Source organism: Streptomyces sp. JL2001, assembly GCF_050917515.1.
GTDB lineage: Bacteria > Actinomycetota > Actinomycetes > Streptomycetales > Streptomycetaceae > Streptomyces.
Map to the genome: position 1 here is coordinate 7,220,854 of NZ_CP169421.1, position 111,600 is coordinate 7,332,453.

103 protein-coding genes, 1 tRNA gene, 3 rRNA genes and 1 pseudogene (2 of these 108 cut by a window edge) are annotated in these 111,600 nt (G+C 72.4%); 54 read left to right on the forward strand and 54 right to left on the reverse strand.

Features of this window, described 5'->3' with window-relative positions:
- From ACE1OA_RS32255 to ACE1OA_RS32265, 3 genes are all read right to left on the reverse strand, one after another.
- Positions 1–547, reverse strand: partial view of a maltokinase N-terminal cap-like domain-containing protein gene (locus tag ACE1OA_RS32255; RefSeq protein ID WP_386542447.1) — the 5' portion only. The gene continues 125 nt to the left of window position 1, outside the view; only the first 547 of its 672 coding nucleotides appear in the window; its start codon is at positions 545–547; its stop codon lies beyond the left edge, outside the window.
- 137 nt (positions 548–684) lie between these two features.
- Positions 685–903: a DUF6296 family protein gene (locus tag ACE1OA_RS32260; protein WP_356607055.1), complete on the reverse strand. Its 219-nt coding sequence runs from the start codon at positions 901–903 to the stop codon at positions 685–687.
- Positions 904–1,111: 208 nt separating this feature from the next.
- On the reverse strand, positions 1,112–1,510 hold the full coding sequence (locus tag ACE1OA_RS32265) for a DUF5997 family protein (protein WP_356607057.1): 399 nt from the start codon (positions 1,508–1,510) through the stop codon (positions 1,112–1,114).
- A 58-nt stretch (positions 1,511–1,568) separates the two neighbouring features.
- Here ACE1OA_RS32265 and ACE1OA_RS32270 point away from each other — a divergent pair, with 58 nt between their 5' ends.
- From ACE1OA_RS32270 to ACE1OA_RS32300, 7 genes are all read left to right on the forward strand, one after another.
- The gene (locus ACE1OA_RS32270) at positions 1,569–2,384 is read left to right on the forward strand and encodes a LysR family substrate-binding domain-containing protein (protein ID WP_356607059.1); all 816 of its coding nucleotides are present in this window, start codon (positions 1,569–1,571) and stop codon (positions 2,382–2,384) included.
- Between the two features lie 158 nt (positions 2,385–2,542).
- Positions 2,543–3,562 carry an enoyl-CoA hydratase/isomerase family protein gene (locus ACE1OA_RS32275; protein WP_432753800.1) on the forward strand — a complete coding sequence of 340 codons (1,020 nt, stop codon included), beginning with the start codon at positions 2,543–2,545 and terminating at the stop codon, positions 3,560–3,562.
- A gap of 673 nt (positions 3,563–4,235) precedes the next feature.
- Positions 4,236–5,761 (forward strand): 16S ribosomal RNA (locus ACE1OA_RS32280).
- Positions 5,762–6,047: 286 nt separating this feature from the next.
- Positions 6,048–9,172 (forward strand): 23S ribosomal RNA (locus ACE1OA_RS32285).
- A gap of 79 nt (positions 9,173–9,251) precedes the next feature.
- Positions 9,252–9,368, forward strand: a 5S ribosomal RNA gene (rrf, locus tag ACE1OA_RS32290).
- The 16S, 23S and 5S rRNA genes sit together here, the layout of an rRNA operon.
- 217 nt (positions 9,369–9,585) lie before the next feature.
- The gene (locus ACE1OA_RS32295; protein WP_356601684.1) at positions 9,586–10,122 is read left to right on the forward strand and encodes an ArsR/SmtB family transcription factor; all 537 of its coding nucleotides are present in this window, start codon (positions 9,586–9,588) and stop codon (positions 10,120–10,122) included.
- Positions 10,119–11,414: an MFS transporter gene (locus ACE1OA_RS32300; protein ID WP_384873652.1), complete on the forward strand. Its 1,296-nt coding sequence runs from the start codon at positions 10,119–10,121 to the stop codon at positions 11,412–11,414. The genes ACE1OA_RS32295 and ACE1OA_RS32300 overlap by 4 nt, the downstream gene beginning before the upstream one ends.
- A 112-nt stretch (positions 11,415–11,526) precedes the next feature.
- Here ACE1OA_RS32300 and ACE1OA_RS32305 read toward each other — a convergent pair whose 3' ends face one another.
- The 3 genes from ACE1OA_RS32305 to ACE1OA_RS32315 form a co-directional block, all read right to left on the reverse strand.
- Positions 11,527–12,039, reverse strand: coding sequence for a DinB family protein (locus ACE1OA_RS32305; RefSeq protein ID WP_356601682.1), 513 nt, complete (start codon positions 12,037–12,039; stop codon positions 11,527–11,529).
- Positions 12,036–12,437 carry a VOC family protein gene (locus tag ACE1OA_RS32310; RefSeq protein ID WP_356778576.1) on the reverse strand — a complete coding sequence of 134 codons (402 nt, stop codon included), beginning with the start codon at positions 12,435–12,437 and terminating at the stop codon, positions 12,036–12,038. The genes ACE1OA_RS32305 and ACE1OA_RS32310 overlap by 4 nt, the downstream gene beginning before the upstream one ends.
- A 101-nt stretch (positions 12,438–12,538) precedes the next feature.
- Positions 12,539–13,000 carry an RrF2 family transcriptional regulator gene (locus ACE1OA_RS32315; protein WP_432753801.1) on the reverse strand — a complete coding sequence of 154 codons (462 nt, stop codon included), beginning with the start codon at positions 12,998–13,000 and terminating at the stop codon, positions 12,539–12,541.
- Between the two features lie 289 nt (positions 13,001–13,289).
- Between ACE1OA_RS32315 and ACE1OA_RS32320 the strand changes: the two genes are divergently transcribed.
- From ACE1OA_RS32320 to ACE1OA_RS32330, 3 genes are all read left to right on the forward strand, one after another.
- Positions 13,290–16,091, forward strand: coding sequence for an FAD/NAD(P)-binding protein (locus tag ACE1OA_RS32320; protein ID WP_432753802.1), 2,802 nt, complete (start codon positions 13,290–13,292; stop codon positions 16,089–16,091).
- Between the two features lie 132 nt (positions 16,092–16,223).
- Entirely contained in the window at positions 16,224–16,814 is a 591-nt protein-coding gene (locus ACE1OA_RS32325; RefSeq protein WP_356601678.1) for a Type-2Aa cytolytic delta-endotoxin, read from the forward strand.
- Positions 16,815–16,996: 182 nt separating this feature from the next.
- A complete protein-coding gene (locus ACE1OA_RS32330; RefSeq protein WP_356601677.1) occupies positions 16,997–17,617 on the forward strand; it encodes an L-threonylcarbamoyladenylate synthase in 621 nt (206 codons plus the stop codon).
- 104 nt (positions 17,618–17,721) lie between these two features.
- Here ACE1OA_RS32330 and ACE1OA_RS32335 read toward each other — a convergent pair whose 3' ends face one another.
- Positions 17,722–18,474, reverse strand: coding sequence for a transporter substrate-binding domain-containing protein (locus ACE1OA_RS32335; protein WP_432753803.1), 753 nt, complete (start codon positions 18,472–18,474; stop codon positions 17,722–17,724).
- A 533-nt stretch (positions 18,475–19,007) separates the two neighbouring features.
- Here ACE1OA_RS32335 and ACE1OA_RS32340 point away from each other — a divergent pair.
- The 3 genes from ACE1OA_RS32340 (at position 19,008) to ACE1OA_RS32350 (ending at position 21,955) form a co-directional block, all read left to right on the forward strand.
- Positions 19,008–19,736, forward strand: a complete 729-nt coding sequence (locus tag ACE1OA_RS32340; RefSeq protein ID WP_356601675.1) for a GNAT family N-acetyltransferase — start codon at positions 19,008–19,010, stop codon at positions 19,734–19,736.
- Between the two features lie 337 nt (positions 19,737–20,073).
- Positions 20,074–20,781 (forward strand): tRNA-dependent cyclodipeptide synthase, encoded by a 708-nt coding sequence (locus ACE1OA_RS32345; protein WP_356601674.1) that lies wholly within the window; start codon positions 20,074–20,076, stop codon positions 20,779–20,781.
- Positions 20,771–21,955 (forward strand): cytochrome P450, encoded by a 1,185-nt coding sequence (locus tag ACE1OA_RS32350; RefSeq protein ID WP_384873666.1) that lies wholly within the window; start codon positions 20,771–20,773, stop codon positions 21,953–21,955. The genes ACE1OA_RS32345 and ACE1OA_RS32350 overlap by 11 nt, the downstream gene beginning before the upstream one ends.
- Before the next feature lie 155 nt (positions 21,956–22,110).
- Here ACE1OA_RS32350 and ACE1OA_RS32355 read toward each other — a convergent pair whose 3' ends face one another.
- The gene (locus ACE1OA_RS32355) at positions 22,111–24,081 is read right to left on the reverse strand and encodes a serine/threonine-protein kinase (RefSeq protein ID WP_432753804.1); all 1,971 of its coding nucleotides are present in this window, start codon (positions 24,079–24,081) and stop codon (positions 22,111–22,113) included.
- Positions 24,082–24,283: 202 nt separating this feature from the next.
- On the opposite strand from ACE1OA_RS32355, the gene ACE1OA_RS32360 reads away from it, so the two are divergent.
- A complete protein-coding gene (locus ACE1OA_RS32360) occupies positions 24,284–26,032 on the forward strand; it encodes an NlpC/P60 family protein (protein WP_432753805.1) in 1,749 nt (582 codons plus the stop codon).
- 40 nt (positions 26,033–26,072) lie between these two features.
- Here ACE1OA_RS32360 and ACE1OA_RS32365 read toward each other — a convergent pair whose 3' ends face one another.
- Positions 26,073–26,528, reverse strand: a complete 456-nt coding sequence (locus ACE1OA_RS32365) for a MarR family winged helix-turn-helix transcriptional regulator (protein WP_356601670.1) — start codon at positions 26,526–26,528, stop codon at positions 26,073–26,075.
- Positions 26,529–26,719: 191 nt separating this feature from the next.
- Between ACE1OA_RS32365 and ACE1OA_RS32370 the strand changes: the two genes are divergently transcribed.
- Positions 26,720–28,246: an MFS transporter gene (locus tag ACE1OA_RS32370; RefSeq protein WP_356601669.1), complete on the forward strand. Its 1,527-nt coding sequence runs from the start codon at positions 26,720–26,722 to the stop codon at positions 28,244–28,246.
- A gap of 87 nt (positions 28,247–28,333) precedes the next feature.
- On the opposite strand, the gene ACE1OA_RS32375 is transcribed toward ACE1OA_RS32370, so the two are convergent.
- Together ACE1OA_RS32375 and ACE1OA_RS32380 are read right to left on the reverse strand one after the other, a co-directional pair.
- Positions 28,334–28,762, reverse strand: a complete 429-nt coding sequence (locus ACE1OA_RS32375; protein WP_356601668.1) for a hypothetical protein — start codon at positions 28,760–28,762, stop codon at positions 28,334–28,336.
- 235 nt (positions 28,763–28,997) lie between these two features.
- Positions 28,998–29,483, reverse strand: coding sequence for a hypothetical protein (locus tag ACE1OA_RS32380; protein WP_432753806.1), 486 nt, complete (start codon positions 29,481–29,483; stop codon positions 28,998–29,000).
- A gap of 213 nt (positions 29,484–29,696) precedes the next feature.
- On the opposite strand from ACE1OA_RS32380, the gene ACE1OA_RS32385 reads away from it, so the two are divergent.
- The gene (locus ACE1OA_RS32385; RefSeq protein WP_356601666.1) at positions 29,697–30,548 is read left to right on the forward strand and encodes an NAD(P)H-binding protein; all 852 of its coding nucleotides are present in this window, start codon (positions 29,697–29,699) and stop codon (positions 30,546–30,548) included.
- A gap of 43 nt (positions 30,549–30,591) precedes the next feature.
- Here the strand turns inward: ACE1OA_RS32385 and ACE1OA_RS32390 are convergent, their stop codons facing one another.
- Positions 30,592–31,302 (reverse strand): lysophospholipid acyltransferase family protein, encoded by a 711-nt coding sequence (locus ACE1OA_RS32390; RefSeq protein WP_384873680.1) that lies wholly within the window; start codon positions 31,300–31,302, stop codon positions 30,592–30,594.
- Between the two features lie 284 nt (positions 31,303–31,586).
- The gene (locus tag ACE1OA_RS32395; protein ID WP_432753807.1) at positions 31,587–32,333 is read right to left on the reverse strand and encodes a hypothetical protein; all 747 of its coding nucleotides are present in this window, start codon (positions 32,331–32,333) and stop codon (positions 31,587–31,589) included.
- A 502-nt stretch (positions 32,334–32,835) separates the two neighbouring features.
- On the opposite strand from ACE1OA_RS32395, the gene ACE1OA_RS32400 reads away from it, so the two are divergent.
- From ACE1OA_RS32400 to ACE1OA_RS32415, 4 genes are all read left to right on the forward strand, one after another.
- The gene (locus ACE1OA_RS32400) at positions 32,836–34,896 is read left to right on the forward strand and encodes a discoidin domain-containing protein (RefSeq protein WP_384873684.1); all 2,061 of its coding nucleotides are present in this window, start codon (positions 32,836–32,838) and stop codon (positions 34,894–34,896) included.
- 194 nt (positions 34,897–35,090) lie between these two features.
- Positions 35,091–35,723, forward strand: a complete 633-nt coding sequence (locus tag ACE1OA_RS32405) for a TetR/AcrR family transcriptional regulator (protein ID WP_384873687.1) — start codon at positions 35,091–35,093, stop codon at positions 35,721–35,723.
- Between the two features lie 124 nt (positions 35,724–35,847).
- Positions 35,848–36,258 carry a cupin domain-containing protein gene (locus ACE1OA_RS32410; RefSeq protein WP_432753808.1) on the forward strand — a complete coding sequence of 137 codons (411 nt, stop codon included), beginning with the start codon at positions 35,848–35,850 and terminating at the stop codon, positions 36,256–36,258.
- A 282-nt stretch (positions 36,259–36,540) separates the two neighbouring features.
- Positions 36,541–38,223: a hypothetical protein gene (locus ACE1OA_RS32415; RefSeq protein WP_384873693.1), complete on the forward strand. Its 1,683-nt coding sequence runs from the start codon at positions 36,541–36,543 to the stop codon at positions 38,221–38,223.
- 127 nt (positions 38,224–38,350) lie between these two features.
- Here ACE1OA_RS32415 and ACE1OA_RS32420 read toward each other — a convergent pair whose 3' ends face one another.
- Positions 38,351–38,611: a LapA family protein gene (locus ACE1OA_RS32420; protein WP_356601659.1), complete on the reverse strand. Its 261-nt coding sequence runs from the start codon at positions 38,609–38,611 to the stop codon at positions 38,351–38,353.
- Between the two features lie 216 nt (positions 38,612–38,827).
- On the opposite strand from ACE1OA_RS32420, the gene ACE1OA_RS32425 reads away from it, so the two are divergent.
- A complete protein-coding gene (locus ACE1OA_RS32425) occupies positions 38,828–39,679 on the forward strand; it encodes a hypothetical protein (RefSeq protein ID WP_432753809.1) in 852 nt (283 codons plus the stop codon).
- Here the strand turns inward: ACE1OA_RS32425 and ACE1OA_RS32430 are convergent.
- The 4 genes from ACE1OA_RS32430 to ACE1OA_RS32445 form a co-directional block, all read right to left on the reverse strand.
- Positions 39,654–40,919 (reverse strand): arginine deiminase, encoded by a 1,266-nt coding sequence (locus tag ACE1OA_RS32430; RefSeq protein ID WP_432753810.1) that lies wholly within the window; start codon positions 40,917–40,919, stop codon positions 39,654–39,656. The genes ACE1OA_RS32425 and ACE1OA_RS32430 overlap by 26 nt on opposite strands.
- Positions 40,920–40,983: 64 nt before the next feature.
- Positions 40,984–42,447 carry a basic amino acid/polyamine antiporter gene (locus ACE1OA_RS32435; protein ID WP_356778540.1) on the reverse strand — a complete coding sequence of 488 codons (1,464 nt, stop codon included), beginning with the start codon at positions 42,445–42,447 and terminating at the stop codon, positions 40,984–40,986.
- A 261-nt stretch (positions 42,448–42,708) separates the two neighbouring features.
- Positions 42,709–45,801, reverse strand: coding sequence for a glycoside hydrolase family 3 protein (locus ACE1OA_RS32440; RefSeq protein ID WP_432753811.1), 3,093 nt, complete (start codon positions 45,799–45,801; stop codon positions 42,709–42,711).
- A 99-nt stretch (positions 45,802–45,900) separates the two neighbouring features.
- Entirely contained in the window at positions 45,901–46,881 is a 981-nt protein-coding gene (locus tag ACE1OA_RS32445) for a LacI family DNA-binding transcriptional regulator (protein WP_432753812.1), read from the reverse strand.
- A gap of 310 nt (positions 46,882–47,191) precedes the next feature.
- Between ACE1OA_RS32445 and ACE1OA_RS32450 the strand changes: the two genes are divergently transcribed.
- The 4 genes from ACE1OA_RS32450 (at position 47,192) to ACE1OA_RS32465 (ending at position 52,450) form a co-directional block, all read left to right on the forward strand.
- Positions 47,192–49,081 carry a ricin-type beta-trefoil lectin domain protein gene (locus tag ACE1OA_RS32450; protein ID WP_432753813.1) on the forward strand — a complete coding sequence of 630 codons (1,890 nt, stop codon included), beginning with the start codon at positions 47,192–47,194 and terminating at the stop codon, positions 49,079–49,081.
- 140 nt (positions 49,082–49,221) lie between these two features.
- A complete protein-coding gene (locus tag ACE1OA_RS32455; RefSeq protein ID WP_147981444.1) occupies positions 49,222–49,425 on the forward strand; it encodes a cold-shock protein in 204 nt (67 codons plus the stop codon).
- Positions 49,426–49,782: 357 nt separating this feature from the next.
- Positions 49,783–50,793, forward strand: coding sequence for a quinone oxidoreductase family protein (locus ACE1OA_RS32460; protein WP_432753814.1), 1,011 nt, complete (start codon positions 49,783–49,785; stop codon positions 50,791–50,793).
- 382 nt (positions 50,794–51,175) lie between these two features.
- A complete protein-coding gene (locus tag ACE1OA_RS32465) occupies positions 51,176–52,450 on the forward strand; it encodes a ricin-type beta-trefoil lectin domain protein (RefSeq protein WP_432753815.1) in 1,275 nt (424 codons plus the stop codon).
- 72 nt (positions 52,451–52,522) lie between these two features.
- Here the strand turns inward: ACE1OA_RS32465 and ACE1OA_RS32470 are convergent, their stop codons facing one another.
- From ACE1OA_RS32470 to ACE1OA_RS32480, 3 genes are all read right to left on the reverse strand, one after another.
- A complete protein-coding gene (locus tag ACE1OA_RS32470) occupies positions 52,523–52,696 on the reverse strand; it encodes a hypothetical protein (RefSeq protein ID WP_356601650.1) in 174 nt (57 codons plus the stop codon).
- 113 nt (positions 52,697–52,809) lie between these two features.
- On the reverse strand, positions 52,810–53,370 hold the full coding sequence (locus ACE1OA_RS32475) for a GNAT family N-acetyltransferase (RefSeq protein WP_432753816.1): 561 nt from the start codon (positions 53,368–53,370) through the stop codon (positions 52,810–52,812).
- Positions 53,371–53,519: 149 nt separating this feature from the next.
- Positions 53,520–54,386 (reverse strand): GyrI-like domain-containing protein, encoded by an 867-nt coding sequence (locus ACE1OA_RS32480; protein WP_386545814.1) that lies wholly within the window; start codon positions 54,384–54,386, stop codon positions 53,520–53,522.
- 225 nt (positions 54,387–54,611) lie between these two features.
- Between ACE1OA_RS32480 and ACE1OA_RS32485 the strand changes: the two genes are divergently transcribed.
- Positions 54,612–55,148: an ATP-binding protein gene (locus tag ACE1OA_RS32485; protein WP_432753817.1), complete on the forward strand. Its 537-nt coding sequence runs from the start codon at positions 54,612–54,614 to the stop codon at positions 55,146–55,148.
- A 204-nt stretch (positions 55,149–55,352) separates the two neighbouring features.
- A complete protein-coding gene (locus tag ACE1OA_RS32490; RefSeq protein ID WP_356601646.1) occupies positions 55,353–55,913 on the forward strand; it encodes an HdeD family acid-resistance protein in 561 nt (186 codons plus the stop codon).
- 390 nt (positions 55,914–56,303) lie between these two features.
- On the opposite strand, the gene ACE1OA_RS32495 is transcribed toward ACE1OA_RS32490, so the two are convergent.
- Entirely contained in the window at positions 56,304–57,416 is a 1,113-nt protein-coding gene (locus ACE1OA_RS32495) for a hypothetical protein (protein WP_432753818.1), read from the reverse strand.
- A 311-nt stretch (positions 57,417–57,727) separates the two neighbouring features.
- Between ACE1OA_RS32495 and ACE1OA_RS32500 the strand changes: the two genes are divergently transcribed.
- From ACE1OA_RS32500 to ACE1OA_RS32515, 4 genes are all read left to right on the forward strand, one after another.
- Complete coding sequence (locus ACE1OA_RS32500; protein ID WP_432753819.1) at positions 57,728–59,197, forward strand: hypothetical protein; 1,470 nt, start codon at positions 57,728–57,730, stop codon at positions 59,195–59,197.
- A 136-nt stretch (positions 59,198–59,333) separates the two neighbouring features.
- Complete coding sequence (locus tag ACE1OA_RS32505; RefSeq protein WP_356601643.1) at positions 59,334–60,053, forward strand: FadR/GntR family transcriptional regulator; 720 nt, start codon at positions 59,334–59,336, stop codon at positions 60,051–60,053.
- A gap of 1 nt (position 60,054) precedes the next feature.
- Positions 60,055–60,888: a sterol desaturase family protein gene (locus ACE1OA_RS32510; protein ID WP_432753820.1), complete on the forward strand. Its 834-nt coding sequence runs from the start codon at positions 60,055–60,057 to the stop codon at positions 60,886–60,888.
- Between the two features lies 1 nt (position 60,889).
- Complete coding sequence (locus ACE1OA_RS32515) at positions 60,890–61,705, forward strand: lysoplasmalogenase (RefSeq protein ID WP_432753821.1); 816 nt, start codon at positions 60,890–60,892, stop codon at positions 61,703–61,705.
- Between the two features lie 81 nt (positions 61,706–61,786).
- On the opposite strand, the gene ACE1OA_RS32520 is transcribed toward ACE1OA_RS32515, so the two are convergent.
- The 4 genes from ACE1OA_RS32520 to ACE1OA_RS32535 all read right to left on the reverse strand — a co-directional run bounded on the left by ACE1OA_RS32520 (position 61,787) and on the right by ACE1OA_RS32535 (position 67,317).
- Positions 61,787–64,177 carry an excinuclease ABC subunit UvrA gene (locus ACE1OA_RS32520; protein ID WP_356601640.1) on the reverse strand — a complete coding sequence of 797 codons (2,391 nt, stop codon included), beginning with the start codon at positions 64,175–64,177 and terminating at the stop codon, positions 61,787–61,789.
- Between the two features lie 177 nt (positions 64,178–64,354).
- Positions 64,355–64,807 (reverse strand): helix-turn-helix transcriptional regulator, encoded by a 453-nt coding sequence (locus ACE1OA_RS32525; protein ID WP_384873747.1) that lies wholly within the window; start codon positions 64,805–64,807, stop codon positions 64,355–64,357.
- A gap of 199 nt (positions 64,808–65,006) precedes the next feature.
- Complete coding sequence (locus tag ACE1OA_RS32530) at positions 65,007–66,302, reverse strand: phytase (RefSeq protein ID WP_356601638.1); 1,296 nt, start codon at positions 66,300–66,302, stop codon at positions 65,007–65,009.
- A 364-nt stretch (positions 66,303–66,666) separates the two neighbouring features.
- Entirely contained in the window at positions 66,667–67,317 is a 651-nt protein-coding gene (locus ACE1OA_RS32535; protein ID WP_432753822.1) for a TetR/AcrR family transcriptional regulator, read from the reverse strand.
- A 409-nt stretch (positions 67,318–67,726) separates the two neighbouring features.
- Between ACE1OA_RS32535 and ACE1OA_RS32540 the strand changes: the two genes are divergently transcribed.
- Positions 67,727–69,043: a lipase family protein gene (locus ACE1OA_RS32540; protein WP_432754119.1), complete on the forward strand. Its 1,317-nt coding sequence runs from the start codon at positions 67,727–67,729 to the stop codon at positions 69,041–69,043.
- A gap of 23 nt (positions 69,044–69,066) precedes the next feature.
- Here ACE1OA_RS32540 and ACE1OA_RS32545 read toward each other — a convergent pair whose 3' ends face one another.
- The 4 genes and pseudogenes from ACE1OA_RS32545 to ACE1OA_RS32560 all read right to left on the reverse strand — a co-directional run.
- The gene (locus tag ACE1OA_RS32545) at positions 69,067–69,528 is read right to left on the reverse strand and encodes a hypothetical protein (RefSeq protein ID WP_432753823.1); all 462 of its coding nucleotides are present in this window, start codon (positions 69,526–69,528) and stop codon (positions 69,067–69,069) included.
- Between the two features lie 234 nt (positions 69,529–69,762).
- On the reverse strand, positions 69,763–70,152 hold the full coding sequence (locus tag ACE1OA_RS32550; protein WP_432753824.1) for a hypothetical protein: 390 nt from the start codon (positions 70,150–70,152) through the stop codon (positions 69,763–69,765).
- Positions 70,153–70,324: 172 nt separating this feature from the next.
- Positions 70,325–70,855 carry an HAD domain-containing protein gene (locus tag ACE1OA_RS32555; protein ID WP_432753825.1) on the reverse strand — a complete coding sequence of 177 codons (531 nt, stop codon included), beginning with the start codon at positions 70,853–70,855 and terminating at the stop codon, positions 70,325–70,327.
- Positions 70,843–71,082: pseudogene (locus ACE1OA_RS32560) on the reverse strand (HAD domain-containing protein); the annotation flags it as partial. The pseudogene ACE1OA_RS32560 and the gene ACE1OA_RS32555, both read right to left, overlap by 13 nt.
- Positions 71,083–71,429: 347 nt before the next feature.
- Here ACE1OA_RS32560 and abc-f point away from each other — a divergent pair.
- Together abc-f and ACE1OA_RS32570 are read left to right on the forward strand one after the other, a co-directional pair.
- Positions 71,430–73,043: a ribosomal protection-like ABC-F family protein gene (gene abc-f, locus ACE1OA_RS32565; RefSeq protein ID WP_432753826.1), complete on the forward strand. Its 1,614-nt coding sequence runs from the start codon at positions 71,430–71,432 to the stop codon at positions 73,041–73,043.
- 188 nt (positions 73,044–73,231) lie between these two features.
- On the forward strand, positions 73,232–73,738 hold the full coding sequence (locus tag ACE1OA_RS32570) for a YunG family protein (RefSeq protein WP_432753827.1): 507 nt from the start codon (positions 73,232–73,234) through the stop codon (positions 73,736–73,738).
- Positions 73,739–73,767: 29 nt separating this feature from the next.
- Here the strand turns inward: ACE1OA_RS32570 and fabV are convergent, their stop codons facing one another.
- The 3 genes from fabV to thpR all read right to left on the reverse strand — a co-directional run bounded on the left by fabV (position 73,768) and on the right by thpR (position 76,552).
- Positions 73,768–74,982, reverse strand: coding sequence for an enoyl-[acyl-carrier-protein] reductase FabV (fabV, locus tag ACE1OA_RS32575; protein WP_432753828.1), 1,215 nt, complete (start codon positions 74,980–74,982; stop codon positions 73,768–73,770).
- A 215-nt stretch (positions 74,983–75,197) separates the two neighbouring features.
- On the reverse strand, positions 75,198–75,617 hold the full coding sequence (locus ACE1OA_RS32580; protein WP_432753829.1) for a hypothetical protein: 420 nt from the start codon (positions 75,615–75,617) through the stop codon (positions 75,198–75,200).
- A 344-nt stretch (positions 75,618–75,961) separates the two neighbouring features.
- Positions 75,962–76,552: an RNA 2',3'-cyclic phosphodiesterase gene (gene thpR, locus ACE1OA_RS32585; protein ID WP_432753830.1), complete on the reverse strand. Its 591-nt coding sequence runs from the start codon at positions 76,550–76,552 to the stop codon at positions 75,962–75,964.
- Positions 76,553–76,851: 299 nt separating this feature from the next.
- Here thpR and ACE1OA_RS32590 point away from each other — a divergent pair, with 299 nt between their 5' ends.
- Positions 76,852–77,079 carry a hypothetical protein gene (locus ACE1OA_RS32590; RefSeq protein ID WP_384871623.1) on the forward strand — a complete coding sequence of 76 codons (228 nt, stop codon included), beginning with the start codon at positions 76,852–76,854 and terminating at the stop codon, positions 77,077–77,079.
- A gap of 72 nt (positions 77,080–77,151) precedes the next feature.
- On the opposite strand, the gene ACE1OA_RS32595 is transcribed toward ACE1OA_RS32590, so the two are convergent.
- Complete coding sequence (locus ACE1OA_RS32595; RefSeq protein WP_384871620.1) at positions 77,152–78,498, reverse strand: hypothetical protein; 1,347 nt, start codon at positions 78,496–78,498, stop codon at positions 77,152–77,154.
- A 160-nt stretch (positions 78,499–78,658) separates the two neighbouring features.
- On the opposite strand from ACE1OA_RS32595, the gene ACE1OA_RS32600 reads away from it, so the two are divergent.
- Entirely contained in the window at positions 78,659–79,339 is a 681-nt protein-coding gene (locus tag ACE1OA_RS32600) for an adenosylcobinamide amidohydrolase (RefSeq protein ID WP_356601625.1), read from the forward strand.
- 22 nt (positions 79,340–79,361) lie between these two features.
- Here ACE1OA_RS32600 and ACE1OA_RS32605 read toward each other — a convergent pair whose 3' ends face one another.
- The 6 genes from ACE1OA_RS32605 to ACE1OA_RS32630 all read right to left on the reverse strand — a co-directional run bounded on the left by ACE1OA_RS32605 (position 79,362) and on the right by ACE1OA_RS32630 (position 84,408).
- Entirely contained in the window at positions 79,362–79,841 is a 480-nt protein-coding gene (locus ACE1OA_RS32605) for a DUF5709 domain-containing protein (RefSeq protein WP_356601624.1), read from the reverse strand.
- A 115-nt stretch (positions 79,842–79,956) separates the two neighbouring features.
- On the reverse strand, positions 79,957–81,021 hold the full coding sequence (locus ACE1OA_RS32610; RefSeq protein ID WP_432753831.1) for an iron-containing redox enzyme family protein: 1,065 nt from the start codon (positions 81,019–81,021) through the stop codon (positions 79,957–79,959).
- Positions 81,018–81,272: a CDGSH iron-sulfur domain-containing protein gene (locus tag ACE1OA_RS32615; protein ID WP_356601622.1), complete on the reverse strand. Its 255-nt coding sequence runs from the start codon at positions 81,270–81,272 to the stop codon at positions 81,018–81,020. Before ACE1OA_RS32615 ends, ACE1OA_RS32610 begins: the two co-directional genes overlap by 4 nt.
- Positions 81,256–81,942, reverse strand: a complete 687-nt coding sequence (locus ACE1OA_RS32620) for a HemK2/MTQ2 family protein methyltransferase (RefSeq protein WP_384871608.1) — start codon at positions 81,940–81,942, stop codon at positions 81,256–81,258. The genes ACE1OA_RS32615 and ACE1OA_RS32620 overlap by 17 nt, the downstream gene beginning before the upstream one ends.
- A 227-nt stretch (positions 81,943–82,169) precedes the next feature.
- Entirely contained in the window at positions 82,170–82,943 is a 774-nt protein-coding gene (locus tag ACE1OA_RS32625; RefSeq protein ID WP_432753832.1) for a VOC family protein, read from the reverse strand.
- Between the two features lie 274 nt (positions 82,944–83,217).
- Positions 83,218–84,408: a zinc-dependent alcohol dehydrogenase gene (locus ACE1OA_RS32630; protein WP_356601619.1), complete on the reverse strand. Its 1,191-nt coding sequence runs from the start codon at positions 84,406–84,408 to the stop codon at positions 83,218–83,220.
- Between the two features lie 201 nt (positions 84,409–84,609).
- Between ACE1OA_RS32630 and ACE1OA_RS32635 the strand changes: the two genes are divergently transcribed.
- The 4 genes from ACE1OA_RS32635 to ACE1OA_RS32650 all read left to right on the forward strand — a co-directional run bounded on the left by ACE1OA_RS32635 (position 84,610) and on the right by ACE1OA_RS32650 (position 88,093).
- On the forward strand, positions 84,610–85,575 hold the full coding sequence (locus ACE1OA_RS32635; protein WP_356601618.1) for a TIGR03557 family F420-dependent LLM class oxidoreductase: 966 nt from the start codon (positions 84,610–84,612) through the stop codon (positions 85,573–85,575).
- Positions 85,576–85,715: 140 nt separating this feature from the next.
- Entirely contained in the window at positions 85,716–86,372 is a 657-nt protein-coding gene (locus ACE1OA_RS32640) for a hypothetical protein (RefSeq protein WP_432753833.1), read from the forward strand.
- Entirely contained in the window at positions 86,369–87,406 is a 1,038-nt protein-coding gene (locus tag ACE1OA_RS32645; RefSeq protein ID WP_432753834.1) for an NAD-dependent epimerase/dehydratase family protein, read from the forward strand. Before ACE1OA_RS32640 ends, ACE1OA_RS32645 begins: the two co-directional genes overlap by 4 nt.
- 3 nt (positions 87,407–87,409) lie before the next feature.
- Positions 87,410–88,093, forward strand: coding sequence for an HAD family hydrolase (locus ACE1OA_RS32650; RefSeq protein WP_356601615.1), 684 nt, complete (start codon positions 87,410–87,412; stop codon positions 88,091–88,093).
- Between the two features lie 99 nt (positions 88,094–88,192).
- On the opposite strand, the gene ACE1OA_RS32655 is transcribed toward ACE1OA_RS32650, so the two are convergent.
- On the reverse strand, positions 88,193–88,435 hold the full coding sequence (locus ACE1OA_RS32655) for a hypothetical protein (protein ID WP_356601614.1): 243 nt from the start codon (positions 88,433–88,435) through the stop codon (positions 88,193–88,195).
- A gap of 82 nt (positions 88,436–88,517) precedes the next feature.
- Positions 88,518–89,018 carry a hemerythrin domain-containing protein gene (locus ACE1OA_RS32660; RefSeq protein ID WP_356601613.1) on the reverse strand — a complete coding sequence of 167 codons (501 nt, stop codon included), beginning with the start codon at positions 89,016–89,018 and terminating at the stop codon, positions 88,518–88,520.
- A gap of 250 nt (positions 89,019–89,268) precedes the next feature.
- Here ACE1OA_RS32660 and ACE1OA_RS32665 point away from each other — a divergent pair, with 250 nt between their 5' ends.
- From ACE1OA_RS32665 to ACE1OA_RS32675, 3 genes are all read left to right on the forward strand, one after another.
- Complete coding sequence (locus ACE1OA_RS32665) at positions 89,269–89,961, forward strand: nucleotidyltransferase family protein (protein WP_356601612.1); 693 nt, start codon at positions 89,269–89,271, stop codon at positions 89,959–89,961.
- The gene (locus tag ACE1OA_RS32670; protein ID WP_356601611.1) at positions 89,954–90,223 is read left to right on the forward strand and encodes a hypothetical protein; all 270 of its coding nucleotides are present in this window, start codon (positions 89,954–89,956) and stop codon (positions 90,221–90,223) included. Before ACE1OA_RS32665 ends, ACE1OA_RS32670 begins: the two co-directional genes overlap by 8 nt.
- 116 nt (positions 90,224–90,339) lie before the next feature.
- The gene (locus tag ACE1OA_RS32675; protein ID WP_384871722.1) at positions 90,340–91,104 is read left to right on the forward strand and encodes a metallophosphoesterase family protein; all 765 of its coding nucleotides are present in this window, start codon (positions 90,340–90,342) and stop codon (positions 91,102–91,104) included.
- Between the two features lie 28 nt (positions 91,105–91,132).
- On the opposite strand, the gene ACE1OA_RS32680 is transcribed toward ACE1OA_RS32675, so the two are convergent.
- A complete protein-coding gene (locus ACE1OA_RS32680; RefSeq protein ID WP_356601609.1) occupies positions 91,133–91,606 on the reverse strand; it encodes a MarR family winged helix-turn-helix transcriptional regulator in 474 nt (157 codons plus the stop codon).
- Positions 91,607–91,695: 89 nt separating this feature from the next.
- Between ACE1OA_RS32680 and ACE1OA_RS32685 the strand changes: the two genes are divergently transcribed.
- The gene (locus tag ACE1OA_RS32685; protein WP_384871590.1) at positions 91,696–92,646 is read left to right on the forward strand and encodes a quinone oxidoreductase family protein; all 951 of its coding nucleotides are present in this window, start codon (positions 91,696–91,698) and stop codon (positions 92,644–92,646) included.
- 89 nt (positions 92,647–92,735) lie between these two features.
- Here ACE1OA_RS32685 and ACE1OA_RS32690 read toward each other — a convergent pair whose 3' ends face one another.
- The 3 genes from ACE1OA_RS32690 to ACE1OA_RS32700 all read right to left on the reverse strand — a co-directional run bounded on the left by ACE1OA_RS32690 (position 92,736) and on the right by ACE1OA_RS32700 (position 94,701).
- On the reverse strand, positions 92,736–93,209 hold the full coding sequence (locus tag ACE1OA_RS32690) for a VOC family protein (protein WP_384871587.1): 474 nt from the start codon (positions 93,207–93,209) through the stop codon (positions 92,736–92,738).
- Between the two features lie 232 nt (positions 93,210–93,441).
- Positions 93,442–94,260 (reverse strand): SDR family NAD(P)-dependent oxidoreductase, encoded by an 819-nt coding sequence (locus ACE1OA_RS32695; protein WP_432753835.1) that lies wholly within the window; start codon positions 94,258–94,260, stop codon positions 93,442–93,444.
- Positions 94,261–94,368: 108 nt separating this feature from the next.
- Positions 94,369–94,701, reverse strand: a complete 333-nt coding sequence (locus ACE1OA_RS32700) for a hypothetical protein (RefSeq protein ID WP_384871581.1) — start codon at positions 94,699–94,701, stop codon at positions 94,369–94,371.
- Between ACE1OA_RS32700 and ACE1OA_RS32705 the strand changes: the two genes are divergently transcribed.
- The 4 genes from ACE1OA_RS32705 (at position 94,700) to ACE1OA_RS32720 (ending at position 96,332) form a co-directional block, all read left to right on the forward strand.
- A complete protein-coding gene (locus ACE1OA_RS32705) occupies positions 94,700–94,900 on the forward strand; it encodes a hypothetical protein (RefSeq protein ID WP_384871730.1) in 201 nt (66 codons plus the stop codon). The two genes, ACE1OA_RS32700 and ACE1OA_RS32705, sit on opposite strands and share 2 nt — an antisense overlap.
- 5 nt (positions 94,901–94,905) lie before the next feature.
- Positions 94,906–95,166, forward strand: coding sequence for a DUF3817 domain-containing protein (locus ACE1OA_RS32710; RefSeq protein ID WP_432753836.1), 261 nt, complete (start codon positions 94,906–94,908; stop codon positions 95,164–95,166).
- A 191-nt stretch (positions 95,167–95,357) separates the two neighbouring features.
- Positions 95,358–95,993, forward strand: coding sequence for an HAD family acid phosphatase (locus ACE1OA_RS32715; protein ID WP_432753837.1), 636 nt, complete (start codon positions 95,358–95,360; stop codon positions 95,991–95,993).
- A gap of 263 nt (positions 95,994–96,256) precedes the next feature.
- Positions 96,257–96,332: transfer RNA gene (locus ACE1OA_RS32720), tRNA-Trp, on the forward strand.
- Between the two features lie 126 nt (positions 96,333–96,458).
- Here ACE1OA_RS32720 and ACE1OA_RS32725 read toward each other — a convergent pair.
- The gene (locus ACE1OA_RS32725) at positions 96,459–97,058 is read right to left on the reverse strand and encodes an HD domain-containing protein (protein WP_356601602.1); all 600 of its coding nucleotides are present in this window, start codon (positions 97,056–97,058) and stop codon (positions 96,459–96,461) included.
- A gap of 220 nt (positions 97,059–97,278) precedes the next feature.
- On the opposite strand from ACE1OA_RS32725, the gene ACE1OA_RS32730 reads away from it, so the two are divergent.
- Entirely contained in the window at positions 97,279–97,962 is a 684-nt protein-coding gene (locus ACE1OA_RS32730) for a YoaK family protein (protein WP_432753838.1), read from the forward strand.
- Between the two features lie 102 nt (positions 97,963–98,064).
- On the opposite strand, the gene ACE1OA_RS32735 is transcribed toward ACE1OA_RS32730, so the two are convergent.
- Positions 98,065–98,220: a DUF6131 family protein gene (locus ACE1OA_RS32735; RefSeq protein ID WP_187282556.1), complete on the reverse strand. Its 156-nt coding sequence runs from the start codon at positions 98,218–98,220 to the stop codon at positions 98,065–98,067.
- Between the two features lie 419 nt (positions 98,221–98,639).
- Here ACE1OA_RS32735 and ACE1OA_RS32740 point away from each other — a divergent pair, with 419 nt between their 5' ends.
- A complete protein-coding gene (locus ACE1OA_RS32740) occupies positions 98,640–99,251 on the forward strand; it encodes an endonuclease (protein WP_384871571.1) in 612 nt (203 codons plus the stop codon).
- A 56-nt stretch (positions 99,252–99,307) separates the two neighbouring features.
- On the opposite strand, the gene ACE1OA_RS32745 is transcribed toward ACE1OA_RS32740, so the two are convergent.
- The 6 genes from ACE1OA_RS32745 to ACE1OA_RS32770 all read right to left on the reverse strand — a co-directional run bounded on the left by ACE1OA_RS32745 (position 99,308) and on the right by ACE1OA_RS32770 (position 106,139).
- Entirely contained in the window at positions 99,308–100,810 is a 1,503-nt protein-coding gene (locus ACE1OA_RS32745; RefSeq protein ID WP_384871568.1) for an MFS transporter, read from the reverse strand.
- A gap of 410 nt (positions 100,811–101,220) precedes the next feature.
- Positions 101,221–102,117, reverse strand: a complete 897-nt coding sequence (locus ACE1OA_RS32750) for an alpha/beta fold hydrolase (RefSeq protein WP_384875141.1) — start codon at positions 102,115–102,117, stop codon at positions 101,221–101,223.
- A gap of 161 nt (positions 102,118–102,278) precedes the next feature.
- Positions 102,279–102,695 carry a universal stress protein gene (locus ACE1OA_RS32755; protein WP_356601597.1) on the reverse strand — a complete coding sequence of 139 codons (417 nt, stop codon included), beginning with the start codon at positions 102,693–102,695 and terminating at the stop codon, positions 102,279–102,281.
- 1 nt (position 102,696) lies between these two features.
- Positions 102,697–104,193 carry an APC family permease gene (locus tag ACE1OA_RS32760; protein WP_386542259.1) on the reverse strand — a complete coding sequence of 499 codons (1,497 nt, stop codon included), beginning with the start codon at positions 104,191–104,193 and terminating at the stop codon, positions 102,697–102,699.
- A 261-nt stretch (positions 104,194–104,454) separates the two neighbouring features.
- Complete coding sequence (locus ACE1OA_RS32765; protein ID WP_432753839.1) at positions 104,455–104,847, reverse strand: UBP-type zinc finger domain-containing protein; 393 nt, start codon at positions 104,845–104,847, stop codon at positions 104,455–104,457.
- A 92-nt stretch (positions 104,848–104,939) separates the two neighbouring features.
- Positions 104,940–106,139 carry a low temperature requirement protein A gene (locus ACE1OA_RS32770; RefSeq protein WP_356601594.1) on the reverse strand — a complete coding sequence of 400 codons (1,200 nt, stop codon included), beginning with the start codon at positions 106,137–106,139 and terminating at the stop codon, positions 104,940–104,942.
- A 265-nt stretch (positions 106,140–106,404) separates the two neighbouring features.
- On the opposite strand from ACE1OA_RS32770, the gene ACE1OA_RS32775 reads away from it, so the two are divergent.
- From ACE1OA_RS32775 to ACE1OA_RS32790, 4 genes are all read left to right on the forward strand, one after another.
- Positions 106,405–107,265 (forward strand): ABC transporter ATP-binding protein, encoded by an 861-nt coding sequence (locus ACE1OA_RS32775; RefSeq protein WP_356601593.1) that lies wholly within the window; start codon positions 106,405–106,407, stop codon positions 107,263–107,265.
- Positions 107,262–108,242, forward strand: coding sequence for an iron-siderophore ABC transporter substrate-binding protein (locus ACE1OA_RS32780; RefSeq protein WP_356778450.1), 981 nt, complete (start codon positions 107,262–107,264; stop codon positions 108,240–108,242). The genes ACE1OA_RS32775 and ACE1OA_RS32780 overlap by 4 nt, the downstream gene beginning before the upstream one ends.
- Before the next feature lie 5 nt (positions 108,243–108,247).
- Positions 108,248–110,314: an iron ABC transporter permease gene (locus ACE1OA_RS32785; RefSeq protein WP_356778448.1), complete on the forward strand. Its 2,067-nt coding sequence runs from the start codon at positions 108,248–108,250 to the stop codon at positions 110,312–110,314.
- Between the two features lie 154 nt (positions 110,315–110,468).
- Positions 110,469–111,600, forward strand: the 5' portion of a protein-coding gene (locus ACE1OA_RS32790) for a serine hydrolase domain-containing protein (protein ID WP_356601590.1). It continues 122 nt past the right edge of the window; 1,132 of the gene's 1,254 nt are visible here — the first part of the coding sequence; the start codon lies at positions 110,469–110,471; the stop codon falls past the right edge of the window.

The following is a 111,600-nucleotide window of genomic DNA, read 5'->3' on the forward strand; positions in this document are numbered from 1 at the left end:
GCCGCACCTCGACCGTGACACCCGGTGTGCCCGCCACGTGCAGGAAGGTCGCGTCCCCGCCCTGGGTGACCGAGGACGCCACGTCCCCCGCCGGGCCGAGGACGACGCCGGACCCGGCCGGTGTGAGAGCGGGCACCACCGAGCGGTCGTGCACTCCGGTGTCGTTCTGCGCCTGAGGCTCGGCGCGGCCCCGGAGCAGGGCGAGCAACTGCGCGACGGCCACCGGGTCGTGGGTGCCGTCGTAGATCCAGCGGGTGCCCAGCACCCCGTGCTCGGACGTACCCACCAGGGCGTGGTCCGCCCCGTCGAGCGGCGTTCCGCGGTAGCCGAGGGGCACGAGGTACGCGACGGGCCGATCGGCGGAGAGGTCCCTGACGACCATGAACTCGATCCCCACCTCGCCGTCCGGGTCGTCGAGCCGGAACCCGCCGGCCTTGACCGGCTCCGGCGGCTTCCCGTTGCCGATGTACCAGGACTGGGAGGGCAGCCAGGAGGCGAGGAGCTCCAGCTTGCCGGGACTCATGGTGGTGTGGTGAATGACGGCCATGCCTGCTGAACCTCCCCGCCGCCCGCGAGGTTCCCGGGAGCCGCGCAAGATCCGGAAGACGAAGAGGTGGACGTCGCCGTCAGGCCCGGGGGAGGGCGCGAGCCCGGCAAGGTCTTGCGGCCACGCCCGGACAGCCCTCAGACGAGCGGGACCGCCCGCGACGGCACGTCGTGCCGCTGCTGTCCGCCGCTCGCCACCATGCGCACGTTGCCGGCCTCGTCGATCTCGGCCTGGACGATGCCGGTCTCGTCGGCGTAGACCGGGTGCCCGCCGGCTCCCTTGCGGTCGGTTCGGGAGACCACGATGGAGTCGCCCGAGACCGGGAAAGTCAGCTCGTAGCGTTCGATACGTCCCATACACCCTTTATACCGACGGATGGCGCCGCGGGCCGAGCCATACCCGAGCAGAGGATCCCAGGATCCCGGCCCCCACGGCCGGCCACGGCGAGCCCGGCACACCGCCGGACACCCGGAAAACAAGCACCCGGCGCCCGAGGACGCCGGGTGAATCCCGGTACTACGCGCCGCTCGCGGCGAAAGCCGCGGTCGGGGGGAGACTCCCGTGTCAGCGGGCGTCCCGCTTCGCCTGCTTCTCGGCGTTCTTCTCCTTGATCCGCACCGTCTCCTTGCGGACCTCGGCCTGGGTGGCACGCTCCTTCTGGAGCCACTCCGGGTTCTCGTTCTTGAGCGCGTCGATCTGCTCGGTGGTGAGGGGGTCCGTGACCCCGCCCCGCGCGAGGCCCGCGATCGAGACGCCGAGCTTCGCCGCCACCACCGGGCGGGGGTGCGGGCCGGTGCGTCGCAGTTCCACCAGCCACTCGGGCGGGTTCGCCTGGAGCTCGTTCAACTCGGTGCGCGAAACGACACCCTCCTGGAATGCGGCGGGGGTGGCTTCGAGGTACACACCCAGCTTCTTCGCCGCGGTCGCGGGCTTCATCGTCTGGGCGGTCTGGTGCGACGTCATGCCGTCAAGGGTATCGAGCATGTGCGCTACCTCTGACCACGGCCAGTAAGCTGGCCGAGTGACCAGCTCCGTAGAATCCCCGTCGTTCCGGCTCGCCTACGTCCCCGGAGTGACGCCCACGAAATGGGTGCGGATCTGGAACGAGCGACTGCCCGAGGTCCCCCTGACCCTCGTCGGCGTCCCCGCCGCCGAAGCGCCCGACATGCTCCGCGCCCGCGACGCGGACGCCGGATTCGTGCGGCTGCCGATCGACCGGACGGACCTCAGCGCCATCCCGCTCTACACCGAGACCACCGTCGTCGTGATCCCCAAGGACCACGCCGTGGCCGCGGTCGAGGAGGTCTCCGCCGCGGACCTGGCCGAGGAGACCGTGCTGCACCCCCTCGACGACACCCTCGACTGGGAGCGGCTGCCGGGACGGCCGGCGCTCGAGCGCCCCGCCACGACGGCCGACGCGATCGAGCTCGTGGCCGCCGGCATCGGCGTCCTCGTCGTCCCCCAGTCGCTGGCCCGCCTCCACCACCGCAAGGACCTGACCTACCGGCCGGTCCTGGACGCCCCCGAGTCCCGCGTCGCCCTGTCGTGGCCGGAGGAGGAGACCACGGACCTGGTGGAGGAGTTCATCGGGATCGTCCGCGGCCGTACGGTCAACAGTACCCGGGGCCGCCGGCAGAACCCGGCGGAGTCCGCGCGCAAGGGCTCCGAGGCGGGCGGCGCCGCCCGCAAGCCAGGGTCCGGCAAGACCGGCGGGAAGACCACCGGCAAGACGGGCGGACGGCCCGGCGGCGGGAAGCCGACTCCCGGCCGCGCCTCGCGCGGCGGCTCGGGCGGAGCCAAGGGCGCCAAGCGCGGCAAGCCCCGCGGGCGCGGCTGACCTGCCCGGCCCGGCCTTCTCCGCATCCCACGCACGGTCGGAGGGCCCTCCGGACCGAGCACGCGGCGGCGGTACGGTGGCCGGAAGATCCTTTCCGAAGGGGGGAGTGGCGTGACCATGCGACTGTTCGAGGACCTCGACCGGACGGAGTCCGTACGGTGACCACCGCCGAGGAGTCGCACGTCCTCCTGCGCACCGAGGGCCGGGCCGGATTCATCACCCTGAACCGGCCGAGAGCCATCAACGCCCTCACCCACGCCATGGTGCTCCGTATCGACGCGGCGCTCACCGCCTGGGAGCACGACCCGGCCGTCGAGACGATCGTCATCGAGGGCGCGGGGGAACGCGGACTGTGCGCCGGCGGCGACATCCGCGCCATCCACGACGACGCCCGCGCCGGCGGCTCCGCCTCCGTCGACTTCTGGCGAGACGAATACCGCCTCAACGCCCGCATCGCCCGCTTCCCCAAGCCGTACGTGGCGTTCATGGACGGCATCGTGATGGGCGGCGGCGTCGGGGTCTCGGCCCACGGCTCCGTCCGCGTCGTCACCGAACGCTCCCGCGTCGCCATGCCGGAGACGGGCATCGGCTTCGTCCCCGACGTGGGGGGTACGTACCTGCTGAGCCGTACCCCGGGCGAGCTCGGCACCCACCTCGCCCTCACCGGCGCACCTGTCGGCGCGGCCGATGCGCTGCTCGCCTGCCTTGCGGACCACTACGTCCCCTCGGAGCACCTGCCCGGCCTGGCGGACGAACTGACCCGGTCTCCCGCGCACGAGGCACTGTCCCGGTTCGCCCAGCCCGCGCCGGCCGGAGATCTGGCCGCGCAGCGCGACTGGATCGACGCCTGCTACTCCGCGGACACGGTGGAGTCCGTCATCGACCGCCTGACGGATTCCGGCGTGACCGAGGCGAAGGAAGCGGCGACCACGCTGCTCGCCAGGTCGCCCGTCGCCCTCAAGGCCACCCTGGCCGCCCTGCGCCTGGCCCGGTCCCTGGACTCGCTGGAGGACGTCCTCGACATGGCGTTCCGTCTCTCCTGCACGGCACTCCGTTCCCACGACCTGATCGAGGGAATCCGGGCCCAGGTCGTCGACAAGGACCGCAACCCCCGGTGGAGCCCGCCCACGCTCGCGGCGGTGACGGAAGCCCATGTCGCCCACTACTTCGGCGACTGACCGGACGAGCCGCGGAGCCACCGGCTCCGCGACTTGACCCGCGCCGTCCGAGTCCGTAAGGTCCTCCGAGTTGCCACGGAACCGTACGGCTCTGCGGCCGCAACTCCCGCCGCTCACGCGGCAACCCCAACACCAGCACGATCTCCCTCCGGGATGTATTTCGGCCTGCCCGAATTCATTTCCGTTTTCGGGATTCGGCGGCCCGATGCGGGAAGCGCCGGAATGATCCGCTAGAGTTCGGGACGTCGGAACGGCCCAACGGCCGCAATGACAGAACCCGCTGACTGGGAATCAGGCCGGAAACGGTCTGATAGAGTCGGAACCGCCGGAAGGGCCCGGAGCGAAAGCGCCAGGCACGGAAAGCACCGGGAAAATCGGATGGAAAGTCTGATAGACTCGAAAATGCAAGACCGAAGGGAAAATGCCCGGAGGAAAGCCCGAGAGGGTGAGTACGAAGGAAGCGTCCGTTCCTTGAGAACTCAACAGCGTGCCAAAAATCAACGCCAGATTAGTTGATACCCCGTCCATCTTCGGATGGTCGAGGTTCCTTTGAAGTCCTACTGGCCCTTGTGGCAGGTAGGCAAAAAACACAGCGAGGACGCTGTGAACGACCGGTCCTATTCCGACTGGTCGTTCCGCTCTCGTGATGTGTGCACCCGATTACGGGTAAACATTCACGGAGAGTTTGATCCTGGCTCAGGACGAACGCTGGCGGCGTGCTTAACACATGCAAGTCGAACGATGAAGCCCTTCGGGGTGGATTAGTGGCGAACGGGTGAGTAACACGTGGGCAATCTGCCCTTCACTCTGGGACAAGCCCTGGAAACGGGGTCTAATACCGGATAACACCGGCTTCCGCATGGAAGCTGGTTGAAAGCTCCGGCGGTGAAGGATGAGCCCGCGGCCTATCAGCTTGTTGGTGGGGTAATGGCCCACCAAGGCGACGACGGGTAGCCGGCCTGAGAGGGCGACCGGCCACACTGGGACTGAGACACGGCCCAGACTCCTACGGGAGGCAGCAGTGGGGAATATTGCACAATGGGCGAAAGCCTGATGCAGCGACGCCGCGTGAGGGATGACGGCCTTCGGGTTGTAAACCTCTTTCAGCAGGGAAGAAGCGAAAGTGACGGTACCTGCAGAAGAAGCGCCGGCTAACTACGTGCCAGCAGCCGCGGTAATACGTAGGGCGCAAGCGTTGTCCGGAATTATTGGGCGTAAAGAGCTCGTAGGCGGCTTGTCACGTCGGGTGTGAAAGCCCGGGGCTTAACCCCGGGTCTGCATCCGATACGGGCAGGCTAGAGTGTGGTAGGGGAGATCGGAATTCCTGGTGTAGCGGTGAAATGCGCAGATATCAGGAGGAACACCGGTGGCGAAGGCGGATCTCTGGGCCATTACTGACGCTGAGGAGCGAAAGCGTGGGGAGCGAACAGGATTAGATACCCTGGTAGTCCACGCCGTAAACGTTGGGAACTAGGTGTTGGCGACATTCCACGTCGTCGGTGCCGCAGCTAACGCATTAAGTTCCCCGCCTGGGGAGTACGGCCGCAAGGCTAAAACTCAAAGGAATTGACGGGGGCCCGCACAAGCAGCGGAGCATGTGGCTTAATTCGACGCAACGCGAAGAACCTTACCAAGGCTTGACATATACCGGAAAGCATTAGAGATAGTGCCCCCCTTGTGGTCGGTATACAGGTGGTGCATGGCTGTCGTCAGCTCGTGTCGTGAGATGTTGGGTTAAGTCCCGCAACGAGCGCAACCCTTGTCCTGTGTTGCCAGCATGCCCTTCGGGGTGATGGGGACTCACAGGAGACCGCCGGGGTCAACTCGGAGGAAGGTGGGGACGACGTCAAGTCATCATGCCCCTTATGTCTTGGGCTGCACACGTGCTACAATGGCCGGTACAAAGAGCTGCGATGCCGTGAGGCGGAGCGAATCTCAAAAAGCCGGTCTCAGTTCGGATTGGGGTCTGCAACTCGACCCCATGAAGTCGGAGTTGCTAGTAATCGCAGATCAGCATTGCTGCGGTGAATACGTTCCCGGGCCTTGTACACACCGCCCGTCACGTCACGAAAGTCGGTAACACCCGAAGCCGGTGGCCCAACCCCTTGTGGGAGGGAGCTGTCGAAGGTGGGACTGGCGATTGGGACGAAGTCGTAACAAGGTAGCCGTACCGGAAGGTGCGGCTGGATCACCTCCTTTCTAAGGAGCACAGTACCGATTGCAGGCAAACGTTCTGCACGGTCAGCTCATGGGTGGAACGTTGATTAGTTGGCGTGAGTGATTTGAAGGTCTTCCTAGTACTGCTTCGGCGTGGAACGGAAGGGACGGACGGTGGCTCACGCTTGGCACGTTGTTGGGTGTCTGAGGGTACGGCCGTAAGGTTTGTATCTTCGCGATGCCGGCCCCAGTGAACTCGCCACGTTGTGGTGGGGTGATGGGTGGCTGGTCGTTGCTTGAGAACTACACAGTGGACGCGAGCATCTGTGGCCAAGTTTTTAAGGGCGCACGGTGGATGCCTTGGCACCAGGAACCGATGAAGGACGTGGGAGGCCACGATAGTCCCCGGGGAGCCGTCAACCAGGCTTTGATCCGGGGGTTTCCGAATGGGGAAACCCGGCAGTCGTCATGGGCTGTCACCCATGCCTGAACACATAGGGCATGTGGAGGGAACGAGGGGAAGTGAAACATCTCAGTACCCTCAGGAAGAGAAAACAACCGTGATTCCGGGAGTAGTGGCGAGCGAAACCGGATGAGGCCAAACCGTATGCGTGTGATACCCGGCAGGGGTTGCGCATACGGGGTTGTGGGATCTCTCTTTCACAGTCTGCCGGCTGTGAGGCGAGTCAGAAACCGTATGAATAGGCGAAGGACATGCGAAAGGTCCGGCGTAGAGGGTAAGACCCCCGTAGCTGAAATTCATACGGCTTGCTTGAGAGACACCCAAGTAGCACGGGGCCCGAGAAATCCCGTGTGAATCTGGCGGGACCACCCGCTAAGCCTAAATATTCCCTGGTGACCGATAGCGGATAGTACCGTGAGGGAATGGTGAAAAGTACCGCGGGAGCGGAGTGAAATAGTACCTGAAACCGTGTGCCTACAAGCCGTGGGAGCGTCGCTCATTGGGTTTACCCAATGGGTCGTGACTGCGTGCCTTTTGAAGAATGAGCCTGCGAGTTAGCGGTGTGTAGCGAGGTTAACCCGTGTGGGGAAGCCGTAGCGAAAGCGAGTCCGAATAGGGCGATTGAGTTGCACGCTCTAGACCCGAAGCGGAGTGATCTAGCCATGGGCAGGTTGAAGCGGAGGTAAGACTTCGTGGAGGACCGAACCCACCAGGGTTGAAAACCTGGGGGATGACCTGTGGTTAGGGGTGAAAGGCCAATCAAACTCCGTGATAGCTGGTTCTCCCCGAAATGCATTTAGGTGCAGCGTCGTGTGTTTCTTGCCGGAGGTAGAGCACTGGATAGGCGATGGGCCCTACCGGGTTACTGACCTTAGCCAAACTCCGAATGCCGGTAAGTGAGAGCACGGCAGTGAGACTGTGGGGGATAAGCTCCATGGTCGAGAGGGAAACAGCCCAGAGCATCGACTAAGGCCCCTAAGCGTACGCTAAGTGGGAAAGGATGTGGAGTCGCAGAGACAACCAGGAGGTTGGCTTAGAAGCAGCCACCCTTGAAAGAGTGCGTAATAGCTCACTGGTCAAGTGATTCCGCGCCGACAATGTAGCGGGGCTCAAGCGTACCGCCGAAGTCGTGTCATTGCAGCAATTAAGCCCCAACGGGTGCTGTGATGGGTAGGGGAGCGTCGTGTGCCGGGTGAAGCAGCCGCGGAAGCGAGTTGTGGACGGTTCACGAGTGAGAATGCAGGCATGAGTAGCGATACACACGTGAGAAACGTGTGCGCCGATTGACTAAGGGTTCCTGGGTCAAGCTGATCTGCCCAGGGTAAGTCGGGACCTAAGGCGAGGCCGACAGGCGTAGTCGATGGACAACCGGTTGATATTCCGGTACCCGCTTTGAAACGCCCAATATCGAGCCCATTAATGCTAAGGCCGTGAAGCCGCCCTGGAGCCTTCGGGCAAAGGGGAGTGGTGGAGCCGCTGACCCAAGATGGTAGTAGGTAAGCGATGGGGTGACGCAGGAAGGTAGTCCAGCCCGGGCGGTGGTTGTCCCGGGGTAAGGGTGTAGGCCGTGTGATAGGCAAATCCGTCACACATTAAGGCTGAGACCTGATGCCGAGCCGATTGTGGTGAAGTGGATGATCCTATGCTGTCGAGAAAAGCCTCTAGCGAGTTTCATGGCGGCCCGTACCCTAAACCGACTCAGGTGGTCAGGTAGAGAATACCGAGGCGTTCGGGTGAACTATGGTTAAGGAACTCGGCAAAATGCCCCCGTAACTTCGGGAGAAGGGGGGCCATCACTGGTGATCGGATTTACTCCGTGAGCTGGGGGTGGCCGCAGAGACCAGCGAGAAGCGACTGTTTACTAAAAACACAGGTCCGTGCGAAGCCGTAAGGCGATGTATACGGACTGACGCCTGCCCGGTGCTGGAACGTTAAGGGGACCGGTTAGTGACCTTTCGGGGTTGCGAAGCTGAGAACTTAAGCGCCAGTAAACGGCGGTGGTAACTATAACCATCCTAAGGTAGCGAAATTCCTTGTCGGGTAAGTTCCGACCTGCACGAATGGCGTAACGACTTCTCGACTGTCTCAACCATAGGCCCGGTGAAATTGCACTACGAGTAAAGATGCTCGTTTCGCGCAGCAGGACGGAAAGACCCCGGGACCTTTACTACAGTTTGATATTGGTGTTCGGTTCGGCTTGTGTAGGATAGGTGGGAGACTTTGAAGCCGTGACGCCAGTCATGGTGGAGTCGCCGTTGAAATACCACTCTGGTCGTGCTGGATGTCTAACCTCGGTCCGTGATCCGGATCAGGGACAGTGTCTGATGGGTAGTTTAACTGGGGCGGTTGCCTCCCAAAGGGTAACGGAGGCGCCCAAAGGTTCCCTCAGCCTGGTTGGCAATCAGGTGTTGAGTGTAAGTGCACAAGGGAGCTTGACTGTGAGACCGACGGGTCGAGCAGGGACGAAAGTCGGGACTAGTGATCCGGCGGTGGCTTGTGGAAGCGCCGTCGCTCAACGGATAAAAGGTACCCCGGGGATAACAGGCTGATCTTCCCCAAGAGTCCATATCGACGGGATGGTTTGGCACCTCGATGTCGGCTCGTCGCATCCTGGGGCTGGAGTCGGTCCCAAGGGTTGGGCTGTTCGCCCATTAAAGCGGTACGCGAGCTGGGTTTAGAACGTCGTGAGACAGTTCGGTCCCTATCCGCTGTGCGCGTAGGAATATTGAGAAGGGCTGTCCCTAGTACGAGAGGACCGGGACGGACGAACCTCTGGTGTGCCAGTTGTCCTGCCAAGGGCATGGCTGGTTGGCTACGTTCGGGAGGGATAACCGCTGAAAGCATCTAAGCGGGAAGCCTGCTTCGAGATGAGTATTCCCACCTCCTTGAGAGGGTAAGGCTCCCAGTAGACGACTGGGTTGATAGGCCGGATGTGGAAGCCCAGTAATGGGTGGAGCTGACCGGTACTAATAGGCCGAGGGCTTGTCCTCAGTTGCTCGCGTCCACTGTGTTAGTTCTGAAGTAACGAACTCGCCCCTTGTCGGCTGGAGTTTGTTTATTTCATAGAGTTTCGGTGGTCATAGCGTTAGGGAAACGCCCGGTTACATTCCGAACCCGGAAGCTAAGCCTTTCAGCGCCGATGGTACTGCAGGGGGGACCCTGTGGGAGAGTAGGACGCCGCCGAACAATCATTGTGGGAAAGCCCCGCACCTTATGGTGCGGGGCTTTTCTGCGTTCCGGACCCGGCCGCGGACCGGCGAGAGGCGCTGCGACGTGCCGAGTGCGGCGTGATCCCGGAAGAGAAGGGGGTTTCGACGGAGGTCTCGCGCGCCGGTCAGCAGGTTCTGGAGGTCCGCGCGCAATCCCCTTGCGCAATGGTCAAGGATCGTTGACCATTGCGTGCATGCCTACCGATGACCTTCCCGAGACGCTGCACGTCACCACGGACGAACAGCTGCGCGCCGTCTCCAACCTCACGCGCCACCGGATCATGGCCGTGCTCCGCTTCGAGCCCGCGACGATCACGCAGATCGCCGAGCGGGTGGGCCTGGCGAAGGGGAGCTCCAGCTATCACGTACGGCTGCTGGAGCGGGCCGGCCTGGTGAAGGTGGTGCGGACGCGAAAGGTGCGGGGTGTCACCGAGCGGTACTACGCGATGGCCGCGCGGTCGATCGCGCTGCCGGATCCGGGCGAGGGTGGGCCGGATGTGCTGATGCGCCATGCGGTGGCGGACCTGGAGGCGTCGCCGGTGGACGACCGGCACGTACGGATGGCGCATCTGCGGCTCACCGAGGAGCAGTTCGCGCAGCTGGGTGCGCGGCTGCAGGCACTGGCGGACGAGTACCGGGAGCTGTCCGATCCGTCGCTGCCGGACGCGTCACTCGTCTTCGCACTGTTCCACCCGGCATCGCGCGAGCAGGCCCAGGGGGGCGCCAAGTGACCTCGGACGTACGGAAGTTGCCGACCGGGTTCGGACGGTTGTGGACCGCGCAGACGGTGTCCTCGCTCGGTGACGGGGTGTCGCATGCCGCGCTGCCGCTGCTCGCGTTGACGTTGACGCGGGAGCCGATGGCCCTGGCCGTCGTCGCGGCCGCCGGGACGCTGCCGTGGCTGCTCTTCGGGGTGCTCGGCGGTGCGCTGGTGGACCGCTGGGACCGCCGGCGCACGATGTGGGTCATGGACGCGGCGCGTGCGGTGCTGCTCGTGATCCCGGCGGCAGCGGCCGCGCTCGACGTGCTGAGCATTCCGCTGCTGGCGGCCGTCGCCTTCGTGCTCGGCCTCGGCGGACTCTTCTTCGACACGGCAGCCACGGCCTATCTGCCGGATCTGCTCGGCCGCGACCCCGCACTCCTGGAGCGCGCCAACTCACGCTTGCGCGGCGCCCAGACCGCCATGTCCGGCTTCGCGGGGCCGCCTGCGGGCAGCGCGCTGCTCGCGCTCGGGCGGGCGGTTCCGCTCCTCGCCGACGCGGTGTCGTTCCTGGTGTCCGCGCTGCTCGTACGGACGCTGCCCGCCATACCGCGGCCCGTGCCGGAGGTCCGCGAGTCGCTGCTCCGGCAGGCGCGTGCCGGGGCCTCGTACGTCTTCCGGGACCGGTTGCTGCTCGGGCTCGCGCTCCGCCCGGCGGTCGGGAACGTCGCCTTCCTCGCCGTGGAGACCGTCCTCGCCCTCTTCGCGCACGACCGGCTGGGCATCGACACCTACGGTTTCGGCCTGCTCCTCACCGCGGAGGCCACCGGCGGTCTGCTCGGGGCGGGCATCGCCTCCTACCTCGGCCGGCGACTCGGCACCGGCACAGCGCTGACCTGTACGGCCGCAGTCGAAGGGCTTGCCATCCTGGGCCTTGCCGCTGCCCCGAACCCGTACGTGGCCGGGCTGGCGCTCGCCGTCTGCGGCGCCGGCATGGGCGCCACGATGGTGCTCGGGCCCTCCCTCCGGCAGGCGATCGTCCCGGCCCACCTCATGGGCCGGGTCGCCTCCACCTCCCGCATGCTGGCCATGTGCGCCGCACCCATCGGGGCCTTCCTCGGCGGCTGGCTGGCCACCGCCTACGACATCCGCACCCCGCTCTACGCCGCCGCCGTCCTCCTCCTGGCGATGACGGCCGTCACGGCATCCATGACCGGCAACCGACGGGTGGAAGCGGCGCTGCGTGCCGCCGCCCCGGCCGGCGGTCCGGAACGCCCGGCATCCAAGGCTCCCGTCCGGGAGAGCGCACCCGACTCGTCGTGACGCCTGCCGCGAAGGCGTCACGACATGTCTGGTGGCGGACCCCGCCGTGCTCGCCGGGGGACGGGCGTATGCCCTCGCCGCCCTCACGGACCGGCGGATCCCGGGTTCGGTCTCAGGGAAGGACCAGCCACCGGCGGCCGTCGAGGAGCTCGCGGGCCGCGTCCAAGTGGCCCGCGTGGCACGCCGTTTCGGTGATGACGTGCAGCAGCACGTCCCGCAGGCTGTGGAGATGGGGCTCGCCGAAGAGGTGATGCGGCCACCACGCCAACGGAGTGTCCGGCGGCAGCTGTTCGGCCACCGCGTCGGCGAGCGTCGTCTCCGCGCGGTAGCGGTCGAGCACCTCCTGCGCGGAGACGCCGGGAGCCACCTGCCAGGCGTCGGCCGCGTCGTCCAGCGCCGCGATCACCTTCTTGTCGCCGGCGACCACCGCACCGAACCAGAACCGCTCCACGTCGAGCGCGAGATGCTGCACGAGACCCAGGCACGTCCAGCCGGACGGCAGGGCCGGCTGCCGCAGGGCACGCTCGTCCAGGCCGTCGACGATGCCGAGGACGTGGCGGCGCTGGGACGCGAGGGCGGACAGGAGCGCCCGGACCTCGACGTCCGGTGCGGTGGCAGCGGTCACCGTGCGATCTCCCAGATGTGACCGGCGGGGTCCTGGAAGCTGGCGGTCCGCACACCCCAGGGGCGGTCCACGGGGCCGTTCAGCAACGTCACCCCGCGGGCCGTCAGCTGCTTGCACATCGCGTCCACGTCGTCGACCGGAAGCGTGAGCTGGAGGCGTGCCCCGGCCGCCGGATCGGCGACCCGGGCGGGCTCGATCAGCTCGCCCGCGGCCGGGATCTTCAGCAGGTTGACGAGGATGTTCCCGAAGCCGAACACGGCCGAGTCCTCGTCCTCGAAGGTCACCGGAAGCCCGAAGACCTCCTCGTAGAAGCTCTTCGTGGCCTCGAGGTCCTCGGCGAAGAGGGTGACGACGCTGATGTTCCGGGGCCAGGTGGGATCGCTCTGCGAAGAAGTCACGCTCCGAAGGATCTCCGACCCGGCGGACCGTGTACAGGGGGACCGGCGCGCGAGGCGCAGGGGGCGCCGAGGGCTCGCGCCCGTGGCGTCGGCAGGGGACCTCAGGGATAGAGCCGTACGTCGTCCGTGTACTCCCGGGCCCGGTCCCGGACGAGCTGGGGCAGGGTCCCCGCCGCCAGGTCGGCGAGTGTCGTGCCCTCCAGGACCTGGCGCAGGCTCGTGCGGACCGCGCGCCACACGTCCGGCATCGGCGCCGCGGCGCCCTGGTACTCCAGGCCCGTCAGTTTCAGGTCGCGCACGCTGACGAGGGGGCCGTCCATCGCGCGGATGACGTCCGCGAGGGTGATATCGCCGGCAGGGCGGCTGAGGCTGTAGCCGCCCTCCGGGCCGCGCGCGCTCCGCACCAGCCGCGCCTGGCGCAACTCGCTGAGGACGACGAAGAGGAAGCGGACGGGGATGTCCTGGCGGGCCGCGATGTCCTCCGCCTTGAGGGGACGGTCCGGGGAGCAGGCCAGTTCGGCCATCGCCCGGACCGCGTAGTCCGTTCTTGCTGAGATCCTCACCGGCTCAATGTCTCACGGTCGGCGCGAATGCGTCCTTCCGCGGACACCCGGTTCGTCCACCCGTGCGCGGCCGATGCGCGCTTTCTCGCCAACGTCATTCGGGGATGCGCGCGTTGTCGGCGAGGCGGGGTTGTCACTGCACATTGTTCATCGACATAGTGAACTTCGCCCGGCGGCCGACGCCGGGCACGAGCGCGATCCGCTCGGCGGCCCGTCACGGTCGCACGCGTCGGCGCACGACCCTCGGCAGTCCGTCCCACCCCTGACCAGCCTTTGCTCGGAGGTACCCGTGGTGACCGCTCATCCGCGATCGACCGTGGCAGTCGTCGGCGCCGGCGCGGCAGGAGCGCTCGTCGCCGTCCAGCTGTGCGAGGCGGCCGCCCGCCGGCGCACCCCGATCGACCTGCTGCTCATCGACCCGGCCGCGGAGGCGGGCCGGGGCACCGCGTACGCCACCGAGGTCCCCGAGCACCGGCTGAACGTCCCGGTCGGCGGCATGAGCTGCTATCCGGACGACCCCGGCCACTTCCTGCGCTGGCTCTGCCGGCACGGCGAATCGGCCGTCGACGCCACCGACTTCGCCTCCCGGTACCGGTTCGGCTCCTACCTGGCCGACACCCTCGGGCGGGCCATCATCACCGCCCACGGCACGGTCGCCGTGCGGCGGCTGCGGACCAGGGCGACGCGCTGCACCGAGGCCGCCGACGGACGCGTCACCCTCGCCCTCGCCGACGGGGGCGCGGTGACCGCCGACAGCGTGGTCCTGGCGACCGGCCCGGCCGCGGGCGGAGCCGGCTGGGCACCCGCCGGACTCACCGCCTCCGAGCGCTTCGTCGGGCGTCCGTGGGCGCCGGGCGCGCTCGACGCGGTGGGGGAGCGCGACGACGTCCTGCTCGTCGGCACCGGGCTCACCGCGGTCGACCTCGCCCTCGTCCTGGACCGGCCCGGCCGTACGGTGCACGCCGTGTCGCGCAGCGGGCTGCTGCCCCGGCCGCACGCCGTCGCCCCGCTGCCGCCGGTGCCCCCGCCCCCGGGGCTGGAGGACCTGCCGCTCAACCGGCTCCGTACGGCCCTGCGCCGGCACTTCGCGGCCTGCCTGCGCGACCACGGCGACTGGCGGCCCGCCCTCGACGGGCTCCGGCCCCGGATCGCCGGGCTGTGGCAGGGCCTCGGGGACGACGAACGGGCCGAGTTCCTCGGCCGCGACGCCACCCGGTGGAACGTGCACCGGCACCGGATGGCTCCGGCCACCGCGGAGACCGTCGCCCGGCTGCGGTCCGCCCGCCGGCTGCGCGTGCACGCCGGACGGATCGCCTCCGCCACGCCCACCGCCGAGGGCGGCCTCGCCGTCGGGCTCGCGGACGGCCGGGAACTGCGGGTCGCGTGGGTCGTGGACTGCACGGGACCGGGCCTGCGGGCCGAGGGCGCCGGCGACCCGCTCTGGAGCGGGCTGCTGGCCGACGGCCTCGCCGCGCCCGGCCCGCTGGGCATCGGGGTGGCCACGGACGCCGGCCGGCTCGTCGACGTCCGGGGGCGTGCCGGGCGGCAGCTGTACACCCTCGGCTCGCCCCGCCGCGGCGAACTGTGGGAGACCACCGCCATCCCGGAGATCCGCGCCCAGGCCAAGGAGGTCGCCGAGGCCGTCCTCGCGCCGTTCACGCCAGCCCACCGGGCCACCCGCCGCCGGCCCACGGACCAGTTCGGCCTGCCGCTGTCCACGCACGCCGCCGCGGCGTCGTCCTTCCGCAGCGGCCTCGCCCGGGTCGTCACCGTGCGGGCGAAGGCGGTGGAGGCGTTCGCGCGCGCCACCGAACTGGACCCCGGCTTCGCCCTCGGGCACGCGGCGCTCGCCCTGCTCGGCCACGAGTCCGGTGCGGACGTCGACGTCGCCCGGGAACTCGCCGACGCCCAGCGCAGCGTGCGGGAACGCGGCGACGAACGGGAGCGCTCCTTCGTCGACGTCGTCACCCGCCGCGTCGCCTCGCACACGGCGACCGGCACCGGCGCGGACCGCGACGGTGACACGGCGCTCATCGACCACCTGGACCGCTATCCCGGCGACGCCTTCGCGCTCAGCATCGCGGTGCCGACGATCGCCTTCGCCGGCGTCGGTGACCTCGACGGCACGCTGGCGCAACGGCTGGTCGAACGGACCGCGCCGGCGTACGACGGCCACTGGTTCCACACCTCGCTGCTCGCCTTCCTCCGCCAGGAACAGGGGCGCATCGACGAGGCCGGCGCACTCGCCCGGGTCGCCCTCGCCGCCGAGCCCGCGTCCGGCCACGCCGTCCACGCCCTCGCCCACGTCCACTACGAGTCCGGCGACCACCGCGTCGGCCGCGACTGGCTCGACGGGTGGATCGGCGGCCAGGGGCGCGGCGCCGTGCACCGTGCGCACTTCTCCTGGCACGTGGCACTGCACGAACTCGCCCTGGACGACGCGGCGGCCGTCCGCCGCCGCTGGCACTCGCAGCTCGCACCGCGCCAGGTGACCGGGGTACGGGCGCTGGTGGACTCGGGATCGCTGCTGTGGCGGGCCCACATGTCCCGGAACTGGACGGGGCGCGTGCCCGTCGACGGCGTACTGGACGCGGTCTCCCGCGACCTGGTCGAACGGCCCGCGACGGCGTTCACCGCCCTGCACGGCGCCGTCGCCCTCACCGCCGCCGGGGACCTGCCCGCGCTGCGCCGGCTCCGTACGCACGCCGCGGGCGCCGACGCCGTCCAACGGGAGGTCGTCGTCCCGCTCTGCCGCGCCCTGGAGGCCGTGCTGGAGGAACGGTGGACCGCGGCGGCACGCGAACTCCGCGGCCTGCTGCCCTCCCTGCGGCGGGTGGGAGGCAGCGCCGCACAACGCGAGGTGGTCGAGGAGACGCTGCTGTACGCGCTGGTGCAGGGAGGCCAGAGCGACACCGCCCGCGGGCTCCTGGAGGAGCGCCTGGACCGGCGGGAGTCCCCGCTCGACCGGCGCCGGCTGGTCGACCTGGACGCACCCGCCCGTGGGGCAGGGCGGGCCGGTGGGCCCGGGTCCGGCACGGCCGGCGGCCCGGAGGCGCCGGACCGAGCCGAACTGGCCGTCGTGCGCGGCTGACCGCCGGCCGGCGGACCGCTCCACGGCTCCCGGGCACCGGCCGCCGTCCCGCACGGCGGGACGGCGTCGCTCCCGAACCCGCGGATCGTCATACTGACCCCTCTTGATCACCACCACGCCACAGGAGGAGTCATGGCCGCCACGTTCAAGACCGTCATCGAGGTGGGTCCCGAACACCTGGAACAGGCCCGCGGCATCGAGCGGCGGTTCCAGGAGTCCATCGCGCCCGCCACGGTCAACTTCGACTTCGACAACATCCGGGACGCTGCCGCGGCTATCCCGGACAGCGACATCGTGAAGATGGTCCGCGGGTGGGGACTGCAGGAGGAGGCCCCCGTCCTGGTCATGGTCCTGTCCCTGAAGGAGGCCGTGCGGCAGGCGCTCCCCGAGGAGTTCGCCGCCGCCGGGTTCTGGGACACCGTCGAGCGGGAGCTCGCCGGCGCCTTCACCGGGCTCGCCGCCCAGGAGGGCGAGCCGGGCCTGTCGTACTACGAGGAGGGCGCGGACCGCACCGCCTACTACCGGGACCTGTTCTTCGCCCTGCAGGACGCGGAGACCGGCGACCACCTGTACGCGATCGCCTTCTGCATCGACGTGACCGTCGGCCTGGACAAGGCCGGGGCGGGCGCCCTGGAACTCACCGACGTCGCCCCGTACACGATCCGGCTCAACGCGATCGTGGTGCGCCAGCGGCTGCTCGCCGCCGTCCGCCCCGCTGCCTGACCGGTGTCCGACCGACGGTGACGCCGTCGCGGCCACGGCCGCGCCGCTCCGTCCTGTCCACCCCGCACCGGCCCGCCGTCCCGGGCCGGCCCCGCTCCTCCGCGTGCCCGCGCCGCGCCCGACATGAGCGGTCGGGAGCCGACGGTCCCGCCCGGTGGGAGCCGGGTAACTAGACTGGGCCAATGGCGAAATACTTCGACGTGCATCCCGAGAACCCTCAGCGGCGCGTCATCAGCGGCGTGGCCGACAGCATCCGCTCCGGTGCGCTGGTCGCGTATCCCACGGACTCCTGCTACGCGCTGGGAAGCCGGCTGGGCAGCCGTGACGGGATCGACCGGATCCGTTCGATCCGCAAGCTCGACGACCGGCACCACTTCACCCTGGTGTGCCAGAACTTCGCGCAGCTGGGCCAGTTCGTGCACGTCGACAACGACGTGTTCCGCGCGGTGAAGGCGGCGACGCCCGGCAGCTACACCTTCATCCTGCCCGCGACGAAGGAAGTACCGCGGCAGCTGCTGCACCCCAAGAAGAAGACGGTCGGTGTCCGCATCCCCGACCACGCCGTCGTCCAGGCCCTGCTGGAGGAGCTCGGCGAGCCGCTGCTCTCCAGCACGCTGCTCCTGCCCGACGAGGAGGAGCCGCTGACGCAGGGCTGGGAGATCAAGGAACGACTCGACCACGTGGTGGACGTCGTCCTCGACTCCGGTGACTGCGGCACGGAGCCGACCACCGTGATCGACTTCTCGGGTGGCGACGTCGAGATCGTCCGCCGGGGTGCGGGCGACACGAGCCGCTTCGAGTAGGCGCGAGGCGTCCGGCCCGTCGTCGCGCCCGCGCGTGTCCCGCGGCGCGGCGGGGCGGGCGACGGAACGGGACCGGCGGGCGACGGAACGGGGCCGGCGGCGGATCAGCGCGGGTGGCGTCCCGGAGGATCGTCTCCGGCGGGCGGGGCGACCAGTGCCGTGGACCGGTGCGAGCGGCGCAGGGCGTCGGCCACGAAGCCCGAGGCCTTCAGCTCCTCGACCACCGCACGGAGGAAACGGACGGTCTCCGGACGTCGTGCGACCGTCGTGCCCACGGCCTGCCGGATCTGCATGAACCGCTCCTCGATCAGCCGCACTTCGGGGTGCCGAGCGACGAACTCCGTCATCGGCTGCCGGATGCCGGCCGCGACGTCCAGACCCTCGGCGAGGAACGCGTCCACGCCCTCCGCCCCGCGCACCACAGCGGCGTGCCGCAGCGTACGCGTCAGGAACAGGTCGTATGCCGACCCCTCCTTGACCCCGATCCGCACACCTTCCGCGTCGACGTCGGCGACCGTCCGCAGGGCCGAGTCCCGGGGCACCGCGTAGACCCCCTCGATCACGACGTACGGCGCCGAGAAGGCGACGTCGGCCTCCCGGGCCGGCTCGACCGCGAGGAAGCAGAGGTCCGCCCGGCCCGTCGCCATCGCCTCGTACGACTTCCGTGCCGCGTCGAAGCAGACGAACTCCACGGGGACGCCGAGGCGGGCGCCGATCTCCCGGGCGAGGTCGACGGTGAAACCGGCCGGCTCCGCCGGGGTGCCCTGGGCGAGCACCGGATTGCCCAGGTTGATCGACGCCCGGAGCACGCCGGTGGGGGCCAGGTCCTCGGCGACGCCCACAGGAACGATCTTCATGGAGCGGAGTGTAGGCCGTGCGGCCGGGCCATGGTCCGGCGGGCGCCCGGGGCCTCGGCCGGCCGCCGTGAGGACCCGGCCGGACGGGTTGATTCCGGGGTGGAGGGTCTGCTTCCGTGGACCCCGGACGGCGCAGTCGACTCCCTCGCGTCCGCTTCGCCCGCCGCTCCGTCCGCCGGCGCTCCGGCCGGCCTGCCGGGCACCGTCGATGCAGGTCAGAGGCGCTGTGAGGCCGGCTTCGGAGAGGTGGCGGCACAAGGCCACAGTCGCCTGCCGGACAAGATCGTCCACTTGGTGAGACGTCGGATCAGGGCTCGTTCCGGGCATTCACGAAGCCGTGTCCTCGGCTTCGTTTCAGGTTCTGTTCTGGGAGCCGCCGGGGCTGCATACTGTCCTCCTTCGCACTGGTGCGGAAGCGTCTCACCTGCCTGTTTGTGTATCCGGCAGGACGCTCGGCATCCGGCGACCACCTCACCCGTTCCGTGCCGGGCATCGGCCGGGATGACCCCTGCGCGTGAAAGACCCGAGGTTCCGTGCCAGTACCTGTTGTCCTTGCCGGGCGCACCGTGCGCCTGGAGCCGCTGGCCATGCGCCATGCCGAGGGCCTCGCGTGGGCCGGCGCACTGGACCGTGCCGCCTATGCCTACACACCGGTGCCCGACGGCCTGGACGCGTCGTGCGACTACATCGCCCGCGCCCTGACCGATCAGGCGGCGGGCAGGGCGCTGCCGTTCGCCATGGTGAGCACGGCGGACGGACGCGTGGTGGGGTCCACCCGCTTCCTCGAACTCGACTACTGGCGCGGCCCGCTGGTGTGGCCGCCGACCACCGGCGTGCCGCACGGTGACCCGCTCACGTCCGTGCCGGACGCCGTCGAGATCGGCAACACCTGGATCTCCGCCGAGACGCGGGGGTCGGGGATCAACGCCGAGTCGAAGCTGCTCATGCTCCGGCACGCCTTCGAGACCTGGGGCGTCCGGCGCGTGACGATGCGGGCCGACGCCCGGAACCTCCGCTCGCGCGCCGCCATCGAACGGCTCGGGGCCACCTGCGAGGGGGTCCGCCGGGCTCATTCCCGCGGCCTGGACGGCGTGGTGCGGGACACGGCCTTCTACTCGGTCCTCGACGAGGAGTGGCCGGCCGTCCGCGACATGATCCAGCTCCGGCTGTCCTCGCCGCGGATGGTGGGAGTGCTCGACCGCGCCTATCCGGGGGAGTACCAGGAGCACGGCGGCGGGAGCGGGCAACTGCTCCTGACGTGACGTGACGTGACGTGACGTGACGTGACGTGACCCGGCCTGACCTGGCGCCGCGGCCGGGGCCGGCGGCGGATCGGAGTGCCCCGACCCGCCGCCGGTCCGGTCCGGACCGGCGCGCGCGAGTCGGCCTCCGCCGGCTCGCGCGGCGCGGCTCCTTGCCCAGGGACGGATCATCCCAAACAGTCGTTAGGGGTCAATTCCCGTCACATGTCGCTGATTTCGCGCCACCTCGCTTCTGAAATCGTCACTCTGTGAAGATCGCCGGTAACTTCATGCCGTCGCCGCCACACCAGGGGCACGAGGCCCCACGGGACTAGCGGCCCGAAGGACATCTCCTCACTTGACGACAGCGACCGACAGCTTCAAGGTCCAGCCGTACACGCGACACTGCCAAGTGATCCACCTCGAAGGCGCCCACACCGTCATCGGCGTCTCCCCGGGAAACAGCTACTTCTCGGCACAGCGCGTCGCCGACCTCGCCGCCTGGGGACTGCGCAACTTCGAGCAGGTCGACCTCATCTACACGGACCTGCACGTCGACGACATGTACGAGGCCCTCGGCTATCCGCCCGACGAGGCCCGCCGCAAAGCGGTCAAGAACCTCCGCGGCGTACGTGCCAAGGTGAACAACGCCGTCGCCGGCCTGGATCCCGGCGGGGAGCGGCTCCGCGGACGCCCGATGTCCGCGCTGCTCGACATCCCCGCCTACCGCTTCCTGCGCAAGCACCTCGACGACCTGCTCGCCACGGACGCGGACTTCCTCGCGGCCTGCGACGGACTCGTCGAGTCCTTCCTCTCCTCGAAGGTCCTCGACGGGCAGGCGCCGACCGCCCGTCAGCGCGAGGTGTGCCTCCGGTACGTCTGCGCCGAGGCCCCGCTCTTCCTGGACACCCCCGCCGTCCTCGGTGTCCCCTCTTCCCTGAACTGCTACCACCAGCTCCTGCCGATGGCCGAACTGCTCTACTCCCGCGGTTCCGGCCTGCGTGCCTCCCGCAACCAGGGCCACGCCATCGTCACGCCGAGCGACGGAGACCGCCATGACCACTGAGGTACTGACCGACTTCCCCTTCTCCCCGCGCGGCGACCGTCTGCCGCCCGAGATCGAGGCCCTGCGCCGCGAGCCGGTCAAGCGGGTCCGCACCATCGCCGGTGATCCGGCCTGGCTGGTGTCGTCGTACCCGCTGTGCAAGCAGGTGCTCGAGGATCCGCGGTTCAGCCTGAAGGACACCTCGGCTCCCGGCGTCCCCCGGCAGTACGCGTTGACCATCCCGCCCGAGGTGGTCAACAACATGGGCAACATCACCGGGGCCGGACTCCGCAAGGCCGTGCTCAAGGCGATCAACCCCAAGACGGGCGACCTGACCGACTGGATGCGGCGGGAGGCCACCGCACTGGTCGACGGGCTCGTCGCCTACGGCCCGCCGGCCGACCTGCGGGGCCGTTTCGCCAACCCCTACGCGGAGCACCTCCACTGCCGGATCCTCGGCATACCCGAGGCGGACGCTCCGCGCCTCGCCGCCAGTCTCGACATCGCCTTCATGAACTCGGCCTGCCCCGTCACCGGCGCGCGGCTCAACTGGGACCGGGACATCGCCTACATGGTCGAGCGGCTCGACGACCCGGCGACCACCGGTCTCATGGCCGAACTCGCCGCGCTGCGCGCGGACCCCGACTACGCCCATCTCACCGACGAGATGCTGGCCACCGTCGGCGTGACCTTCTTCGGCGCCGGCGTCATCTCCACCATGGGCTTCCTCACGATGGCGATCTTCTCGCTGCTCCAGCACCCCGACGTCTGGGCACGGCTGCGCGAGGAGCCGGGGAGGATCCCCGCCGCCGTGGACGAGCTCCTGCGGATCAACCTCTCCATCGCCGACGGACTGCCCCGCCTCGCCACCGAGGACGTCCGGCTGGGTGACGTGGAGGTGCGGAAGGGGGAGCTCGTGCTCGTCCTCGTCGAGGCCGCCAACACGGACCCGGAGGTGTTCGCCGATCCGCACACCGTGGACCTCGACCGGCCGAACGCGTCGGCGCACCTGTCCTTCGGCGGCGGCGGCCACTACTGCCCGGCGACCGCGCTCGGGAAGAGGCACACCGAGATCGCCCTCGAAGTGCTGCTGGACCGGATGCCCGACCTGCAGCTCGCCGTGCCCGTCGACCAGCTCGTGTGGCGCACGCGCTTCATGAAGCGCATCCCGGAGCGCCTGCCGGTGGCCTGGTAGACCACGGGCCGGCCCCGAAGCCGCGTCGGAGCCCGGGAGCCCGGGAGCCCGGGAGTGGCCGGGCGCCGGAGCCCGACGGGCAGCTGTCCGGCCCGCCGACGCCGGGTGGACCTCCGGCCCGCCGTGCGCGACGCGGCGGGCCGGGAACGGCGCCCCTACTCGGCGGCGTTGCGCCAGACCGTCAGGTCCAGGGTCATGTAGGTGCTCGGCGAGTCCTCCGAGGAGAACCCCTGGACGGTGACGAGCCCGACATGGCCCGAGCCCGTGGTCACGCAGACCTGGCGGCCCTTCGAGAGCTTGTTCACGTAGACGTTCCTGGTGAACCGGGTGTCCTTGCGGCAGGTGTCGAGAGAGCCCTCCTGGCCCGGATCGAGGAGCACCAGGTTCCCGCCCGTGCTCTCCGCGTCGAGGTAGCCGCCGGTGTCGTACGAGAGCTCGTAGTTGCCGTCCTCGCCGTCCTGCGGCCGTACGTCCTCGTCCCCGAGCGTGAGGTGGTAGCCGGCGGTGAGGTTGATGCCCTGGTAGGTGGAGGGCTCAGGGGTCCTGGCACTCGGCTTGTCGCTCGGCGCGGCCGACGCGTCCCCACCGCTTCCGCCGCTGGAACCCTTGGCGGTGTCGCCGTTCCCCTCGCCCGGCGAGGAGTCGCTCCCCGTGGTCTGCCGGCCGTCGTCCTTGTCCTTGAGCAGGAGGTACGCCGTGCCGGCGCCCGCCACGCCGAAGACCAGCACCGCAGCGAGCGCGATCAGCAGCCCGCGCCTGGCGCCACCCTTGCCCTTGCCACCCGGCGCGGGCGGCACCGGCGCGGTCGGGTAACCCCCGGACTGGTGGTGCGCGGCGGGGTACTGCGTGGGCGCGTAGGCATGGGCGTGCGCCGGTGACGGCTGCGGGGTGTGGCCCGGCGGCGGAGTCTGCGGATGCGTCGGACCCCCCGCCACGGGCGGCGGCGTGTGGTGCTGCGGAGGCGTGTACGACCCGGGCGGACCGAACCCCGGCGGAGGCGTGGCCGGTGCCGTCGGCGCGTGAGAGGCGCCTGCGGCGGTCGGCGCGTAGGAGGCGCCCGCGGCGGTCGGCGGCGGGGTCGTGGGTCCGGCCGGCGCGGTGGGGGAGTAGCCCGCGGGCGGTGCCGCGGGTGCCGCCGGTGCCGTCGCGGGGTGACCCACGGAGGGCGCGGCCGACGGGGGCGGCGGAGTCTGGACCGGGGCGGGCGCCGCCGCCCGTACGGTGATGTCGGCGGCCACCGAGACCGGCAGCCAGTCCTCGGGGCGCCGCAGCACCGTCTCCGCGTTCGCCGACTGGCACAGGGCGATCACCTCGGCGACCGTCGGCCGCGCCTCCGGGTCCTTCGCGAGGCAACGGGTGACCAGTTCCTTCAGCCGGTCGGGGACCTGCGCGAGATCCGGCTCCTCGTGCACGATCCGGTAGAGCACCCCGTGCGAGGTCCCCTCCCCGAACGCCGGCGAGCCCGTGGCCGCGTACGCCGCGACCTGGCCGAGCGCGAAGATGTCGGTGGCCGCGGTGACCCGGCGGCCCGCGGCCTGCTCGGGGGCCATGAACGACGGGGTGCCGATGGTGACCCCGCTGCCGGTCAGCGAGGTGGCGTCGGCGGCGTAGGCGATGCCGAAGTCGATGACGCGCGGACCGTCGGCCGCGAGCAGGACGTTGGAGGGCTTGAGGTCGCGGTGCACGATGCCCGCGCCGTGGATGACGTGCAGGGCCTCGGCCATGCCGGCGATCAGCAGCAGCACGGCCTCGACAGGCAGCGCGCCGTGCGCGACCACCGCGTCGGCGAGCGAGGGGCCGGGGACGTACGCGGTCGCGAGCCAGGGCTGGGCGCCGTCGGTGTCGGCGTCGATGACCGGTGCGGTGAACAGCCCCTGCACGCGCTGCGCCGACTGCACCTCCTGCGCGAACCGGCGCCGGAACTCCGCGTCCTCACCGAACTCCGGCCGGATCACCTTGATGGCGACGGGCCGGCCGCCCGGCGTGTACGAGAGGTACACCTTGCCCATGCCGCCCGCACCGAGCTTCGCGGCCAGCCGGTAGCCCGCGATGGTGGTCGGGTCGTCCGCGGCGAGCGGCTGGAAGACGTGTGGGGCGCCACCCCGGGACGGTTGCTGACCACTCATCAATGTTCACTTCTCCCCGTGCGGAACGCCGATACCGACGGGCACCCTATCCAAGTGCGGTCGTGACCGCGCGTCATCGACCGACTCCGACCGGCGGCGCCCGCGCCGGGTCGAATCGGGGCGGGAGGCGCACATGGTGAGGCATCGGACAGGGGGGCGGGGTGGTGTCACCGTGCGCGCGGTGCGACCGGATCATGACCTCATGTCGAACACCTCCCGACGCGGTCTGCTCGCCGCCTTCGCGGCCACCGCCGCCGCCGTCCCGCTCGGCGGTCTCGCCGCCGCTCCGGCCCGTGCCGCCACCGCCGCCGCGGCCACGACGGCCACCGTGCCCGGACTGACCACGCCTCGCTCGTCCGTGACGCAACCTCCGCTGGACGCCTCGTACTTCACCCGGCTGACGCTCGACGGCGCCCTCACCGCCACCGTGCTGCCGGGTACGCCGGTCCGCACCGAGGTGACCTCGGGCGGTCGGCGGGTGGCCCTGCTGACCCACGGCGCGCGGACCGTCGTCGTGCCGGGGCCGGAGCGGACGTTCACGGAGAACAAGAAGCCCTTCGTGGACGACTTCCAGCGCACCCTGCCCGACCTGTCGCTCCCCGAGGCGGACCGGGCGTACTGGGGCACGTCGCCGGGCGGCGGCGCCTGGAGCACGCTGGGGCCCGTCGACACGGACTACGCGGTGGTCCCCGGCGGCGGCGTCATCACGCTGACCACCGACTTCGCGAGCCGTCACGCCAGTCTCCGGGACGCGGAGATCACCGACGTGGACGTGCGCGCGGTGGCCAGGTTCGACAAGGTCCCCACGGGACAGGCCTGTTCGTACGCGCTGACCTTCGGATACGTCGACGTCCACACCAACCGTCGGGCCCGGCTCTCCTTCCTCACCACGGGCGCCGTGGAGCTGCGCGTCGAGAAGGAGGTCGACGACGCCGTCACCCCGCTGTCCCCTGTCGTCACCGTCGCCACGGGCGTGCCCGCGGGCACCGACTGGACGATCCGGGTGCTCCGCGAGGGCGAGCGGGTCCGGGTCAAGGCGTGGCGCAGCGGCGCGACCGAGCCGGCCGCGTGGACCGTCGACGTCACGGACGCGGGCTCCCCCAAGGGGCGGGTGGGGCTGCGGGCGCTCGCCAACGACGGCTGCACCAACCTGCCGGTCAAGCTGACCGTGAGCCGCTTCCAGGTGGACGCCGCCACCTGGGAGGCGCCGCCCGCCGTCACCCACCGCGACTGGGTCCGCGTGCTGCCGCAGCCCTTCGACGGCACCTGGACCCCGGAGCTGGAGCAGGTGATCCGCGGGTGGGCCGGCTCCACCGAGCCCGACGTGCTGTCCTACGCGGCCATGTTCCTGGCCGACGCGCCGGCGGTGCGCAGCGGGGCGGGCCCGGCCCTGGGCAAGCAGGTGCTGGGAGCGGCCGGTTACGGCCACCTGGACCCGCAGGGCTACCGCTACGAGGGTGCCGACTTCCACGAGTACATGGGCCTCGGGTGGACCTTCCCGGACGGCACGTACACCGGACCCACCGCCCAGCAGGTCGGCAACCTCGACTGCTCGGGGTACACGCGCATGGTCTTCGGCTACCACATGGGTGTCCCGATGGCCGCGGGCCAGGACACCTCCCGGACCCGGATCCCGCGCGCCTCCCGGTACATGGCCGACTACGCGCCCGGCGTGCGCGTCGACCGGACCGACGGCACGAACCCGCCCGCCGCGCAGGCCCTGCAGCCGGGCGACCTCGTGCTGTTCAACGCCGACTCGGGCGATGACGGCCCGACGGCCACGGTCGACCACGTCGGCATCTACCTCGGCCTGGACGGGGCGGGGAAGCGGCGCTTCCTCTCCAGTCGCAAGACCGGCAACGGGCCCACGATGGCCGATCTGGGCGGCGCCTCGCTGCTGGACGGGACCGGCACCTACGCGAAGCGGCTGCACACGGTGCACCGCATCTGACGGGCAGGGCCGCCACCGGCCCGCGGTGCGACGCCCCGTCTCAGGGGCGGGGCCAGGGGCGTCCCTCCAGGCGCTCGATGTCGCTGTTGAAGCGCCTGAGGTAGGCGGCGAAGTCGGCCACCTCGTCGGGCGACCAGTCGGACAGGACCTTCTCCAGGCCGTGGAGGTTCGCGGAGCGGTCGGCGTCCAGCCGGCGCCGGCCCTCGTCCGTGATGCTGAACTTGCGGGCGATGCCGCCGTCGGGGTCGGGGATGCGCTCCACGACCCCGGCCTTCAGCATCGCGGCGGTCTGCCGGTTGAGGGTCGAGGCGTCGAGCCCGAAGGCGTCGCTGAGCTGCCCGATGGACATCGGCCCGTCGATCCGGATGCGGTTCAGCACGACGTACGCACTCCGGTCGAGCCGCCCCTCCGCACTGCGCGCGCCGGGGTTGAACAGATGCGAGTGCCGCCCGATCAGCATGGTCTCGAACTCGATCAGGTGCGTGGGCTTTTCCATGGAAGGCATTTTCCCAAGCCCTTCCCGTGACCCGGCCATCGGCATTCCGTCGCCTCCGCTCCCTGATCACCGCCGGTGCGTGGCTCCTGTGATGTGCACGATACATGAAGAGTGCATGGTGCAAGGGATATGTATGATGCACATCGACAGTTCGGGCGACATCGCGCCAGACCCATGCGTAGGGAGAACCAGTGACCGGCTCCAAGACCGACGCCCGCCCCGGTGGTGTCGTCGGTGTCCTCGCCTTCGCGGGCATCGTGGCCGCGCTCATGCAGACGCTGGTGGTGCCGCTCATCGGCGACCTGCCGAGGCTCTTCGACACCACCGCCTCCAACGCGTCGTGGGTGGTGACGGCGACCCTCCTCTCCGCCGCGGTGGCGACCCCGGTCGCCGGCCGGCTCGGCGACATGTACGGCAAGCGGCGCATGCTGCTCGTGTCCGTCGCGCCCCTCGTCCTCGGCTCCGTCGTCTGCGCCCTGTCGTCCTCCGTGGTCCCGATGATCGTCGGCCGCGGCCTGCAGGGCCTCGGCATGGGCGTCGTCCCGCTCGGCATCAGCCTCCTGCGCGACGTCCTGCCGCCGGAGCGGCTCGGCTCCTCCATCGCCCTGATGAGCGCGTCCATGGGCGTCGGCGGCGCACTCGGCCTGCCCTTCTCGGCGGGCGTCGCCGAGAACTCCAGCTGGCGCGTGCTCTTCTGGGTGGCCGCCGCCCTCAGCCTGGCCGTCGGCGTCCTCATCGCCTTGCGCGTGCCGGCGGACCATGCCCGGCCCGCGGCGGCGCGCTTCGACTTCCTGGGCGCGTTCGGCCTGGGCAGCGCCCTCGTGTGTCTGCTCCTCGGCGTCTCCAAGGGCTCCGACTGGGGCTGGACGAGCGGCACCACCCTCGGCCTCCTCGGCGCCGCACTCGTCGTGCTCCTCGCGTGGGGGACGTGGGAGCTGCGCATCGACGAGCCCCTGGTCGACCTGCGCGTCACGGCCCGTCCCCAGGTCCTGATGACGAACGCCGCCTCGATCCTCGTCGGATTCGCGATGTACGCCCAGTCCCTGGTGGTGCCGCAGTTGCTCCAGCTGCCCGAGGCCACGGGCTACGGACTGGGACTGTCCATGCTGGCCATGGGCCTGTGGATGGCCCCGGCGGGCCTGATGATGATGGTGCTGGCCCCGCTGGGCGCCAAGCTGACCGCGGCTCGCGGCCCCAAGATCACCCTGGGCGTCGGCAGCCTGGTCATCGCCGTCGGCTACGCCTCCTCCCTGCCGCTGATGGGGTCCACCGGCGGGCTGCTGGTCGTCACCCTCATCTGCAACACCGGCGTGGGCCTGGCGTACGGGGCGATGCCGGCGCTCATCATGGGCGCGGTCCCGCAGTCGGAGACGGCGTCGGCCAACAGCTTCAACACCCTGATGCGCTCCATCGGCAGCTCGGTCTCGGCGGCCGTCATCGGGGTGGTCCTCGCCCAGATGACGACCGACTTCGGCGGGCACCTGCTGCCGTCCGAGGCCGGATTCCGCACCGCGATGATCATCGGCAGCGGGGTGGGACTGGCCGCCGCGGTCGTGGCGTTCCTGATCCCGGCCCGGCCGACGCCGGGCACGGACGCGGTGGATCCGGTGGGCGCTGCGGGCGTCGGCACGGGCGACACCAGCGCGGACGCGGACGCGGTCGCGCCGGGTCCGGACGCCGGCACCGCACCGCGCCCCGCCTCCGGCGCCACGGCCTGACCTGCGGTCAGGTGCGGGGCACTCGGCCTGCTCCGGCGCCGGGGCCGGGGCCGAGCGTCCCGCGTCGGACGTCCGGCGGGGCCGGCGTCACGGCCTCCGGGCCGGGAACTCGACCACCACGTCGACGCCGGCCCGCCGCAGCAGGTCGGCGAGGAACTCCGTCTCGACGAGAGTGCCCGCCAGGCCGGTCCCGAAGAGTCGGGCGGCGGTGGCGCGGGCCTCCGCGAGCGACATCGGGCGGGCCGAGCGGAGCGCCTTCATCACCGGTGCGGAGCCGCCGGCACGGCCGGTGGTACGGAGCCGGGCCGGGCCGTGGGCGGACAGGAGGGCGTCGCGGATCCCGTCCGGAGTCACCGGCCCGCTGTCCTCCTCGCACCAGCCGTTCGGGCAGGACCGGCACCGGCCCTCGGTGCCCCAGTGGAGCATCCCGCCCTCCACGAACTGGCCGACGTCGCAGTCGGTCTCGCCGCCACAGGCGTCACACCGGCCCGTGACGCTCGTGCCCTGGGTGATCACGTTTCCTCCTCGCTCACCGCGGCGTGCGACAGCACCGTGCCGCGCCGGTCGGACCCTGGAACGCCATGCCCCCTTCACGCAAGGGAGCGGCGGGGGTAGGAGGCCCCGCGGAGCCCCTCGGCCACGGCCGGCGACGCGGACGGCGGCGGCGGCAGGGACGCGAAGGGCCGCACCCGCGCGACCACGCGGGCGTGGGACGCCGGCTCCCGGGTCCGCCACCGCACGGGATCAGGCGTCAACGGCCGTACGTGGCCCGGCACAGGTCCACGATCTCGGGCGGGACGGCGTGGGAGCCGTCCGCCTGGCGGCACAGGGACCGCAGGCTCGGGGCCTGACCCGCGGGCCGCTTCCCGGGCTGCGCGCGGTCCGGCCTCGCCGGCCCCGGTGTGACGGCCGGGCGCCGGCGCCGGGGTGTCCGCGCCGCCTCGTCGGCGTCGCGCCGTGTCCGCTCCCGCGCCTGCCCCGGAGCCTTCCCCGCCCGCGCTTCGCGGGCGGGCTTCTCGTTCCCGAGGGGCTCCGTCTCGGCGAGCGTCTCCCGGGGTGCCGGCTGCGCGGGCACCGGCCAGGCGGGCCGCGGAGCCGGAGGCCGTACGAGGGTGGGGCTCCTCCCCGCGGCAGGCGCCGAAACCGCCGGTGCCGGGACGTCGGGGACGGCGACGCAGCCGGTGGTGACGAGAAGCGCGGCCATGGCGAGGGGCGGAGTGACGCGGCGCAGGTGCATGGCGCCACCGTGCCCGACCACGGCGCCTCGGACGGCGCCGAGGGAGACCGCACCACCGTGACGAGTGAACGGCGCGCACGGGACCACGCCTGCGCCACCGCGGGCGGATCGCCGGCCGGAACAGCACCTGACGGCCACTCCGGCCGGTGCTTGACCTGAACCTTGGTTGATGTACGAGGGTCGTCCCATCGAACGGCGAGACGAGGAGTTCCGATGACACAGCCCAGGATCCTGGTGACCGGCGCGACCGGAAAGGTCGGCGGCGCGGTGGTGACCCGGTTGCACGCGGCGGGGGTGCCCGTGCGGGCGCTGGTACGAAGGGAGGCGGACTTCCCGGAGGGTGTGCAGGCGGTGCGCGGCGATCTCGGTGATCCCGCGTCGCTGGGCACGGCCCTGGAGGGCGTCGATTCGGTCTTCCTGGTGTGGCCGTTCCTGAGCGCTGAGGGCGCGTCGGACGTGATCGACATGATCGGGAAGCACGCTCGACGGGTGGTGTACCTGTCATCCGCCGGGGTGGGGAGCGACAAGGAGGAGCCCGGTGAGGCGATCACCATGTTCCACACGGAGCTGGAGCGGCTGATCGAGGCATCGGGCCTGGAGTGGACGGCACTGCGGCCCACCGGGTTCGCGAGCAACACGCTGGGCTGGGCGGAGGAGGTCCGCACCACCGGTGCGGTACGGGCGCCGCTGGCAGGGCTGGCCCGCCCGCTGATCCACGAGGCGGACATGGCCGCGGTCGCCGTTCAGGCGCTGACGACCGACGCCCTGCTCGGGACCCGCCCCCTGATCACCGGCCCCGAACTGATCACCCAGGAACGGCAGGCGGCCCTGATCGGCGAGGCGATCGGGCGACCGGTGCGGTTCGAGGAGGTATCGCTGGACGAGGCCATCGAGCAGATGAAGGCCGCAGGGTACCCGGCGGAGCTGGTGGAGGCCGTGCTGCCGGCCCAGGCGGAGATGCTCGACCATCCGGAGCCGGTCAACGACGAGGTGGAGCGCATCACGGGCACCCCCGCCCGGTCCTTCCAGGAGTGGGCGGTGGACCACGCGGCGGACTTCCGCTGACAGGCCCCCCTCGCCCGGCCGCCCTGGCTGCCCGCCCGGCCGGTCAGCGGCCGGGGCGCGCGGCAGCCGTCGCCGCTCCCGCGGTGGCGAGCGCCCGTGGTGCGACCGGCTCGCCCAGGTGCGAGGCCGCCGTCCGCCACGCGGCCGTCACGGCCTCGCGGGCCCGGGCCGTGCGCTCGGCGCAGTCCCCGCCCGTCAACGCGACGGACGTGCCGACGTGCACGTGGAGCCGCGGCCGGCGCAGCGGCGCGGTGAACAGGCCGGCGAGCTGCTTGGCGCCGCCGCCGGACGTGACGCGCCGGGCGCCCGCCTGACCCAGGGGCACCACCGGCGCCCCCGTCCGCTCGACGAGGCGGGCCAGTCCGCTGCGGAAGTCCTCGGGCGCCGCCTCCCCGGCGTCCCTGCGGCGAGGCAGGCCGCCCTCGCCGTAGATCAGGACGACGCGGCCCCGGTCCAGCGCCCGGGCCGCGCCGGTCAGGGCGTCCGCGGCCCGCTCGTCCCGCCGGTGGACCGGGACGTGCCCCTCGCGCTCCAGGGCGCGGCCGAGCACCGGCACCCGCCACAGTCCCGCGGTCGCCAGGACGACGGGCTCCACGCCGAGCCGGCGCAGCGCGGCGAGGACGATCGCGGGGTCGGCGAGCGAGGTGTGGTTGGCGACGACGACGCTGCCGGGGGCGAGCGTGGCGCCGGGGTCGGTGGTGACCGTCAGACGTCCGAAGGCGGGCACCAGGGCGTCGGCGAGGCGGCTGAGCATGTGCGCGGGTCTCCTGAGCTCGACGGGACTGGCCTCCATCGTGCTGACGCGACCCCGCGCGGACCTGAGTAGCGGTACTCAACCGCGGTACTCAACCGCCTGCTCGGCCGGCCCGCGGCTGCCGCTCCCCGCTGCCTCCACCCTCCTTCTCCCGGGCCGCGCCCGGCCCGACCGGGGCGCACGACCGAGCCGCCCTCCCGGCCCGGCCGCCGCGGCCCCGATCCGGTGCGAACCCGGCCCGGAGCGGCGTGCCGCGCGGGGCGCCGACGGCGTCGGGGAGCCCGTCAGGCGGCCGGGGCGTCGCCCCAGGCCTTGGCCAGGCCCTCCAGCCATGCCGGAGGCAGCTCCGCGGAGTCCCAGGCCGCGCGCAGCTCCTCGGGTGCGGTGCTGAGGCGTTCGAGTACGGCGATGCCGCTGGGGGAGTGGGCCAGGGAGTAGCGGCTGTGGATGCCGACGGCGCTGCCGGGACCGTAGTCCGCGTACAGCTGCGTCAGTCGCTCGCCGTGGGCGCGGGTGAACTCGTCCAGCCGGCCCGCGTACCCGGCCCGCTCCAGGGCGCTCATGGTGCCGAGCACGGCCGTGAGCACCCGGTCCGACTCCTCGGGGTCGAAGTCCGAGGCGTGGGCGAAGACCAGGTACAGCGGGGTCACGGCGACCTTCGCCCGTTCCACGTCCACGAATCCGACCGGGGGGAGCGGCCGGCCGTCCGCGCGGGAGCCCCCGTGCGGTCCCGTCGCGGTGGCCTCCTGCAGGAGGCGGTCGGCGAGGCGGCCGAGCGCGGCTCCGGCGGCGTGGGCGCCGTCGGACCAGCCGTCGGCGTACTCCCCGCCCCGCCCTTCCGGGAGCTCGACGCCGGTCTTGCCCAGCTCGCCGTGCGCCTCCGTGAGGGCGCCGGCCTCGACCAGCGCGACGAGCATCGCGGCCTCGTCCCCGAACACTCCCGCGCGGCCGAGGAGTTCGAGGACGGTCTGCTTGGTGTTCTGGACGCTGGCGGAGTTCAGCGGGTGCCGTGCCTCCTCGGCCGGGTTCACGGTGCGCTCCCTTTCGTCGTGACGGTCTCTCTGTGTTCTGACCTCGGTGCCCTGTGCTCTGAGCCCGGTGCCCTGTGCCTTGGCTCTGCCTGCCGGGATCCGTGCGCGTCGGCGCCGGTGCTCTCCCGGGCGGGCGTCAGCACGGGGCGACGGCCCCCGGTGGCCGTGGTGTCCTCTCCGTACGGATCAACATCACTCCATCATCCACGACTCCCGGCGCGTGGGCGGGCGTGGGCGCGCGTCACGCGACAGGCGACCGGGTGCACCCGCCGGTCCACGCGCCCCACCCGACCCGCGTCCCCCACCCTCCCCCCCCACCCCGTCCTCCCCGCGCCCTCCGCGTACGTCCCCGATCCGACGATCCGTCAGATCGTCCATCAGGTCATCCGTCCCGGACTCTTGACTCTGCTTCCCTCAGTCGGGATTCTCGACCAACCCTCGCGCGGAACATGACAACTCTCAGAGCCGCGCCGTCCGCCGACCGGAGACGTGAGTGATGTCCATGACGCGACCCACGCGCAACAGGCGTAAACCCCTGGCGGTGCTGTCACTGCTGTTGGCCATGATGGCCGTCCTGCTCGCTCCCGCACCCGGCTCCGCCGCCGACGGCGCCTGGTGGAACCCCGTCGCCCGGCCCGCGCCCGACTCGGAGATCGACGTCGTGGGCGAGCCGTTCAAGGGCACCAACGCCCAGGGCGAGGTGCGCGGTTTCGTCGACGCGCACAACCACATCATGTCCAACGAGGCCTTCGGAGGCCGCCTCATCTGCGGCAAGGCCTTCTCCGAGGGAGGTGTCGCCGACGCGCTCAAGGACTGTCCGGAGCACTACCCCGACGGCTCGCTGGCGGTCTTCGACTTCATCACCAAGGGCGGGGACGGCAAGCACGACCCCAACGGCTGGCCCACCTTCAAGGACTGGCCGGCCCACGACTCGCTGACCCACCAGCAGAACTACTACGCATGGGTGGAGCGCGCCTGGCGCGGCGGCCAGCGGGTGCTCGTCAACGACCTCGTCACCAACGGCGTCATCTGCTCGGTCTACTTCTTCAAGGACCGCAGCTGCGACGAGATGACCTCGCTGCGCCTGCAGGCGCGCAAGATGTACGAGATGCAGGACTACATCGACAAGATGTACGGCGGCGCCGGAAAGGGCTGGTTCCGCATCGTCCTCGACTCGGCCCAGGCCCGCGACGTGATCAAGCAGGGCAAGCTGGCGGTCGTCCTCGGCGTCGAGACCTCCGAGCCGTTCGGCTGCAAGCAGATCCTGGACATCGCGCAGTGCGACCGCGCCGACATCGACCGCGGTCTGGACGAGCTGCACCGGCTCGGGGTCCGCAGCATGTTCCTGTGCCACAAGTTCGACAATGCCCTGTGCGGGGTGCGGTTCGACCAGGGTGCGCTCGGCACCGCGATCAACGTCGGACAGTTCCTGTCCACCGGCACCTTCTGGCAGACCGAGACGTGCAAGGGCCCGCAGCACGACAACCCGATCGGACTCGCCGCCGCCCCGAAGGCGGAGGCCGAGCTTCCGGCGGGTGTGGCGGTGCCCTCGTACGCGTCCGACGCCCAGTGCAACACCCGGGGCCTGACGGAACTGGGCGAGTACGCCGTCCGCGGCATGATGAAACGCAAGATGATGCTCGAGATCGACCACATGAGCGTCAAGGGCGCGGGCCGGGCCCTGGACATCCTGGAGTCCGAGTCGTACCCCGGCGTCATCTCCTCGCACAGCTGGATGGACCTCAACTGGACCGAGCGGGTCTACGCGCTGGGCGGCTTCATCGCCCAGTACATGAGCGGCTCCGAGGCCTTCAGCGCGGAGGCGAAGCGGACCGACGCGCTGCGGGACAAGTACCACGTGGGTTACGGCTACGGCACCGACATGAACGGCGTCGGCGGCTGGCCGGGCCCGCGCGGGGCCGACACCCCCAACCCGGTGCGCTACCCGTTCCGCAGCACCGACGGCGGCTCCGTCATCGACCGGCAGACCACCGGGCAGCGGACGTGGGACCTGAACACGGACGGCGCCTCGCACTACGGCCTGGTCCCCGACTGGATCGAGGACGTCCGACTGGTCGGCGGGCAGGGCGTGGTGGACGACATGTTCCGCGGCGCCGAGTCCTACCTCGACACCTGGGGCGGCTCCGAGCAGCACCGGGCCGGCGTGAACCTGGCCGCCCACGCACCGGCCTCGGCCTCCACCAGCGAGTGGTGGAACCCCTTCGTGTCGTACGTGCCCGGCCGGGCCGTGGACGGCGACCGGGGCACCCGTTGGGCGAGCGAGTGGAGCGACGCCCAGTGGCTGCGCCTCGACCTCGGATCGCCGCAGCTGGTCAAGCGGGTGACGCTGGACTGGGAGTCCGCGTACGGCAGGTCGTACCGCATCGACCTCTCGGACGACGGCAGCACCTGGCGGACGGCCTGGTCCACGACGACCGGCGACGGGGGTCTCGACACGGCCCAGTTCGCGGGAAGCACGGCCAGGTACGTCCGGATCAGCGGGGTGCAGCGCGGGACCGGGTGGGGCTACTCGCTCCACGAGGTCGGCGTCTACAGCAGCTGACGGCACCGCCCCACGGATCGTGCGTGGGGCGGGCACGCCCATCGGGGGCGGACCGGCGATGACGGCCGCGTCCGGTGGGCGGACCGTGCGACGACGGCCCGGGAATCGCCGGGGCGCGCACAGACAGCCCGTGACCGGGCGGACCGGGAGACCGGTCCGCCCGGTCACGGCCGTACCACCGAGAGGGACTTCGCATGACCCGCATGCCGCTCGTCGAACGGCGCCGGCAGCTCACCGAGGCGGCGATCCGGGCGATGGCCCGCGACGGCGTCCCGCGGACGACGACCCGGTCCATCGCCGCCGAGGCGGGCGTGTCCCTCAGCGTCTTCCACTACTGCTTCGACTCCAAGCAGGCACTCCTGGAGTCGGTGATCACAGCGATCACCGACCACTACGTGGGGGTGGTCAAGCAGGCACTGCGGCCCCGCGACACGGTGCGGGAGACGATCCGGGCCGGCTTCGGCGCGTACTGGGACCACGTCCGCGCCCAGCCCGAGGAGCACATGCTCACCTACGAGCTCACCCAGTACGCGCTGCGCACCCCGGGCTTCGAACCGCTGGCGCGCCGCCAGCACGAGCGCTACGGCGAGATCTACCTCGAACTGATCGAGCAGCTCGGCGCCGCGATGAGCCTCGAACTCGCCGTCCCCGCACCGGTACTGGCCCGCTACCTGGCCGCCGCGACCGACGGGCTGACCCTCAACTTCCTGGTCCTGGGAGACGACGAGCCGGCCTTCGCGGCGATCCTCGACATGATCAGCGACCAGGTCGCCGCCCTCGCCGAAAACCCGGGCCGACGGGAGGCGACGCGGACCGGGCGGCCGTGACCGGTGCGTACCCGGACAAGCGGGGCCCCGCGCGTGCTAGGTTCCTGCTCCACCGCCGCCCGCTCCGCGAGAGCCGCGGACGGGGTGGGGCACGAGCCGCACAGCGGAGGAACGGTGGCACCCGATGGTCTCGGCAGCGAACGGCGGACCCGGGGGTCCCGACCACTCCGGTAGCGCACCCGTGGCGCACGTCCTGTGCGACACCGCGGCCCTGGCCGCGATCTCCCTGGGACGCTCGGGTGCCGTGTGGCGCCTCGCCGAATCCGGCCGTCAGCTGGACGCCAACGTGGTGAGCATCCCGCCCGGAGCACGCGTGGAGACCCACGTCGAGCCGGAACTCGACGTCCTCCTCCTCGTGGTGGCCGGCGACGGCACCCTCCTGCGCCCCGACGAGCCGCTCCCGATCGGTGAGGGAAGCCTGGTCTGGCTGCCCCACGGCGCCACCCGCGGCCTGGCCGCGGGTGGGCGGGGGCTCGCGTACCTGACCGTGCACGCCCGCCGACCCGGTATGCGGATCGGCGGCGTCCGGGGCTGAGCCCCCCGCACGCGTCACGGCGCACCCGTCGGCGGCGCACGCGTCACGGCACCCCCTCCCGGTCTCATCGAGTGCCCGCGCCCGCGTTCGCCGAGCATGTGCCGGGCGGCTTTCCGGCCGTCGGCCGTGGGGCACGACCCGCAGACGTGTGGGATTGGTGACATTCGTTCACATGTTCTCAGGGGGCCTCGAATCCGCTTGCTAGCGTGTGGGTCCCGCGCGCCCGACGCATCGTCAGGAACGCGTCTGACCAGCATGTTTCTCCCGCGAGAGGTCCTTTACATGACAAATCCGTCCCATCGAATACGCCATCTCGCCGGAGCGGTCCTGGTCGGTGCCCTGGTGTCCGGACTCCTCCCCGCCGCCGGCGCCTCCGCGGCGCCCGATCGGGCCCCGCGCGCCGCCCTGGCCGTCGGCGATCCGGTCGAGGGCATGCCCGAGGACGGCTTCGAGGACGAACCCGAGGGTGAGCAGGACGACTTCGTGTCCGCCTCCGCCGCGGCCTCGGCCCGCACGGCGGTTTCGGCCGGAGCGCAGGCGCTCGCCGCCCCGGTGCCCGGCCGGCCGGGCGACTTCCAGCTGGAGACGGGTTCCTCGCTCGCCGGCCTGGTGGGCCAGCTGGAGGGCGCGCTTCCGAAGCAGGGTCTGACCGACCTGATGGAGGAGGCCAACCGGGAGTCCGGCTGGGAGGGCGCCTGCGGGACCGCGGGCATCTACGGTCCCGACCTCGCCGTGAACCACCGGGTGTGCTGGAAGAGCGACGACGCCACGTCCACCGAGTGGATCCCGCAGGCCATCACCGGTGTCTCGGACGCTCAGGAGGACGAGGACTGGGGCACGTCCAACGCCGAACCGATCGCCGTCGCCGCGTACGACAACGAGAATCCCGGTCGCAGCGACTACACCGCCGGACGCGACAACTGCGTCCAGGACAGCGCCTCGGACGCCTGCAACGAGAAGGGCATCAGGGTCAGCTTCTTCAACCAGGCCACCCGGATGTACCGCCACGTGCTGCTGGTCTGGCCCTACGTCAACTCCAAGAACCACATCTCCTTCGACGCGCTCCACGCGCGCGAGGGCACGTGCACCACCTCCGTGACCAAGACCTGTAAGGCCCAGACGGGCATCCACGCGGGCGGCATGGTCTGGTACGGCAACTACCTCTACGTCGCCGACACCTCCAACGGTCTCCGGGTCTTCGACCTGCGCAAGATCATGGACCTGAACCCGGACAACGACGCCGACGTCAACGACCCGACGCTCGACGGCCTCGTCAGCGACGTCGTCGACAAGAAGCGGATCGGCCGGCAGAGCAACGTCTGGTACGGCTACGGCTACCGCTACGTCATGCCGCAGGTGGCCTCGCTCCGGTTCACCGCCGCCAAGACCACCGGCGACACCAGCAAGAACCAGTGCTACGCCACCGCCCGCCCGAAGGCGTCCTACGTCTCGCTCGACCGCACGGACACGGACCACCTGGTCCTCGGCGAGTACTGCAACACCAACAACGGCGGTTCCAGCCCGGGCCGGGTCGGCACCTACCCGATGGCCTCGGTCGCGGCCGCCGTCGAGGCCGCGGCCGGTACGAAGGCGAACGCCGACGCGGCCTACGGCCTGCCGACCGGCCCGGCCTTCGGGAGCGAGCCCCTCTGGCACAAGATCCAGGGCGTGACGCGCTACGAGGGCAAGTGGTACTTCCACCGCAGCAACGCGTACGACAACGGCCGACTGCTCCAGGCGGCGGTGGGCACGGTCGACGGCACCTCCCAGCTGGTCGGCAACGCGAAGGTGCTGCAGAGCTCCTTCGGTCCCGAGGACCTCTACCTCGCGCACGGCCGCGGCGACGGCTTCCCGCCGCAGCTGTGGTCACTGAGCGAGCACGCGCCGAGCGCGTCGTGCGGTGCCTGCAAGCGTGAGCTGTACAGCTACAACATGAGCGAGGTGATCGGCGACTTCGCCCCGTAGCGTCGCCGCCCCACCGGAGCCGCACGCGCGCGGTCCGCGCCGTGCGGCTCCCGCACGTCCGCCGCCCGGCGTGTGTCGCGTGCGGCAGGAGGGGGTTCCCCGCCCGGGTGCGGTGCGGTCCGGAGGCTCAGCGAGACCGGGTGGCGCGCCGGCGGGCGATGAAGAGGCCGAAGACGATGCCCACCAGCAGCGTGACCGTCAGGACGGCCCAGAGCGGCAGCGTCACCGTCGGGATCCAGAGTTTGATGGTCACGGAGCCCGTGTTGGCCGCGATGAACCAGATGGCCAGCGCGGCGAGGACCAGGAAGCCGATGGTGCGCAGACGCATGTCGCGGCCCTTGACGGTCAGGGTCGGCGGTCGATGCGTCGCGGATGCCTTCTGTGCCATAACGCTCATTATCTGATGAATCCGGCATTTATTCGAACGGTCGACGTCGCGCCGCGGGTGCGTCGGCCTCCGATGCCGCGGCCCTTGGCGCCTCTGGTCCGCCCGTCCCGGCCCGCGCGGGGCGACGGAAATCCGCTCGGACCTCGCGGGGGACAGCCCCTAGGCTCGACGGGAGCCGGCCGGAGTGCCGGGCCGCGGGGGAGCGGGGGAGCCGCTGTGCGATGGCGCTGGGGCAGGAAGAAGACGCCTGCGACGATCGAGGAGGCACCGCCGGACACCGGGCCGCCGGTGGACGACGACTTCTCCCCGCACCGCTGGGAGATCGAGGTGTGGCACGAGTGGCTCGAGATCTCGCCGACCGGACGCGAACTCCGGGCCTGGTGGACGGACGGGCGCCCCGACAGATCCGCCTCCGACGACGTGGAGCGGCACCGGGAACGTCTGGCCGAGATCCTCACCCGGGCGGCCCCGCGCGACTGCGCGGCCCTCGGTCTCGGCTGCAGCCGCCGCGTCGACCGGCCCTGCCGCGACCCGCGGCTCTGCCGGCAGGACCCGCCGGCCGGCTCCAGGATCCGCTCGGGTCCCGTCCCCGGCGCGTGCAGCTCGTTCATCGACTGCTGGTCCCCGCTGGGTCTCCGTGTGGAGTTCTCCGGGAACGACCGGCACCGAGCCGTGCACCTGCGGCTCGGACCGCCCGTCGACCCGGTGGGCGTCTGGGTCGACGGGGTACGCCTCGCGCCGGACCTCTGGCTGGACGAGGCCGGCTACTGGCTGGACGACCGGTTCTACGTCGTGGAGGCGAGCGGCCCCGACGACCACCCGGAGCAGCTGATCCCCTCCATGGGACATCTGGGCTGCTCGATCATGACGGTGGTCGTCCACGACGCCGAGCGCGCCACGACCCAGGTGCTCGTGCCCGAGGCCGGCGAGAACTGGACGTGGCCGGTGCTGCGCCTGACCGACGGGAGCTTCCGCGTGTACGCCGACGAGGCGGCCCTGGAGGCCGACACCCCCGACCGGGTCCTGCCCGCCGCTCCTCCGGTCAGAAGTCGACCGCGTCACGGATGAGCGGGCAGGTCATGCAGTGGCCGCCGCCGCGGCCCCGCCCCAGCTCGGCACCGACGATGGTGACCACCTCGACGCCCGCCTTGCGCAGCAGCGTGTTCGTCTGGGTGTTGCGGTCGTAGGTGAAGACGACGCCCGGCTCCAGGGCGACGGCGTTGTTTCCGCTGTCCCACTGCTGGCGCTCGGAGGCGTAGACGTCGCCACCGGTCTCGATCACCCGCAGCTCCGGCAGGCCGAGCGCCTTCGCGACCACGTCGACGAACGGGGTCGTGCCCTCGTCGGTGATCTCGACACCGGGTGCCCGGTCGGCGGGCCGCAGCGAGAAGGTGTGGACGGCGTCCATGATCCGCGGGTACAGGGTGACGATGTCGCGGTCGGCGAAGGTGAAGACGGTGTCCAGGTGCATCGCCGACCGCAGCTTCGGCATGCCGGCCACCACGACGTGCCGTGCGGCGCCGTTCGCGAACAGCGAGAGGGCGACCTGGGTGATGGCCTGACGGGAGGTGCGCTCGCTCATGCCCATGAGGACCACCCCGTTTCCGACGGGCATGATGTCGCCGCCCTCGAACGTGGCCTGGCCCCAGTCCTGTTCCGGGTCGCCCCACCACACGGTGCTGCCCCGGTAGTCGGGGTGGAAGAGGTAGACGGCCTTCATCAGCAGGGTCTCGCCGTGCCGGGCGGGCCAGTACAGCGGGTTGAGCGTCACGCCGCCGTACAGCCAGCACGTGGTGTCCCGGGTGTAGAGGGTGTTCGGGAGCGGGGGCATCAGGTACTCGCGCGCGCCGGTGGCCTCGCGGGCCAGCGAGACGTAACCGGAGCGGTGGTCCTCGGGCAGGTCCGCCGTCGACAGGCCGCCGACCAGGTACTCGGCGAGCGCACGCGGAGCGATCGACTCCAGGAAGGCCCGGGTGTCGTCGATGAGCCCCAGCCCCACCTCGTTGGCGATGATCTTGCGATCGAGCAGCCACTCCCGCGCCTCGGGGATCGCCATCGTCTCGGTGAGCAGGTTGTGCAGCTCGACGACCTCGACGCCCCGCTGGGTCAGCTTGTTGACGAAGTCGGCGTGGTCGCGCTGGGCGTTCTCCACCCACATCACGTCGTCGAAGAGCAGGTCGTCGGAGTTCGTCGGCGTCAGCCGCCGGTGGGCGAGCCCCGGCGAACAGACGAGGACCTTCCGCAGCCGTCCGACCTCGGAGTGGACGCCGAGGGCCGGCCGGGAGTCGGTGGTGTCGTGGCTCGTCATGGGGGACCTTTCCGGGATGCGGCGGCGCGGGGCGGGGCCGGGAGGTGGAGCGGGCCGGGGCTGCTCAGAGCTCGATCCAGCCCACGGCCAGGGCGACGACGCCCATCACGGCGCCGGCGATCGAGACGGCGCACAGCGCGGCCTCGCCGGGCGAGAAGGGGCGCCGGTTCTGCTCGCGACGCGCCTTGACGAACAGAAACGTGGAGGGCGCGTAGAGGATGAAGGAGACCAGGACGAACTTGAGCCCGGCCGCGTAGAGCAGGAACGCGGTGTAGAGGGTGGCCACGACGGCCACGACCAGTTCCCCGCGGGTGCTCCGCCCCGCCACGGCCGGATCACCGGCCGGGGCGCGGGCCACCTTCACGGCGAAGGCCGCGGCGAGGAGGAACGGGATGAGGCTCAGCGCGCTGGTGAGGTCGAGCGCGAAGTTGAACGCGTCGTCCGAGAACATCGTGACGACCAGGATGACCTGGCTCAGCAGCGTGGTCATGAGCAGCGCGGGCACGGGCACGTCGGCCGAGCTGGCACGGCTCAGGAACCGCGGCATGTCCTTGTCCTTGGCCGCGACGAACAGCACCTCGGCGGCCATCAGCGTCCAGGCCAGGTAGGCGCCGAGGACGGAGACGATGAGACCGACGCTGACGAAGACCTGGCCCCAGGTGCCGACGGCCGCCTCCAGGACCCCGGCCATCGAGGGCTGCCGCAGCTCGGCGATCTCGGCCATCGGCAGGATGCCGTACGACACGATCGTGACCGAGGCGAAGACGGCGAAGACGCTGAGGAACCCCAGGATCGTGGCCCGCCCGACGTCCTCGCGGCGCTTGGCGTGCCGGGAGTAGACGCTCGCGCCCTCGACGCCGAGGAACACGAAGACCGTGGCGAGCATGGTGCCCCGGACCTGGTCGAAGAGCGACCCCGCGTAGTCGGCACCGGCCCAGTTGTCCGCGAACACCGACGTGTCCAGGTAGAACAGCGCCAGGATCACGAAGACCAGGATGGGGACGACCTTGGCCACCGTCACGATCCGGTTGATCGCCGCCGCCTCCTTGACGCCGCGTCGGATCAGCAGGAAGAAGCCCCACAGTCCGAAGGACGACAGGACGACGGCGAGGAGGGTGTCCCCGTCGCCGAGCGCGGGCGCGATCGCGCCGATCGTCGACATGATGAGCACCCAGTACGTGACGTTCCCGACGCACGCGCTGGCCCAGTAGCCGAAGGCCGAGAAGAAGCCGAGGTACTCGCCGAAGCCCGCCTTCGCGTAGGCGTAGACGCCCGCGTCGAGGTCGGGGCGGCGCACGGCGAGCGACTGGAAGACGAAGGCGAGCATCAGCATGCCCAGGCCCGCGACCGTCCAGGCGATCAGCGCGCCCGCGACCCCCGTCTCCTGGGCGAAGCGGCTGGGCAGCGAGAACACGCCCGCTCCGACCATCGAGCCCACGACCATCATGGTCAGGGTGACGAGGGTCAGCTTGGCCGCCGGCGGGGCGCTGTCGGTCGTCGCGCCGGCTCCGGTGTCCGCCGCGGTCATCGACCACCTCGTCGGCAGGCGCGGACCGTGGCCGGCTCATCCTGAGTCAAGGGGACCCCCGGTTCGAGGAAGGGACGGGCGTGGTTGTCACGCACGCTCACCGAGTGGGAAATCTAGCCCTTTTTGTCGGTATTGTCCGCTCGAATGATCCGTTCGTGCCCGCGCCACCCCGGAACGGAGCCCCACGCACGAGCGGCACCCGCCCGCTCCGCCCACCCGGGGGTGACGGAGCGGGCGAGTGCCGCCAGGGGAGTGCCTCGATCAGCCCGCGGCCCGGTACGCGGCGGTCAGCTTGCCGACGGCGCCGGTGAGGTCCCCGGTCAGGAGCAGGTGGTCGGCCTCGGCGAAGGGCTTCGCCGTCGCCTCGGTGATGTCCTGCCCGATCCGGTGCTGGACGACGAGCCGCGCCCGGCCGACCAGTTCCGCCCCTTCCGGCGACGTTCCCCGGCCGGCCGCCTGGAGGACCTTGGCCGCCAGGCCGATGGCCTTCAGGGTGACCTCGCCGCCGACCGGCGCCGGCTGCGCGCCCAGGGTCGTCAGACCCCAGCCGTACGGGAACTGCGGGGCGTAGGTCGCGTCGCCGACGTTGATCGGCAGCTGCGCCTCGGACTTCGGCCAGGTCACGGGGAGCCGGCCGGTGAAGGGCCGCTTCCCGTAGAGGACGTCGGCGACGCCGTCGCCCTCGGTGCCGGGCAGCCACGACGCGACGAGCGCGTCGATCGCGCCGAGCCGGTCGCCGATCAGCTGCGGCCGGCCGGACACGACCAGGACGGCGCACGGCATCGCGGCGCAGACCCTGTCGACGGCCGCCTTGTCCGCGGCCGTCAGTTCGAGGTCGTTGCCGTTGCCCACGTCGCCGAAGCCCTCGGCGTACGGGGTCTCGCCGACGACGACCACACCGACGTCGTAGCCGTCGACGGCCGCCGAGGCGTCCTTCGAGTAGTCGATCCGCGCGTCCGGCGCGGCCTTCCGCATGCCTTCGAGGATCGTCGTGCCGGTGGTGGTCCGGCCCGAGGCGCCCTGCCAGCTGATGGTCCAGCCGCCGGCCTGGTTGCCGAGGTCGTCGGCGTTGGAACCGGCGACGTACACCTTCTGCGACTTCTTCAGCGGCAGGACGGCGCCCTCGTTCTTCAGCAGCACCTGGGACTTGGCGGCGGCCTCACGGGCGACCGCGCGGTGCTCGGCCGAGCCGATCGCGGCCAGGTTCGTGGTGTCCGCGTAGGGCCGCTCGAACAGGCCCAGCCGGAACTTCTGCGTCAGGATCCGCGACACCGCGTCGTCGATCCGGGACTGCGGGATCCGCCCGGCCGCCACCTCGTCCTTCAGGGTCCTGGTGAAGTCCTGGTAGTTGGTCGGCACCATGATCATGTCCAGCCCGGCGTTGACCGAGGTCCGGACGTCGCTCGGGTAGTCGCCCGGGATCTGGTCGATGGCCTGCCAGTCGCTGATCACGAAGCCCTCGAAGCCCATGCGGTCCTTCAGGACGCCGTTGATCATCTCGGCGTTGGCGTGCATCTTCACCGGGCCCTGGTCGTCGCCCAGGACGTCCAGCGAGGAGTAGGACGGCATGACGGTGCCCGCACCGCGTTTCACGGCCTCGGCGAACGGTGCCAGGTGCACCGCCTCCAGCTCCTCCCGGGTGACCTTCGTGACGCCCTGGTCGATGGTGTACGAGCCCGTGGTCGAGGAGCCGAACGCGGTGCCGCCGTCGCCCACGAAGTGCTTGGCGCTGGTCAGCACCTTGTCGTTGCGCGCGAGGTCCTTGCCGTTGCGGGCGCCCTGCATGCCGTTGATCACGGTCTCCATGGCCGTCACCAGAGCCGGGTCCTCGCCGAACGCCTCGTAGGAACGGCCCCAGCGCTCGTCGCGGGTCACGCAGAGGCAGGGGGCGAAGTCCCACGGGACGCCGGTCGCCCGCACCTCCTTCGCGGTCACGGCGCCGGTCCGCTCGGCGACCTTCGCGTCACGGCTCGCGCCGATGCCGATGTTGTGCGGCATGATCGTCGAACCGATCACGTTGTTGTGGCCGTGCACCGCGTCCACGCCGTAGATCAGCGGGATCTGGAACCGGGTGGCCCGGGTGCGCAGCTGGTAGGCGTCGACCATCTTCGCCCAGGCCTCGGGCGCGTTGGGCGTGGGCACCGACCCGCCGCCGGACAGCAGCGAGCCCAGGTCATAGGCGGCGATGTCGCCCTGCGACCGCAGGGCGTTGCGCTCGGCCTGCGTCATCTGCCCGGCCTTCTCCGCCGGGGACATGCGGGCCAGCAGGTCGGCGACGCGCTTCTTCACCGGCAGCCGCTTGTCGAGGTACGGCAGCCCGTGCGCGTCCACCACGACCACGGGGTTCTCGGCCGGGGCCTTGGCGCCGGTGACCGTCAGCGTCAGCGGGACCGTCTCCGCGGACTCGGCCGCGCCGTCCTTCCTGGTGGTCACGGCGATCGTGCGCGTCGCGCCGGAGGCGGTGCCCGCCGGGAACGTGACGGTGCCGGAGACCGGGGTGTAGTCCGCACCGGACTCGGCGCTGCCGGCGCCGGTGGTGTACGCGACCGTGACGGGTTCGGCGATCGGCCCGGAGCCGGTGGTGGCGACCGAGACCTTCACGTCGGCGGTGCCGCCCTCGGTCACCGGGTACACCCCGGCGCCGACGACGACCTTGGTGGTGAGGGCCGGTTCCGCCTTGCCGTACAGCTCGACGCCGTCGAGGGCGAAGCGGCCGGGCGCGCCGGGAGGCAGCGTGAGCGCGTACCCCCACATCTCGTTCAGTCCGAGGACCTGGTCGATGCCGCCGACCGGCTGGTAGTCGGCCCGGTACTGGAAGTCGGAGAACGGGATCTCGACGAGGTGCCAGCCCTCCCAGTCGTCGGTGAAGGACGTCGTCCACAGCTCCGAGGCCTCGCCGTTGGCGCCGCCGTCCTTGAGCTCGAAGTGGATGCGCTTGCCGGAGCCGGGCGGCAGGGGAGCGGTGTTCTGGCCGAACCACCAGAACCGGATGCCCTTGGCTGCGGTCCAGTCGTGGGCCGGCTTGTCGAACGCGAAGTCGTGGCTGAACCCGCCCCAGCCGCTGATGTCGTAGCCGCCTTCGAGGACCTTGCCGCCCTCGGGGGCGTCGGCCCGGTCGGCGATCCGCAGCGTCGGCGGGTCGTCGGCGTCGCTGCCCCAGGTGAAGATGCCCTCCGCGGGCGGATTCGCGAACGGCACCTCCCCCTCGAAGCGGTCGACGGCCACCGGCGCGGGCTCGTCGGCCGCGGCGCTCGGCAGGGCTCCGGCGAGGAGCCCGCCGAGGAGGGCGGTGGCGGCGATCGCCGCCGTACTGGTTCTGCTCCTGAAGCGGATCCCGAGGCGAGATCGTGGCATTGCGGCTCCTTCTGCGCGACACGGACGTGCGGGTGACAGGGGAACGGGGGACAGCGGCAGGGAAGGTGACGGGGGGTCGGCGACGCGGCCCGCGCCGGATCAGCGGGCCGGTGCGGAGCTTCGGACGACGAGTTCGGTGGGCAGGACGACCGGCTCGACGGGGACGGGCTCGCCGGCCAGTGCGGCGAGCAGCATTCCGGCGGCAGTCTCGCCCATGCGGCGCATGGGCTGGCGGACCGTGGTCAGCGGCGGTTCGGTGTGCCGGGCCATCGGGATGTCGTCGAAGCCCACGACGGCCACGTCGTCCGGGACGACGCGCCCCGCCGCGCGCAGGGACCGGAGCGCGCCCGCGGCGATCAGGTCGTTGTGCGCGACGACGCAGTCGAAGTCCCACCCTTGGGTGAGCGCCTGTTCGACCGCCGAGCGCCCCGTGTCCTCGGTGAACTCGCCCGCGATGACCAGATCGGCGGGCATGACCTCGCGGAACCCCGCCAGCCGTTCGCGCACGCAGCCGAAGTCACGTCGTCCGGTGACGACAAGGGGGCGGGTGCGCCCCGAGGCGAGCAGGTGCGCGGCGGCGGACGCGCCGCCGGCCCGGTTCGTGGTGGCGACCGAGGGGAAGAGCGGGTGGTGGCCGCGGTCGTCGATCATCACGACGGGCAGGCCGCGCCGGTGCATGGCCGTGATGGTGTCGAGGGTGTTCTCCGGCTCGACGACGAGCAGCCCGTCGAAGGCCCGGGCCGAGACCTGGGCGGCGAAATGGCCGACCGAGTCCGCGCCCCGGTTGCAGGTGAACAGCAGCAGCCCGTAACCGGCCGCCTCGACGGTGTCGACGACGCCCTGCAGCACCTCGCCCATCCACGGCCAGGTGAGCGACGGCGTCAGCATGCCGATGATGCGGCTGCTGCCACGCGCCAGGCCGACCGCCCCGGAGCTCGGTACGTAGCCCAGGCCGGCGATCACTTCACGAACACGGGCGGCGGTGCCGGCGTCCACCTCGGCACCGGCGTTCAGGACCCGGGACACGGTCGTCTTGCTGACACCCGCCTGACGTGCGACGTCGGCGATCGTGACACGCATCAGGGGCCTCCCCGTCGGTGACGGACGGCGGTACGGGCACCGGCCGCCGTGTGCTGACATCGCTGTCGGAACCGCTTCCGGAACCGGTTCCGGCGCGGTGCGGCGAGTCAACAGGCAGGCCGCCATGCCGTCAAGAGTTCACGTCGACAACGGCTGGATTCCCAAGTTCACGTCTCGAGGCGGGAGTTGTTCGTTCAAGGTCTGAATGCGAGAAGCCTTGACGGGTGACCCGGGGGGCAGTTCACTCACGCCTCGGTCCATCACTCGGTCCACAGCGCCACCCCCACACTCCGCCGAGAAGGGCACCGCCATGATCCGATCGACGCAGCGGCCGCGGTTCGGCCGCCGGCTCGCGAGGGCACTCCTCGCCGGCACCCTCGCCACGGCCGGCCTGACCGGTCTGACCGCCGGCACCGCGCAGGCCGCGGGCGAACAGGTGAACATCTGGCTCACCACCACCGACGACGCCGGAGGGCGCCACGTCACCCGCGGCCTCCAGCAGCAGGCCCCGGTCGCCTTCCAGGCCGGTACCGGCGGTGGCGGCACGAACATCACCGTCGACGAGAACACCCGCTACCAGACCTTCACCGGCGGCGGCGCCTCCTTCACGGACACCGCCGCCTGGCTCATGAAGGGCTCCGGAGCCCTCTCCCAGGCGACCCGCGACGAGGCGATGCGGAAGCTCTTCTCACCGACGGAGGGCATCGGGCTCTCCTTCGTACGCAACCCCATGGGCGGCTCCGACCTCGCCCGCTTCGGTTACACCTACGACGACCTGCCGGCCGGTCAGACCGACCCCACCCTGGCGAGGTTCACCCTCGCCCACGATCTCCAGGACGTCCTGCCCCTCACCCGGCAGGCCCGCCAGCTCAACCCCGGGCTGACGCTCGTCGCCTCCCCCTGGACCGCGCCCGCCTGGATGAAGGACAGCGGCTCCCTCAACGGAGGCTGGCTCAAGGCCGAGCACTACGGCGCCTACGCCGACTACTTCGTGAAGTACCTCCAGGCGTGGCGGGACCAGGGCGTCCCGGTCGACTACGTCACCGCCCAGAACGAGCCGACCTGCTGTGCCGGCTACCCGTCGATGAGCTGGAACGCCTCGGGCCTCGCCTACTTCACCAGGAGCGAGCTGCTGCCCAAGCTCCGGTCGGCGGGCCTCGGCGCGAAGGTCCTCGCCCACGACTGGAACTGGGACACCTACGACGCCTACGCCGCCCAGACGGTCGACGACGCGGCCGTGCGCGACCACCCGAACTTCGGCGGCGTGGCCTGGCACGGCTACGGCGGCGACGTGGCGAAGCAGACGGACGTCCACCACCGCTACCCGCAGCTCGACGCCTTCCAGACCGAACACTCCGGCGGGACCTGGATCGGGCACCAGCAGCGCGAGGACATGACGAACATCATCGACTACACCCGCAACTGGGCGAAGTCCGTGACCAAGTGGTCCCTGGCGGTCGACCAGAACCGGGGACCGCACAACGGCGGCTGCGGCACCTGCGACGGGCTGATCACGGTCCACAACGGCGACTCCCGGCACGGCCAGGTGGACTACACCGTCGAGTACTACACGATGGGGCACCTGACGAAGTTCGTGAAACCGGGAGCGCACCGGATCGCCTCCACCGGCAGCACCGCGGTACCGAACGTCGCCTGGCGCAACCCGGACGGCTCGAAGGCGCTCATCGCCTACAACGACTCCACCGCGGCGCAGACCCTCACGGTCAACTGGGGATCCCAGCGCTACACCTACTCCCTGCCGGGCCGGACGTCCGCGACCTTCACCTGGTCGGGCGGCCAGGACGGCGGCTCCGAGCGGACCGGCACCCTCGTGGGCCTGGCCGGCAAGTGCCTCGACGTCGCGGGCGGCGCCGACGCGGACGGTACGGCCGTCCAGCTCTGGGACTGCAACGGCACGGCGGCCCAGCGCTGGACCGTACGCGCCGACGGCACGGTCCGGGCGCTCGGCAAGTGCCTGGACGTGACCTCCGGGGCGACGGCCGACGGCGCCAAGGTGCAGCTCCACACGTGCAACGGTTCCGGCGCCCAGCAGTGGCGACCGGAGTCGGCATCGGCCGATCTGGTGAACGTGCCGGCCGACAAGTGCCTGGACGCCTCCGGCAACAGCTCCGCCAACGGGACCAGGGCGCAGATCTGGACCTGCACCGGCGCGGCCAACCAGAAGTGGCGCCTGCAGTGACCGTGCCGTCCGATGTCGCCCGACAAGATCGGGCCAAAGGGTGTAGGCACGGGGCGGGACGGGGAATACTGGATCAGGCGCTCGCAGTGCGCGCCGCAGCGGCCGTCCGTGCCGCTGCTGAATTGACCAGAGGGACAAGCATGGCCAGCGGCACCGTGAAGTGGTTCAACTCCGAAAAGGGCTTCGGCTTCATCGCCCAGGACGGCGGCGGACCGGACGTCTTCGCTCACTACTCCAACATCTCCGGCAACGGATACCGCGAACTGACGGAGGGTGAGACCGTCACCTTCGACATCACGCAGGGCCAGAAGGGCCCGCAGGCGGAGAACATCATTCGCGGCTGAGACCCGGCCTCGCGTCTCTCGTCGCCGACGGCGCCCGTACCGCGGTACGGGCGCCGTCGGCATGTCCGCTCCCGTGTGATGAAGCCGGGCGGACCGGTCCGCGCCGTGAGCGCCGGCGGTGCGGAGCCCGTGCGGGCTGGGGCCCCGGAGGCTGCGCCGGTTGCGGTGGTTGGCCGAAGGCGGTGCGGAAGCGGCGGTGGTGCATGCGTCGACCCTTGACGGCTTCGGTCCTGTCCCGGACCCGGTGCAAAGCAGGCGTCTCAGCTCTCGGCGGGGGTGGCGGGCTGGTCTGCTCGCCGGGAATCGGATCGCCATCAACGGGGTTGGTGGTGGGACGAGCCGATCATCGGAGGGGTCATGCGAGCGATTCAGGTGTACGAAGTGGGCGGTCCCGAGGTGCTGCGGGAGGCCGAGGTGGACCCGCCGCGGCCGGGTCCGGGCGAGGCGGTCGTGGAGGTCGCCGCATCCGGGGTCAACTTCCTCGACGTCTACCATCGCGAAGGCCGGTACAGCGTCCCGCTGCCCTTCACCCCGGGCTCCGAGGGCGCCGGCACGGTCGTCGAAGTGGGACCCGGCGTCGCTGACGTCGCGGTCGGGGACCGGGTCGGTTGGGTGGAGATTCCCGGCACGTATGCCGAGCGGGCCGTCGTGGACTCCTCCCGGCTGGTGCCGCTGCCCGACGATATCGGCTTCGAGACGGCCGCCGCCGTGCTCCTCCAAGGCATGACCGCGCACTATCTCGTCAAGGACGCCTACCCGGTTCAGGGGGGCGACACGGTGCTCGTGCACGCGGCTGCTGGTGGCATGGGGCTGCTGTTGACCCAGCTCATCACCCATCTCGGCGGCAGGGTGATCGGCACGACGTCGACCACGGCGAAGGCCGAGCTGGCGAAGCGTGCCGGGGCCGCTGAGGTGATCCTTTCCTCCGCGGTCGACGATCTCGCAGCCGAGGTGAGGCGGCTCAACGGCGGTCAGGGACTGCCGGTCGTCTTCGACGGCGTCGGCGCGCACACCTTCGATGCGAGCCTCGCCAGCCTGCGAACCCGCGGCCATCTCGTGCTCTTCGGCGCGGCAAGTGGTGCCGTGCCTCCGTTTGATCCGATTCGGCTCGCCCACGGCGGTTCGCTGACCCTGATCCGGCCCAGCCTCGGGGACTTCATCGCCGATCGGTCCGAACTGCTCCGACGGGCAGCCGATGTGTTCGAGTGGGTGCGCTCCAAGGCGCTCGAGGTCACCGTGACGGGCCGCTACGCATTGTCCGAGGCCGCCCGGGCCCACAGCGACCTGGAGGCTCGGCGCACCACCGGCAAGCTGCTCGTCGTACCCGATGCGGCCGCCATGGGACGCCGCGAGGAGACGCCGAGCTGATCGCGGGTGACGAGGTCGGGGATCTTGGAGACCGAGATGCCGAGGGCATGGCCGACCGTCATCGCCAAGGTCCCCGACGGCGTCAGGCGCTCAGCAGGCCGAGATCCAGTTCTGGCGGGTTTCCGGCGTGTCTGGGTCACACCCCTTCAAGATCCCTCAGCCGAGACCTGGCTCACCCGTCCACAACCTCCCGGGACAGAACAGCCAGGTCCCGCCAGGCTCTTGACGGTCACTTAACTTACTTCTTAAATCAGGTAGGCAACAAAGAAGTGGCCATCTGCCGGACGTGGAGTCATGTCATGCCCATGCCTACCTGCCGTCTCCCTGCGGCCCTCGGCCTCCGGCAGGGGCCCACTCCTCCCCCCACACGGAAGAGAGAGCCATGCACTCCTCCCGCACCCCCCGACGCCCCCTGAGGTCGGCGCTGTCGGCCCTCGCGGGCGCCGCCCTGTTACTCGGCCTCGCGGCCGCCGCTCCCGGTCCCGCCGCCGCGAGCGCCACGCGGGCGGAGCCCGCCGCCCAGGCGGCCGCCGTCACGTTCGCCGAGGAGTTCGACGGGCCCGCCGGCGCCGCCGTCAACGCCGGTCGCTGGCAGCTGGAGACAGGCGACAACGTCAACAACCACGAACGGCAGTACTACACGGCCGGTACCGCCAACGCCGCGCTCGACGGCCAGGGCCATCTCGTCATCACCGCCCGCCGTGAGAACCCCGGCAACTACAACTGCTGGTACGGCCGCTGTGAGTACACCTCGGCCCGGCTGAACACCGCAGGACGCTTCACCGCGCAGTACGGCCGGGTCGAGGCACGGATGAAGGTGCCCCGCGGCCAGGGCATGTGGCCGGCGTTCTGGATGCTCGGCAACGACCTCGGCCAGGTCGGCTGGCCGAACTCGGGCGAGATCGACGTCATGGAGAACGTCGGCTTCGAGCCCTTCACCGTCCACGGCACCCTCCACGGGCCCGGCTACTCCGGAGCGGGCGGCATCGGCGCCGGCTACACGCTGCCCGGCGGACAGGCGTTCGCCGACGCGTTCCACACCTTCGCCGTGGACTGGGCCCCCGACCGGATCACCTGGTCGGTCGACGGGACCGTCTACCAGACCCGTACGCCCGCCGATCTCGGTGGCCGCACCTGGGTCTTCAACAAGCCCTTCTTCCTCATCCTGAACCTCGCGGTCGGCGGTTACTGGCCCGGAGACCCGGACGGCTCCACCGCCTTCCCGCAGCAGCTCGTCGTGGACCACGTCCGCGTCACCACCGGGGACAGCCCGGGCACGGCGGGACGGATCAGCGGACTCGGCGGCAAGTGCGTCGACGTCACCGCCGCCAACACGGCCAACGGCACCCCGGTGCAGCTCTACGACTGCAACGGCACCGCGGCCCAGCAGTGGACCGTCGGCGCGGACGGCACGATCCGGGCACTGGGCAAGTGCCTCGACGCCGCCTCCGGCGGCACCGCGGACGGCACGCCCGTCCAGCTCTGGGAGTGCAACGGCACGGCCGCCCAGCGCTGGGTCGCCACCGCCGCCCGGGACATCGTCAACCCGCAGGCCGACAAGTGCCTGGACGCGACGGGCAACAGCTCCGCCAACGGCACCCGGCTCCAGCTCTGGACCTGCTCCGGCGGAGCGAACCAGAAGTGGACGGTGGGCTGACCGGCGGCCCCCCGACACGCCTCCCGCGGCCGCCGCACCGGCGCCGCGGGAGGCACTGCCGGCAGAGCCGGTTCAGCAGGGGTGCTTGTCCTGGCCCGTCCCGCAGATCGGGCCGGGATCCTCGTAGAGGGAGAACAGGAAGACGGCCCACGCCACCAGCGCGACGAGGGTGCCGATGGTCCACCACTTGTTCTGCCGGCGGACACCGCCCTCGTCAGGACCACGGTTCTCGGCTTCGTCGTTCATCCTGTACCCCCCTCGGACCGGCCTCGTAGCGAAGGACGCTCCACGCGGTGTGCCGGGTTCCCGGAAACCTCGGCCGCGCTGACGCCCCTCGCCCGCCCGGGCCGCGCACGGGGTCAGGACGACTGCCGGGCGGCCCGCCAGTGGGGCGCGAGGACGGACCAGACCTCCTCGTCGTGACGCCGGCCGCGGTAGAGGTGGCTCTCGCGCAGGACGGCGTCCTTGGTCATCCCCAGACGCCGGGCGACGGCGATGCTCGGCGCGTTGCCCGCGGACACCACCCACTCCACCCGGTGGACGCCCCTGCTGTCGAAGGCCCAGTCCAGCAGAACCCGCGCGGCCCGGGTGACCAGACCCCGGCCGACGGCCGCCGGCTCCAGCCAGCAGCCCGCCTCGGCGAGCCCCTGCGTCACGTCCAGCGTCCGCAGGATCACCGCCCCGACCAGTACGCCGTCGCTCCGGATGCCGTGGATGCGGCCGGTGTCCGCCGCGGTCCTGTCCGCGTACGCCTGGAGGAACGCGCGGCTCGACTCCAGGTCCGTGACGACGTCGGGCAGCCCGTTGTGCCGGCCGATGAACTCCCGCCCCCGGTCGATGTGGGCGAGGAACTCCCCGGCCTGCCAGGCTTCGAGAGGACACAGCTCGGCACCGTCGTCACCCAGGGATATCGCGTACATCGTCACCTTCCACGGTCGCCATGCGGCAGGGCGAAAGGATCTTCTCACGGAGCCGGCGCGAGGCCCGAGGTTTCCCGTGGGCGGTCCGGCAGGCCGCGCGGCCCGGAGCGGGCCGGTTTTCCCGACCCGCTCCGCCCCGTGCGCGTGGCTCAGACGGTGGCGCGTTCCACCGGGATCCAGAGTTCGGCGGTCGCCTCCGTCGCGTCCTCCGACAGGCTCACCCGCAGGATCTCCGGGCCCGGCCTGCTGCGGTACGGGTTCGACGGGAACCACTGGGTGAAGACGTCCCGCCACAGGTACTGGAGTGCCTGCGGGAACGGGCCCGCGTTCTCGAAGACGGCCCACGACCCCGCCGGGACGGACAGGGCGTCCATGTCCTCGGGGGCGTCGGCCGAGGTCGCCACCCCGTGGTAGTAGTCGAGTTCGGTGCCCTCCGCCCGGCTCGGGTCGAGCTGGTCGCTCACCGCGACGACGCCCGCCGGCTCCTGGTCCGACAAGGCCGCGATCCGCTCCAGCGTGTCGGGGCCGATGCCCCGGATGAACGCCGCGATCGCCGGATTGACGCCCTCGTGGACGAGTGGCACCCGTGCCTTCCTGCCGACCACACGGAAGGTCTCCTTGTCCACGATCCTGTATCGCATGCTGCTGTTCCCTTCGACGACGAGTCGGAAGGAGAGCCGGGGCTGGGACTGCAGCGCGGCACCGGTCCGCCGGGCGTCGGCCGGACCGACCCCGTGCATCGCACGGAAGGCCCGCGCGAACCCCTCGCCCGAGCCGTAGCCGTACCGCGTCGCGATGTCCAGCAGCGTCCGCTCACCGGCGAGCACCTCGGCGCCCGCCACGGACAGCCGCCGGCGCCGGACGTACTCCGACAACGGCCGGCCCGCGAGGGCCGAGAACATCCGCCGGAAGTGGTACTCCGACGTCATCGCCGTCCGCGCGAGCTCGGCCACGTCGATCGGCTGATCCAGATGGGACTCGATGTGCTCCATGGCCTCGTTCAGCCGTTCCAGCATCCCGCGCTCCTTCCCTTTCGCCCACCACGTTAGGAAGGACCCACCCTGCCGGACCCGACGATCCGTGCCCGAACCGGTCGGGTGCCGATCACCGGGCCAGGCGCCCGCGCGACCCCGCGATCGCCTGCGGAAACGGCCGGGAACCGGGGAAATCCGCTCGGCAGGCAATCCGAGAGGGGCTCTCGTGCCGAATGACAGGTAAAGCGTCTTTTGGGGTGTAGTCCGATGAGGATCGTTGAGGGGTGTGCACGCACACCGGAAAGCAAGACCGTCCTGCGGGGGCAGATCCGTGCCGGCCTCACGGCCCGCGGGTGCGCCTCCGTCGTCGACGACGTGATGCTCGTCGTCACCGAGCTGATCGCGAACGCCTCGCTGCACGGAGGACCGCCGGTCACGCTGTCCGTCGTACTCGCTCCGGCCGGCGGGGCCGTCCACGTCGAGGTCGGCGACGCGGGGCGCGGAATGGACGTGGCCCGCGTCCGCGCGCGGTGGCGGCACCCGTCCTTCACGCTCGGGGAGCGGGGCCGGGGCCTCTTCCTCATCGACGCCCTGTGCTCCGGCTGGGGATCGCGCCTCTCGGACGACAGCCACACCACCTGGGCCGAGATCGCGCTCCCGGCCGACGCGGGCGGCGATGGCGGCGCGGGCGGCGCGGTGACGGAGTGGGAACGGCCGGCGCCCGGCCGTCTCTCCGCCCGTGGGACGCGCCCGCCGGCCCCTGTCGCCGTCGCCGTCCCCTCCCTGCCCCTCCTCGTGGTGTAGCCGGCACCCTCGGTCCCGCCCGGAGGCGGGAACCGAGGCCCCGTACGGGCCGGCGGCGCGGCCGCTCCGCTCCCGCCGCCGGGCAGGATGCCCTGGCGGTGCGGGAGGAGCGGCCGCGCCGCATGCTGTGGGGAGAGACGTGTGGGCGCCCGCCGCCGGTCCGCCGAGCGAGGGCGGCGCGGGCCCGGCGAGAGGCTGGCGGGCATGCGGTCGGTGAGAGAGGCCGGGGACACGGCGGCGCGCGCCCTCGGCAGGATTCCCTGGTGGCTCGCCCTGTGCGCCGGGGTGGGGTGCGCCGCCGTCGGGCTGGTACTGGTCTTCCGGCCGTTCGCGTCCCTCACCGTCCTTCTCGTGGTGGTGGCCGTGGCGCTCGCCGCGACGGGGCTGACCGAGCTCTTCCACGCGTCCCGGGCGGAGCAGCCGTTCGCGGAGGTCGCCTCGGCCCTCCTCTGGCTGGTGGCCGCCGTCCTGGTCCTGGCACAGCCGGACCTGTCCCTGGACCTGCTGCGGGTGATCCTGGGCGTCGTGCTCTGCGTCACCGGAGTCCTGCGCACGGCCGCCGCGCTCAAGGACCGCGAGAGCGGGCGCCTGACCGCGGGGCTTCTGGGTGCGGCGAGCGTGGTCCTCGGGATCCTCGCTCTGACCTGGCCCGACGCGACGCTGCTGGTGGTCGCCGTGCTCTTCGGCGCCCACACCTTCCTCTTCGGCTGCCGGCAGGCCGTCGACGCCGTGCGGCGAGGCCGCGCGGGCGGCCGGTCACGGTGACCCGTCGGAGGTCCCGGGGCGGGGCGTGACCCGGCGCGGGCGCGCCACAGCCCTCCCGTGGGGAGCCGGGAGGGGCGGCGTGGCCCCGCCGCCGCGGGGCGGGCGGGGCCGTCGCGCGTTCCCTCTCCGGGGGTGGACTGCGAGGACCGCGCAGGGACACCTTGCCACCGGGGGGCTCGGATGCAACAGGGTCGTGCGCGAAAGAACCTTGGGCATATGCCGTGGCGTCGGCCCCCGCCTGGCGCACCCGGCGCCTTCCGGTGCTCCGACCGGAAACGACCACCAGGTCGGCGTCGACCGACCTCGCGGGCGGTCGGATGTGACGACACGTCCGACCGCCGCGAGGCGGTGCTGTGTCGGAGGGCTCCCCGGTGATCCGTGGAGCACTCTTCAGCGGCCCATCCCGTAGACCTGCGGCGTGGCGGAGGGACGGGTCCGGGACAGCTTCGCGGCCGTGCCGCGGGCCACTTCGAAAGCCGTCGCCGGGTTCCCGTCCGCGCGCCACGGATGGGCGCCGCACCACGGCCCGATCAGGCGGAACTGCTCCAGGGCGGGCGCGTACATCATCGACCGGAGCATGTAGTGCGCCAGCAGGTGGCGCAGGGTCGGCAGACGCTCGTCGTCGGGCTCGACCTGGTCGAACGAGGCGGCTATCCGCTTGAGCAGGTTCCTCGTCATCGGCGTGACGGGCAGCGCGGCGGAGATGGGCCGGTCGGTGAGCTCGTTCAGCGCGTGCAGGTAGATTCCGGCGAGCGGGCTGCCGGGCGGCGCTTTGCGAACGGCCTGGCGGGCGAACCGCATCATCCGCCGGTCGCTGCCGAACCACTTGGCGCACCAGTACTGGAGGGCCTGCCAGTGCCCCTCGTAGTGGTGGGGTGCGCGGGCGACGAGCCCTGCCCAGAGGGGCTTGAACTGTGCGCGGCTGTACTGGGCTCCGCGTGCGGCCGTGACCATGACGACCCAGGGGCCCGGGTCGGCGGGGTCCAGCAGCGCGGCCTGCCGTGCCTCCTCGATCGCGGCCGGGAGCATCGCGCGGAAGCGGTTCATGTCCGAGGTCATGACCTCGTGGGCGTAGCCGCTGCCCCGGATCTCCCAGGCGCGGTGGACCGTGATGCTCGCGTGGAGCGTGGCCGCGTCGCAGTTCCCGGGCTCGGCGACGCGCCAGGCGTGGAGCCAGGCGTCGTCCTCCCGGGCGACCTGCTGCAGGAGCTCCAACCGGGCCCAGCGCTCGTCCCAGTCCTCGCCTGCCGCGCGGACGTACCGCTCGGCGGGCTTCCAGTCTCCCTCCCACGCGGCCTCGGCCACGGCCTGCCTCTCCTCCGCCCGATGCGCCGGTGGGGGCGGGCCGGGGCGCCGCGGGTCGAGCTGTTCACGGGGCGGAAGGCCGTAGGCGGACGCCACGAAGTGCTCTCCGACCCAACCGGTGACACGGCGGGGGGTGATGACGAGGCGGTAGAGCACGGCGAGGAACACGCCGACGACGACGGTGAGGAAGAGGGTCACGACGGGGAATCATTCCCGAGCTGATCACTCTCCGCAATAGTCCAGGCCAATGATAAGGCGAGGTCAGAGGCGGTCCCAGGGTCCCGGCTTCGGTCGGCTCGGGCACCGGTGACCGCCGGCGGGCGAACCCGGGCACGTGAGGCAGGGCCGGGGCGGGCTTTCGCCGCCGACCGTCGTCACCCCGCACGACCGTGCCCATCCGCCGGCGCGGAGACCTCGGAACTCCCTTGCGCCCGGCCACGATTCGGGTGATCCCGGAGACGGGTTGCGGGCGCGCGGGCTCGCCTCCGGACAGCTCTTAGGGTGGGCCCATGACCGACCCGGTGCTGGAACTGCTGCGACGACATCCGGACCTGGCCGCCCTCGCGGCCTTTCCGTTCCAGTTCGATCTGGAGCGCGCCCGTCACGTCGAGGACGTGCATCTGGCGTCCGGTGCCCCGCTGGAGCCGATCGCGGGGGACGACACCGGCGGTACCTACTTCCTCTGCGAGGGAGGGGCCGTGCTCCACGCCTCCTCCGAAGGCGACGCCGCGCTGCTGGCCGACAGCGTCGGCGAAGCGCTCGAGATCCTGATCCGGCTGCCCTGGTGGTGCGAGGAGGTCTCCGCCGATCTCGGCGAGGACGAACTCGCGGCCGTCCTGCGGGCGGGCGACACCGAGGCCAAGGAGGAGTTCGCGCCCGAACTGGACGAGCAGCGGGCCCGGTTGCTCGCGGGCCTCGGGCTGCCGGACCGGCCGTTGACAGAACTCGTCGCGCGGTCGGAGGCCGCCGCGCTGCGCACCGAACCGGACCACGTCCTCCTCGGCTCCGCCGAACTCCGCGCGTACCGCGTCCACGAGTCCGCCCGGCGCCCGCTGCGCGAGGTGGTCCTGGGACCGGGCCGGGAGGCGCTGGAACGGATGCGAGCCGGTGACGCCGGGGCCCGGGAGACGGCGGCCGGGGATCCGGTGCTCCGGGCGGGGGTGCTGCACGCGGCCTCGTACGACCCGCGGGACGACGACCTCCCGCTGCTGCGGCTCCTCCTCGCGCGCGAGGACGCCGAGCGGACCGAGTGGTACGCCGAACGATGGCTGGCCGCGGCGCTGGTGGCGCCCCACGCCCGGGACGCGGACATCCCCCTCCTGCGGTCGGCGACGGACGGGCAGGTCGCCGACCGCGCCGGCGCGGTCGCGTTCGCCCGCGCCGCGGAGACGAGACGCCGGGAGCGGGAGGGAACCGCGGAGGAGGAGTTCGCCTGGGCCGACCTGGCCCTGCGTCAGGAGCGCGTCGCACACGCCCGGATCGCGCTCATCCGGCTGCTGGACGACACCGGCCCGGACGCCGACCGGCTCCGCAGGCTGAGCCGCGCGCTGGAACGCGCAGGCGACCACGCGCAGGCCGCGCGCGCCCGGGCCGACCTGCTCTCGCTGCAGGACACGGCGGCCGGCCGGGCGTCACAGGCGTACGTCCTCGCCCGCCTGGAGCGGCTCAAGGGCGACCTCGAGGCGGCGGGGCACGCGCTGGAGCGGGCCCGGGCGGCGGTCGGCGCGGACGGCCCCCGGGGCCGGGCCGCGACGGACACCGGCGACCCCGGTCTGCTCCGCCGCGGACTCGGCCGGCTGATCACGGAACAGCACCTCGAACTCACGCTCGCCGCGATCGACGCGGCCGACGCCGGGCTCGCGCGGGCGACCATGGCCCACGCGCGCCGCCTGCTGGACCTGATCGGCAAGGAGTCGGCGAAAGAGCTCGCCCCGCTGTCCACGCGGGCGAAATGGGCGGTGGCGCGCCTGCGCACCTGACCCCACGGCGAGGCACCCGGGGGAACGGCGTCCCGCCGCGCCCCCGTACCGCTGGCGGAGCCGCTTCCTCCGGCTCCGGAAATTCGACTGGTCCAACCAGTTGACCAGTGATGGCGGCGCGTCCACTCTGATCGCCATGACCCAGGAACGTCAGGAACCCATCCGGCGCGAGGCCGTCTCCGATCAGCTCTACGGGCTGCTCCGGGACCGGATCCTCGCCGGCTCCTACGCCGCCGGCGACGCGCTCACGGCGGAGCGGGACCTCGCCGCCGAGTTCGGCGTGAACCGCCACGCCGTCCGCGAGGCGGTCAAGCGCCTCCAGCAGGCCCGGCTCGTCGACGTCAGCCACGGCGGCCGGACGCTCGTCCTCGACTGGCGCCGCACGGCCGGCCTCGACCTCGCCGTCGGCATCGCGCGCGCCGACGACGACCGCAGCCTCGACGGACTCGCCCGCGACGCACTGGAGATGCGGGCCTGCATCGGCGCGGACGCGGCCCGGCTGTGCGCGCTGCGCTGCTCCCAGGAGACCGCGGCCCGCATCGTCGACGCCGCCGGCCGCTACACCCAGGCGGGTCCCGACCTCGCCGCGCTGGGGGCCGCCGACGTCGCCTGGTGGCGGCTGATCGTCGAGGGCTCCGGGAACCTGGCCTACCTGCTGGCGTTCAACAGCCTGATCAACGGCTCGCTGCCGATCGCGGACGTGCCGGTGGACCTGCGCACCGCCGAACTCCTGGACGTCGACGCCCACCTGCGGCTCGCCGCACACATCGCCGCCCGGGAGCCCGAGCAGGCCGAACGCCTGGCGGGCGAACTGCTCGCCCGCAGCGTGCCCGTCACCGGAAAGGCGGTGCGCTGACGTGATACCCGCCGTGATGTACGCGATCCCCGCCTTCGTGCTGCTGGTGGCGGTGGAGGCGCTGTCCTACCGCTTCCTCCCGGACGGCGACGAACGCGGATACGAGATCCGCGACACGGTCACGAGCATGTCCATGGGAGCCGGAAGCCAGGTCATCGGCCTGCCGTGGAAGGTGGTCGCGGTCCTCGCCTACGCCGCGCTCTACTCCGTGTCCCCCTGGGAGCTCTCGCCGTCCTCGGTGTGGACCTGGGTCCTGCTGTTCTTCGCCGACGACCTCGCGTACTACGCCTTCCACCGCGCCCATCACCGGGTACGCGTGCTGTGGGCGAGCCACTCGGTGCACCACTCCAGCGTCCGCTACAACCTCTCCACCGCGCTGCGCCAGAGCTGGACGCCGATGACGAGCCTGCCGTTCTGGCTGCCGCTCGCGCTGCTCGGCATCCCGCCGTGGATGATCCTCCTCCAGCAGTCCGTGAGCCTCGTCTACCAGTTCTTCCTGCACACCGAGCGGGTCGGCACCCTGTGGCGCCCGGTGGAGGCGGTCTTCAACACACCGTCCCACCACCGCGTCCACCACGGCTCGAACGACGTCTATCTGGACCGCAACTACGGCGGCATCCTCATCGTCTGGGACCGGCTCTTCGGCACGTTCGAGCCCGAGGGCGAGCGCGTCGTCTACGGACTGACCAAGAACATCGACACCTACAACCCGCTGAAGGTCGCCCTCCACGAGTACCGGGCCGCCTGGCGCGACGTACGGACGGCCGGGCGCTGGCGGGACCGGGCCGGGTACCTCTTCGGCCCGCCCGGCTGGACCCCGACGACGGAGGCCTGACATGGCGACCCCCGATCGATCCACCGGACCGGGCCCCGCCGGGGGAGCCGTCCACCGGCCGCCCCCGCTCCTGGCGGTCTTCGGGCTGCTGGCCGTCGTCGAGATCACCGCCGTCGCGCTGCGCTGGCCGGCCCTGCAATGGGCCACCAAGCCGCTGCTCGCACCGGTGCTGGCCCTCCATCTGTGGCGCCGCACCGGTGACCGGCACACGCGCGTGCTCGCCGGCCTCGGCTTCGCCACGGCCGGGGACGTGGCACTGCTGGTCCCGGGCCCCGCCGCCTTCGGGATCGGCATCGCCTTCTTCCTCGGGGCACAACTCTGCTGGATCTCCGCGTTCGTCGGGCAGGGAGCCGTTCCGTACCTGCGCGCCCGCCGCCCGCTCTGCCTGGCGTACGCGGCCGTGTGGGCCGGCGCGGTGGCGGCGCTCGTCCCCTCGCTCGACGCGGTGCTGGCCGGTGCGATCGCCGTCTACAGCATGGCGCTGGTGGCCATGGCCCTGACGGCGCACGTCATGGGCCCGCGGGCCGCGCTCGGCGGCGGTGTGTTCGTGCTGTCCGACCTGCTGATCGGCCTCGGCGCCGCGGGCCTCGACTTCACCGGCCGTCCCGTCCTCGTCATGACGACGTACGCGGCGGCGCTCGTCCTGCTCACCACGGCCTTCGCCGGCGACCGCGGCCCGGTCGCCGGCGAAACGGCTCCGGCCGAACTCCTGGGCCGGCCGCGCGAGCACGGCACGAGCGGGACCGCCGCGCCGGGGCACGGTGTCCCACTGGACGGCTCCGGCCCGTCCGACGGGTCACCGGCGGTACCGCGGTGAAGGGCTGACGCACCCGGACCCCTTCGCCGACGGGTCCGCGTCGGCGAAGGGGTCCGGGGGACGGTGCCGCTCCGTGGGCCGTCAGGCGCCCACGTACGCCGCCAGATGCTCGCCCGTGAGCGTGGAACCGTCGGCGACCAGGTCCGCCGGCGTGCCCTCGAAGACGACCCGGCCGCCGTCGTGGCCCGCGCCCGGCCCGAGGTCGATGATCCAGTCGGCGTGCGCCATCACCGCCTGGTGGTGCTCGACGACGATGACCGACTTCCCGGAGTCGACGAGCCGGTCCAGCATCCCGAGCAGCTGCTCGACGTCGGCGAGGTGCAGCCCGGTCGTCGGCTCGTCGAGCACGTAGATCCCGCCCTTGTCGGCCATGTGCGTGGCCAGCTTGAGGCGCTGACGCTCGCCGCCGGACAGCGTGGTGAGCGGCTGGCCGAGGCTGATGTAGCCGAGGCCGACGTCGGCGAGCCGGGCGAGGACGCGCTGCGCGGCCGGCGTGGCCGCCTCGCCCTCGCCGAAGAACTCCACGGCCTCCGTCACCGACATCGCCAGCACCTCGCTGATGTCCCGCCCGCCGAGGCGGTACTCGAGCACCGACGCCTGGTAGCGCCTGCCCTCGCAGTCCTCGCACGGCGAGGCGACGCCGGCCATCATCGCCAGGTCGGTGTAGATGACACCCGCGCCGTTGCACGTCGGGCAGGCGCCCTCGGAGTTGGCGCTGAACAGCGCCGGCTTCACCCCGTTGACCTTCGCGAACGCCTTCCGGATCGGTTCGAGCAGACCCGTGTACGTCGCCGGGTTGCTCCGCCGCGAGCCACGGATCGGCGTCTGGTCGATCGACACCACGTTCTCGCCGGCGGGGATCGACCCGTGGACGAGCGAGCTCTTCCCCGACCCCGCGACCCCGGTGACGACGGCGAGCACCCCGAGCGGGACGTCGACGTCCACCTTGCGCAGGTTGTTCGTCGTCGCGCCGCGGATCTGCAGGGCGCCGGTGGGCGTCCGTACGGACTCCTTGACGGCGGCACGGTCGTCGAAGTGGCGGCCGGTCACGGTGTCACCCGCCCGCAGCCCCTCCACGGTGCCCTCGAAGCAGACGCCGCCGCCGGCCGTACCGGCGCCGGGGCCGAGGTCGACGACGTGGTCGGCGATCGCGATGGTCTCCGGCTTGTGCTCCACGACGAGCACCGTGTTCCCCTTGTCCCGCAGCCGCAGCAGCAGGTCGTTCATCCGCTGGATGTCATGGGGGTGCAGACCGGCGGTCGGCTCGTCGAAGACGTAGGTCACGTCGGTGAGCGAGGAGCCGAGGTGCCGGATCATCTTGACGCGCTGCGCCTCGCCGCCGGACAGCGTGCCCGCCGGCCGGTCGAGCGCCAGGTAACCGAGGCCGATCTCCACGAACGAGTCGAGGGTCCGCTGCAGCGCGGCCAGCAGCGGTGCCACCGACGGCTCCTGCAGACCGCGGACCCACTCGGCCAGGTCGCTGATCTGCATCGCGCAGGCGTCCGCGATGCTGATCCGCTTGATCTTCGAGGACCGCGCCCCCTCGCTGAGCCGGGAGCCGTCGCACTCGGGACAGGTGGTGAAGGTGACCGCCCGCTCCACGAACGCCCGGATGTGCGGCTGCATGGCCTCCTTGTCCTTGGACAGGAAGGACTTCTGGATCTTGGGGATCAGTCCCTCGTAGGTGAGGTTCACCCCCTCGACCTTCACCTTGGTGGGCTCCCGGTAGAGGAAGTCCTGCATCTCCCTCTTGGTGAACTTGCGGATCGGCTTGTTCGGGTCGAGGAGGCCCGACTCGGCGTAGACCCGCACCGTCCAGAAGCTGTCCGACTTCCAGCCGGGGATGGTGAACGCGCCCTCGGCGAGCGACTTGGAGTCGTCGTAGAGCTGGGTGAGGTCGATGTCGGAGACCGACCCGCGGCCCTCGCAGCGCGGACACATGCCGCCGGTGCGGTTGAAGGTCGCCTTCACCGTCTTCTTCGCGCCGCGCTCGACGGTGATGGCGCCGCTCGCCCGGACCGACGGCACGTTGAAGGCGTACGCGCTCGGCGGGCCGATGTGCGGCTTGCCGAGCCGGCTGAAGAGGATGCGCAGCATCGCGTTGGCGTCGGTGGCGGTGCCGACCGTGGAGCGCGGGTCGGCGCCCATCCGCTGCTGGTCCACGGTGATCACCGTGGTCAGCCCTTCGAGGACGTCCACCTCGGGCCGCGCGAGCGTGGGCATGAATCCCTGGACGAAGGCGCTGTAGGTCTCGTTGATCAGCCGCTGGGACTCGGCGGCGATCGTGTTGAAGACCAGCGAGCTCTTGCCCGAGCCGGACACCCCGGTGAACACCGTCAGCCGGCGCTTCGGGATCTCGATGCTGACGTCCTTGAGGTTGTTCTCGCGCGCGCCGTGCACCCGGATCAGATCGTGGTTGTCGGCGACGTGCGAAGCGGACGACTTCGTGGTCGACCTGGCGGCCCTGCTCATCGTGTCTCCATCTGTCGGGCGGGGAGCCTTCCCCGTCTCCCTGTCGTTCGGCGTCGCCCGGCTCGATCCGGCCCGTCGCGCACACGGCTCCGCGTGCGTCGGGCGGGCCCGGCCCCTCACTGGGGCCGGGGCCGGTTGTCCGTTCCCCCGTGCGGCGCGAAGTCCATGACGGCCACGCTAGCCGCGGCCCGGAGACCGCGCTTCTCGATTCCTGATCGGTCGCGTGACCTGCTTCGACACGCACGAGGGCATCTCGGGCGACGGCGTCGCCGTCTCCCGCCGGTAGGCGCTCGGCGGCATCCCGACCAGCTCGGTGAAGCGGCTGCTGAAGGTGCCCAGCGAGGCGCAGCCGACCTCGAAGCAGACCTCGGTGACACTGAGGTCGCCGCGGCGCAGCAGTGCCATCGCGCGCTCGATGCGGCGCGTCATGAGGTAGCTGTACGGCGACTCGCCGTAGGCGGCCCGGAACTCGCGGCTCAGGTGCCCGGCGGACATGTGGACGCCCCGGGCGAGGGCCTCCACGTCCAGGGGCTGTGCGTACTCCCGGTCGATGCGGTCGCGCACACGACGCAGCCGCGCGAGATCGCGCAGGCGTTCCTCCGCGGATGGTCTGCTGGTCACCCTTGGCATCGTGCCACAGCGGCGGGCTCGGGACCGGGAGAGTCGTGATCTGTGATCGGACCGGCCGGATGCCCGCCGGGCCGCACCCACCCGCCGGGTGGCGGAGGGCGCGGCCCGGCGGGGGACCGGGTGCGGCCCGGGACGGGGGCGGGCCCGGCGGGGGACCGGGTGCGGCCCGGGACGACGAGGTGCGGACCCGGCGGGCCGGTCAGTCGAGCGCCTCGATCACGTCACCCAGGTCGACGAACTTGAACCCGGTGGCCTCGCGGTCGCCGTCCGCGGGGGTCTCCTGGCCGTCCTGGACCACCAGCAGGCCGTGCGGGTAGGCGCGGCCGAGCGGGGCGTGCAGCACGGCCGCGCCGTCGCAGACCTCGGAGCCGTCCAGGGCGGCCGAGGCCGCCGTGACACGGAAGCCGCCCTCGTACTCGTTGTCCTCGGCGAGCTCCCGGTCGTACGCGGCGAAGGTGTCGTCGCCCTGGCTGGAGGCGAGGAGGTAGCCGTCGCCGTCCGGTTCCGTCAGCAGGGTCAGGCCCTCCACGTCGGCCGTCAGGTGCGTGCCGCCGTAGCCCGGGTCGGCGCCGGGCGTGCACTCCTCGGTCTCCTCGTCATAGGTGCCGGGGACGCCGTACTCGCGGACCCTGTCGACCATCCGCGGCGTCCCGGTGAGGTCGGCGCGGACCCGCCAGATGCCGACGTCCTCCTGGCCCGCGTACAGCACGCCGGCGGCCGGGTCGACCACCATGCCCTCGACCTGGGGCAGTTCGCCGGGTTCGGCGCACGGGGTCCACGCCGTGCCGTCGGGCAGTGTGAAGGAGGACGGCAGGTCCAGGGTCCGCACCGTCCGGTAGGTGACGGTGCCCGCCGGGGTGGCGAGCAGCTCCAGCAGGGCGATCCGGGTGCGGTTGCGCCGGCTGACGAGCGCGTAGGCGCGGCCGGTCCGCGGGTCGGTCCAGGTGGCGAGACCGTAGGCGGTTGCCTGGTCGTTGATCTCGCCCTGGCCGGCGGAGAAGACGGGCCCCGCGGCGGGGTCGGTGACGTCGCCGAGCGGCCCGCCCGGGCGGTCGCGGTCGATCCGGTAGATCCGCAGGCGGTCGTTGCCGCGGTCGGAGACCACCGCCAGATCGGCCTTGTGACCCTTGAGGCCGAGGCCGTGCACGAGGTCGACGTTGTTGAAGCGGCCCGGCGCGTCGTCCGGTCCGGGGCCGGCCGGCGCGGCGACCGACTGTATCTCCCGCGCGTCCAGGTCGTAGACGCGCAGCCCGCCCTGCTTGGCGGTGGCGATCACCAGGCTGCGCCCCGGGGCCGCGGCGTTGCGCCAGATGGCCGGGTCGTCGGCGTTGGCGTCGCCCCCCGCCGCGTCGTCGAACAGGGGTGCGGTCTCGGCGCGCGGCTGGACGGCGGCGAGGCCGGCGGCGCCGGTGGCCTCGGCGGGCAGGGCCGCCCCGACCGTGACCACCGCGGTCAGCGCGAGCGCTGCGGTCCGTGACAGCGGACGTGTCGTCATGGGTCCTCAGTTCCAGTGGGGTTGACGGTGCGGCGCACACGCTCTCGCGGGTGGGCGGCCGCGGGACGTCGCAGGACCGACGGGGAGGTGAATTGCGGGGTGCGCGGGGACCGCCCGGGGCGGCCGGGTGCCGTACGGCCCCGGGCGGCACCCGGCGCGCCTGAGGTGCCGTACGACTCGGGCTGCCCGGCTCGGGCGGAGTCGCTCCGGGCTTCCCGTCCTCCTCGCACGAGGGCGTGTACGACTTGCTCCCCGCGGACGGGATTCGCCGGGATGCCGTACGGCTCCTGTGGGATCGCGCCGTTCCGCAGGTGCCGGACGTCGCCGCCGGGGCGGTGCGTCGTGGCGGGGTGTGGGCCCGAGGTCAGTAGGGAAGTCCCTCGGAGGCCGCTCGCAGTGCGGCCTGCAGACGTGCGGTGAGTTCCCGTGCGGGCGCGTCGGCGTCGTCGGCGAAGCGGAGGGCGAAGTCCTCCGCGGCCACGGCGAGGGCGCCGTTGAGCGTCGCGGCGTGTACGCGTACGGCGAGGTCGTCCGGGCTCTTCCCGGACCGGCGGGCGAGCAGGCCGGCGAGTACGGGCAGCGCGTCGTCGTGGGCCTGCAGCCAGACGAAGCGGAGCGCCGGTTCGGTCCGCGTCATGCGGATCAGGTCGAGCACGGCGGGTTCGGCCGTGGGCAGTTCGCCGTCGCCGTCGCCGACCGCGTCGGTGACGAAGTCCAGCAGCGGGGTGCCGGCCGGCCAGTGCCGCAGGGCCTCGACCGCGGCGTCGAGGCCCGCCGCGAGGAGGGGGCGGACGCAGCTCTCCTTGGTGGGGAAGTGGCGCCAGAGGGTGCGGGCGGAGATGCCCACCGCCTGGGCGATCTGCTCGCCCGTGGTGGAGGTGACGCCCTGTGAGGTGAACAGCCGCACCGCCTCGCGCGCGATCTCCAGCCGGAGCTCCGTCTTGCGTCGTTCCACGAACGACGGCTTGGCGAGCGCGGGATCCGCCGCCGCGTGATCTGGCGCCGTGTCACGCACCGGTGTGCACCGTCCTTCGGTCAGCGAGGTGCACAGGATAACGGTCGCGGAAATGGCGCACGCAGACATCTTGTCACTCAGTGACATCCAGCTCTACCCTCCTGAACTGACCGGTCAGTAACAACTGTTTCCGGGGCGTGAACCGACGCAACGGGATCCCTGCGGGACCGTTCGCCGCCATGCCCGGAACGGAGTCGGCCGCGACCGTCGACGGCATCGCGCGCCCGCCGCGGGCGGGCCGAGAACGCGCACCATCCCCCTCGAAGTAGGAGTGAGCCGCGTGAACCCTCAGCACCCGCACCCCCCGCACCCTTCGTACGCCGATGCCGATCCGGCCATCCGGCCCGCGACCGCGGAACGAGCCCCGCGCCCGCGGGCCGGCGGCCGCACCGCCAGGGCCGGCCGCGGTCTGCCCGCCGTCGCGCTCGGTGTGCTCGCCGGCCTCGGTGTCCAGGCCGGCGTGGCACCCCCGGCCTCGGCCGCGCCGCAGAGCGCCACGACCGTCGCGACGGCAGGGGCGGGCGCGGACCCCGCCTTCTACGATCCGCCGGCCGATCTCCCCGCCGCCGACGGATCCCTGATCCGCACCGAAGCCCTCCCGCTCGCGCTCAGCCTGCCCGGAGTCCACGGACCGCTGCCCGGCAAGGCCACCCGCCTGATGTACAAGTCCACGGACTCGGCCGGCGGACCGGTCGCGGTCACCGGCGCCTACATCGAACCGTCCACGCCGTGGAAGGGCGGCGGCCCGCGCCCCGTCGTCGCCCTCGCCCCAGGGACGATGGGACAGGGCGACGAGTGCGCCGCCTCCAAGGCCCTGGGGAAGCCGCTGTCGCTCGACGAGGGCTCCGTCTCGATCGGGTACGAGAACCTGGCGATCTACCGGTTCCTCGGCAAGGGCGTCGCCGTGGTCGTCACCGACTACGTCGGGCTCGGCACGACCGACCGGCCGCACACCTACGTCAACCGGCTGGACGGCGGGCACGCCGTCCTGGACGCCGTGCGTGCCGCGCGCGCCCTGCCCCAGGCGTCGGTCACCGCCGACTCGCCCGTCGGCCTGTACGGGTACAGCGAGGGCGGCGGCGCGACCGCCTCGGCCGCCGAACTCCAGGCGTCCTACGCCCCCGAGGTGAAGCTCGCCGGTTCCTACGTCGGAGCGCCCCCGGCCGACCTGACCGCGGTCCTCCACGCCGTCGACGGCAGCTCGCTCAGCGCGGCCCTCGGCTGGTCGATCAACGGATTCCTGCAGTCGGAGCCGGCGCTGAAGCCGATCGTCGACACCCACATCAACGAGAAGGGCCGGACCGCGCTGAACGATCTGTCCCGCATGTGCATCGGCGACGGCCTCTTCGCGTACGGCGGTCGCGCGAGCAGCTCATGGACGAAGAGCGGCGCGTCCCTGGCGGACGTCGTGAAGGGGGAGCCGGCCCTGCAGACCTTCCTGGCGCGGCAGCGCCTCGGCTCGCTCACCCCGAGCTCCCCGGTCCGGCTGGCGACCGGCACCAGCGACGACCTCGTACCCCACGAGCAGGCCCGCCGCCTCGCCGCGGACTGGTGCGCCAAGGGCGCCCCGGTGACGTACGTGCCGGTCAGGATCCTCCCCCTGCCGGAGAAGCTCCTCAACCACTTCCTGCCGCTGATCGCGGACCAGGGAGCGGCGGTCGACTGGGTCACGGACCGCCTCGCCGGAAAGCCGGCCACCACCGACTGCCGGGCGGTCGCACGGTAGTCACGGCGGTTCGCGGTCCGTCGTCACCGGCGGCCGGTCGCTCCGGGAAGAGCTCGGAGCGACCGGCCGCCGGCGCGCACCCCGGGGGAGTTCCGGCCGACGAAGGCGCGTGTCCGGGTGGCCAGAGCCTCCACGACCCCCTCGTGCGCGGCGTCCACCGCGATACCGAGGCGGATCCGGCCGCCCCGGCCCGTCCCGTCGCCCGTCCCGGGCGGGCGGTCGAGGTCCTCACCCGGTGCGTCGGATCGGTCCTCGGTGAGTGTGAGGGCGAAGAACGAGCAACAGGCGCTCTCCCGTGCCACCAGATCCCGCACCCGGTCGCCGACGCCCGGTCCGCCGTCCAGCTCCAGGTGCAGCAGCAGCGGCCCGGGCCTGGACACCAGGGCCAGCCGGCCGGCGAACAGGGCGTCCCACTCCGCCAGCCGCGAGGGCTGCTCCTCGCCGGGCAGCGTGCAGGACCGCGGCACCCTTCGCGGGTCGGTCATCGGGACCACTCCCTCCGTCCGCGTCGCGCCACGTCCCACGGTAGTCCCGTGCCCTGGGGCGCGACGCGGACGAGGAGGCATCCGGCCGGCTCGTCATGCTGGCGCGATGGGCCGTCCCCACGTCCACGAGGTGGTGCTCCTCATGGCCCGGGACGCGGACGGCCGGGTGCCGGGAGCGGCCGTCACGGTGGAACGGTGCGGCCACGTCCCGATCGCCCGCCGCCGTTCGATCCGTCATCCCTGGGCCGGTCCCTCGGCGGCCCCGTCTGCGGCCGCCCCGTCGAACGCGCTTCGCCGGGCACGCAGCGCCCGCCGCGTACGGGTGATGCCGTAGACCAGGAGCCAGGGGAACAGGGTGATGCCGCCGACGTAGACGGCGAGGTAGCCCAGGACGTCGTCGAGCCGGGCCGGGTCGTCCCAGCCGCTCAGGGGCAGGATCATGGCGGTCGCCGAGACCCCCACCGGTTCCAGCGGGAGCAGGACGGACCACAGGCGCGGTCGCCAGCCGGGGCGGCTCGCGCACCACCAGCCCAGGGTCCCCATGATGAAGGGCCCGAACGGCACCCACCACAGCACCGGGAAGAACAGCAGGACCCACCACTCATCCGAATACCCGAACATCATGACGCCCCCCGAGATCGTCGCCCCGCGCGATTCCTCCCTCGCGTCCTGCCCGCGGAGACTTGGAGTTGAACGCGTTCAGCCCAGATGTGGCCCGGATCTCAACGGCCGGGATCCCAGGGGCGGGAGACCGTCGACGGGATCGACGCGGCACCCCTGGTGCCGGATGCGGACGTCAGCGCACCCGGTCCAGCCAGGCGTCGAGCGCCGCGTAGTCGTCCTCGTCCAGGCCCCGGCGGGGGTCGACCCGGTGCAGCAGCGCCTCGCCCGGGTGGTGGGCGGCGACCCACGCGCGATCCGCGTCGGTCGTTTCGTCGTCGACCCAGGCGAACGGCCGCCCGGCCGCCCAGGCGACAAGGGGGCGGGTCTTCCAGTGCAGCCCCATCCGGTGGTCCCGTTCGTCCCTCGCGGACGGCTCCGGCCAGTCGACCACGGGCAGCGGAGGCAGACCTAGGGCGTGTGGCGAAAGTCCCTCCCCCTGGGCTTCGCCCGGGAGGTGCCCCCACCTCGCGACGCCTGGCACGCACTCCCCCGTAGCCCTTCGGGCACGGGAGGGGCCCCCACGCCGCGTTGTCGGATCGCCCGAGGACGCCCAGTACGAGGGCGACCCTCCGCCTTGCGAGCGCACGCACCAGACGCCGCGAGGCCCGCCCTCCGGGCGGACGGCGCTACTTTCGCCACACGCCCTAGCCGCGGCGCGACGCACTCGTTCGCGTCCGCCATCCAGGTCGTGGCCCAGACGATGTCGCACGCGAGCGCCGCCAGCCGCGGCCCGTGGGCGGGATCGATACGGGTCAGCAGCGGGTTGGCGGCGAAGTCGAGCCGGTCGTCGCCCGTCGCGTACGTCGGATACGCGTCGGGCGCCGCGCCGAAGGGGATCAGCGGTCCGTCGACGTCCAGGAACAACAGCGGGCGATGGGCCGGGGTGATCATGCGGGCACGATACTGGTCCGCCCCGCGGCCGAGGCGTCCCCGCCCGTGCGGCCGCCCGCTCGGTCGGTGGGAAGGGCCGACGGCACGCGCGTTCCGACGGCTCGGTCCTGTCCGGGACCGAGGGCGGACCGGGGGGCGGGCGGCCCGGCGTGGACGCCCGGAAATCCGGTGGGAGCGGCCGCCTCCGTCGTCTAGCATCGGCCGCATGGGTTCGTACTACTTCTTCCTCTGATTCCGGGGAGGGGCACGCGGTGACCGTCGGCCGGCCGACGGTCCGAGTCCGCTGCCCTCCACCAGGCCCATGACCCCGGCCTGTCTCCCAGGCCCTCCCCGGAGGAACACCCATCATGCGCGAGCGCGCACTCTCCCAGCTGGCCGTCAAGGACGTCTCCAAGGCGTACGGCCCCCGCACCGTCCTCGAACGCGTCTCCTTCACCGCCCGCCCCGGTGAACGCATCGCCGTCGTCGGCGAGAACGGCTCCGGCAAGTCCACCCTCCTGCGCCTGCTCGCGGGAGCCGACACCGCGGACGAGGGCGAGATCACGGTCCGCGCGCCGGGCGGTGTGGGTCATCTCGCCCAGACGATCTCGCTCCCGCCGTCCCGGACCGTGCAGGACGCCGTCGACGCCGCCCTCGCCGCGCTGCGCGAACTCGAACAGCGCATCAGGCGGTACGAGGACGGTCTCGCCGACGCGACGCCGGAGCAACTCGACACCTACGGCGACCTGTTGCACGCCTTCGAGGAACGTGGAGGCTACGAGGCGGACGCCCGCATGGACGCCGCCCTGCACGCGCTGGGGATCGGCCGGCTGGCCCGCGACCGCGCCCTCGGCACACTCTCCGGCGGTGAGCGGTCCCGCCTCGCGCTGGCGTGCGTGCTCTCCTCGGGCGCGGAACTCCTCCTCCTGGACGAGCCGACCAACCACCTCGACGTCCACGCCACCCGCTGGCTCAAGGAACGGCTCGCCGGCCATCGCGGCACCGTCGTGACCGTCACCCACGACCGGGCCTTCCTCGCGGACTACGCCACCGCCATCCTCGAAGTGGACGGGGACACGTGCGCGGTCCGCCGGTACGGAGACGGCTGGACCGGCTATCGCACGGCCAAGGCCGCGGCCCGCCGCCGCCAGGCCCAGGAGCACCTCGAATGGCTCGACGAGGTGGCCCGTACGGAAGCGCTCGTCGAAGCGGCCGGACAGCGGCTCGCCGCCACCGGCAATGATCCGCGCCAGGGCTTCGGCAAGCACCGCCGCTCGTCGGAGTCCAAGCTCTCGGGCCAGGTGCGGACGGCGCGCGTACGCCTGGAGGAGCTGCGGGCGCACCCGGTGGGACCGCCGCCCGAACCGCTGCGCTTCGCCGCCGCGCTGACGGCGACGAGGACGGAAGGCGTGCTCGCGGAACTCGCCGACGTCGCCGTGGGCGGGCGACTGCGCGTCCCCCGGCTGCGGGTCGAGGCCGGCAGCCGGCTGCTCGTCTCGGGTCCCAACGGCGCGGGCAAGAGCACCCTGTTGCGCGTCCTCGCCGGCGACCTGCCGGCGGACCGGGGGCTCGTCCGGCACAGCGGCGCCCGGATCGGCTACCTGCCCCAGGAGCCGGCGCGCGTGCCGTTCGCCGGCACTCTCCTGGAGGCGTACGCGGCGGGCCGGGGTCCGGCGGAGGAACTCGCCGACGAGTTGCTCGCCTGGGGACTCTTCGGAGCCGAGGACCTGGAGACCCCGGTCGCCGGCCTCTCGGTGGGGCAGCAGCGGCGGCTCGAACTGGCGCGGCTGGTGGCGCGGCCCGCCGACCTGCTCGTGCTCGACGAGCCGACGAACCACATCGCCCCCGCCCTCGCGGAGGAGCTGGAGGAGGCCCTGGCCGGCTATCCGGGAGCCCTGGTCGTGGTGTCCCACGACGCCGGCTTCCGGGGCCGGTTCGTCGGCGACCGCCTCGAACTGCGCGGGGGCCGGCCCGCCGCCTGAAGTCAGGGCGGGTGTCCTTGTGCGCAGGGAGGAGGGAGCCCGGGCCGCTCCGACCGACGTGCGGACGCAGGCCGCGCGCGGCCGTGTTCCAGCCTGTGGCGATCCGCCGGACGAGGAGCAGTCGCCGGAGGCGAGAGCCGCGCCGTGGAGCGGAGCCGTTGTCGGTGCCGGCTGAGAGGATCGCCGGCATGACAGTCCTGCTTCTCAGTGACATCGAACGAGCGGTCCGCAGCAGTTGGAGCGCCGAGACGTGCACGCCCGAGTTCCGTGCGCGCTGGACTCCCGACAACCCTGCGCGGGACCAGTGCGGCGTGACGGCCATGGTGCTCCATGACCTGCTGGGAGGCGAGCTCATCCGCGGGGAGGTGCATGTCGACGGTCGACGCGTGGACTACCACTGGTGGAACCGGCTGGGCATGGGGGTCGAGATCGACCTCACCCGCGAGCAGTTCGGGCCGGAGGAGATCGTCACGGGAGGCGAGGTCGTACCCCGCCCGCCCCGCAGCGAGTGGCGCCGGCTCCAGGACGAGTACGCGCTGCTGAGCCGCCGCGTCATGGCGCGGCTCGGTGCGCGCCCGGCCACGGCACCCGCCGCCCCGGCCACGGCACCCGCCGCCCCGGCCACGGCACCCGCCGCCCCGGCCGGGGGCCTCGCGCCCGCGGGTGAGGGGCCGGGGCGCCTGACCGGCGGATGAACGAGCGGGACCCGCGACGCGCGCCGGGGTCAGGCGGTGGGGGTGGGCCAGGGGACGTCGGTGGTCACCGGGGCGGTGTAGTCGATGCCCGGCACGGAGAATCCGTACAGGCGCCGGACCTCGGCGTGGAACCAGTCGAGGTCGGCCAGGCCGGCGATGGTGTCGGTCGTGGCGTCCTCCCAGCGTGCGGCGACCGCCGCCTGGACGTCGTCGGTGAGCTCCCAGGTGTCCAGGCGGACCCGCCCTTCGTCGTCCAGGACGAGCGGGGCGGCACCGGTCAACTGGTCCCACAGGGAGGCGAGCTGACGCACCGGCGGGACCAGGTCCTCCCCGAGGACCCCGCGCAGCAGGCCGGTGTACAGGGCGATGCCGGGGATGGCGGTGGAGGACTGGGTGACTGCGGCACCGTTGACGGAGGTCACGGCCCGCCCGCCCACCGTCTTCGCGAGCCGCTCGTCCAGGCTGCGGGCGGTGGCCTCCAGATGGGCCTTGGCCGCGCCGATGGTGCCCTGCCGGTAGATCGCCGCCGTCAGCGGTGAGCCGATGTACGACAGCGCGGCGGTGGCGAAGCCGTCGCCGAGCAGGCCCCGGCCCGTCAGGTGGTCGATCCACCGCTCCCAGTCCGCACCGCCCATCACGGCCACCGTCTGCTCGACGTCGTCGCCCTCGGCCGGGCCGGTCTCGACCTCACGGACCTCGGGAACGCCCTGGTCGTCGAAGACAAGGGTCTTGGTGCGGTTCGCCCGGCCGATCGGCTTGAGGGCGGAGGCATAGGTGGTCCCGGTGTCGGGGTCGGTGCGCCGGGGTGCCGCCACCGAGTAGACGAGGTAGTCCAGCCTGCCGCCGAATCGGTCCTCGATGAGGTCGGCGACCTGGTCCTTCATTCGGTCGGAGAACGCGTCGCCGTTGAGGAAGACCAGATCCCGGCCGGCGGCACGGGCGATGTCGGCGGTGGCGGCGGTGCGGTACCAGCCGGCCGTGGCGGTACGCCGGGCGGTGGGGGCCTTCTCGAAGGACACCATGACACCGCGGATGCCGGCGCGCTTGAGTCCGGCGATGGTGGCCGCCAGGCCGTAACCGGCCGACGAGCCGATGACCAGAGCCACCGGTCCCGCACCCTCCGGCACATCGGCGGAGTCGGGGCACGCCCGCCACATGTCGGCCACCAGCCGCTCGCAGCCCGCCGGGTGGGCGTCGAGGAAGAGGAAGCCCCGGTTGCGGGGGATGAGTACGCGCTCGCTCACGATGGCAGTCCTGGGGTCGATCGGTCCGAGGCGCGGCGAACGGCAGTGCCGCCACGTCCTGCAAGTCTCTTCCAGGACGAGACACGGACGGTGGCCCCACCAGGCACAACGATCACGGGTCGATCTTGGAGTGTTCCGCCACTTCCCGTGGACGGAGGCGGTGCGTGTCGGGCGGCGGCGAGCCGCCCGGCTTCCCCCCGGTCGGTCCCGGTCGGTCAGCCCTCCCCGATCCGATGCGTGGGGTCGCGGTCGTCGCGGTCGTCGGAGTCGCGGTCGTCACCCCACCGGGTGGTCCCGTGCCGGTGTCCGCCACCGTGTCCGGCGTCGAGTTCGCAGCGCCGATCACCACCCGGCTCCGCGCCCGGCCCCGGCTCCGCCCCCGATCCAGGTCCAGGTCCAGGTCCAGGTCCCGGTTTCCACCCCGATCCCGGTCCCGGTGCGGTGGCGTGGCAGAGCGCGGTGTCGACAGGGAGGCCGGAACGACGTGCCGGGCGCGGTACGCCCCGCCCCGCCTGTTTGTGGCGGCGGGCGAACGGGTGCCAGACGACGAGCGCGACGAGGACGCCGATCACGAGCCACGCGGCGAGAACGGCGAGAGCGAGAAGGATCCAGCGGAGGAGGTCGAGGAGCGTCATGAGGGTCTCCCGGGGTGCATGGGCCCAGTAGGCGGTGGGAGGGCGCTGAAAGGCACGAATACAGGAAAAGCGGTCACATCTCGTCCTTGTCCGACTGAGCCATACCCCGGAGAGTGAACCCGTCACACGGGACGGTGACCTGCTCGAACGGAGCCTGTTCGCAGACGGCGTGTCCGTTCGGTACCGACCGGCGCACCGTCCCCGCCGACACCACGGACACCGCGCTCCGGCCGTGGCCGTCGACGGCTGCCCCGGGACGCCGCCCCTCGGACGTCCCGCTCCGGCCGACCGCGCCGCGCGCCGAACCGCGACGGCGCCGCCCGCTCCCGTACGTACGGCTTCCCTCAGTGCCCGCCGTCGAAGCGCCACGCCTCGATGTCGCGGTAGCGGATCGGCCCCGGGCCCCGCCCGAAGTTGCTGCCGACCAGGTGGAGCCGGCCGGCCTGCCACGGACGGCCCGCGAAGTCGGCGATGACGGCGGCCGCCTCCGCGATGGCGGAGAGGTCGTCGCGGCGGGCCCGAGCGAGCGTCAGGTGCGGCCGCAGGGGCCGGTCCTCGAAGGGGATCCCGCACTCCTTCACCACGGCACGGACCTCGGTGGCGAGTTCCTGCAGACCGTCGACGTCCCCGTCGATCCCGCTCCACAGCACCCGTCCGTCGAAGTCCCCCGAGCCGCGCAGTGCCAGCTCCAGAGGCGGACGCCCCGACGCGAGGTCCGCGAGCGGCGCCCGCAGGAGCGGAACCGACGTCGCCGGGAGCTCACCGAGGAAGGCCAGGGTGATGTGCCAGTCCTCGACGCGGTTCCAGCGCAGCCGTGGGTACCCGTCGTAGACGGGCCGGAGGGCCTTCTCCAGTTCCGTCTTCGCCTCGTCCGGCGGCGCAAGCGCCACGAACACGCGCACGGTCGAGGGCTCGGTCTGTTCCTGTTCCTTCACGGATGACTTCGTACACCACCGCTCGACGGCGTGATCATCTGCCCCACCCCTCACCGTCCCCGACCGGACCTGCTACCTCCGATCGCCCCGACCGGGTCGCGCGCCCGGAGCGGGCGCCGCCCGAGCCGCCGTGCGTTTGGCGAGCGGTAATCCGGACAGCAGCGGTCCGAAGGCCGGCGCGTCGGGGCGCGCGATCCGTACGCGCCCACGCCGCCGGACCGCACCGGGCGCCGGATGTCCCGGCCCCGCCGCACGAGGCACGGCGATGCTCCTCGGGCCGTGCCGGGAAGGTGACCAGGATGCGTGAACCGCAGACCCCGCAGCGGTCGGACCAACCGCTTCCGCGCGACCGTGAGGACCAGCAGGCCACCGAGGGCGAGGACCCGCTCTCCGTTCCGGATCCCGACCCGCGCGACGAGGACGATCGACTGGCCGACACCGACGTGTCCGGCACGGGCCCCCGGGGCCGGACCCGCAGCGGCACGGTCCACCCCGAGCACCCCACACCCGACGAGCCCGCCGACTGACCCGTCGAGCCCGTCCTTGCGGCGCGCCGCCCGCCCGACGTGCCGCCCGCCCGCCCGACGCGCCGCGCCGCACTAAGGGCCGTCCCGCCCCGCCTCCGGGGCGAAGCCCAGCGCGTCCGCCAGCTGGGCCTGCAGTGCGGTCAGCCGGGCGGCGTCCGGCCCGATCACGGTGTACCGCCAGCTCGTGCCGTCACCGGGGGCTCCCTCGTGCAGGACCACCCCCTCGCCGCTGCCGGCCGACCAGTCGAGCCCGCCCGCGCGCAGCACGCCCCATGCCTCCGCGAAGGTGAGCGCGCGCAGCGTCCGGTGTTCCGCGCAGAGCCACGCGGCCGGGCCGGTACCGGCCTCCTCGCTCAGGCGGGCCACCATGGCCCGGACCGTCGTCGTGGCCGTGCGGCGCACATTGCACTCGGAGGCGTAGAGGGTGCCGTCGGGAGCGAGGAGGGCGTCGAGCCCGTACGGCCCCGCGTAACCGTGGGCGCAGAGGTAGCGGCCGATGCGCCTGCCCCACCGGCCCAGCGTCGTCACCAGGCGTCCGGTCGGGTCCGCGTCGGGACCGAGCGGCGACCCGTAGCCGCAGTAGGCGCCGGCCACCGTCCGCATCTCGCCGCAGAAGGGATCGCGCGGACCGCCGGGACCCGCCCGCATCTGCACACTGACCGACCGGGCACCCGCGATCCATCGCTCGACCACCCAGCCGCCGGCCGGGCGCGGTCCGAAGACTCCGCCGGTGCCCGCGTCCGGCAGGAACCTCATGCCGTACCCGCCCGCCGAACGGTCCGGTTTCACCACGACCCGCCCGTGCCGGCGCAGCCCCGCGGCCACCGCCTCGTCGAGCCCGGCGCCGTCGCAGACCCGGCCCGGGGGCGTAGGCAGCCCCAGTTCGTCCGCCACCGCACGGAACCCTCTCTTCGTGTTGAGCCGGTACGCCACCTCCACCGCGGACGCCGGCACGCCGTGGCGGCCGTAGGAGACCACGGGCAGCCCCAGACGGTCCGCGAGGGCCACCGTCGGAGCGTCCAGGGCGAGCGGGAGGAGCCGTGCACCCGGGCGGTCGGCGACGAGCCGGCGCAGCGCGTCCGTCAGCCCCGCGCGGTCCAGCGACTCGGCCATGCCGACTCCGGCCGTGGCGGGGACGGCGAGGACGGTGACGCCGTCCGGCGGGAGACCGAGCAGGCCGCAGGCGTAGCGCGTGAGGTCGGGGCCCGGCGGTACCGGCGTCACCAGCACGTCGCCGGGTCGCGTGAGCCAGATCTTCCGCGGAGCCTGACGAGCCCAGCGGAGCATCACCGCGTGGGCCGAGGGCCCGGCGGTCAGGTCGACGGCCAGGTCGGAGAAGAAGTTCGCCCAGACGACCAGCGGGGACGGCTCGGCCGTCCCCGTCGGCCCGGGGCGAGCGTGGCCGGCGTCGGGGGACACGAGCGCTCCTCACAGGGCTGGCGACGGGAACACTGGTGCGCCTCACCGCCCGGAGCCGTCGCAAACGCGACCGCGCCACCTCTTCCGAGGGCCCTCGTCGGGCGGGGGAAACGCGCGCGTACGATCAGCCGGTCCTCGATCTCGCAAGGAGCCTCGACCGGTGACCGCCCTCGCCCCGCCGCCGCGCGGTGCCGCCTCCGTCCTCGACGTGCAGTCGCTGATCCGCGTGGAGGACGGCGAGCGGCTCCACGCGCTGCTGTGGCGGGCGGGCTCCGGCTGGCGGATGATCAGCAGCGCCGTCCTCGGCGGTGGCATCGGCGCACGCGCCTGGGTCCTCAACGCCCAGGTCTCCCATGGCTATCGACGCACCGACCCGGATCGCCATCTCGCGGATCTGGCCCGGGAGGCCGGGGTCGGCGGGAACGGCGTCGGGCTGATGACGGCCGCCGACGTCTCCCGGCACGCCGTCGCGACCGACGGCGGCGTCGAAGCCGTCGCCACCGCGGGCGTCTCGGTACGGGGATGGGCAGCCGCACCCGAGGAGCCGCGACCCGGGACCACCGGACCGGGCACGATCAACATCGTCGTGGCCCTGCCGGTCGCCCTGACCGACGCCGCACTGGTCAACGCCGTCGCCACGGCCACCGAGGCCAAGGTCCAGGCGCTGCTCGACGCGGGGTACGACTGCTCCGGCACGCCCACCGACGCCGTCTGCGTCGCCGCCCGTGAGCCCCGACCCGGCGAGGAGACCCATGGCTTCGCCGGCCCCCGCTCCCTGTGGGGCGCGCGCCTGGCCCGTGCCGTCCACGGCGCCGTCCGCGCCGCGGTGCCGGCGCGCTGACGCGCACGGCCGGCCGGGTTCGTCAGCCGGCGTCGGCCTCCACGCCGTCGATGCCCGTCTCCTCGTGCATCGCGGCCTCCTCCGCCGACGAGAGGCCGTCGTCCAGGCCCACGTCCTCGGCCACGACCGTGGCCGCGCCCGGATCCGACGTCGCGGTGAGCCGTCCGGCGCGGGTCGCGCCCGACTCCGGGTCGACGGGCTCCCCCTCGCCCTCCGGGAGATCCCCGACGCCGTCGCCCGCGACGACGGGGCCGTCGGGCAGCTCCTGGGCCAGACGGTCGTCGAGCGACTCGCCCTCCCGCTGCTCGTTGACCGTCGTGCCGTGCCGGGTGACGCCCCGAGGCCGTTCCGGCGGCGAGTATCCGGGCTCTCCCATGGCGTCCGTGGGCGTCGTGCCCAGCGCGTTGTCCGGATCGAGCTCGTCGCTCGGACGGTCGGAGCCGTCCATGGGCTCGGGCTGGTAGACGTCGTCACCGCGGGAGGTGGACTGGTTCTCGGACATGGGGGTCTCCTCTCGGGTACAAGCATGTCGCGATCGGCTGCGGACCGCGACGGACGTCGTCCCCACAGCGACTACCCCTGCGACGGACGGGTGAACGCGGCGTCCCGGCCGGGCCTCACGCCGGTCCCGAGCGCCCGCGCAGGGCCGACCCGCCCTGGTCCCACGCCGTACGGAGGTGGGCGGCGAGACGGTCCTCCAGCAGCAGGGTGGCCGCGCAGCCGAAGGCGACGTCCGGTTCCAGGTCCGGCTCGTCGGCCAGCAGTCCACCGATGACCTCGTGGCGGACGACCTGCTCGTGGACCGCGTCGGCCTCCACGTGCTCGGTGTAGAAGTGTTCGGCGGCCGGACCGGCCCCGCAGCGGCGCATGGCCTTGGCGAGGCGTCGCGAGCCGGGCGAGGAGGTGACCTCCACGCAGGCGAAGTGGCCGACCAGCGCCCCGCGCAGGGCCCGGTGCAGACCGAGCAGCGACATCAGGTTGACGACGGCCAGCGCGGGCGCCGGAGCGTCCGCCAGATAGCGCCCGTACGTGGGGTCCAGCCCCAGGTCGCGCATCAGGTCGGCGAAGAGCCGGGCATGGACCCGGTCGGCGAGGCCCGCGCCGAACTCGTCGTACTCGATGGCGACCATCGCCGCCTTGGCCCGCCCGGTCAGCCGCGGGATCACCCAGGCGTGCGGGTCGGCCTCCTTGAGGTGGTACAGGGAGCGCAGGGCGGCGTACTCGCGCAGCTGCCAGAGCTCTCCCTCGGCCGCCAGGCGGTGGCTGAGGCTGTCGCCCGGGTCGACCGGCTCGACGAGCAGCGGCGCGAACGCCTCGTCCACCGTGTCCGGAGCGTCGGCGGTCTCCTCCCGCAGCGCGGTGAGGAACCGGTCCTCCAGCGCCCGGCGCAGCCGGAGCAGGTCCGGATCCCATTCGCGTTCGGGGTCGACGCCGTCGACCCCGCGGTAGTGAAGTTCGTACAGCAGGTACAGCGCGAGATGGAGGTCCTCCCCCCAGGGGTCGGCCGCCCGGACGGCACCGGGGAGGTGACCGGGCGCGGTGCCGCCGCGCAGGGACTCGACCACGGCGTCCGACAGCGGCCCGCGGCCCTCCACGAGCGGGGATCCCGGCGGGGGCCCGGGAGCCGCGGAAGCGGACGTGGAGGCCGCGCGGGTGGTGCCGATGGTGGTGGAATGCGTCATGTGTTCCCGTCCTCGGCCGGCGGTGCGGAGCGTTCCCGCGGGCGGTGGCTGGTGTCGCACCAGGGGTAGGTGCGGCTGCGGCGGCAGGTGCACACGGCGACCATGAAGCGGTCCGAACGGACCGTCGTCCCGTCGTCGAGCTCGATCTCCACCGGGCCCTCGATCAGCACCGGGCCGGACCGCTCGACGCGGACCGCGCGGGCCGGGCGCGACGCGGCCGCCTGCGGGGCGGGGTCAGGAACGGCGGGCACGGACGACCACCAGCTCCTCCTGCTCGGCACCCTCGGCGGCGAGGCCCTGTTCCCGCAGCCAGCCCCGGCGCGAGCGCAGGACGGGGCCCCAGGGCACCGACGCCCGCTCCGTCACCTCCGCGACGAGCCCGCGGTCCTCCAGGAGCCCGACGGTGGCCCGCGCGTCGCACATCCCGGAGTGCACCATGAGGAGCACGCCCTCGGGGCGCAGCAGCGAGGGGGCGGCCGCGCAGATCCGGTCGATGACGCGCCGGCCGGAGTTCCCCGCGTCCCAGGCCCGCTCCGGGCCGCGGGTCGGCAGCCGGTCGTCCGGGGACGGAACGTACGGAGGGTTGCTCAGGACCAGGTCGAAGCGGCGGCCCTGGGTGCGGCCGGCGAAGTCGCCGTGCAGCACCCGCAGGGGCAGCCGCTGCAGCCTGCTGTTCAGGCGAGCCGTCAGCACCGCGAGCCACGAGACGTCGACCGCCGTGACCTGGGCACCCCTGGCCGCCGCGCGCAGCGCGAGCGCACCGGTCCCGGTCCCGATCTCGACGACGTCCGCGCCCGGATCCAGCGGTTCCCGCGCCAGGGCCCGGGCCAGCAGCAGGGTGTCCGCCTGCGGCCGGTAGACGCCGGGCGGCGTGACGAGTCCGGGAGCGAGGGTCGGGTACGTCGGGGCGATGGTCGTCACGGGGGTACCTCCTGGTCGGCCGCACCGTCCGCGCCGCCCGGCGGGTTCGGCCCGGGTGCGGCGCGGCGGTGCGGTCACGAACGGTGCCCGAGCGGGTCACGGACGGCGACGGGCGCGGGCGGACGGGCGATCACGGCCCGCGACTACCCGATCCCGGGCGCCTTGCACATCGGCGGTGCGTCCCGTCCGCGCGACACCTCCGGGTTCACCCCGTGGCGGCGGCCGAATCACTGCGGTGCGACGAGGGTGAAGTGCGCCCCTTCGGGGTCCGCGAGCGCCACCGAGCGACTGGTGCGCGTGGTGTCCACGGGGGACACGGACCGGCCGCCCGCCCGGGTGGCCGCCTCGACCGCCGCCTCCAGATCGGAGACGTGGAAGTGGACGTGCCAGTGCGGGCGCACCTCGGGGTCCGGGGACTCCTCCAGAGCCCCGCCGCCGAGGCGGGCGACGGTGTCGTGCCCGTGGCGCAGGACCACGCGATCGTGCTCGTACGAAGCCACGCAGCAGTCCCGCTCCCCGTCCCAGCCGAGGACCTCGCCGTAGAAGACGGCGGCGGCGAACGCGTCCCGCGTCCGCAGTTCCAGCCACGCCGGGGCGCCCCCGTGGCCCACCGACCAGTCGGGGATCACGGCACCCTGCCAGAAGCCGAAGACGGCGCCCGCGGGATCCGTCGCGAGCCCCGCCCGCCCGGCGCCGGCGGTGAGGGGGCCCACCGCCATCGTGGCCCCTCGCTCGCGGATCCGCGCGGCTGTCACGTCGGCGTCGTCCACGGCGAAGTACGGGGTCCACGCGACGGGCGCGCCGGGGCGGTCCGCGAGGGCTCCGACACCCGCCACGGGGGAGTCGCCGTCGAAGGCGACGGTGAAGCCGTCGTCCGCCGGGGCGGAGGCGAAGCGCCAGCCCATCACCGCTTCGTAGAAACGCATCGCCGCCCCGGGGTCCCGGACGGTGAGGCTCACCCAGCACGGCGCCCCGGTGATGTCCTTGCTCGATGTCGGCACGGTCGCCGGCCTCCCTCGTCGCCGCTCGGTTCGCTCCGGAGCCCACTGCTCCCGGATTCGATCCTCTGGGTCCCGGCCGGTCCCCGCCACGCGGCGTGCTCCGTCTCCCCGTCGCCGCCCGGGGCCGCTGCCCTCGTCGGCGACGGCGGGGGGAGCGTCCGGGACGGGAACGGGAGTCCGAGACAGGAACGGGAGTGCGGGCCGGCGGCGGGGCGCGGTGAGCGGCGTACTGATGGGCGGGACGGCCCCGGCGGCCGCCCTCGCCCGGGCTACGTCAGGGGCCGGGCGTCAGCACGGTCTTGATCATGCCGTCCTGCTTCGCCTGGAACGTCTTGTACGCCTGCGGCGCGTCCTCCAGCGGCAGGACGTGGGTGGCGAAGTCGTCCACCCCGAGCGGATCGTCGTCGCCGAGCAGCGGCAGGATGTCGTCGACCCAGCGCCGCACGTTGGCCTGGCCCATGCGCAGCTGGATCTGCTTGTCGAACAGGGTGAGCATGGGGACGGGGTCCACGGAGCCGCCGTAGACGCCGACCAGGCTGATCGTGCCGCCGCGGCGGACCGCGTCGACGGCCGTGTGGAAGGCGGCCATGCTGTCCACGCCGGCCCGGGTCATCAGCTTCTTGCCGAGGGTGTCGGGCAGCATCCCGGTGAGCCGCTGGGCGGCCTTGGTGAGCGGGGCTCCGTGCGCCTCCATCCCGACGGCCTCGATGACGGCGTCCGTGCCGCGTCCGTCCGTCAGGTCCCGGATCCGGTCGCCGACGTCCTTGCCGATCTCGGCGAGATCGAGGGTGAGGACGCCCCGGTCCTGCGCGCGGAACAGCCGCTCGGGCACGAGATCCACCCCGATCACCTTGCCCGCGCCCCGGTGCAGCGCGACACGCGCCGCCATGTCGCCGATGGGTCCGAGTCCGAGCACGGTGACGGTGCCCCCGGGCGGGACGTCCGCGTAGGCGACGGCCTGCCAGGCGGTGGGGAGCACGTCCGAGAGGTACAGGTACCGCTGGTCGGGCGCGTCGTCGGGCACCTTGACGGGCAGGGTGTCGCCGAAGGGGACCCGCAGGAACTCGGCCTGGCCGCCGGGGACCTGGCCGTAGAGTTTCGTGTAGCCGAACAGGGACGCGCCCATCCCGTACTCCTTCACCTGCGTCGTCTCGCACTGCGAGTGCAGCCCCTGGGCGCACATCCAGCAGGTGCCGCAGGAGATGTTGAACGGAACGACGACCCGGTCCCCGGGCGCGAGCGTCCGGACCTCGGGACCGACCTCCTCCACGATCCCCATGGGCTCGTGCCCGAGGATGTCCCCGGGGTCGAGGAAGGGGCCGAACAACTCGTACAGATGCAGATCGGAACCGCAGATCCCGGTGGAGGTGACACGGACGATCACGTCCGTCGGATCGACGATCCCCGGGTCGGGCACGGTGTCCACACGGACATCGCGCTGCCCGTGCCAGGTCAACGCCCTCATGGTCACGCTCCTCACTCGCGGGTGCCGTGGACACGCCGCGACTGCCCCACCGGGCCCGGGCGTATGCGCTCCCCGCCGCGCGGGTGCCCGGCCCGGACGCGCGGCCCCGGGGCCCGGGCCCCGGCAGCGCGCCGCCCGCCCGCCGGTCCGGCCACGACGTCCACGAGGTTTACGGGTGAGGGGCCCGGTCAGTCGCAGGGCATGGTTCGCATCGGATACACGATGATGACCGAGCAGGCCGGACCGCGAGCGCTGGTGGATCACGTGGTGGGCGCCGAGGCCGCCGGGTTCGACTTCTCCGTCATCTCCGACCACTTCTTCCCCTGGCTGGCCGAACAGGGCCACTCCCCGTACGCGTGGAGCGTGCTCGGCGCGGCCGCCCAGGCCACCGAGCGCATCCCGCTCATGTCGTACGTGACCTGCCCCACCTACCGCTACCACCCGGCCGTCGTCGCCCAGAAGGCGGCGACCGTGCAGCTGCTCTCGGAGGGCCGGTTCCGTCTGGGACTGGGCTCCGGCGAGAACCTCAACGAACACGTCACCGGCCAGGGATGGCCCAGCCCGCGCGAGCGTCTCGAACGGCTCGAGGAAGCGGTCGTCGTCATCCGCCGGCTGCTCGCGGGGGAGACCGTCGACCACGACGGGCCTCACTTCCGCGTCGACAACGCCACTCTGTGGGACGTGCCGGAGCAGGCCCCGGACATCGGCATCGCGGTCTCGGGCCCGCGCTCGTGCGCCCTGGCCGGCCGGCACGCCGACCTCCTCGTCGCCACCGAGGCCGAGCGCAGCCTGCTGGAGGACTTCGACCGCAACGGCGGAGCGGGGAAACCCCGCGTGGGCCAGGTGCCGGTCTGCTACGACCCCGACCGGGACGCGGCGGTCGCCCGCGCCCACGAGCAGTTCCGCTGGTCGCTCGGCGGCTGGCGCGTCAACGCCGAACTCCGCGGCCCGGCCGGTTTCGCACAGGCCACCGAGACCGTCGGCCCCGAGGACGTCGCCAAGGCGATCCCCTGCGGGTCGGACGTCGAGGAGTTCGCCGAGGCCGTCCGCCCCTACGCCGACCTCGGGTTCACGGAGATGGCCCTGGTCCAGATCGGCGGCGGGCACCAGGAGCCGTTCCTCGACTGGGCCCGGACGGAGCTGCTGCCCGCCCTGCGCGACCTCTAGGGGTGTCCGGGCGATCTTCTCGGGCCCGGACAGGACCTAGGGGTGTCCGTCTCCTGCCGACCGGCGGCGGACGCGCCCCGCCCCGCCCCTCCGTCCCGGTGAACCCCGCGACCGGACAGCCTCTGCGATCGGACAGCGCCATGAACACCCGCCACGTCGCCGGACAGCGACGCTCCGCCACTCCCGACCCGCAACGCATGCTGGGCATCTACCTCAACGACCACCTCGCCGGCTCCAGCGGCGGCGTCGCCCTGATCCGGCGCGCCGCCCGGAACCAGCGCCACACGCCGGCCGGTCCGCCCCTCGCCCGTCTCGCCGAACAGATCGCGCAGGACCGGGACAGCCTGCGCTCCCTCATGACCGCGCTCGACGTCCCCGTGAAGCGGCGGCGGATCGCCCTGGGGCGCCTCGCCGAGACCGCGGGCCGGGCCAAGCCGAACGGCCGCCTGCTGTCCCGCTCACCCCTCAGCGACGTCCTGGAACTCGAGGCCATGCGCATCGGTGTGGAGGGCAAGACCTCGCTCTGGGAGTCGCTCAGGACCGACGCCGAGACGGACCGGCGGCTGCCGGTGAACGAACTCGACCGGCTGCTCGCGCGGGCCCACCGCCAGGCCGACGTCCTGAAGGACCTGACCGCCGACGCGGCACGACGCTGCTTCGACGCCGAACCCGGGACCCCGGAGGAGCGAGGGCATTCCGTCGGCGGAGCGGCCGAGGGTGAGGCCGGAGAGATCGAAGGAGAAGCCGACGGGGAGGCGCCCCGCGGACTCTCGACGGGAAAGGGGTGGACGTCATGAGGGTCGTCGTCACCGGAGCCACCGGCAACGCGGGCACGAGCGTGGTCCGGGAACTCGCGAGCGACCGGATGGTCGGCGAGGTGGTCGGCATCGCGCGCCGCACCCCCGAACTCCACGTCGGCGGCGTCCGCTGGGTGGCGGCGGACATCGACCCCGGCGGCGCCGACCTCGACGCGCTGTTCGCCGGGGCGGACGCCGTCGTCCACCTCGCCTGGAAGTTCCAGCCCACGCACGACCCCGTCGAGACCTGGCGCACCAACGTGCTCGGCGGCATCAGGGTCTTCGAGGCCTGCGCCCGCGCGGGTGTCCGCGCCCTGGTGCACGCCTCGTCCGTCGGCGCCTACTCGCCAGGTCCCACCGACGGCCGCCCCGTGGACGAGTCGTGGCCCACCCACGGCTGGCCCGGCGCCGCCTACACCCGGGAGAAGGCCTACCTGGAGCGCTACCTCGACGGATTCCAGCTCGCCCATCCCGAGCTGCGCGTCGTCCGGATGAGGCCGGCGTTCCTGTTCAAGGAGGAAGCGGCGAGCGAGCAGCGCCGGATCTTCGCCGGCCCCCTCCTGCCCTGGCGCATCATCCGTCCCGGGCTGCTGCCCGCGCTGCCGGCCGTCGCGGGTCTGCGCTTCCAGGCCCTCCACACCGACGACGCGGCCCGGGCCTACCACGCGGCCGTGGTGCGCCCGGTCCGTGGCCCGTTCAACCTGGTGGCCGAACCGGTGCTGGACACCGCCGCGGTCGCCCGCCTGCTGGACACCCGCACCGTCCCGCTGCCCGCCGCGGCCGCCCGGGCCGCGCTCGCCGCCGCCTGGCGCATGCACCTCGTGCCCGCCGCGCCCGGCCTCCTCGACGCCGTGCTGCGGCTGCCCCTCCTCGACGCCGGCCGGGCCCGCGACGAACTGGACTGGACACCGGCCCTCAGCGCCGAGGAGGCGGTGGGGGAGTTCCTCGCCGGCCTCGGCCGGGGAGCGGGGCTCGCCACCGTTCCGCTGGCCGCGGCCGGAGCGGCGGGGTCCGGCCTGAGCGGGCGGGAGTAGGCCATGACCGTCCGTGCCGCCCTCTTCGACGTCGACGGAACCCTGACCGACACCAACGCCCTGCACGTGACCTGCTGGTGGGAGGCGTTTCGGCAGGCCGGGCACCGGATCCCCACCCACGCCGTGCACCAGGCGCTGGGCCTGCCGGGCCCGGACCTGCTGACGCACCTCCTCGGTCCCGGCCACGACCGTGAGCAGGGCGAGCGCATCAGCACCGCCCACGACGTCCTCTACGCCACCTACTTCGACCGCCTCGGCCCGCTGCCGGGCGCCCCGGACCTGCTGCGCACGCTCGCCTCGGACGGTTGGCGCGTCGTCCTGGTCACCTCGGCCTCGGGCGCCGAACTGGAGGCGCTGCGCCGTGCGATCGACGCGGACGACGCGGTCCACGCGACGACCAGCGCCGACGATGTCGACCGGGGCAAGCCCCATCCTGAGCCGGTCCACCAGGCCCTCGACCTGGCCGGCGCGAGCGCCGACCGCGCCGTGTTCATCGGCGACAGCGTGTGGGACATGAAGGCCGCCGGACGGGCCGGTGTGCGGTCCGCGGCGCTGCTGTGCGGCGGCATCGCCCGGGCAGAGCTGGAGGCCGCGGGGGCGGGCGAGGTGCACCAGGACCCGGCGGACCTCCTGCGGACCCTGCCGTCCGGCCCGTTCAGCCTGATCGCGGCGGACGGGGACGCCTGACCGGGCGGGAGCGACGCGGACGGGGACGCCTGATCGGGGCGGGAGCGACGCGACGGCCCGGGCCTCTTCGGCCCGGGCCGTTCGACGGTCGCGCCCCGGTCAGCGACCCTCGTCCTCCCGCGCGTTCCCGCCTCCCCGGTGCGGCCGGGTCTGTTCCTCCCGGCCGATGCCGGGGCTCTGCCGCTTGGCCGCGTGTCCGTCGGCGCCCTGCGGATCGGTGTCGCCCGGGCGGTCCGCCACGGCTTCCTCGGCCTCTCGCCGGGACTCCCGGTCGCCGCTCTCGCCCTCCGCCTGCGACGGCGTCGTCCGGGCGGCGTGGCCTCGTTCCTCGTGCTCGTTCACGGTCGTACTCCCTTCGGTCGTGGCCCGGCTCGTCCGTCACTCGGCGCGCGGGCGTCCGGGATCCCGCGCCGCCCCGTGCCGGTCACCCGTGCACGACGGCGCGCACGTGCTCCACGCTGCCGCAGCCGGACGCCAGCTGCTTCTCGCGTTCCGCCAGGAAGGCGGCGCCCAGCTCCGCCCGGCGTTCGTCGGGGACGTTCTCCCGGGCGCCGTTGAGGATGGTCCGCTCCTCCTCGTCGACGTGGTGCGACACCGCCTCGACCAGGTCCTCCAGCCGCTCGTCCCATGTCTCGGAGCCGACGTCGTCCACCTCCAGCAGTGCCAGCAGCGCCTTGTTGCCGTCGGCGTGCTCCTCCGTACCGTGTTCGACCTCCTCGTCGTCGACGCCCTTGAACCGTTTGAGCGCTCCGTAGACCTCGGCCTCCTCCGCCTCGCCATGGGCGATGAGCAGGGCCGAGAACTCCTCGAGGGCCTTGGCGCGGTCGGCTTCCACGCTCCGCATCCGGCGGAAGAGCTCCTCCATGGCGCGGTGGTCCTCCAGGATCACCGCGACGACGTCCTGGTCCTTCCTGACATCCGGCATGATGCGTGCCTCCTCGTCCGAGGGTTCCGTCATGGGGCGCCTGCTCGCGATCCCGGGGCCGAAAACCCGGTCGGGCCGCCTTCCCGGGCACGAGCCGTACCCGCGTCCGGCGGATCGAGGGCGTTCCGGTGGCCGAAAGGGCGGAGGTCCCCGGCCTTCCGTACGGGCCCAGGGATGGTTTTGCGGACACGGGGTACAGGCAGGTCCCGACCCGCCACGGGGCGACGGTCGTCCGTGGGAGGAGGAGCGGATGCACCTCAGGCACGAGGAGTACGACGACACCCCGGCCTCGCCCGGCCATGCGCAGGGGGCGACGGACGGCGGCGACGCGTCGGCGTCACGGCCCGACGCGCTGCCCCCGGACCACACGCAGGCCATCCTGGAGGTCACGAAGGAGATCGGCGGCGTCCTGAAGAACTCGGGCTGTGCCTTCGCCCTCGTGGGCAGCGTGGCCGCCTACGCGCACGGCATCCCGGTCCGGCTCCAGCACGACGCCGACTTCGCCGTGCGCAGGGAGGACGCCGAGACCGTCACGGGGCTGCTGCGCCGGCACGGCGTCGAGATCGTGGAGCCGCCCGAGGACTGGCTGGTGAAGGCGCGCAGCCGAGGGGAGCAGATCGACCTGATCTTCTCCCTGGCCGGGCGGCCCGTCACCGACGAACTCCTCGAAAGAGCCTGGACGTTGCCGGTGGACTCCGTCCACATGCCGGTCGTCGACCCGACCGACCTCATGGTCGGACGGCTCGCGGCGCTCTCCGAGCACCACTGTGACTTCGGGGCCCTGCTGCCGGTCGCCCGCGGACTGCGCGAACGGATCGCGTGGCAGCGCGTGCGGGCGGAGACGGGCGAGCAGCCCATGGCGGCGGCCTTCCTCTACCTCCTCGAACTGCTGGACGTGATTCCGCCCGCCGGAACGCAGGGAGAACGGACCGACGATGACTGAGCACGCGCACACCGGCGCACACGAGGACGACTACCGCATCGCCCGGCTGTGCGAGCGGCTCGCCGGGGACCCGATGGCCGAACAGGGCGTACGGGTCGAACAGCGCGGCGACGCGGTGCTGTTGAGCGGCACCGTGGCGACCGCCGCCCGCCGCGACGAGATCCTGCGCCTGGCCCACGCCGAGCTGGCGGGCCTCACGGTGCGCGCCGACCTCGCCGTCTCGTGCGCGGACGCGCCGGACCGGATGGAGGAACTGTCGTGACCGCGCCGGTGATTCCGGACGTACCGAGTCCGGGGGCGTCCGCCGGTGTCCCGACACCCGTGAGCAGGGAGGGGATCACCCCTCTCCCCGCGGAAGCCGCCGCGGAGGTGGACTCGATCCCCACCACGGACGGGGGATTCGTCCGGGTGGCCGCCGTCGGCGACATCCATCTCGGCACGGACTGCTCCGGGCTGCTGCGCCCCGCCTTCTCCGTCCTGCCCGCATGCGCCGACCTGCTCCTGCTCGCCGGAGACCTGACCCGGCACGGAACCGTGGAGGAGGCGGAGGTGGTCGCGCGCGAGGTCGCCGGCATCGGCGTCCCGGTGGTCGCGGTCCTCGGCAACCACGACTACCACGCGGGCGAGGAGAAGGCCGTCGCCGCCGCGCTGTCGGCCGCCGGCGTGACCGTCCTGGAGGGTGAGGCGGCGACGTTCCCCGTCGCCGGGCACGCGGTCGGCGTCGCGGGGACGAAGGGCTTCTGCGGCGGATTCGTCGGCCGCTGCGCGGGGGAGTTCGGGGAGCCCGAGATGAAGGCGTTCGTACGGACGGCACGGCGGTCCGCCGACGGGCTGAACACGGCGCTGGGGGAGTTGGCCGACGCCGACTGCGCGGTCCGCATCGCGCTCACCCACTTCGCGCCCGTACCGGACACACTGGCGGGCGAGCCCCTGGAGATCTACCCCTTCCTCGGCAGCTATCTGCTGGCCGAGGCGATCGACTCGTCGGGCGCCGACCTCGCCGTCCACGGTCACGCCCACCACGGCACCGAACACGGCATGACGGTGGGCGGCGTACGGGTGCGCAACGTCGCCCAGCCCGTGATCGACCGCGCCTTCGCCCTCTACCAGCTGCCCCTCGGCGAGAACGGCCGCCGAGGGTGAGAACCGGCGGCGCCGGGCCGCCCCACCGTCAGGCGCGGTCCTCCTGCGCCCGTCGTGTCTGGTCGGCGAGGACGGTCGTCGCCCGTTCGAGGAGTTCGACGAGCGCGGAGTGTTCCGCCGGACTGAACGCGTCGGTCAGGGCGCGCTCCAGGACGATCACCTCCTCGTAGGCCCGGTTCAACAGGGCCTCCCCCTGCTCGGTGAGCGAGGCGATGAGCACCTTGGCGTGCACGGGGGAGGCGTTGCGGACGACGAGCTCCTTGTTCTGCAGTCCCGTCAGCACCGGGGCCATGGTCTGCTGCGTGACCCCGCAGGCCCGCGCCAGCTGCGCTCCGGACATGCCGCCTTCCCTGGAGAGCGTGAGCAGCACGGTGTACTGCGTCATCGTCAGGCCGTAGCCCCGCAGGACCGCTTCGTGATGCGCCGTCAGCACCTGTTCCGCGCGTCGGATGCGGGTGCACAGGTACTCCTCCGCCGGAATCCCGGCCGTCTCCCCGCCCATTGTCTCAGCCTCCTGTGTTGACTCAGGTACCTGAGTCTGCCTACCGTGGTCAGTATCAGGATACTGAGTCAGCACAGGAGGCCGTACTCATGAAGGCTGTCGTTCTCGACACCGACAACAGGTTCACCCTCACCTCGCTCGACGAGCCCGTCCCGGCTGCCGGCGAAGTGGCCGTACGCGTCGAGTACGCCGGGATCCAGTGGGGTGACGTGCTCGTCCGCGGCGGGTACTTCCCCGTGCCGCGTCCCTTCGTCCCCGGCTTCGAGGCCGCGGGCCGCGTCGTCGCGGTCGGCGAGGGTGTCGACCCCGCGCGCGTCGGCCAACTGGTCACGGCGCTCACCTCGTCCGGTGCGTACGCCGAGACCGTCGTCGCGCCCGCGGTCCTCGCCCTGCCCGTCGGCGACCTCGACACGCGCACGGCCGCGGCGTTCGGATGGGCCGGCCCGACCGCCTGGGACCTGATCCACACCGTCACCCGCGTCCGGCCCGGCGAGACCGTCCTCGTCCACGCCGCGCTCGGAGGCGTCGGCAGTCTGGCGGCGCAGTTCGCCTCCGCCGCCGGAGCCGGCCGGATCGTGGGCGTGGTCGGCGATCCCGATCAGGCGGACTACGCGGCGAAGCTCGGGTACGACCGGCTGGTCTCCCGGCACGGCTTCCCCGAGACCCTCGGCGACGAGCGCTTCGACGTGATCCTCGACCCCGTCGGCGGCCCGGTCCGCGCCGCCGGCCTGGACCGTCTCGCCCCGCACGGCCGACTGGTGGCCTACGGCGCCATGGGCGGCGCCGCGTCCGTCCCGATCGACGCCGACGACCTGCTCGCGCAGGGCCGCTCCGTCCTCACCTACAACAGCCACCTGCTCAGCAGGACCGCGCCGGAACGCCTGGCCGCCAGTGCGGTCGAGGCCCTGCGCCTCCTGAGCGACGGCCGGGCCCGGATCGACGTCGCCGCCGTGTACGAGCCCGCCGACCTCGACGCCGCCGTCCAGCGTCTCGCCGCCGGCGGGACGCGCGGCAAGCACCTCGTCCGCTTCGGCGGCTGAGCGCTCGCCCCCCGTGGCCGCTCGGCGCCGTCCGGGAGGGGGCGAGGGCGGCGGTCATGGGTCTCCGGGCCGCTCCGCGCCTTCCGGCGTCAGGCTCCGTCCGCGGCGGCGACCAGCGCGGCCACGTCCAGCTTCCCCATGCCGAGCATGGCCTTCATCGCCCGCTGGGCGCGTGCCTCGTCCGGGTCCGTCAGCAGCTCCTCCAGGACGGCCGGTACGACCTGCCAGCTGAGGCCGTACCTGTCCTTCACCCAGCCGCACGGGCCTTCCTGTCCGCCGTCGGACAGCTTGCTCCAGTAGTGGTCGACCTCGGTCTGGTCGGCACAGTCGATGAGGAAGGAGACGGCCTCGTCGAACGTGAAGTCCGGACCGCCGTTGATCGCCGTGAACGGCTGGCCGTCCAGGACGAAGTCGACCGTCAGCACGGTCCCGGCCTCGCGGGGCCCCGCCTCGCCGTAGTAGGAGACCTTCCTGATCTCCGAGCGGGGGAAGACCGAGCAGTAGAACTCCGCGGCCTCCTTGCCCTGCGTGTCGAACCAGAGGTTGGGGGTGATCCGGGGCATGGCGCCCTCCCGATTCCTGATCTCGTCGCGAAAGGTTCCGGTTCTCACTGGTACCGACCGTCGGACGGCTCGGAAATCATCGCTCCGCCGCGTTCCGATTCCGTGGAACCACTCCGCGAGCCGCGCCCGGTGCCGGAGGGGTGGTGGGCGAGCGGGCCGGGCGCGGGCGGCGGGAGGGCGAGCGGACGGGGCGGGGGGCGCCGGCGCGGGCCTCCAGGAGCCGCCCCCGGGATCAGGCGTGCGGTGCCCGCGGCTCGATGCGGTAGTCGAAGGCGAGCGTTCCCGGGTCGAGGGTGGTCGCACCGCCGTCGACGGTGAGCAAGGCGCCGTTGACGAAGGAGGAGGCCGGCGACAGTAGCCAGGCGACGGCCTCGGCGACCTCACGCGGCTCACCGGGGCGCCCGGCGGGCAGGACGCGGGTGACCTCCCCGTACGCCAGGTCGACGCCGCCCTCGCCCAGGCCCGCCTCCTCGGCGAACCGGTTCATCCGGCGGTCCGCCATGTCGGTCCGCACCCAGCTCGGGCAGACCGTGTTCGCGCGCAGGCCGGCGGCCCCGTAGTCGACCGTGAGCGAGCGGCAGAGCTGGAGCAGCGCGGCCTTGGACGTGGCGTAGGCGGCGCTGCCCGCACCGTTGCGCAGAGCGGAGACCGAGGCCACGGCCACGACCGAGCCGTGGGCGTCCAGCAGATGGGGGAGGGCGGCGCGCACGAGATGGAAGGGGCCGGTGAGGTTGGTCCGCATCACGGCGTCCCAGTCCTCGACCGTCACGTCGCCGACACTCCCGCCGCGCCCGATGCCGGCGTTGAGGACGAGGCCGTCCAGCCGCCCGTACGCGGCGACGGTCGCCTCGACGAGCGCGCGGACCGCGTCGGGGTCGCCGATGTCGGACGGCACGGCGAGCGCGCCCGTCTCCTCCGCGACGAGGTGGAGCGGTTCGGGGCGCCGACCGGAGATCGCCACGTGGTGGCCGGCTTCACGCAGCAGCCGGGCGGTCGCGGCACCGATGCCCGTTCCGCCGCCGGTCACGAGGTACACGCGCTGGTCCGCCATCGTCGTCGAGCCTCCGTCGTGGGACTTCCGCCGCCGGGCGGCGGCAGCGACCTCATGATCACATGGGGGACCGGGCGACCCGCCGCGATCGCCGCGGAGGCGCGTACCTCAGGTGCCGGCGAGCGGCAGGCGTGCGCACCGGCGGCAGGCCCGTGCCGAGGCCGCGATGCGCGCGTGGAAGGCAAGGGCGGCCAGGCAAGCGGCCGCCGTCAGCGGCCAGTTCGCGACCGCCGCCGACGCCACGGTGAACGCCAGTGCGCCCAGCGCGAGGGCGACCGCCGAGGTGGTGCCGGTCCAGGCGACCACGAGGGGCAGCCGCTCCGGGTGCGGCAGGCGGCGGGAGAGCGGGCCGGTGGCGGCCAGCGCCGCGGCCACCAGCAGGGCGGCGAGCACCGCCGTTCCGCCGAGCGGGACGACCGCCCACCGCACCGCGCCCGGCATGCCCCGGTCCGCCGTCCGGACGGGCACGGCGGACGGCGCGCGCCGGGAGGCCGCGGGTACGGATGCGGGTACGGGTGGCGCGGAGGCTCGGCGCTCCGCCGCGGCGCGGCTCGCCATGACAACGGGGATCTTCAACCTGCTCTGGGCGGCCGTCGTGGTCCTGATGATCGTGCGCCCCGGCTCCACGACGGGGGTGTGACGACCGTGCGGATTCTGCGGATCGCGGCCGCGGTCGAGGCCGTCTCCCTCGCGCTGCTGCTGCTCGACCTCGTCACGGAGCACGCCGAGGTGGTCACGTCCCTCGGCGGTCCGGTCCACGGAACCGCCTATCTGACCGTCATCCTCGTGGTCCGGCTCAAACCCCCGGCTTCGGCCGGGGCGCGGTGGCGCGCCCTGGTCCCCGGTGTCGGCGGGCTGCTCGTGCTGCGGCGGCCGAGCGGGGGCGTGGTCGCCGGCGAGGGGTGACGGAGCGTCGGGTTCCCGACGATGGAACGGTGGCGTCCGGATGGCGGGCGACACGCGTCGACAAGAAAGTTGCTACCGACCGGTAGTGAGGATGTCGCCTGCCGGTCATCATGTAGCGCGAGCATGACAACTCTTCGGCCCGGTCTCCACGACCGGGCCGTTGACAGGTTCCACACCCCAGGAGACCCCCCATGCATGCACGCGCCACGACATCACGCACCGCCGCGGCACTCGCCGCGACCTTCGTCCTCGTCGCGGTCCCGGTCACGTCGGCCACCGCCGCGGAGGCGAGCCTGTCCCGCACCGCCGTCCCGGCTTCGGTCGGCGCGACCGCGCTCGCGCCCCAGAGCGTCGACTACGCCACCTGGCAGCGGGACGTCGCCGCCGTCGTCGCCGAGGCCCGCCCCTGGATCGAGGCGCGCTCCGCGAACGCCGGCACGCAGAAGCAGGCGATCGTGCTCGACATCGACAACACCTCCCTTGAGACGCACTTCCACCCGTTCTGGCAGCTGCCCACCCCCGCCGTCGCGGCCGTCCGCGACCTGGCCCGGTACGCCGACTCCCGGGGTGTCGCCGTCTACTTCGTCACCGCCCGCCCGGGCATCATCTACTCCCTCACGGACTGGAACCTGAAGAAGGCCGGCTACCCCGTCGACGGCCTGTACGTCCGCGACCTGCCCGACCTGTTCGCCGAGGTGAGCGCGTACAAGACGGAGAAGCGGGCCGAGATCGAGGCCAAGGGCTACACGATCATCGCCAACATCGGCAACAACACCACCGACATCGTCGGCGGCCACGCCGAACGCGCCTTCAAGCTCCCGGACTAGGGCGGCCAGCTGGACTGACCGCGTCCGCCGAGCGGCGGGAACCCGACGGGCGGCCCGGGCCGCGGCAGGGCATCGCGGTCCGTCGCGGAGACCCGTCGCGTGTCGAAGCCGCACGGGCCGGCGATGGCCGGTCGCGGCACGCTGACGGCGAGGTCGGTCGCCCGGACTCCGGTCGACCGACGTCGCCGACGCTCCCGGTCCACCGTCCGCGATCAAATGCGGTGGCGACGGGGAGGCCGCCCGTGCGAAGGTTCAGGCATCGAAGGGGTGTAGCTCAGAGGCCAGAGCGCCGGTCTCCAAAACCGGATGCCGCAGGTTCGACTCCTGTCACCCCTGCCACACAGTGCGGTCCGTCGGCCGTGCGACATCGGCGCGGACGGCCGTCCTCGTACGAGGCGGGGAAGGCCTTCCCGCAGCCGCAGCCGCAGCGGCCCGCCCGGCCGCGAGCAGCCGCCTCACGCGGCGTCAGCCGGCCGCGACCGGATAGGACATCTGGTACGCGAGCCGTTCGCCGGCCCCGTCACCGATGCGGGTCAGCGTCTCGTCGAGCGCCATGAACTCCTCCCACCTCGCCCGGCCGCCGGCCCGTGAGAGGGCGTCCACGACGAGGTCCTCGAGCTCGGGGACCCGCTTGTTCTTCCAGATCTTGTCGGCCAGGCTCACCAGCAGGTCCTCGAAGTCCACGCCGGGGGCGGCCCAGGAGCCGTGAGTGGCGGCGAAGCGCGCCAGTTCGGCGCTCACCCCGTGGGCGAGCAGGAGGTCCCGGCCGGCCTCCTCGTGCGCGGAACCGGGGCCGGACAGTTCTCCGGTATGGCGGGTCTTGCCGATGTCGTGCGTGGCGGCCCCGAAGAGCACGGCCTCACGGTCGAAGGGCAGCGAAGGCCGATCCCGCTCCAGCCGGTCGACGAGCTGGACCGCGACGTCGTGCACCGCGCGCAGGTGCGCCACGAGGCGCGGGGGAGCGTCGAGCGCCGCCAGCAACTCCGCGGCCCTGCGCGGCAGCGGGCGGAGCGAGGGCCGGCCGGTGTCGGCCAGGGCTATCGACATCACGGGAGCGATGGTCATCGCGCAAGCGTAAGAGCTTCCTGACGGGCGGTCGGGCCGGGGAGCATCCGGATCCTGGCCGGCGGCCGGGACTCGGTGGCCCGGGGAATCCGCCGCTGCCCCCGTTCGGCGCAATGCCGTACTCGTGCGGCCTCGGCCCGGAGACTCGGAGCAGTCGATCCCCGGAGGAGCCAACATGAGCGTGGACCCGGACCGGAGGATTCGGTCCCTGACTCCGTTCATGGCCATCCTGACGTTGACGACCGGCGTGGTCGAGGCGGTCTCGGTGCTGCAGCTGGGGCCGGTGTTCACGGCCACGCAGACCGGCAGCCTGCTGTTCCTCGCGTTCGGCCTGGCGGGTCAGGGAGGGCTCTCGGTCGTCGCGCCCGTCGTCTCCATCGGGGCCTTCGCCGTGGGAGCGGTGATCGGTGCGCGCATGGACGTGCGGCTCGACGCCCACCGGCACCGGTGGTTCATCATCGCGCTCGTGACGGAGGGGCTGCTCATCGCCCTCGCCGCTCTCGCCGGGTGGGGCGTCGTCCCCTCGGAAGGCGCGCCGTCGGCCCGCCACTCGGTCGTCATCGCCCTTCTCGCGCTCCCGATGGGCATCCGCAACGTCACCGCGCTGCGCATCAACATCCCCGACATGCCGACGACCGTGGTCACGCGCGGGATGACGGCGCTGCTCAGCGGCTCGGCCCTGGGTCACGACCCCGCGCTGGGCTACGGGTCCGGCGCCGTACGGCGGCGGTCGGCCTCGGTCCTCGCGATGTTCGTGGGCGGTCTGATCGGCGCGTACCTCGTGCGGCTCGGCTGGTCCGTCACCGCCGTGCTGCTGCCGGTCGCCGCGGTCGTGCTCGTTCTCGCGGCCGTGCACAGCCTGACGCCGCCCCCGGGCATGAAGCCGCCCCCGGAGGCGAGGTGAGCCGACGGGGGATCGGCTCGTCTCGCGCCCGGGGGCGGTGGTGCCACCTGCGACGCGGGGTACGGGTCCCAGGCCCTGCGAGTGGTGGCGGGTGGCGGGTGATCAGTAGTAGTGCTTGCGCCCGCCGACGGAGTGGCCCACGGCTCCCAGAATCCACAGAACGGCGCCGACGACGGCGAGGATGACGCCGATGGTCCACAGGAAGCCGATTCCCGTGGCGAAGCCGATGACGAGCAGTATGAGCCCCAAGATGATCATGGTGTCCTCCGTTTGCTCCGAATCCCACTGACAAGGGCGAGGGCAGTGACGGCCCCGAGGGCGCCGCCGCCCGTGGAGGGGGAATCCACAGGCGACGGCTGTGCGGACTGCCTAGCAGGCGGGTGCCCCGTTCGAACGCATGCATGCATGCACGGGAGTCCCGTTCGGCACGATGCCGCGCGGCGTTCTCGTCCGTGGCCGGTGCGAGGCGGGGAATTCCTCGTCGATTTCGCACCCCCGTGCATCCGGACGGGTCCTGACGGCGGTAAGACCGGCAGAGTCCCCACCTCCTGACGTCGGCGGAGGTGGGGGCTCGTCCCGGCCTCGCCGTGTGTACCCGGGTGCCCCGGGGCAGGGGCCGGGCAGGACGCCGGCCGACCGGCTCGGCGGCCCTCCGTGAATCCGGGAGGCGACAGCCCATGGACCGGCGGGAGACGGTGCGCGGACTGCTGGCGGAGCACGGCCGGACGCACGCTCGGGAAGCGGGTGTCCGGCTGCGGAACACCCCTGCCCCGCTGTACCAGGTGCTGGTGCTTACCGTCCTCTTCTCCGTCCGGATCCGCTCCGACATCGCGGTCGCGGCCGCGCGCGAACTCTTCGCGGCCGGCATGCGCACGCCCCGGGCCATGGCCGACGCACGCTGGCAGCAGCGAGTCGACGCCCTCGGCCGGGCACACTACCGGCGCTACGACGAGAGCACGGCGGACGCCCTGGGGCACGGCGCCGAGTTCCTCCTCGACACCTACCGCGGGGACCTGAGGCGGCTGCGCGACCGGGCCGGCCGGGAGCCCGGCCGGATCAGGGAACTGCTCCGGGAGGTCCCCCGGATCGGGCCGGTCGGTGCCGACATCTTCTGCCGGGAGCTGCAGGGCCTGTGGCCCGAACTCCGGCCGGCCTTCGACCGCCGGGCCCTGGAGGCGGCCCGCGTCCTCGGGCTCCCGGAGACACCGGAGGGCCTGGCAGCACTCGTCCCCGCCGAGGACCTGCCCCGGCTGGCCGCCGCCCTGGTCCGGACCCGCCTGACACACTGATGGCGAGCCGTGCCGCTCGCCCCGCGTGCCGGGCTGCCCCACGGCCGCCCGCCGTCTCACGCCGTGGCGCCGCCCGAAGGCGTACCGCCCGCGTCTGCCGGTTCGGCGGACTTCGCCGACAGGGGCGTGGCGATGTCCTCCAGCGACCGGCCCTCCGCCGCCACGGCGAAGAACAGCGCGACGAGCCCCGCGAGGACCATGAGCGCCGCACCGATGCAGAAGGCGAGGACGGCGTCGCCGACCACTCCGCTCTCGGTGAGTTCGGCGAAGATCAACGGGCCGGAGATACCGCCGGCCGCCGTGCCGATGGCGTAGAAGAAGGCGATCGCCATCGCCCGGGTCTCCATCGGGAAGATCTCGCTGACGGTGAGGTAGGCCGAGCTGGCTCCGGCGGAGGCGAAGAAGAGGACGACACACCAGCAGGCGGTCATCGTGGTCGCGTCCAGGCTGCCGCGGTCGAAGAGCCAGGCCGTGCCGAAGAGCAGCAGCCCCGAGAGGATGTAGGTGCCCGCGATCATGGTGCGGCGGCCGACCGTGTCGAAGAGGCGGCCGAGCAGCAGCGGGCCGAGGAAGTTGCCGAAGGCGATGACGGCGAAGTAGTACCCCGTGTTGCCGGTGGGGACGTCGAAGAACTTCTCCAGGATGGAGCCGAAGCCGAAGGTGATGGCGTTGTACAGGAACGCCTGCCCGATGAAGAGGGAGAAGCCGAGCACCGCCCGTTTGGGATACGAGCGGAACAGCGTCCGGGCGATCTCGATGAACCCGATGGACTTGCGCTGCTCGATGGTGATCGAGTTCTCCGGCTCCGGCAGGGCGATGCCCTTCTCCTCCTCCACCTGGTGTTCCACGGAGGTGACCAGTTCCTCCGCTCCCTCCGAGCGGCCGTGGATGAACATCCATCGCGGACTCTCCGGAACGTGCCGCCGTACGAGCAGGATCACGAGCCCGAGCACGACGCCGAGCCCGAAAGCGAGCCGCCAGCCGACGTTGATCGCGAAGATGTCGGTGTCGAGGGCGACGACGGAGAGCAGGGCGCCGCCCATGGCGCCCAGCCAGTAACTGCCGTTGATGATCAGATCGACGCGGCCGCGGTACTTGCTGGGAATGAGCTCGTCGATGGCCGAGTTGATGGCGGCGTACTCACCGCCGATGCCGAAGCCGGTCAGGAAGCGGAAGAGGAAGAACCACCACACGGAGAAGGAGAGCGCGGTCAGCGCCGTTCCCGCCAGGTAGACCGCGAGGGTGATGAGGAAGAGCTTCTTCCGGCCGTAGCGGTCGGTGAGCCAGCCGAAGAACAGGGCGCCCGAGCAGGCGCCGGCCACGTAGAGCGCCGCGGCCGTACCCGTGACCTGCGCGTCGGTGATGGGCAGCCCGCTGCCGTCCTCGGAGAGCCGGCCGGCCATGTTGCCGACGATGGTCACCTCGAGGCCGTCGAGGATCCACACGGTCCCCAGGCCGATCACGATCATCCAGTGCCAGCGCGACCACGGCAGCCGGTCCAGCCGCGCCGGCACCTTGGTGGTGACGGTCCCGATCGCGACGCCGTCTCTGGCGCTCATGACACGACTCCTGTCCTCGTGGTCGTCGAGGGGCGACCGTGCCAGGCTGTCGTACGTCACTCCGCTCCGCACGTTCTGCCACGGTGGTCGGCACCGCGCTCCACGGCACGGCTGACGGAACGGCAGGCCCTCCGGAGACCCGCCTCACGCCCCGGGCTCCGGTACCCCGTAGCCGTCGGCGCATGCCCGTCCGCCGGGCCCCTCGGGGTCGCGGGCCGAGAGACGCGCCCGTCTCACCGAACGGACGACGGACCCCGATCCCGTGGGGCCCGTCTCATCCCTCTCGGGAGGGTGCCGACCGGGCCCGCCCGACCAGGTCCGACGCGTCGTCCCGGGTGCCGGGTCAGCCGGCACCCGGGACGCGGGCCGAGGGCCGTCCGACGGCCCGGCCGGACGGCCCTCGGGGAGCGTCAGTCGGACGCCGCCAGGACCTCGCGCAGGGCCTCCGCGAACTCCGCCGGAGCGCCCTGCTGGCCGAACTCGCCGCCCAGGAAACCGCCGTGGTGGCTCGGGAAGACCGCCAGGGGGGTGCCGAGCGAGGACGCGACCTCGGCCGCGGCACGTGCGGCGAACTCGCCCTCGGACTCCTTGCCGGCCGCGATCACGATCCGCGTCGAGGCGTCCCGCAGTGCGGCGAAGTCGGGCCGGAAGGCGGTGCAGCCGAGCATGTTCTGCCCGAGCAGCGGGTCGTCACGCGACCCGTCGTCCTCGGTCGGCAGACCGAAGTCGGCGGGGGACGGCGCGGGCTCCTCGCGCCACGCGTCGGAGAAGGGGCCCTTGCGGCTGACCGTCGCGATGAACTTCGCCATCGCCGGCCCCGTACCCTCGCGCAGGTACGTCGCGTGGATGTCCGCGCAGATCGCCAGCGCCGCCTCCCGGTCGGGAAGGACCTGAGCCGTCGGCGGCTCGTGGGCGACCAGGGTCCGGACGAGCCCGGGGTGACGCGCCACCAGCGCCAGCGCGTTGACGGCGCCCCCGCTGCTGGCGAACAGGTCCACCGGTCCCGCGCCCAGCGCCTCGATCACCAGACGCAGGTCCTCCGCGTGCTCCTCGGGCGTGGTCTCCGCCGCGCCGTCGGTGCGCACGCTGCGTCCCGCGGCTCTCGGGTCGTAGGTGACCACGGTCCGGTCGGGGAAGTACGAGGCCAGCGTGCGGAACCCGGTGGCGTCCATCGGCGATCCGATCAGGAGCAGCACGGGCTCGCCGGCGCCGTCACCTGCGCCGCCGGTCCGGGCGTCCCGGACGTCGTAGTGCACGGTGGCGCCGTCCGCCTCCACCGTGTGGGTCCGGGTCTCGGGCTCGGTCATGTCTGTTTCCTCCATCGTTCGACTACACCAGGACAGACCGTCGAGGCGGCCGGAACTCATCGCTCGCGCACCCGGGAGTTCCGGCGGATCGGCGACCTGCCCGCCCGTGCGTCCCGCGCACCCGCACCGGCCCGCCCGCGGCCCGAGTCTGCCGGTGCGGCTCAGCCCTCGGACGGTACGCAGAGCACCGGGACGCTCGACATGTGCAGGAGCTTGTGCGGGGTGGAGCCCAGGAGCGCGCCGCGCATCGGGCTCTCGCCCCAGCTGCCGACCACGATGACCCGCGCCGCGTGCCGGTTCGCCGCTTCGATCAGGGCCTGTGCCGGCTTCGCGTCGATGACCTCGACGACGCTCGCCACCCCCGCCCGGTCGGCCTCCGTGACCGCGTGCTCCAGGCCGGTGCGGCCCGCCTGGCGGATCGCCTCGTAGTGGGACCGGTACTCCTCACCCGTGGGACCGGGGACGGCGGCGCCGTAGACCAGGACGAGGCGCTCGTCGAACGCGGCGGCCACCTCGATCGCGATGCGCAGCGCGCGGGCGGCGCCCGGAGACTCGTCGTAACCCAGCACGACCGACATCTCAGGCCTCCTTGCCGTGAACCAGCTCGGGGTCGACGACGCCCGGACGCTCCGCCCAGAACGCGGGTGCCCGCAGACGCCACACGCACATGATGACGATGCCGACGACGGTGATGCCGATCCCGATGACGAGCGGCGGTCCGAGCCCGAACCACGACGTGCCGCTGTACGAGTTCGCCGGATCGGACATGTCGGCGACCGACTTCACCAGCAGCCAGGCCAGCAGCCCGGAGCCGATCAGCGGGCCGAGGCCGATCAGCAGGAAGTTGTGCACGCTCTCGAGGAGATGGCGGCGGTAGTAGACCGCGCAGGCGATGCCCGTGAGCGCGTAGTAGAAGGCGATCAGCAGCGAGAGCGCGGTGAGCGAGTCGAAGAGGGCGTTGCTGCTGATCTGGTTGACCACGAGATACCAGGCGATGGCGATGCCGGCGACCCACCAGGTGCTCACGTCGGGGGTGCGGAACCGGGGGCTGATGTGGCCGTAGGAGGCGGGCAGCGCCCGGCGGCGGGCCATGGAGAGCGCGGTGCGCGAGGCCGGGATGATGGTGGTCTGGGTGGAGGCGATGGCGGAGGTGGAGACCGCCAGCAGCAGGACCCAGTCCCAGCCGCCGAGTACGTCCGTGGCGAGCTGGGCGAAGACGAACTCCTCCTCGTCGGCGTTCTCGGCCAGGAACGTCGGTCCGGCGTAGGCCACGACCGCGAACCCCACGGACACGTACGTCACCAGCAGGATGACCGTCGACCAGAGCCCCGCCTTGCCCGGTGCGGTCGCGGAGTCCTCCACCTCTTCGGTGAGGTTGACCGCCGATTCCCAGCCCCAGTAGATGAAGACGCCCAGCAGCAGCCCGCCGGAGAGCGCCGCGCCGCCGGCGCCGAACGGGTTGAGCCAGCTCAACGCGGGTTCGACGGAGTCGTACTTGCTCGTGCCGGCGTAGACGCTGTAGAGCGCCACACCGACGAAGACCAGCAGGAAGACGACCTGCGCCAGGATGAGGACGTTCTGCACCTTGGCGGACAGCTCGGTGCCGATGACGCACACGGCCGTCATCACGATGATGAGCAGTACGGTCAGCAACTGGCGTACGAAGGCGTTGTCGACCCAGCCGTCGAGGCCGACGGCCAGCAGGGCGAAGCTCACGGCCACGTCGGCGAGGGAGCCGACGACCAGGACACCGGTCATCGCGATGGCCCATCCGCCCAGCCACCCGATCCAGGGGCCCATCGCGCGGGTGACCCAGGAGAACGTGGTGCCGCAGTCCTGGTCCACCTTGTTCAGGTAGTAGAAGGCCGAGGCGATCAGCAGCATCGGTACGAAGGACGCGAACATCACGCCGGGCGCGTAGATCCCGACGAGAGCCACGATGGGGCCGATGACCGCCGCGAGGGAGTACGCGGGTGAGGTGGAGTTGAGCCCGATGACCAGGGCGTCGACGAAGCCGATCGCGTTCGCCTTCAGACCCTCGGCCCGGTTCCCGGGTGCGGCATCCTCTGCGGCCATGACTGCCTCACTCCGCTGTCGCCCGGCATATCCGGCAGAACTGGGACATGTACGCACTCATGCTAGGGAGGTGACGTTCTCCGTGCATGCCAGGGAGCGCCGATCGGTGCCGAAGGCGCCGACCCGCGCGCACCCTTCGTGGGCGGAGGCCGCGGGATCGTCCGTGACGTCCGGTGTCCGGGCCGGGATGGAGGCCGTGGGGCCGTTCGTGGCCTCCGGGACCCGGTCATGGAGGCGCGAGCCGCCGTGGGACGGAGACCCTCAGCCGCCCCGGGGCCGGTCCGCCTCCGGCTCCGCGGCACGCACCAGGAAGAGTTCGTCGGGGAAGCACCAGGCCCAGTCCTCGTCGCGGGCGAGGGAGACCACCACGGGATGCTCGGTCGCGGCGTGGTGCGCGTACGCGTGACCGCCGCGGGAGCTGTCGCAGCAGCCTACGTGGCCGCAGGATGCGCACCAGCGCAGCCGTACCCAGTCCCAGCCGCGCTCGACGCACTCTCGGCAGGCCTGCGGCTCCTCGCCGGTCGGCAGGGTCACGGCCCGGGCGTGGTCGCAGGTCCGCCCCGCGGGCCGCCCGCCGTCGGGCGCGACCCTCCAGACCAGCGGAACCCCTTCGGAGCCCGCCCCGTCGGGGGCGGATCGGGCGGCATGCGGCATGGACCCTCTCTCGGTCGTCCTCGCCTACGGTTCGTCCGCGGCGCCGCATCCGGATGCAGCGCGTCCGCCGGGACGCGCCGTACTCCGGCGGGTCACACCCGTCCGGGGTACAGGGCGTTGCGGCGGCGGAGCAGGGCGCGGGCGTACAACAGGTGCGCGACCGCCTCGCCGGCGATCAGCAGGACCACCAGCCACGGGGCCAGGTGATCCGCCCCGAGCCCCACGAGCACGGGGATCGCGATGCCGGGTACCGCCCACACGGTCACCCGCCGCAGCGGGCGCCGGAAGCGGAGGGCGATCGTCGCGTGGGCCGCGTGGTAGAGGGCCAGGCCGCCGGCCAGGGCCCAGACGGCGCCGCGCGGAAGGTGGGGGTGCCCGGCCTCCTCCACGGCCGTCGCCAGTCCGCCCGCCATGCACAGGACGGCCGCGGTGACGAAGAAGTGCAGGAAGCCGCCCACGTCCCGGGCGAGCACGTACAGCTCGCGGCCCTGCACGGAGCCGAAGACCAGTTCGGCGGAGGTGGCTGCGAAGTCGAAGTACGACCACCACAGCGCCGCGAGCAGGACGAAGCCCAGCAGGGCGACGACCGCGGCCTGCCCCGTCCAGTGGTGGTCGAACGAGGTCACCAGGGCGATGACCGACTCGCCCAGCACGATGATGACGAAGAGGCCGACCCGCTCCACCAGGTGGCCGGTGTCGATCTGTCCGGGGACGCCGTGGCCGCGGGCGGTCAGGAGCAGCACCATCTCGGCGACGATCAGCGCCGCCCACATCCAGTACCGCCACGGCGAGGGCACCGCCGCGGACACCGCCCACAGGACGCCGGAGCCCAGGCAGTAGCTGAGGGGGCGCCAGCGCGGGACGCGCAGGGGGTCGGGGAACCTCGTCGCGGGCCACCACAGCCCGAGCAGCACCAGACGGGTGCCGGCGTAGCCGAGGGCGTAGGCCGCGCCCCGGTCTCCGGCCGCCTCGGGAACGGCGGCCGCCATCACCGCCAGGCACAGCATCGCGAACAGCATGAGCAGCCGGCGTCGGGCCGTGTCCTCGACGAAGAGGTTCGCCGAGACCGTGAGGTTGACCCACATCCACCACGGCGGGAAGTACAACGCGAGGAAGAGGGCGAAGTCGCCGAGGTTCGGGTCCCCGTGGAGCTGATGGGAGAGCTGGGCGGCCAGGGCCACGAACACGAGGTCGAAGAAGAGCTCCAGCCACCCGGCGTGGCGCTCCTGGGGGGCCTCCGCCCCGGCGGAGGCCGCCGTACGGGGCTCCCGGGGTTCCTGGGGTCCGTCCACGTGGTCCGCCCGGTCCGCTCGAATCCCTCTCTGGGGTCTGACCTCCGTATGACACCACGGCGCGTCAGCCGGCGCCTGCGGCGGTACGCCGTCGGCCCACGCGCCGTGCGCGTCCCGGGTGGACGTCGTCGGCCGGCCCCCTCCCGGCCCGTGGAGGGGCTGGTGAAGGGGTGTCACGCCCGTCGCGACCTTGGCCGAATTCCCCCTTGCGGTCGATCGGTCGGCCCTCTTTCAAGATCTAGTAAGGATAGGCTAACCTTGCGTCGTGCTTGCTGGTGAAGAGACCTCCGCGGCCGGACGGCCCCGTGGTCATCAACTGTCGGCCACGGGTGTCACCGTGGCGTACGAAGGCGTCGACGTCGTCCACGATGCCGAGCTGACGCTGCGTCCCGGCGAGGTGACCGTCCTCGTCGGACCGAACGGCAGCGGAAAATCGACCCTCCTGCGGACGATCGCCCGGCTCCAGCAGCCCCGGACCGCCACCCTCCTCCTCGACGGGGACACCGACGGACTCGCCCTGGGCACCCGCGACTTCGCGCGCCGCGTCGCCCTGCTGACGCAGGGCCGTCCCACCCCCGGCGGACTGACGGTGCGTGACCTCGTCGAGTTCGGCCGCTACCCCTACCGGGGACGCTGGGGCAAGGCCGACCCCGACGGCCGGGCCGCGGTGGACCGCGCGCTGGCCATGACGGGCGTCACCGAACTCGCCGACCGCGGTGCCGAGCACCTCTCCGGAGGGCAGCTCCAGCGCGTCTGGCTGGCGGGCTGCCTCGCGCAGGAGACCGGCGTCCTGCTCCTCGACGAGCCCACCACCTACCTGGACCTGCGCTACCAGGTCGAACTCCTCGACCTGGTACGCGACCTGGCGGACGACCACGGCATCGCGGTGGGCGCCGTCCTGCACGACCTCGACCAGGCCGCGGCCGTCGCCGACCGGATCGCCCTGCTCCACGCGGGACGGATCGTCGCGCACGGCCTCCCCGAGGACGTCCTCACCGCCCCGCGGCTGACCGACACGTACGGCATCCGCATCGAAGTCGACACCGACCCCCTCACCGGCCGGCTGCGCACCCGCGCCATCGGCCGCCACCACACGCGAAACGAAAGGCTCAGCCCCACCCCATGAGACGCCTCCTCCTCACCGCTGCCGCCGCCACCGCCGCGGCGCTCACCCTGACCGCCTGCGGGACGACCGAGCCCGCCGCCGACGACGCGAAGAAGCCCACCGAGCGCATCACGCTCACCGACGCCTCCGGCACCAAGGTCGAGCTCGACGGTCCCGCGAAGAAGGTCGTCGGCACGGAGTGGAACGTCGTCGAGAGCCTCGTCTCGCTCGGCGTCGACCCCGTCGGCGTCGCCGACGTCAAGGGTTACAAGACCTGGGACACCGCCGTCCCGCTCAAGAACGACCCCAAGGACATCGGCACGCGCGGCGAGCCGAGCATGGACACCGTCGCCCAGCTCGCCCCGGACCTCATCGTCGCCACCAGCGACCTGCCGCCGGCCGCCGTCAAGCAGCTCCGCAAGATCGCCCCGGTCCTGGAGGTGCGCCCCGCCGACGCCGCCGACCCGATCGGGCAGATGACGAAGAACCTCGACCTCATCGCGCGGGCCACCGGCACGACGGAGAAGTCCGCGCAGCTCAAGCAGCAGTTCCAGGCGAAGCTGGACGAGGGCAGGAAGGCCCTGGCCGCCGCCGGCCTCGCCGGTGCGAACTACGCCTTCGCCGACGGCTACGTCGTCTCCAACCAGGTCTCGATCCGGCCCTACACCAGCGGTTCGCTGATCGGCGCGGTCAACGAGAAGCTCGGCCTGAAGAACGCCTGGACGGTCAAGGGCGACGAGAGCTACGGCCTGGCCGCCACCGACGTCGAGGGCCTCACCAAGCTCGGCGCCGACGTGCAGTTCGCCTACATCGGCAGCGACGGCGACAAGAACAGCACGCCGTTCGCCGGCGTCCTCGCCAAGGACAAGGTCTGGACGTCGCTGCCGTTCGTCAAGAAGGGCGACGTCCACCGCCTGCCCGACGGCATCTGGATGTTCGGCGGCCCCGAGTCGATGGGCAAGTACGTCGACTCCGCCGTCGCCGCGCTCACGAAGTAAGGGCCATGACCGCCACCGCGACCACCCCCGCCACCCGTCCGTCGACGGCCACGTCCCGGACGGGCGCGGCCGCGGTGACAGCCGGTCTGATCCTGCTCGTCACGGCCCTCGCGGTCGTGGACATCACCCAGGGCACCGCGGCCGTCGGCGCCCCGGAGGTGTGGAAGGCCCTCACCGGAGGGGCCGACCCGGCCGACGCCTCCGTCGTCATCGCCTCCCGACTGCCCCGCATGACCGCCGGCCTGCTCGTCGGTGCCGCCCTCGGCATGGCCGGCGCCGCCCTGCAGGCCGTCAGCCGCAACGTGCTCGCCTCACCCGACACCCTCGCGGTGAACGCCGGTTCCTATCTGGCACTCGGCCTGGCCGCCGTCACCGGCGTCTCCCTGCCCCTGTACGCCTCCTCCGGCGTCGCGTTCGCCGGAGGGCTCGCGGCGGCCGCCGTCGTCCTCGGCCTGTCCGGCCTCGGCACCGGCACCGTCCGTCTGGTCCTCGCCGGCAGCGCCCTCACCCTCGGCCTCACCGCCGTCACCGAGGGCATGCTGCTGCTGTTCCCCCGGGAGACCGAGGGCCTCTACCAGTGGAACCAGGGGAGCATCGCGCAGAACGGCTTCGACGGCGTCCTGCAGATGGCGCCGATCGGGCTCGTCGGGCTCGTCGGACTGTTGCTCCTCACCCGCCGGATCGACGCCCTGGCCCTCGGCGACGACGCCGCCCGCGGTCTCGGCGTCCCCGTCCGCGCCACTCGCGTCACGGTCGTCGTGCTCGCGTCACTGATGTCCGCCGCGGCCGTGACCCTCGCGGGACCGATCGGCTTCGTCGGACTGTGCGCCCCCGCGCTCGTACGCCCGCTGGCCCGCCGGGTCCGCGCGTTCGCCCGGACGCGCGCCGCACTCCCGGCGGCCGGCCTCGGCGGCGCCGCCCTGGTCCTCGGCTCGGACGTGCTCCTGCGTGCGGTCGTCCCCGCCGACACGGCGGTCGCCGTGCCGACCGGCGTCGTCACCAGCCTCGTCGGCGCCGTGTTCCTGATCGTGATGGCCACCCGCGTCCGGGACACCGCCGGCCCGGCGGAGGCCGACCGGCTGCGGATCAGGACCCGCCGCCGCTTCCTCACCGTGACGGCCGTCCTGGTGGCCGCGGTCCTCGGGGTGGCGATCGCCTCCGTGCTCCTGGGCGACAGCAAACTGCTGCTGGGCGACGTGCTGAACTGGCTCCAGGGCCGGGCCGGACGGACCGTCACCTTCGTGCTCGACACCCGCGTCCCACGCGTCCTGGCCGCGCTCCTCGCCGGAGCGGCGCTCGCCCTGGCGGGCACCCTCGTCCAGGCGGTGACCCGCAACCCGCTCGCCGAACCCGCCGTCCTCGGCGTCTCCGGCGGCGCGGCCCTCGGCGCCGTCCTGCTCGTGACCACCGTCCCGCTCGCCGGGTCGTGGGGCGTGGCCGGAGCGGCGTTCGCCGGGGCCGCGGTCAGCTCGGTCCTCGTCTTCGGCCTCGCAGCGCGCGGCGGTTTCCGGCAGAACCGGCTCGTCCTCGTCGGCTTCGGCGTGGCGACCGGAGCGGCGGCGCTGATCAGCATGCTGATCATCCTCACCGACCCGTTCAACGCGACGAAGGCCCTCACCTGGCTGTCCGGCTCCACCTACGGGCGGACCCTGCCGGACGTGGTGCCCCTCGCACTCGTGCTCGTCGTCGGCCTGGCCGCCGCGGGCATCCGGCGCACCGAGCTCGACCTGGTGTCGCTCGACGAGGACACCCCGCGGCTCCTGGGGCTCAGCCTGGGGCGCGGCCGGCTGGGCTTCCTCGTGCTGAGCGTCGTGCTCAGCGCCACCGCCGTGGCCGCCGCGGGCACGATCGGTTTCGTGGGTCTCGTGGCACCGCACGCGGCCCGCGCGCTCGTCGGCCGCCAGCACGCCCGGGTGGTGCCCGTCGCTGTACTGCTCGGTGCCACGCTGGTGTGCACCGCCGACCTGGTGGGCCGCACGGTCATCGCCCCGGCCCAGCTCGGCGCCGGCCTCATGACCGCGGTGATCGGCACGCCGTACTTCCTCCACCTGCTCGTCCGCAGCCGCCGTTAGGGCGTGTGGAGAGAGTCCCTCCCCCCGGCACAGGGCGCCCGCTCCGGCAGCGGGCGCCCTGTGCCGTCCGCGGTGTGCACCACATGGGCGGGGTCCGCGGCCACGCCCGGAGTGTTCGGCGCGAGGGCCACGCAGCTGCGGACATAGTTCGGGCATGACACGCACCCCCCTCCCCACCCGTGTGCGCACGCGGGTGCAAGCGGTCAGCACGGCCCTGCTGTGCGCCGCACTCCTCGCCGTCACGGTCCCCGCCACCGCCGCCGGACCTGCCTCCCCCGAGGGCCCCGGCAACCACGGCGGACGCGACTGCGTGCGGACCCAGCGCCCCCTCGGCGGGCAGGGCCGCCAGATCCTGGGCATCACCCGCAAGGCCAAGGACGAACTCCGGCTGAAGGCCGTGGAGCTGCGGGTCACGATCGACGGACGCGAGGTCGTCACCGACGCGCTCGGCGAGTCCATGACCGGCGTGCCGGCCGAGCCGGACATGCACTTCCGTGCCGGCTCCGTCGCCTTCGCGCACATCGGCACGACCCTCCTGCAACTCGTCGACGAGCGGAAGGTGCGCCTCGACGACACCGTCGAACGCTGGCTGCCCGACCTGCCGAACGCCCGCAAGATCACCCTGCGCATGCTGGCCACCAACACCACCGGCCTGCACGACTACGTCACCGACCCGGCCTTCGGCGCCGAGCTGGGGCCGCACCCCTTCCGCCAGTGGACCCCCGAGGAACTGCTCGCCTTCCCCTTCAGCCACTCGTTCTGGTACCCGCCGGGCACCAGCTGGAGCTACTCGCACGCCAACTACGTCCTGCTGGCCGAGGCGCTGGAGAAGATCACCGGTACCCGGATCGACGAACTCGTGAAGCAGCGGGTGACGGGCCCCCTCGGTCTGCGCGACACCCAGAACAACTTCACCCCCGACATCCCGGGTCCCGTCCTGCACGCCTTCACCTCCGACCGCGGCCTCTACGAGGAGTCCACGTTCTGGAACCCGTCGTGGACCACCGCGCCCGGCGCGGTCATCACCACCCACATCTGCGACCTGGCCCGCTCGGTGGAGGGCATCGGCAGCGGTGAACTCCTGTCGCCCCGCGCGTACCGCACCCTGGTGAATCCGGGCACGGTCGGGCTCGGCGGCGCGTCCGCGACCTGCCCGGCCTCGATCTGCCTGAAGCAGACCGAGGCCAAGCACTTCGGCATGGGCGTGATCGTGGTGAACGGCTGGGTGCTCCAGAACCCGTCCTTCTCGGGGTACGCGGCGATCCAGGCCTACCTGCCCGCCAGGC

What these genes read in the sequence shown, in the direction of transcription:
- ACE1OA_RS32725 (WP_356601602.1), bottom strand. Translation starts at nt 97,058, where the DNA reads ATGACCATCGCTCCCGTGATGTCGATAGCCCTGGCCGACACCGGCCGG.
- ACE1OA_RS32295 (WP_356601684.1), top strand. Translation starts at nt 9,586, where the DNA reads ATGCCTACCGATGACCTTCCCGAGACGCTGCACGTCACCACGGACGAA.
- ACE1OA_RS32660 (WP_356601613.1), bottom strand. Translation starts at nt 89,018, where the DNA reads ATGCCGGATGTCAGGAAGGACCAGGACGTCGTCGCGGTGATCCTGGAG.
- ACE1OA_RS32260 (WP_356607055.1), bottom strand. Translation starts at nt 903, where the DNA reads ATGGGACGTATCGAACGCTACGAGCTGACTTTCCCGGTCTCGGGCGAC.
- ACE1OA_RS32485 (WP_432753817.1), top strand. Translation starts at nt 54,612, where the DNA reads ATGAGGATCGTTGAGGGGTGTGCACGCACACCGGAAAGCAAGACCGTC.
- ACE1OA_RS32755 (WP_356601597.1), bottom strand. Translation starts at nt 102,695, where the DNA reads ATGTCGGTCGTGCTGGGTTACGACGAGTCTCCGGGCGCCGCCCGCGCG.
- ACE1OA_RS32635 (WP_356601618.1), top strand. Translation starts at nt 84,610, where the DNA reads ATGGTTCGCATCGGATACACGATGATGACCGAGCAGGCCGGACCGCGA.
- ACE1OA_RS32680 (WP_356601609.1), bottom strand. Translation starts at nt 91,606, where the DNA reads ATGGGCGGGGAGACGGCCGGGATTCCGGCGGAGGAGTACCTGTGCACC.
- ACE1OA_RS32390 (WP_384873680.1), bottom strand. Translation starts at nt 31,302, where the DNA reads ATGCTCAGCCGCCTCGCCGACGCCCTGGTGCCCGCCTTCGGACGTCTG.
- ACE1OA_RS32475 (WP_432753816.1), bottom strand. Translation starts at nt 53,370, where the DNA reads ATGTACGCGATATCCCTGGGTGACGACGGTGCCGAGCTGTGTCCTCTC.
- ACE1OA_RS32430 (WP_432753810.1), bottom strand. Translation starts at nt 40,919, where the DNA reads ATGACGAGCCACGACACCACCGACTCCCGGCCGGCCCTCGGCGTCCAC.
- ACE1OA_RS32685 (WP_384871590.1), top strand. Translation starts at nt 91,696, where the DNA reads ATGAAGGCTGTCGTTCTCGACACCGACAACAGGTTCACCCTCACCTCG.
- ACE1OA_RS32740 (WP_384871571.1), top strand. Translation starts at nt 98,640, where the DNA reads ATGGACCGGCGGGAGACGGTGCGCGGACTGCTGGCGGAGCACGGCCGG.
- ACE1OA_RS32435 (WP_356778540.1), bottom strand. Translation starts at nt 42,447, where the DNA reads ATGACCGCGGCGGACACCGGAGCCGGCGCGACGACCGACAGCGCCCCG.
- ACE1OA_RS32415 (WP_384873693.1), top strand. Translation starts at nt 36,541, where the DNA reads ATGACAAATCCGTCCCATCGAATACGCCATCTCGCCGGAGCGGTCCTG.
- ACE1OA_RS32360 (WP_432753805.1), top strand. Translation starts at nt 24,284, where the DNA reads ATGTCGAACACCTCCCGACGCGGTCTGCTCGCCGCCTTCGCGGCCACC.
- abc-f (WP_432753826.1), top strand. Translation starts at nt 71,430, where the DNA reads ATGCGCGAGCGCGCACTCTCCCAGCTGGCCGTCAAGGACGTCTCCAAG.
- ACE1OA_RS32450 (WP_432753813.1), top strand. Translation starts at nt 47,192, where the DNA reads ATGATCCGATCGACGCAGCGGCCGCGGTTCGGCCGCCGGCTCGCGAGG.
- ACE1OA_RS32505 (WP_356601643.1), top strand. Translation starts at nt 59,334, where the DNA reads ATGACCCAGGAACGTCAGGAACCCATCCGGCGCGAGGCCGTCTCCGAT.
- ACE1OA_RS32630 (WP_356601619.1), bottom strand. Translation starts at nt 84,408, where the DNA reads ATGAGGGCGTTGACCTGGCACGGGCAGCGCGATGTCCGTGTGGACACC.
- ACE1OA_RS32570 (WP_432753827.1), top strand. Translation starts at nt 73,232, where the DNA reads ATGACAGTCCTGCTTCTCAGTGACATCGAACGAGCGGTCCGCAGCAGT.
- ACE1OA_RS32420 (WP_356601659.1), bottom strand. Translation starts at nt 38,611, where the DNA reads ATGGCACAGAAGGCATCCGCGACGCATCGACCGCCGACCCTGACCGTC.
- ACE1OA_RS32530 (WP_356601638.1), bottom strand. Translation starts at nt 66,302, where the DNA reads ATGACGACACGTCCGCTGTCACGGACCGCAGCGCTCGCGCTGACCGCG.
- ACE1OA_RS32460 (WP_432753814.1), top strand. Translation starts at nt 49,783, where the DNA reads ATGCGAGCGATTCAGGTGTACGAAGTGGGCGGTCCCGAGGTGCTGCGG.
- ACE1OA_RS32695 (WP_432753835.1), bottom strand. Translation starts at nt 94,260, where the DNA reads ATGGCGGACCAGCGCGTGTACCTCGTGACCGGCGGCGGAACGGGCATC.
- ACE1OA_RS32580 (WP_432753829.1), bottom strand. Translation starts at nt 75,617, where the DNA reads ATGACGCTCCTCGACCTCCTCCGCTGGATCCTTCTCGCTCTCGCCGTT.
- ACE1OA_RS32605 (WP_356601624.1), bottom strand. Translation starts at nt 79,841, where the DNA reads ATGTCCGAGAACCAGTCCACCTCCCGCGGTGACGACGTCTACCAGCCC.
- ACE1OA_RS32785 (WP_356778448.1), top strand. Translation starts at nt 108,248, where the DNA reads ATGACCGCCACCGCGACCACCCCCGCCACCCGTCCGTCGACGGCCACG.
- ACE1OA_RS32265 (WP_356607057.1), bottom strand. Translation starts at nt 1,510, where the DNA reads ATGACGTCGCACCAGACCGCCCAGACGATGAAGCCCGCGACCGCGGCG.
- ACE1OA_RS32465 (WP_432753815.1), top strand. Translation starts at nt 51,176, where the DNA reads ATGCACTCCTCCCGCACCCCCCGACGCCCCCTGAGGTCGGCGCTGTCG.
- ACE1OA_RS32405 (WP_384873687.1), top strand. Translation starts at nt 35,091, where the DNA reads ATGACCCGCATGCCGCTCGTCGAACGGCGCCGGCAGCTCACCGAGGCG.
- ACE1OA_RS32515 (WP_432753821.1), top strand. Translation starts at nt 60,890, where the DNA reads ATGGCGACCCCCGATCGATCCACCGGACCGGGCCCCGCCGGGGGAGCC.
- ACE1OA_RS32745 (WP_384871568.1), bottom strand. Translation starts at nt 100,810, where the DNA reads ATGAGCGCCAGAGACGGCGTCGCGATCGGGACCGTCACCACCAAGGTG.
- ACE1OA_RS32455 (WP_147981444.1), top strand. Translation starts at nt 49,222, where the DNA reads ATGGCCAGCGGCACCGTGAAGTGGTTCAACTCCGAAAAGGGCTTCGGC.
- ACE1OA_RS32350 (WP_384873666.1), top strand. Translation starts at nt 20,771, where the DNA reads ATGACCACTGAGGTACTGACCGACTTCCCCTTCTCCCCGCGCGGCGAC.
- ACE1OA_RS32445 (WP_432753812.1), bottom strand. Translation starts at nt 46,881, where the DNA reads ATGCGTGTCACGATCGCCGACGTCGCACGTCAGGCGGGTGTCAGCAAG.
- ACE1OA_RS32470 (WP_356601650.1), bottom strand. Translation starts at nt 52,696, where the DNA reads ATGAACGACGAAGCCGAGAACCGTGGTCCTGACGAGGGCGGTGTCCGC.
- ACE1OA_RS32355 (WP_432753804.1), bottom strand. Translation starts at nt 24,081, where the DNA reads ATGAGTGGTCAGCAACCGTCCCGGGGTGGCGCCCCACACGTCTTCCAG.
- ACE1OA_RS32715 (WP_432753837.1), top strand. Translation starts at nt 95,358, where the DNA reads ATGCATGCACGCGCCACGACATCACGCACCGCCGCGGCACTCGCCGCG.
- ACE1OA_RS32665 (WP_356601612.1), top strand. Translation starts at nt 89,269, where the DNA reads ATGCACCTCAGGCACGAGGAGTACGACGACACCCCGGCCTCGCCCGGC.
- ACE1OA_RS32670 (WP_356601611.1), top strand. Translation starts at nt 89,954, where the DNA reads ATGACTGAGCACGCGCACACCGGCGCACACGAGGACGACTACCGCATC.
- ACE1OA_RS32380 (WP_432753806.1), bottom strand. Translation starts at nt 29,483, where the DNA reads ATGCACCTGCGCCGCGTCACTCCGCCCCTCGCCATGGCCGCGCTTCTC.
- ACE1OA_RS32700 (WP_384871581.1), bottom strand. Translation starts at nt 94,701, where the DNA reads ATGCCGGGCGCGGTGCGGTGGGCGGTCGTCCCGCTCGGCGGAACGGCG.
- ACE1OA_RS32750 (WP_384875141.1), bottom strand. Translation starts at nt 102,117, where the DNA reads ATGACCGAGCCCGAGACCCGGACCCACACGGTGGAGGCGGACGGCGCC.
- ACE1OA_RS32645 (WP_432753834.1), top strand. Translation starts at nt 86,369, where the DNA reads ATGAGGGTCGTCGTCACCGGAGCCACCGGCAACGCGGGCACGAGCGTG.
- ACE1OA_RS32480 (WP_386545814.1), bottom strand. Translation starts at nt 54,386, where the DNA reads ATGCTGGAACGGCTGAACGAGGCCATGGAGCACATCGAGTCCCATCTG.
- ACE1OA_RS32550 (WP_432753824.1), bottom strand. Translation starts at nt 70,152, where the DNA reads ATGATGTTCGGGTATTCGGATGAGTGGTGGGTCCTGCTGTTCTTCCCG.
- ACE1OA_RS32650 (WP_356601615.1), top strand. Translation starts at nt 87,410, where the DNA reads ATGACCGTCCGTGCCGCCCTCTTCGACGTCGACGGAACCCTGACCGAC.
- ACE1OA_RS32705 (WP_384871730.1), top strand. Translation starts at nt 94,700, where the DNA reads ATGCCCCGGTCCGCCGTCCGGACGGGCACGGCGGACGGCGCGCGCCGG.
- ACE1OA_RS32545 (WP_432753823.1), bottom strand. Translation starts at nt 69,528, where the DNA reads ATGACCGACCCGCGAAGGGTGCCGCGGTCCTGCACGCTGCCCGGCGAG.
- ACE1OA_RS32590 (WP_384871623.1), top strand. Translation starts at nt 76,852, where the DNA reads ATGCGTGAACCGCAGACCCCGCAGCGGTCGGACCAACCGCTTCCGCGC.
- ACE1OA_RS32440 (WP_432753811.1), bottom strand. Translation starts at nt 45,801, where the DNA reads ATGCCACGATCTCGCCTCGGGATCCGCTTCAGGAGCAGAACCAGTACG.
- ACE1OA_RS32500 (WP_432753819.1), top strand. Translation starts at nt 57,728, where the DNA reads ATGACCGACCCGGTGCTGGAACTGCTGCGACGACATCCGGACCTGGCC.
- ACE1OA_RS32385 (WP_356601666.1), top strand. Translation starts at nt 29,697, where the DNA reads ATGACACAGCCCAGGATCCTGGTGACCGGCGCGACCGGAAAGGTCGGC.
- ACE1OA_RS32525 (WP_384873747.1), bottom strand. Translation starts at nt 64,807, where the DNA reads ATGCCAAGGGTGACCAGCAGACCATCCGCGGAGGAACGCCTGCGCGAT.
- ACE1OA_RS32410 (WP_432753808.1), top strand. Translation starts at nt 35,848, where the DNA reads ATGGTCTCGGCAGCGAACGGCGGACCCGGGGGTCCCGACCACTCCGGT.
- ACE1OA_RS32690 (WP_384871587.1), bottom strand. Translation starts at nt 93,209, where the DNA reads ATGCCCCGGATCACCCCCAACCTCTGGTTCGACACGCAGGGCAAGGAG.
- ACE1OA_RS32760 (WP_386542259.1), bottom strand. Translation starts at nt 104,193, where the DNA reads ATGGCCGCAGAGGATGCCGCACCCGGGAACCGGGCCGAGGGTCTGAAG.
- ACE1OA_RS32365 (WP_356601670.1), bottom strand. Translation starts at nt 26,528, where the DNA reads ATGGAAAAGCCCACGCACCTGATCGAGTTCGAGACCATGCTGATCGGG.
- ACE1OA_RS32490 (WP_356601646.1), top strand. Translation starts at nt 55,353, where the DNA reads ATGCGGTCGGTGAGAGAGGCCGGGGACACGGCGGCGCGCGCCCTCGGC.
- ACE1OA_RS32400 (WP_384873684.1), top strand. Translation starts at nt 32,836, where the DNA reads ATGACGCGACCCACGCGCAACAGGCGTAAACCCCTGGCGGTGCTGTCA.
- ACE1OA_RS32330 (WP_356601677.1), top strand. Translation starts at nt 16,997, where the DNA reads ATGGCGAAATACTTCGACGTGCATCCCGAGAACCCTCAGCGGCGCGTC.
- ACE1OA_RS32780 (WP_356778450.1), top strand. Translation starts at nt 107,262, where the DNA reads ATGAGACGCCTCCTCCTCACCGCTGCCGCCGCCACCGCCGCGGCGCTC.
- ACE1OA_RS32640 (WP_432753833.1), top strand. Translation starts at nt 85,716, where the DNA reads ATGAACACCCGCCACGTCGCCGGACAGCGACGCTCCGCCACTCCCGAC.
- ACE1OA_RS32520 (WP_356601640.1), bottom strand. Translation starts at nt 64,177, where the DNA reads ATGAGCAGGGCCGCCAGGTCGACCACGAAGTCGTCCGCTTCGCACGTC.
- ACE1OA_RS32730 (WP_432753838.1), top strand. Translation starts at nt 97,279, where the DNA reads ATGGCCATCCTGACGTTGACGACCGGCGTGGTCGAGGCGGTCTCGGTG.
- ACE1OA_RS32610 (WP_432753831.1), bottom strand. Translation starts at nt 81,021, where the DNA reads ATGACGCATTCCACCACCATCGGCACCACCCGCGCGGCCTCCACGTCC.
- ACE1OA_RS32335 (WP_432753803.1), bottom strand. Translation starts at nt 18,474, where the DNA reads ATGAAGATCGTTCCTGTGGGCGTCGCCGAGGACCTGGCCCCCACCGGC.
- ACE1OA_RS32325 (WP_356601678.1), top strand. Translation starts at nt 16,224, where the DNA reads ATGGCCGCCACGTTCAAGACCGTCATCGAGGTGGGTCCCGAACACCTG.
- ACE1OA_RS32735 (WP_187282556.1), bottom strand. Translation starts at nt 98,220, where the DNA reads ATGATCATCTTGGGGCTCATACTGCTCGTCATCGGCTTCGCCACGGGA.
- ACE1OA_RS32765 (WP_432753839.1), bottom strand. Translation starts at nt 104,847, where the DNA reads ATGCCGCATGCCGCCCGATCCGCCCCCGACGGGGCGGGCTCCGAAGGG.